Here is a 111,148-nt window from a genome sequence, read left to right on the forward strand (position 1 = left end):
GAACCGGCGAAGCTGAGCCTGACGGCGGTGCCGGGATGGCTGGCCTCGAAGTCGGCAGCAAGTTCGGTAAATGTTGGCTTCAGGGATGCCGCGGCGAAGACGGTCAGGGTCCTGTTCGCGTCCCCGCCGGACCCTGACCCGGCAGCGGCGCAGCCCGAAAGGCCGGCCACCAGCACCCCGGCCGTGATCACCGCAACGGCATACCGCAGGACAACAGTCCGCCGTGCCGCCAGGCCCGGAGTCGGGCCCCGCCTCATACGGCGCCCTTACCGCGCGGCGTCTCCAGGATCACCGTGGTGGCCTTGACAACGGCAGTGGCGACAGAGCCAAGTTCCAGCCCCAGTTCGTGCACAGCTTCGCTGCTCATCAGCGAAACCACGCGGAACGGCCCGCACTGCAGTTCCACCTGGGCCATAACGGTGTCGGCGGTGATAGCTGTGACGAGGCCAACGAAGCGGTTGCGGGCCGAACTGCCCGCTCTGGCCGGGTCATCGGGAAGCTGGGCCTGCTCCCGGGCGAGCCGCGCGAGTTCCAGCCCGTCCACGGCGTGGCGCCCGGCGTCGTCCTTGTGCGGGGTCAGGCTTCCGTTTTCGGTCCAGCGCCGGATGGTGTCATCGCTGACACCCAGCAGCCGGGCCGCTTCGGAAACGCGAATATTAGGCATAGGGCTACTCTATCCCGCGTTTGCGGATCTGAAGTTGGTATTTGGGCGCAAAATCGAAAACCCAGAATGACATCCGGCAGGTTCTCCGAAGCCGGGCCCCATAGCTTGGGCGCTGTTGTTGGGCCTAAAATCTTTGCGAGGGGTGGAGCCTCGGTCGTCCAAGGAGCAGCGCCATGAAATGGGTCAGGCCGGAGAACCCGGACTACGACGAAACACGCAAACTTTTCAACGCGATGATCGATCGGCGCCCGGCCGTCATCGCCCAATGTGCGGACCCGGGCGAGGTGGCCGAGGCTCTGCAGTACGCCAAGGACAACAGCCTGGCCGTTGCCGTCCGCGCTGGCGGGCATTCCGTTGCCGGTATGTCAACCAATGACGACGGCTTGGTAGTCGACGTCCGGCCGATGAGGTCAATCTCGGTGGACCCGGACAACAAGACGGTGACGGTGGGAGCCGGCGTGACGTGGGGAGAGTTCGACCGGGCCACGCAGGAACACAGCCTCGCCTGCACCGGCGGGCGGGCTTCCACCACCGGCGTCGCGGGATTCACGCTGGGCGGCGGTTCGGGGTGGCTCGAGCGCTCCTACGGCTTCGCCTGCGACAACCTGCTTTCCGTCAATCTCGTGGCAGCCGCCGGAGAGCGGGTGACCGCCCCAGGAGAACCCCGAGCTGTTCTGGGCCCTCCACGGTGGCGGAGGCAACTTCGGCATCGCCACCGAGTTCACTTTCCGCCTGCACCACCTTGGTCCTGGGGTTCAGGCGGGCCTGATGCTCTGGCCTGGCGATGCCTCGACCGAGATCAGCCGCGCCTACCGGGAACTTTGCCTTGCCGCCCCCGACGCCGTGGGCACTGCCCTGGTGTTCCTGACGGCACCGCCGGAACCGTTCGTTCCAGCCGGGATGGTGGGGAAACAAGGAGTAGGGATCGCCTATCTTTATGCGGGAGACCCCGCTGACGGTGCTGAACACGCTCCGCCGTTCCGGGAGTTGGGCCCGGCAGTGGATCTGGTCAGCGAAATGAATTATGCCGATTTCCAGTGCATGATCGACGATCCGCCAAACCTGTACAACTACTGGAGTGCCGATTACCACAACGAGTTGCCGGACACCGCCCTGGACGTGCTCGTGGAGTCTGCACAGAACCTGCCAGGCCCCCACTCCCAACTTCTGGTTGCCAGCTGGGGCGGGGCGGTGGCGGGGCCGGCGGCTGCCCAGACTCCGCTGCAGAACCGCAACGCCAGGTGGGTCTCGCACCCGTTCGGACTGGAGGAAACACCGGAAGGAGGCCAGGTGGCCAAGGCCTGGGTGAAGAAGTTCCGCCAGGACATCTCCCCCTATGCCACGGGCGGCGTCTGGCTGAACTTCGTCGGCGACGAAGGCCAGGACCGGGTCCGGGCAGCCTTCGGCGAGGAGAACTACAACCGGCTGGCCCAGGTGAAGCTGGAGTTCGATCCGGAGAACACGTTCCGCGGCAACCAGAACATCCGGCCCGCCGCTACCTGATTGCCCGGCCGGTCCCCGGGCTTGCACCCTCCGGCTGTGAGACGGTTGGTAAGTAACATGACCATCCGAGAGCGGGAGAGAAAAACAGCATGGGCAGTCCGGAACAGACAACCCCCTGGAGCGACAGCCTGGGCCGCGCCAGCATCAGGACCGCACAGGTCCTCCTGCTGCTGGTCCTGTCAGTGGTGGTGGTCTACGCCCTGATCCAGGTGCGCCTCGTGGTGATTCCCGCGCTGCTGGCCCTGATCCTCGCCGCCGCGATCGCACCCTTCGTCCACTGGCTGCGCCGCCGGGGCTGGCCAAGCACCGCCGCCACCACAGTCTCGTTCCTGGCACTCCTGCTCGCGTTCGGCGTTGTCATCACGGGCATCGTGGTCGCCGTCGTCAGCCAGGCCGACCAACTGGCCAGCAAGGCCACGGAGGGCTTCGACCGGGTTCACGCTTTTATTCGTACGGGTCCGATCCCGGTTGATGACCAGCAGATCCAGCAGGCGCGGGACGCCGTCGTCGATTTCGCCACCAGCAGCACCGTGGGCGCGGGCGCCATATCCGGGCTCAGTGCGGCCGGCAACGTCATCACCGGAGCCCTCCTGATGGCTGTCATCCTGTTCTTTTTCCTCAAAGACGGCCAGAGCATCTGGGCCTTTGTGCTGCGGGCGTTCAAGGGCCCGAACCTGGTGAAGGCACGCCGTGCCGGCGAGCGCAGCCTGAACGTGCTCGGCGGCTACGTGCGCGGAACTTCCATAGTGGCCCTGGTCGACGCCTTCTTTATTGGCCTGGCTCTGGTAATCATGGGTGTTCCGCTCGCACTGCCGCTGGCCGCACTGACCTTCATTGGCGCCTTCATCCCGCTGATCGGCGCTACCCTTGCCGGCACGCTCGCGGCCCTTGTCGCGCTGGTTGCCAACGGCCCGGTCGCGGCCCTGATCGTTATCATCGTTGTGATCGCAGTCAACCAGCTGGAGGGCAACTTCCTGCAGCCCGTGGTGATGGGCCAGGCCCTCAGCGTCCATGCCCTGGTGATTCTGCTGGCCCTAACGGCCGGCACCATCCTCGCCGGCATCATCGGCGCGATCCTTGCCGTCCCCTTGGTGGCTGTGGCCTGGGCCGCGATCAAGGCCTGGAATTCCGGAGACGACATTACCCCCGAGGCCATTGCAGCGGCCGAACACGAAACCCGGCTGAACGAAAGGGGCGACGGCGTGCGGTCCAAGCCTAGGCGTGCGCGGGGCCGGCAGAACGACGGGTCGGACGCTGCCGCCGCCGATGTCCCACAGGACTGACCGGCGGCCGGATTAGACTTCCGTCATGGCCATCTACCTCGATCCGCCGCTCTGGCCTGCACACGGAACGCACTTCTCGCATCTGGTCTCGGACGCCTCGCTGGCGGAACTGCACGACTTTGCTGCGGCCGCGGGCATTCCGGAGAGGGCGTTCGACGGCGACCACTACGACGTCGCCGAGGCCCGCTACAGCTCCCTAGTGGCGGCCGGAGCCATCCCGGTGGAGGGGCGGATCCTGGTCCGGAAGCTGATCGCCAGCGGGCTGCGGATCCCGGCCCGGCGGCGCAGCGGCTCACTCAAGCTGCCCCTGCTGACCCGGTGGAACGGGACCCTCCCCGGCCACGACGCCCTGTTCCTGGACCTGCTGGATCGCTGGGGCGAGGAGCACCGGAAGTATCACGGCCGCACGCACCTCCTGGCGGTCCTTGAGGCGTTGGACCTCCTCACCGGGCCTGCGAAGCCGCCCCGGACCGTGTTGCTCGCCGCCTGGTTCCACGACGCGGTTTACCGGGGGGTCGCCGGCCAGGACGAGGAGGAGTCGGCCCGGCTCGCCGAGGACCGTCTGGCCCATGCCGGCCTTCGTCCGGCTGAGGTGGAGGAAGTTGGCCGGCTGGTAAGGATGACTGCGGACCACCGGCCGGAGCCCGGCGATGACGATGCAGCACTGCTCAGCGACGCCGACCTCTCGGTGCTGGGCGGAACCCCGGCAGCCTATGCCCGGTATCTGGCCGCCGTCCGGGAGGACTTTGCGCACATCGGCAACGACGACTTCGCCGCCGGACGCGCCGGCGTCGTCCGCCACCTCCTGCAGCTGGACCCGCTGTTCCACACCCTGCGCGGCAGGGAACTGTGGCTGGAGCCTGCACGGCGAAACCTCAAGGGCGAGACACAGCCCTAGCAAAAACCCGCTGGCCAGGCCCCAGCCGCGGCGTCCGGATCCGTTCAGGTACCGCGGCGGAGGTGTCCGGCGAGTCGGTCGAAGGACTGACGCCAGCCGACGCCCTGAGCGTCTCTGTTGTCGATACTGTCGAAAGGTCCCTGGAAGAACGTCATCCTGGTGCCGCCGTCGATCTCTTCCAGCTGGAACGTCACCTCGGTCTCGAAGCCTCGGGTTCCGTCCGCCCGGTCCCAGGCATGGGTGAAGACGAAGAGATGGGGCGGTTCGATGTCTGTGTGGACGCCGCTCCACCAGTGTTGCTCGCCGGTGCTGTCCTGGATCATGCAGGCCCGGTAGAGGCCGCCGATTTCCAGATCCGCATCGATGCTGTCCCGTGGAGTGTGGAATCCCCGCGGCCCCCACCATTCCGCAGCTTGGTCCGGGTCCGTCAAGGCGGACCACACCCGGGCAATGGGCGTCTGGAATTCGCGGGTGACCACCAGCATCAGGTCCTCTGCTGCAGCCGGGGCGGTTCCCTGCCCGGACCTGGCCGGACCTGCGCTGACGTGCTCGGACATCTCGGGACTCCTGCTCTGAAAGGGACTAGCGGTAGGCCTTGCTGTAGCCCGTCGCAAAGGGCCGGTCACTTGGGACGACCTGTTTGCCAAGCGGCATCAGCGAGACCGGAATCAGCTTGAGGTTGGCGATGGCAAGCGGGATGCCCACGATGGTGGCGGCCATTGCAATGGCGGTGACCACGTGGCCAATGGCAATCCAGATACCGGCGACGAGGAGCCAGATGACATTCCCCAGAAGCGAAAACACGCCCGTTCCACCGGGGCGGTCCACCACGGTTCGTCCGAAGGGCCACAGCGCATAGTTCGCGATCCGGAACGACGCCAGCCCCCACGGGATGGTCACTATCAGCAGGCAGCAGACGATACCGGCCGCGAAGTAGCCAAGCGAAAGCCAGAGGCCGCCGAAGAGCAGCCAGATGATGTTCAGCAGTGTCTTCATGGCTCCATTCTCCCCCGCCGGAGCCCATTCCGGCCTAGGGGTTCACCCTGAGAAATTCCTGAAATCCCCCGGGCCGCCCCGGCACGGCGCCCGGCGCTTTGCGAACGCACGGAAGGGCATAATACTGGGACCATGCCTGCACTCCTGAAGCTTGCCCTGATCGCGCCCGGGAGACGCAGATGACAACCATCGGAGACCTTCTTGGTCCCATTCTCGAAGTCATGACGTGGGTGGGTTTCGTCCTGGGCCTGCCGCTTCTGGTGTGGGGCTGGATTCGTCGCCGGCGCCGGTGCCAGTGGACCGGGACCACCGGGACAGTTATCAGCGCGGGCGGATTCACCGGCTACAGCTGGACGGACCACTACGACGCCGGCCACCGGTCCCTGCTGCCGGCGGCCGAGTCGGGCGGCCTGGTGGTGGGCACCGACGTCGAGCTGTTCTACGACGTGTGCCACCCCTCGCGCTGGGGGCTGACCCCGCCAAAGCACGACAATGCGGCCTGGACCCTCGGCTGGATCCTCACCGGGGTGGGGATCCTGTCCACGGTCGGCGGCTTTGTGCTGCTGCTCTTCTGAATCCTGCGGAACCGGCCGGCTAGGCCTGCTTGACCATTGCGGCTTCGACATTGATCTTGACCTTGTCACTGACCAGCAGGCCGCCGGTTTCGAGCGCGGCGTTCCAGGTTAGGCCGAATTCCTTGCGGCTGATGTCCGCTTCCGCGCTGAACCCGGCACGGGTGGCGCCGAATGGGTCCACGGCAACTCCGGTGAACTCGACTTCCAAATCCACCGGCCGGGTAACGTCCCGGATGGTGAGGTCACCGGTCAGCACGTAATCCTCGCCGTCGCCCCTGATGCCCTGGGCGCGGAACGTCATCTCCGGATACTTTTCGACGTCGAAGAAATCGGCTCCGCGGACGTGCGCGTCGCGGTTTGCGTCACCGGAATCAAAGCTGGCGGTCTTGATGCTGGCATGCAGGCTGGAGTCCGGCAGGGACTCACCGACACGGGCCTCCGCCGTCGCCTCATTGAAGCGGCCCCGGACCTTGCTGATGCCGGCGTGGCGGACACTGAAGCCGACTTCGCTGTGGGACATGTCCAGTGTCCAGACGCCTTGGCTCAATCCTTCGGGCAGTGTCACAACGGTCTCCTTCGCGGCTGGCGGGCCGGGCCCGCCGGATCATCGGGGTACTCCCCCAAGGAGCCATGCTAGCCACGCCAACGCGGCGCGGCTAGCCTCTCGGAACCCGGCCGGCTACGACGCCGGCTGCGGCGCCCAGCCGATCGCCGGTGCGATGTGCCGGACGACGGTGCCCAGCAGCTTGGCGTTGAAGTCCACGCCAAGCTGGTTGGGGACGGTGAGCAACAGGGTGTCCGCGGCCTGGACGGCGGCATCGGCGGCGAGTTCCCCGGCAATGGCGTCGGGCGCGCCAACGAAGCTCCTGCCAAACCGGGCCACGAGCCCGTCGATCACCCCGACCTGGTCGCGTTTCTCCCGTAGGGCGCTGAGGCCGAAGTGCCGCCGGTCCTCATCGTCGACGATCGGCAGGACGCTGCGGCTGACCGATACACGCGGTTCGTGTGGATGGCCGGCGTCGGCCCAAGCCTGGCGGAACATGCTGATCTGCTCGGCCTGGAGCTGGTCGAAGGGCACGCCGGTGTCCTCCGTGAGCAGTGTGGAACTCATCAGGTTCATGCCCTGCTCCGCAGTCCAGACGGCGGTGGCGCGCGAGCCGGCGCCCCACCAGATCCGCCCGCCGAGGCCGGCGGAATGAGGCTGGACGGGCAGCAGCCCGGATCCGCCGCCGGCGTAGCGCGGCTCGGCCTCCGCCATCCCGGCGCCCGAGATGGCGCGGCGGAACACCGCCGTGTGCCGCCGCGCCATGTCCGCATCGGTTTCGCCGTCAGCCGGCACATGGCCGAACGCCGCGGCGCCGTCACGGGCGGGTTCGGGTGAACCGCGGCTGATTCCCAACTGCAGCCGTCCACCGCTGATCAGGTCCGTGGCGGCGGCCTCCTCGGCCATGTACAGCGGGTTCTCGTAGCGCATGTCAATCACGCCGGTGCCCATTTCGATCCGGCTGGTCCGGGCGGCGACAGCGGCCAGCAGCGGGAACGGGGACGCCTGCTGCCGGGCGAAGTGGTGCACCCGGAAGTACGCACCGTCCACGCCCAGTTCCTCGGCGGCAACGGCCAGTTCGATGCCCTGCAGCAGGGCGTCCCGGGCGGTCCGGGTGCGGGAGCCCTCGCCGGGGCCCCAGTGTCCGAAGGACAAAAATCCGATGCGCTTCATGTCAGGGGCAACACGGTGCGGACCGGCGGCATTCCTGCGGCAGCGGTCAGGGCTTCGCCGCCGTCACGAAGTCCCGGATTTTGGCCAGGTCCTTCGCCCCGCGGGAAGATTCGACGCCGGAGGAGACGTCCACCCCCCAGGCATCTGCCTGCGAGGCCGCGCCGGCGACGTTGGCGGGATCCAGCCCGCCGGCCAGGAGCCAGTTGCGCCCGGCCAGCCCCTTGGCGCGGACCGAGGCGTAGTCCCAAGCCTCGCCGGAGCCGGGGACGGCGGCGTCGATCAGGAGCAGGTCCTCGCCCCAGTCCGCGAACGCCTCCGCCGCGGCGGACATGGTGACGGCCCGGATCAACTTGAGTCCGGCGTCGTGCACGGTGCGCACGTCTGCCGGGGTGCGGTCGCCGTGGAGCTGGACCCAGTCCAGCCCGGCTGCCTGGGCTGCGGCGACGGCGTCCGCCACGGTTTCGTGCCGGAAGACACCGACGGCGGGGAGCCCGGCCGGGACGTGGGCCAGGAGTTCCCGCGCCTGCGCCGGGGTCACTTCCCTGGGGCTGCGGGTCAGGACAAAACCGACGGCGTCCGCGCCGGCTTGCACCGCGGTCCTCACCGACTCCGGGGTGCTGAGCCCGCATACCTTGACGAACATTCGGCTCCTTCTGCAGTGTGCCTGAGTTTTCTGCCTCTGACGTTACCAAGACCGCACGGGCGGCGGAGCCTCGCTAAGGTGAAGGGATGGAGATCATCCGTTATGCCGAGTTGAAAGCCCACCCCTGGCCCAACGGCGGCGGGGTGACCCGCGAAGTGGCGCGCCGTCCTTCGTCCGGCGTTCCGCAGGACAACGCCGCAGGTGCCGGCTGGGACTGGCGGGTCAGCATCGCCGAGGTAGCCAAGGCGGGCGAGTTCTCGGCGTTCACCGGCATGGACCGCGTTCTGACCGTAATCGAGGGGGAGCTGTTGCTCCTGACCGTCGACGGCGCCGAACTCCCGCTGGAGAAATACCGCCCCTTCCGGTTCTCCGGCGACGCCGCCGCGGCCGGGGCGCTGCCAACGGGCGACATCCGCGACCTGAACGTCATCACCCGCCGGGGAGCCTTCAAGGGCTTCACCTCCATCATCGAACTCTCCAAAAAACGGGCACACCCGGTGTTCGAGGGCCAGCTGGGCATCCTGCTCCAAGGCCAGGCGGCCGTCGCGCCCGGTGGCCCAGCCGACGCCGAGCAAGTCACCGAGCCGCAGGCGCTGGACCGCTATGACGCCGTCGTGGGTTCGGACACCGCGTCCCCCGAGATCCTGGGCCGCGGCTTCCTGGCCGTGGTCTCCATCGACGCCGTCACGGGCTAGCATCCCCGGACCCCGCCGGCAGAGCGTACGTTCGCCGCACCGTGGGGGCGTTGCTAGGCTGGAACCAAGGCCGACTTCTTTGCGGCCTCCGGACGACGGATCAGTACCCGGCACGCGACAAGACTGGCCACAGGAGCTGTTATGGCGTGGTTAATACTCGTACTGTCCGGATCCCTGGAAGCCGTCTGGGCTGCGGCCCTGCACCGGACAACGCAGGCCTCCGGCCGCCGCCGGATTGCGCCGGCCGTGGTCTTCCTCATCTCCGTCTTGGCCAGTACCGGCGGCCTCGCGGTCGCCATGCAGTCCATCCCGACCGGCACTGCTTACGCAGTCTGGGTGGGGGTCGGTGTGGTGCTGACCTCCGCCTACGCGATGATCACCAAAGTTGAGCCAGCGACCCGGGGACGGATCCTGTTGCTCGGCGGAATCGTCGCCTGCGTCGCCGGCCTGAAGCTGGTGGTGTGACAATGGCCGCGAAACGTACGCCGAAACTGCCGGCCAAGGCGCCCACATCCACCCTGTCCTGGCTCATCCTGCTGGCCTCTGCTGTGCTGGAGGCCGTTTGGGCCACAGCCCTGGGGCAGTCCGACGGCTTCACCCGTCCGCTGCCCACCCTCGTGTTCGCGTTGAGCGCGACCCTGAGCATGGTGGGGTTGGGGCTGGCGGTGAAAAGCATCCCGCTCGGTACGGCCTATGCCGTCTGGGTGGGGATCGGCGCGGCGCTGACGGTCGGCTGGGCGATGGCCACCGGCGTCGAGCCTGCGAGCCCGCTGAAACTGCTGTTTATCGCAGGGATTGTGGGCTGCGCGGCCGGACTGAAGCTGCTGCCGGCGCCACAGCAGCCGCAATCCGCTGCCGGATCTCCCCGCGTTTGAGCCAGAACGACGGCGTGTCCCGGCGACGCGCCGTCGGACCGGCCACACAGCGTTCAAAGGGTGGGGAGACTCTGGCGCCGCCGCCCGGAATACTCTTGCCTCGAGTGCGGTTCTTGGCTGGGACGGCAATTCCGGCAGCGAAAAGGAGTCCAAAGATGAATGCAGCGACAGTCCAACTCGGCGACGGACTGGTGGTCAGCCTCCTCGGGTTTGGCGGCATGGCCCTGACTCCGGTCTACGGCGACGTGGACCCCGCCGAGGCCCTGGCCACTCTGCACCATGCAGTGGATGCCGGCGTCAGCTTCATCGACACGGCGGACATCTACGGTGCAGGCAGCAACGAGGAACTGATCAGCAGGCTCCTCAAGGAACGCCGCCATGAGGTGCAACTGGCCACCAAATTCGGACTCGTGGGGAACCCGGCAGCCGGCTACTCCGATATCCGCGGCGACGCAGCTTACATTCGGCAGTCCGTGGACCACAGCCTCCAGCGCCTCGGCACCGACACCATCGACCTGTACTACATGCACCGCCGTGACCTCCGCGTTCCGATTGCGGAAACCGTGGAGGCCATGGCGGGGCTGGTGCAGGCCGGCAAAGTGCGGCATCTCGGCCTGTCCGAGGTGACGGCCGAGGAACTTCGTGAGGCCGTCAGTATCCACCCGATCGCTGCAGTCCAGAGCGAGTGGTCCATCTGGAGCCGCGATGTGGAACGCCACGTTGTTCCCGCGGCGGCCGAACTTGGTGTGGGTTTTGTGCCCTATTCCCCGCTGGGCCGGGGATTCCTCACCGGCACCGTAGACGGCTCGAAACTGGGAACCAACGACTTCCGCCGCAAGATTCCCCGGTTCGCCGCGACGGCCCTGGACGCCAATCAGGGCGTGGTGGCCGCCGTACAGTCTGTCGCGGCCGAGCTTGCCGCTGCCGGCCAGCCCGCAACTCCTGCCCAGGTGGCTCTGGCCTGGCTGCTCACGCAGGGCCGAAAGCTTGGACTGCCGGTGGTCCCCATCCCCGGCACCCGCAGGGCGGCGCGGATCGACGAAAACCTCGGCGCGCTGACGCTCGACTTCACCGCAGCCCACCTCGAGAAACTCGACGCCGCCGCGGACGCCGTCGTCGGCTCCCGCTCGGCGGACCCCAGCTGGGTGTCCGAGGGCCGCGAATAGCCGATCCGTAGACTAACCCCATGGACACGCTTATTCACTCGTTACGGGACATCACCATCCGCCGGATTTCGGTCAGCGAGATGGACAACAACGTATATCTGCTCACCAGCAAGGAGTCCGGCGCGCAGCTCCTGATCGATGCGGCCGATGATCTGGCTGCCATCCAGGGCCTACTCACCGACGCCGCCGCGGATACCTCCGCCACGCCGAAGCTGGCGCTGATTGCCACCACCCACCAGCACTGGGACCACGTCCGAGCGCTCCCGGGCCTGGTAGCGGCCACCGGTGCCAAGACGGCCGCCGGGACGGATGACGCCGCCGCACTCCCCGTTCCGGTTGATGTGCCGCTCGATCACGGGAACATCGGGAACTTCGACGGCTTTGATGTGACAGCGGTGCACCTGCGCGGGCACACCCCCGGTTCGATCGCGCTGGTCTACCAGGATCCGGACGGTCCGGCGCACATCTTCTCCGGAGATTCGCTGTTCCCCGGCGGGGTAGGCAACACTCAGAAGGATCCCGTCCGGTTCGCCCAGCTGATCGACGACGTCAGCGCACGCCTGTTCGATGTGTATCCGGATGAGACCGTCGTGCACCCCGGCCACGGGAAACCCACCACCCTGGGTGCGGAACGCCCGCACCTAAAGGACTGGCGCGCCCGCGGCTGGTAAGACTTCATCGAGTGCTCCGTAACTGCCCTTTTGAATCTTCTCAACGGCAGTTACGTGGGCCCACGACCGCCGGGTTCCCTGACCGGGCTTGCGAGGTGAGGGAGCGGCTGGGGCTTAGCGGCTGCGGCGTTCGTTCGACGCCGGAGCGGACGCCCGGCGGGGTCCGCCGCTGCGTGCCGGACGGCCTTCGCTGGACCGGCCGTTGCCGCCGCCCGCGTAGGACCCGCCCGAGGTGCCACCGGTGTTCGAAGACCAAACAGCCGAGTTCGCTCCGGTCTTGCTTCCAGCGGGCTTGGCGCCGGCGGCTGCCCGCTGGCCCGTAGCCGGACGCCCGCCGCGCTGGCCGCCAGCGGCAGCACCCGTGCGGGGTGCGCCGCTGCGGGGTGCGCCGCTGCGGGGAGCCGAAGCGCCCCGGGCGTCGCTGCGTCCTTCGGCGGCCCGTCCGTCCGAACCGCGGCCGGCCGCAGCGCGGCCACCTGCAGCGGGAACATCGTTACGGTGCGCGCCGTATGAGGTGGAGCGGGCCCGGGCGCTGCGGCGTTCTGCACGCTCGGCATCCATCCGGTCCTCGTTCCGCTCGATCACACGATCTGCGGCGTTACGCGCAGCAGCCTGGCCTTCGTAGGCCACGGCGCGGCGCTCGGCCCGGGGAAGATCGGTGCGGGGAGCTTCAGTTCCAACGCGTCCGCGGCCGCCGCGGCCACCGGCGGTGGGTGCCGCCTGGGTAGTGCGGCGGGCGCGCTTACGCTCGGCGTTGGCACCGGTGGAACTGCCGCCGCCCTGGTTGGACTTGGCAGCCAGCAGCGCGGCGCGGGTGCGCGGATCAATCTTGTCGGCCATGTCGCCCACCAGCTCGGCAACCAACGGGGAGTTGGCGGTGACGCGCTCGAAGTTGACGTCGACGCCGGCAGCCTTCATCAGCTTCTTGACGTCGGACTGCTGCTCCGGCAGGGTCAGCGTGACCACTGTGCCGTCGGAACCGGCGCGGGCGGTACGGCCCGAGCGGTGCAGGTAAGCCTTGTGCTCCGTGGGCGGATCCACGTGGATGACCAGCTCGACGTCGTCGACGTGGACGCCGCGGGCTGCGACATCGGTGGCGACCAGGACGCGGACCTCGCCGGAGGAGAACTCGGCCAGGTTGCGGTCACGGGCATTCTGCGAGAGGTTGCCGTGCAGGTCGACGGCGGGGATACCGGCGTCGGTCAGGGTCTTGGCAAGCTTGCGGGCGTGGTGCTTGGTGCGCAGGAAGAGCACCCGGCGGCCGGAACCCGAGGCAAGCTCAACAATCAGCTGCTTCTTGACGGTCTGGTCGTTGACCACCAGCACGTGGTGCTCCATGGTGGTGACCGCGGCCTGTGACTCATCCACGGCGTGGGTCAGCGGGTTGGACAGGTACCGCTGGACGATCTTGTCCACGCCGTTGTCCAGGGTGGCGGAGAACAGCATGCGCTGGCCCTGGCTGGGGGTCATGTCCATCAGCTTCTTGACCACCGGGAGGAAGCCGAGGTCGGCCATGTGGTCGGCCTCATCGAGGACGGTAATCTCGACGCCCTCGAGGGTCAGGATGCGTTGGCGGATCAGGTCCTCCAGGCGGCCCGGGCAGGCGATGACGATGTCGACGCCGGCGCGCAGCGCCTTTTCCTGGCGGGCCTGGGAGATACCGCCGTAGATCACTGTGGTGTTCAGTCCCATGGCCTTCGCCATCGGCTCGATCGTGGCATTCAGCTGGGTGGCCAGTTCGCGGGTCGGGGCCAGGACCAGGCCCATCGGGCGGCCGGGCTTGCGGAAGTGCTTCGCTTCCCGCTCAGCGAGTCGTGCTACAAGCGGGATGGCAAAGGCAATGGTTTTTCCGGAGCCGGTTCGGCCGCGGCCCAGGACGTCGCGTCCGGCCAGGGTGTCCGGCAGCGTCTTGACCTGGATGGGGAACGGTTCCACGATCCCCTGGGCGGTCAGGGTGTCGGCCAGCGCTTTGGGCGTGCCGAGGGCAGCAAATGTAGTCATAGGTTTCAAAGTCTTTCAGGCGGTATCCGTGCGGATATCGGCCCCCGGCGCCGGTTGGCTCAGGGGTTCGCCGAAGAAAAGTCAGGTGATCAACCGGCCAGCTGCTGGGTAAGCCGGCGGCCGGGACCAAATAGAACGCGTTCATCGACGCAGGATGTGCCTCTCACATGAAAAAACCCACTCCCTGAACGAAAACCGAAAGGAATCCGGCAGGGGAACCGGTTGATGAACCGGACCGATCATTCAAGACCAAAGTGGGCATCACTGCACATCAAGTTCACCTAGTCTATCATCCGGCAAGGCCAGAGCCGTTTCCTGCCCCAGCTGAGCACCCCGGGGCCAGGAACAGCGGGATGTGCGAGGGCGGCCGGGCCGGTAGCTGCGCGGCGGCCGGAATGTTCGCCGCCTCCGCCCGCAGGACCAGCAGCGCCTCCGTGTCGATCAGCTTGCGGGCTCCGGTCCGCTCGTCCAGGATCCAGAACAAGTCCATGGCCGCCACCGTCCGGATTACCTCACCCCGATGGAAGAGTTTCCCGTTGTGCCACGCCTCAATCCGGTCCCCCACCGACAGCTCCGCGCACGAATGAACCTGCCGCGTACCCCCTGCAGTCATTGCCCGTTCCCTCCCGGATCTTGTTCCTAGGTCCGGCTCCAGAGTCCCCCGCCGACGTTTCGCGAGCGTTTCCGGGCCGTGATTTTTGTGTGTCAATATTTCGGCAGCTCCGCTTTACCGGTGTCCCCGGCTGCCTTCCCCTGCCATGATGTGGGAAGGAACACACGAGCGGCGAGGACAGCAATGGCAGAGCACAATCATCCCGAGCACACCGACAACAGCGGCGCCGCCCAGATGTGGGACGAGCGGTACCGCAGCAGGGACAGGATCTGGAGCGGGCAGCCGAACCCGCAACTCATCGCCGAAGCCGCTGCCCTTCCGCCCGGAACGGCTCTGGACCTGGGCTGCGGCGAGGGCGCGGACGCCATTTGGCTCGCCAGCCGCGGCTGGGAAGTGTCCGGCGTCGACGTCTCCGCTGTCGCCTTGGAACGGGCCGGTGCCCATGCGCGGGAACGCGGCCAAAGCGGGAGCATCACCTGGCTCCGGCAGGACCTCAGCACCTGGGTGCCCACCGAGCTCTTTGATCTGGTGACGGCCCAGTTCCTGCATTCCACCGTGATGCCCTGGCAGCAGGCGCTGCAGCTGGCGGCCGCAGCAGTGCGTACCGGAGGGACGCTGCTTATTGTTGGCCACCACCCGGACGGGTTGCCGCCGTGGAGCCAACACCACGACCACTCACCGGAACGGTTCTATACCGCCGAAGACCTGGCCCGCGAGTTGGGGATTGCGGCGCCGGAATGGCAGCTCGACGTCGTCGACACCCGCCATCGCAGTGCCACCGGGCCTGACGGCGAGGCAGCCGCGCTGACCGACGCCGTACTGCGCGCCACCCGGCTGGCAGCCCGCTAGGCAGGCGGACGTACACGGCGGTTCAGGGTCTAAGCCCGCTTGTTGTTTCGCTCGTGCACGAGCGACAAGGCCAGCTTGGGACACAGCTGGACGGCGTCCCGCGCCGCTTCCAGGCTTCCCGCGCTGACAGGGACGTCGGTGCGGTTGCCGGACCGGCTCCGCCGCGGCACCGGGTAGCCCCAATCGTCGCGGGCCAGCAACGCCGGCAGCAGCTCGGTGCACAGCCCGCGGCCGTCGCATTTGGTCCAATCGATATGCAGCGAGTCGCTCATGCCGCACGTCCGCCCTGCCGCAGGCAACGGCCGGTGAGATGGGCCTTGACATCGTCGGCAAAGATGTCCAATGCGCTGCTGACCAGTTGGACGGTGCCGTCGGGATGATGGCAGGCGCCTCGGCCGTAGACGAGTTTGCCGAGCCGGTTCAGCTCCCCGGTCAGCCGCGGGTTGGGTTCACCGGAGGCAATCCGGTTCAGGACGCCGGCCATGGCGGGAAGGCCAAACATACACGGTCCGCATTGTTGGGCGGATTCCCCCGCCAAATAGCTAAGGATCCGTGCCGTGGCCGCCAGCCCGCACTGGTCCGCGGGCAGCGCATGGATCACTCCGGCCCCGGGGCGCACCGTCTGCCCGTCCGGGCCGGCGGGTGATATCCGGTAGTCCAGCGGCCTGACCCAACGGCCGTGATATCCCCCGACCAACACGGCGGAGAGGGAACGGGCGTCAATTCCGGCGTCGCGAAGAATCGCGCCGAGGGCAGCGTTTCCGGCAACCTCCTGCACTTGTGCCGGCCCCGGTCCCGAGACCGTGACGAGGCGGGTGCCGGGGTCCGCCGGTGACCCTACGCTGCGGAACCAATCGGCACCATAGCGCGCGATGAGACCGATGTGGGCCAGCGTCTCGACATTCAGAACCAGGGTGGGGCGGCCTTTGAGCCCGGATTCGGCCAACCGGCGCCGCTTGTCCAGCGGACGGGCGGCACCGGTGGCAATGGCATTGACCGCGGCGCTGGCTTCCCCGGCGATGAAAGCCTCCGGTGCCTGAACCAACCGGATCCGGCGTGCTGCCGGCCGCTCGGCAATCGCAGGTGCCGCCTCATCGAGGCTCGCTGACGCCGCATAGAGGTACATCTGCGAGCCTGCCACTGCGCGGTTGGCCACCAGCAAGCCGTCAATCACCAGGTGCGGGGCATTGGCCAGCAGCGTCCGGTCCTTGAAACTGAGGGGTTCGCCCTCGGCTCCGTTGGCAATCACCACCGGACGCGCCGGCAGGATTCCGGCCGAGCGGGATTCCGCAGTCACCGCCATCTTGCGCCAGGAGGCGAACGAAGCACCGCCCCGCCCGGTCAGCCCGGAGGCTTCCAGCACACGGATAAAGTCCGGTCCGATCGATTCAATATCCAGTGGCCCAAAGGCCTCGAGATGGTCCTGCAGTCCAGCGTGCGCCCCGGCGGCGAAGAGCCGGTAGGTCCCCACCGGCGCCTGGGGCCGGAGAGCTTCGGCAAGCGAAGTGTCGGGCGGGGTCATGGCAGGCCTCCTTGACGGGCTTTTGACGTTTCGAGGAAGACGGCGGAAAGCCGCCAGATTACGGCGCCGCCGACGGCGGCCACCGACGCTGTGGCCAGAATCAGGAACCACGCGCCGGTCCCGTCAGTGCCGTTGCCGATGGCGTGGGCCAGCGCGATGGGCCAGACTGCGTAGCTAAGCAAATGGACGGCCTTGAAGGTTCGTTGCCCGATGCGATGGCGGAGCAGCCCCGTAATGACAATGGCAAGCACGAGGTCCAGGGCAACCGTTCCCAGCCCCTGCCAAAACGGCCGATAGCCACTGAGGAACGGGACAACCACATCGACCACGTTGAGCTTGGCGAAGGAATCCAGCAGCAGCGACCCCACGTGCAGGCCAAGGAATACCGTGGCGAGGACGGCGAAGTTGCGGTGCAGGAGGGTGACGGAGAACCGCGGCAGGATCAGCAGCGGCCTGCCCGAACGGGTCAGGATGCCCAGCAATACCGTTGCTGTGAACAAAGCCAGGGAGATAAAGCCGCTCACCCGCCCAAAAGCCCACATGGCCTCATCCACGGTGGTGGCCTCCCAACGCCGTCGGCTGCTCGCTGGGCCACCCACCGGTGGTGATGATCCGTCCTTGCTGGTCAACAAAACGGCCGGCAATGCCCCGGTCCCGGAACCAGTCCACGGCACGAAAACCCCGGACGACGCCGGCGGTACTGAACGCGTTGGCCTCCAGGCACGTCGGGGCCGCGACTGTGACGGAGCGCCACACAGTTTCGGCGGGGAGGCCGAAGCGCGGATCCAGGATGTGGTGGACCTGCGCACCCGCGTGCTGCCACCGTCGTTTCTGGGTGCTGGAAGTGGCCATCGCGGATCCCGCACCGAGGCTCAACTGCTGGGCCGGATCGTCATTGACATCCTGGACGAGCACCTGCCACCCGCCGTCCGGTGCCGGACCGGCAGTGGCCAGGTCCCCGCCAAGGCAGGCCAACACACCGCAGCCCAACTCGGAGTAGACCTGATCGGCCGCCCGATCCGCGGCGATGGCCTTGGCGGTGGCGCCAAGGTCCAGGCGGATGTCGGCGGGGACTTTCAGAGTCCGCCCGTCGATGCTAATGCGGGTCCATCCTGCGCGCGCCCTGGCAACAGGATGCCCCGCAGGGCCCGAAGCCGTCCCGCGCCCGCCGCGGGGGAACAGCCTGACGCTCACGATGTCCCGGTCGTAGCCCAGGGCTTCCAAGTCCCTGCCCAAGGTGGGATCAACGTCGCCCTCGGTCCAGAGGGCGGCGTCGAGGGCGCGTTCGACGAGCAGCGCCAGCAGCGGGCTGACCTGGGCGCCCGCGGCAAGTTGCGGACCCAGCCTGGCCAGTTCCGAATCGTGCCTGAACCGGCTGCAAGCAACGTCAACATCGGCGAGGGTCCGCCGGACAATGCCAGCGGCCGCTGTGAGCGCGCCCGGTTCGGTTACGGTGACGCCGGCTTCCAGGCCCCAGACGGTCGATGATGCGCTGGCAGTCATTTCAGGATCCCGACGATTTGCCGTGGACGGCTCCGCCGCTGCCCGGCTGCACGGGTGTTATTCCGGAGTAGCTTTTGACCTGGCGCCCACTACTGCTATTCGAACTGCCGCTCCCGGTGGACGACGAACCGGTGGACCCGGTGCTGGTGGTGGCTGCCGTCTTCGTGCTTGGGGTGGCGGCGTAGACGACAGCTGATGCGATCCCCGCGGTCACAAGGCTGCCCGCCGCGACGGTGACGGTGATGCCGGCGGCCAGTCGTTTGCCGCTGCTTCGAGTGTCCATGGCCTGCTCCTAGAATTCCGCGGTGAGAATGCCGCTACCTCAATAGTCCTCCCGGATTCTTTGTGTTTTCTTAGACAATGCTGTCCCCCGGATTTGAGTCTTCACGGCTTGTCAGCGGCCGGCGAAGCGCTCAGGCAAGCGGCAGGGTGACCACAATAGAGGCCCCGCCCTCCGGTGGATGCGGCTCTACGCGCACGGTTCCGTGGTGCAGCGAGACAATCTCGGCCACAAGCGCCAGCCCAAGCCCGTAATGGCGCGGCTTCCCGGTGGCGGGAGCCTCGGGGCGGGCGGAGGCGAACCGTTCAAAGGCGCGCGCCTCTGTCCCGGCGGCAAAGCCGGCTCCGTCGTCGGTGACCCGAAGCACTGCGTCCCTGCCGCGGGTGCTGACGCTGATGTGGACTGCGGTCCTGGCGTGGTCCAGTGCATTGGAAATGAGCGCGGTGAAGACCCGGCCCAGCGACACCGCGGACCCGCGGACGACGACGGGCTCCGGCGGGAACTCTGTTTCCAGCCGGAGGGACTGTGACTCTGCCTGCCCGCCGGCAAGGGCTGCGGCGCCGCCCCCGACGACACAAAGGTTGACCGGTGTGAAGTCTGCCGCTCCCCGGGGGTCGGCCGCCATCAGCAAGTGGTCCAGGATCCCTGTCAGCAGCTTTGAGTCATTGACGATGCCTTCGACGCCTTTCGCGATCTCCTGCGGTGCCGGAGCCGCACCGGAGCCCATCAGCCGCCGGCGCAGCAGCTGCGCCCTGGTGCTAAGCAACGTCAACGGAGTCCGCAGTTCGTGGCTGGCGTCGGCGATGAACCGGCGCTGCAGTGCCACACTCTCCACCAGCGGAAGCATGGCACGCCTTGCCATCCATACGGAAGCGGCTGCGGCGAGGACCGCGGCGGCCGCTCCGGCAACCACCAGTGCGAGGATCAGCCGGTCCGACTCCTCCTGCCGTTCTCGCTGGTCGACGGCGGCCTGGACCACCCTGCCGTCGTGGAAAGCGGTTAAAACGGCATAGGTCCGGCCCGCTACCTGGACTTTCCCCCGTTCGCTCCCGCCGGCCACACTCACGCGGGAGATGGCAGCGACGTCCGGCAGTCCTGCCGGCATGTTGCGTGAAACGCTCAGCTGGCCGTTGCTGGAGATGGCCAGGAAGACGTCCAGCGGGGCATCCCGGGTTGAGTCAATCAGGGTGGCCCCCACCAGTTTCCGGTTGTCTGCTTCATCGGCGCCGGCGGCCACGACGGAGAGCATAAGTCCACCCATAAGCGCGAGCAGAACCACGATAAGCGCAGCGAACTGAACGGCGAGTCGCACCACCGCGCCCTTCGAGTCAGTGCTGGCACGGGACCTCAACGGTTTTCTCCGAGCCGGTAGCCGACTCCGCGGACTGTCAGCACCGAGGACCGGCCCAGTTTCTTCCGCAGGTAGTGCACGTAGGTGTCCACAACGCCGTCGTCGTCGGCATCCGGGAATACCGCGCTGACAAGGCCTTCCCGGGTGAAGATCTGGCGGGGGCTGCGGGCCAGCTGGGCCAGCAGCTCACTTTCCCGCTCGGACAGGACAATGACCGTTCCGGTGGCTGAGGTGACCGTGCGGCCGTCAACGTCCAGCATGCCGCCCGGGACCCGGACGGCGCCGGCCCGCGTCGGATGGCGGCGCAGCAGGGACCGCAGCCGGGCAAGGAGCTCGTCGACGTCGAAGGGTTTGCCCAGGTAATCCTCGGCGCCCCGGTCAAGGCCTTCCACGCGGTCCGCAGGATTGCTCAGCGCAGAGAGGATAAGTGCGGGGGCATCCACGCCGCGGTCCCGAAGCCGCTCAAGAACGTCCAGTCCTTCGATGGCCGGGAGCCCCCGATCCATCAACAGCACGTCGAACTCCTGGCTGAGACCCTCATGCAGGGCGCGTTGCCCGTCCTGGGCCAGCACCACGGCGTAGCCCTCGCCCGCAAGCAGCTCGCTGAGCATTGCGGCCAGGCTTGAATCGTCTTCCACCAGCAGCACCCTCGGCCCAACCGTCATGGTCTGAAGTATAGGTCCGGCGCCAGCGCCGGAGCCGTGCGCGGGTGCCGTGCGCGGCTGGCCCGCGGGGGTGCCCTGCGGCGGTGCCGTGCGGGCCGGCCCGGCCACCCAGCTCGCGGCAACCGGGCAACATAAGGGCGGACGCCGGGCCCTAACCCTTCGACCTCCCCCGGCCGGGCCTCGCCGATGCCTGCGGCGCGGCCACCCGCGGGGCGACCACGACGACGGCGGCGGCGATCACCGCTGTAAGCGCGAAGACGCCGGCAAAGGAGGCCGCCGGCGCGCCCGCCATGGTGAACGCGGAAAAGACAATTCCCGTGGTGGCGAGGGACAGCGCACCGCCGAGCGAGTCGGAAATGGACATCGCGGAACTGTTGAAGCCCTCGTTCTGCTTGCTGGACAGGCCCAGGGTCATCACGCTCAGGCGGGCGTACATCAGCCCCATGCCGCCTCCGGCGAGCACCCACGCGGCGATCGCGACGACGGCCGGCCAGCCGAGGACCGTGCTCACCAGCACCAGGGCGATTGCGGCAAGCACCAGCGCCGCGCCGATTCGGACCGCTCGGCGGTGATCCAGGCGCTCCCCGAGCCGGCCCTGGACTGCGGAGCCGGCGGCCCAGGCGACGGCGCCGCCGGTCAGGGTGAGCCCGGCGAAAGTGGGCGTGAAGGAGTAGCGCTCCACCAGCAGGTAGGGCAGGTAAACCTCGGCGCCGAAAAACGAAGCAGCCGCTAAGCCGCGGGTGAGGATGACGCTGGGGAGGCCGCGTCGGGCGGTCAAAGTGCCCTGCGGCACCAGCGGGCGGACGGCGATCAGGGCCACGGCCACGGCGGCGACGCCCACGACTCCGCCGGCCACCGGAAGCCGGACGGAGAGGTTCAAGCCGAGGACGGCGAGCGCCGCGAGGGTAGCCCACGCAAGCCGGCCGTAGCCCCAGGCCTTCCGAGCACCGCCAGTGGACATGTCCACCGGCGGTGCGCCTTCCGGGATGTCGGCGTCGGGCGTGCCGTGCAGTCCGCGCAGTGCCGGCACAATCATGAGCAGGGCCGGAACCACAAGCCCCACTACGCCCAGGAAGACCCAGTGCCAACTGGCCAGCTGCGCCACGAGGCCGGCGGCGAAGGGGCCCACCAGCGAAGGAATCACCCAGGCCGCGGAAAAAGCGGCGAAAATCTTCGGGTGCAGTGCCCGCGGATAAACCCGGGCGATCACGACATACAGCGCCACCGTAATTGCGCCGCCGCCGAGGCCTTGGACCAGGCGGCCTGCCACGAGGGCCGGCATACTCCCGGCCGTTCCGGCGGCCAGCAGCCCAACCGCAAACATGGCCACGGACGCGTACAGCGGCCCCACCGGGCCGTGCCTGTCAGACCAGTTGCCAGCGGCCACCATGCCAATAACGCCCGTGGCGAACGGCCCGGCAAACGCCAGGGCGTAGAGGGCAGCCCCATCCAGCTCGCGGCTGACCACCGGCATGATCGTGGTCACCGCCAGCGATTCGAAAGCGGCCAGGAACACCAAGGCGCAGGCACCCAGGGTCACGAGTAAATAGTCGCGGTCGAAGATGCCTGCTGAATTTAGGCTCGAAACGCGGGCGGGTCGGAGTGCGGGCATGGCCTGATCGGTGGTCAGGGACGCAGCTCTAAAACATCAACCAAAACTGAGGTAGTGCCGGTCCGGGGGTTTGCTGGAGCTTTCAACGAATAACGCCAGAAGGTTAAGGGAAGCATGCCACAGCAGGCCCTTCGCGCCCTAGCGCGGGATTCCCGGCTCACGCTGCCGCAGCGCCGGCCCGGCGGTCACGGCCGCGGACGGCGAATGCAGCCATTTAGTGAAGCCGGCGTCCGGCGCTTCCAGGTTTAAGGTCACATCCGGGTGTTGGGCATCAGACGGTGGTCAGCACGGGGGCGGTGAGCTTGCCGTCGCGCATGGTGGCGACCGAGTCGGTCAGCGGGACGAATTCGGTGTCGTGGGTGACCATAACGGTGGCGACCATAAAGTCGTCGGTGACACGGCGCAGGAGCCGGACGATCGAGCCGCTGCGTTCGTGGTCCAGGGCCGCGGTGGGTTCGTCCACGAGCAGGACCTTGGGATCGCCCATCAGGGCGCGGGCGATGTTGACCCGCTGGCGCTGGCCGCCGGAGAGCTGGTGCGGCCGTTTGTCCGCACTCGAGGAGAGTCCGACGACGTCGAGCAGTTCCGCGGCTTTCGCACGGGCGGCTTTGACGGACTTTCCGCGCAGGTGGTCGCCGATGATGAGTTGTTCGGCGGCCGTCAGGGACGCGAGCAGGTTCGGTTGCTGGAAGATGATGCCGATCTTCTCCCGACGCAGCGCGGTGAGGTCCTTGTCGCCGAGCCCGGTGGCGTCAGTTCCGTCGATGATCACGAGGCCACGGGTGGGGCGGACGAGGGTGGCGGCGGCGGCGAGGAGACTGGATTTGCCGGAACCTGACGGACCGACGAGGGAGACCATCTGACCCGCCTGTACGGTGAGGTTCACGGCGTCAAGGGCCTTGATGGTTCCGTCCCCGTCCGGGTATTCGAGGCTGACGTTGTCGAGGTGGAGGGGACCGCGCTCGGAGGTGCGGGAGCTGGAGGTAGAGGACATGGTGTTGTTTCCTTTCAAAATGTGCACGGGCCGGGATCTGCGCTGCGGACGCGGCCAGGCGTCCGGGGAGGTTTTAGTTCCCGCCGAGGGCGATGAGGGCGTCGACCTTGGTGACGCGGCGGACCGCCAGCGCCGCTCCGGCAAGGCCGAGGGCGATGATTCCAAGGATGGGCAGGAGTGTTGTTGCGGGGTTGACCAGGAAGGGGGCTGCCTGGGCGGCGAAGAAGCCGCCGAGGATGCCGATCCCGCCGCCGAGTCCGGCCCCGGCCAGCAGGACGACAGCGGCCTGGGTGATGGCGTCACGCAGGATGTAGGCACTTGATCCGCCCATCGCCTTCAGCACGGCGATGTCGCGGGTCCGCTGGACGGTCCATACGGTCAGGAAGGCCACGATGACCAGGGCGGAGATGCCGTAGAGGAACGCCTGCATCAGAAGCAGGGAGCCGTTCTCGCTCTTGTAGGACCCCAGTGCCTGGAAGGATCCGGTGCGTGTGGCACTTACGGTGCGGGCTGCTGCGTTCGCGGCTGCCTCGTCAACGGAGGCGCCGTCGTTGTAGGTGATGGCGGCGACGGTTCCGAGCTGCTCCGGGTCGCTGAGGTGGGCCAGCTTCGACCAGGCGGGAAGCGCTGTCCAGACGACGCTGGTGTGCGAGTACCACTGGTCCTCGACCACTGCACTGACGGTCAGTTCGATTCCCCCGACGCTGGCCTTGTCCCCGGTGGTCAGGGAGAGGGCTTTGGCGACGGTTTTGCCGATCACCACGGTGTCCGCGGTGACCCGGGACGGCGCCAGCCGGGCGTCCGGCGAGACACCGAAGACTGCGACGTTGGTGGTGCCGGTACCCGCCCCGGTATCCGCGGCCACGGCCTGGAACCGGGTTTGGCTGATGCCCACTGCCTCCGCGTTCCGGACGCCGGCCCGGTTTCTCCAGCTGTCGAGCTGGGCGGCGGTGACTTCGCTTTCGGTGAAGGAGGCCTTGGGCTCGTTGGTGCCGGGGGCGCCAAAGACGATGCTGTCCACTGCCTTGGCGTCGACTCCGCCGCCGTTGGTGGCGCCGAGTTTATCGATGGCCGACGTCGACTGGTCGCCCAGCCCGGCTGTGAGTCCCGAGAGCATAACGAGCAGCAGGGTGATCAGGGCAACGACGCCGCCCATCAGGGCAAACCTGCCCTTGGCGAAGCGGATATCGCGGATGGCAAGAAACACGTTTGTTCTTCTTTCAGTGGGTGAGGCGGTGGCCGGAAAAGCTCCTGGATCCACTCTCCCGCGGGCAGGCGGCGGCGCCATCGTGCAGTTGATTGAGCCGCGGTCGAAGAATGGTTGAGCACCGGGTCAACCATTTGATTGATCCGGCCCGGGCCGGGCAGGCATAAGCTGATCCAATGCCTGCCACGGAACCACTCCACGCCCTGAACGGGACCGGTCTTAGCCGACCCGGCGCCCCGCTTCGCGGACTGGATGCTGCGCCCTCCGTTGCGATCCTGCGCGTACTGAGGGTCACCCTGCACGTCGGCTTCGCCGCCCTGCTCGGAGTGGCTGTCCTGCGGCTGCTGGTGTCCAATGAAAGGGACCCCGGGCGGTATGCCTTGGCCGGGACCGCGCTTGTTCTGGCCGGGGTTTACCTCACCGGCACCATGATGGAAAAACGCTTCGCCGCCGGCAGCACAGCGCGCGATCCGCGCCGCTACGGTGTCCTGTGGCTGGGAATCGTCACCGCTTTGTGGGCCCTCCTGCTGGCCGGAAGTTCCGACTTCGCATGGCTGGCTTTCCCCCTCTTCTTCCTGCACCTGCACCTGTTGCCGCGACCGGTGGCGCTGCCGATGATCGCGCTGATGACGGTCGCGGTGATTGCGGCCCAGTGGGGGGCCAGCGGACTTCCCGTCCCGCAGCTAGCCGTGGTCCTTGGTCCGCTGTTTGGCGCGGCGTTTTCGGTCGTGACCGGGCTGGCGTACCGTGCCCTGTACCGCGAAGCCGAGAACCAGCGCCGTGCAGCCGATGAACTCCGCCGGACCCGTGCGGAGCTGGCAGCAACCCAGCACGACGCCGGTGTCCTGGCCGAACGCGAGCGGCTGGCCCGGGAAATCCACGACACCCTTGCCCAGGGGCTCTCCAGCATTGTGCTGGTGGCCCGCGCGGCCGAAAATTCGCTCGCCGCCGGGGACACGGCCACCGCGGCGGCACGTTTCGCGCTGGTGCAGCAGACAGCCTCGGAGAACCTCGCCGAAGCCCGGAACTTCGTCCGTGGACTATCGTCCCCTCATCTGCAGGAAACCTCCCTGGTGGAAACCCTTCGCAGGCTCTGCGACACCACGGAAACCAGCTCCGCAGCCGGGGGCGTTGGGCTGCGGTGCCGGTTCGAGCTCGACGGGACCCCCGCGGAGCTGCCGCAGCCGTACCGGGTGACCCTGCTCCGGGCAGCCCAGGCCAGCCTCGCCAACGTCAGGGACCACGCCAAAGCCGGCAACGCAGTTGTGACCGTCGCGTTTCTGGGCAGTGAAGTCACGATGGACATCTACGACGACGGCATCGGCTTCGACCCCGCCGGGTTAGCTGCCCGGATGAACGAACGGACGGATGGAAGCGGTTTCGGAATCCGGTCACTGCAGGAAAGGGTCACGGCGCTCAACGGCTCGCTCGAGATCGAATCAGCCCCCGGGGAGGGTACGGTGGTGGCCATCCGGCTGCCACTGGACGACGCCCCGGAGAGGGAACAACAATGAACGAGATCCGCATCCTGCTGGTCGATGACCACCCCGTTGTCAGGGCGGGGCTGCGGGCGATGCTCACCGAATTCGAGGGCATCTCGGTGGCAGCCGAAGCAGCCGACGGCGACGCAGCGCTCAAGGAACTCAAACGGTTGAAAACCCTGGGCGACCGCGTGGATGTTGTGCTGATGGACCTGCAAATGGGCGCGGGCATGGACGGAGTCACAGCGACCTCGCAGATCAAGCTGCTGGAGGCCGCCCCGCCGGTCCTGATCCTGACCACGTACGACACGGATGCTGACATCCTGGCCGCCGTCGAGGCGGGGGCCAGCGGCTACATGCTCAAGGATGCACCGCCAGAACAGATCCGGCAGGCCGTGCTGGCTGCCGCCGCCGGGCAGACTGCCCTGGCTCCCAAAATAGCGGCCCTGCTGATGAACCGGATCAGCAATCCCACAGCTGTCCTCACGCCGCGCGAGGTCCAACTGCTGGAATTGCTGGCGACCGGTCTCAGCAACCGCGCTATCGCGAAACAGAGCTTCATCTCCGAGGCAACCGTAAAGACGCACCTGGTGCACATCTACGGCAAACTCGGTGTGGACAACCGCACCGCAGCCATCGCGGCAGCAACCCGGCGCCGAATCATCCGGGCCCCCGGCCAGCAAGGATAGGACCCCCTCGGCGCTCTTTCCGGGTCCGTCAGCCGCCGATGAAGCGGTCCCGCCCGGCACGGTAGCCGAATACCGCGGCCAGCGAACCAACCGCGAGGAAAAGCACACCCGCCGCCGCGAAGGACCCCGTGGCCTGGTGCAGTTGGCCGACCATCAGGGTGCCGGTGGAACCCACCCCGTAGCCCACACCCTGCATCATGCCGGACAGGTGCGCGGCGGTGTGCCCGTCGTTCGCGCAGGATCGGGGCCAGCCAAGCGAAAACGCTGAAGGACATCATGGCTTGGAGGACCATAAAGAGGGTCACCTGCCATGCCACCGCCGAGCGCCACACATTGACGCCGCCGCGCGAAGCGTGGTGGGTGCCGTGGGGCTGCCTGATGGCCAGCGGCACAAACAGCAGAAGAACAACGCCGGCGGGCAGCGCCCAGAACCGCAGCGCCGCGGTCCATTCCCGGTCGCGCTGAAGACCGGGTAGGTGAACCCTGCGCCAAGCGCAGCGGAGGCGCAGATCGCGGTGGTCTAGAGCCCGCCCATCAGGCCGTAGCGGCGGTGGAAAATTCCGGCCATTTCCGGAGCGCGCTCCTCGCGGGATGGCGGGCTGGCAGCGGGGCTCAGGGATGAAGCTTATGCGAACGGCGTCTCCGGCGGGAGCCCGCCGCGGGCAGCAACCTGCCACGGCCCGCAGCCTGGCGCCGCGCCGCGCGGGCGGGACCCCGCCGGTTCAGCCGGCCGCGCCGATCCCCTCGGCAGGAACGACGACGGCGCCGCTCGCCCGGGAATCCGGGTTCAGCATCCAGCCCACGCGCTTCACGGTGCGCAGCATGACCACGCTTTCGACGAGCACGATCCCGGGCACTTTTTGCTGCAGGACCAACTCGATGCTCATAACGTCCGCCAGGGACTGCAGCCACATAATGATCACAAAGTTGGTCGGACCAGTGGTGGACGCGCTGAGCCGCACGTTCCGCATCGTCTTCAACTCAGCGGCCGCTTCCTCATGCCGCCCGGCCGGGACATTGACGAACCACTGGCAGGTCACAGGGAACGCCGAGAAGCGCTGGGCGACCTCGCAGCGGAACGACAGGATCCCGCTGGCGAGCACCCGGTTCAGCTGTCGCTGCACGGTGGCGGGGTGCCTGCCCAGCCCTCGGGCAATGTCCGCCGCCGTCGCCCGCCCGTCCTTGGCCAGGTAAGGCAGCAGCGCCAGGTGGCTGGCCGGCAAATCGTCCCTGGCGGCGGCCCGGACGACACCGGGGGCATCCGGGCCGGCCATCGCCTTAACAGCGGCCTGCTGGGCCCGGCTCAGAACATTCAGCCGCCAGGTGCCGCCGCTGGCGTGCAGCCTGGTGCACAGTGCGGTCTGGTACTTGATCAGACCGTCGATCTCCTTCAAGCGCGAAACCACCTTGGTGCTGAAGTCATCCAGCGAGGAGGTGATCACGGTCAGCATGAGGTCCCGGTTGCTGGCGGCCTCCTCCACCGTGATGATCTCCGGCATCCCGGCGAGTTCGGCGGTGACTTCCCGGCGCCGGTGCATTTCGCAATCCACTGCGACGAACGCCAGGCACATCTGGTGGGGGTCGCCGATCAGGTGGGCCGTGATCCAGGAGACGCCGGCGGTCCGCAGCCGTTCCCAGCGGGCGGCGAGGGTGGTGGCGTGGACCCCCAGCACGTCCGCCGCATCCGCCCAGCTCAGGCGCGGCGCTATCTGCAGGACGTTGATCAGCGCAAGGTCATCCTCGCTGAGTTCCATGATTTCCCTCCGGCGATGCACGAAACCTGCGATAGGCAGTGCATTTTGCATTTTTTCAGGCCTTTATGGCCCTGTGAGGCAGGTCACTCCAGAATAGACCCAAGACCCCGCCGGGCCGAACCCGGCCGAACCGAACCTAAAGGAGACCACGTGCCGATCACCGCAGACGCCCGCGAAATGCAGGCGGATCTTGCCCGCTTCCGCCACGAGCTGCACCGGGAGCCGGAAATCGGGCTGACGCTGCCCCGCACCCAGGAGAAGGTGCTCCAGGCCCTCGACGGGCTCGGCTATGAGATCACGCTCGGCCGGGACACGACGTCCGTCACCGCGGTCCTGCGCGGACAGGCTCCCGGCGCGGACACCCGCCCGGCCGTGCTCCTTCGCGCGGACATGGACGGCCTGCCGGTGCAGGAAAAAACCGGCGTGGACTTCACCTCCAGGATCGACGGCGCCATGCACGCCTGCGGCCACGACCTGCACACCGCCATGCTCACCGGCGCCGCGACCCTCTTGGCCGAACGCCGGCACCGGCTGGCCGGCGACGTCGTGCTGATGTTCCAGCCCGGCGAGGAAGGCTTCGACGGCGCCAGCCACATGATCCGGGAAGGCGTCCTTGACGCCGCGGGCCGACGGGTGGACGCGGCCTACGGCATGCACGTCTTTTCCGCCCTGGAACGGTACGGCACGTTCTGCACCAAGCCCGGCGTGATGCTCAGCTCCTCGGACGGCCTGACGGTCACCGTGCTCGGGGCCGGCGGCCACGGCTCGGCCCCGCACTCGGCCAAGGACCCGGTCACCGCGGCCGCCGAAATGGTCACTGCCCTCCAGGTCATGGTCACCCGCCAGTTCAACATGTTCGATCCCGTGGTCCTGTCGGTGGGCGTGCTGCAGGCCGGCACCAAGCGCAACATCATCCCGGAAACCGCCCGCATCGAGGCCACCATCCGGACCTTCTCCGAGGAATCCCGGCAGAAGATGATGGAGGCCGTGCCGCGCCTGCTCAAGGGCATCGCGGCGGCGCACGGGCTCGACGTGGACGTCGACTACCAGCAGGAGTACCCGCTCACCATCACCGACGAGGACGAGACCCGCACCGCGGAGACCGTCATTGAGGGCTTGTTCGGCGATTCCAGGCTCGCCCGCTGGGCCACCCCGCTGAGCGGCTCCGAGGACTTCTCGAGGGTCCTCGCCGAGGTCCCCGGCACGTTCATCGGGCTGAGCGCCGTTCCCCGCGACGCCGACCACGCCACCGCCGCGTTCAACCACTCCCCGTACGCCACGTTCGACGACGGCGTGCTGGCCGACGGGGCCGCGCTCTACGCGGAACTCGCCGTTAGCCGGCTCGCCGCGCTGGCAGCAGCCGGCCTTCCCGGCGCGGGCGACACCGCCGCCGCCTCCACCCTTTCCTAACCCCACCCCCGAGGGAGAAACCATGACCGCCACCACGTCCGTGCCCACGGCACCCCGGACCTCCACCCGCAAAACGATCATCGGCACCGGCATCGGCAACGCCGTCGAATGGTACGACTGGGCCATCTACGCCACGTTCACGCCGTTCATCGCCAGCCAGCTCTTCAGCAAGGCCGATCCCGCCTCGGCCGTGCTGTCCACGCTGGCGATTTTCGCCGTCGGCTTCGTGGCGCGCCCTTTCGGCGGATTCCTGTTCGGCTGGATCGGTGACCGGATCGGCCGCAAGGCGTCCATGACCCTCGCAGTCGGCCTCGCCTCGGTGGGCAGCTTGATGATCGCCGTCGCGCCGACCTTCGCCACCGTCGGCGCGTGGGCGTCCTTTATGCTCCTGGTCGCGCGCCTCGTGCAGGGCCTGGCGCACGGCGGCGAGCTGCCATCGTCGCAGACCTACCTGTCGGAGATGGCGCCGAAGGAACACCGCGGCTTCTGGGCCACCCTGATTTACACCTCCGGCACAGTCGGGATTCTGCTCGGTACGCTGCTCGGCGCCGTGCTGAACATGGTCATGAGCACGGAAGTGATGAACGCCTGGGGCTGGCGGATTCCGTTCCTGGTCGGCGCGGCCATGGGCCTGTACGCGCTGATCATGCGGTCCCGGCTGCCCGAGACGGACGTCTTCGCCGGTGAAGCCCTGGCGGAGAAGCGCGCGCCGATCTGGCCGCAGATCGTCCGGCACCGCAAGCAGGCGCTGCAGGTCATCGGCCTGACGGTCGGCCTGACCGTGATCTACTACATCTGGGGTGTCGTCGCCCCCAGCTACGCCACCACGGCGCTGAAGATCGACCGCGGCGAAGCGCTCTGGGCCGGCGTGATCGGCAACATCGTCTTCATCGCCGCGCTGCCGTTCTGGGGCAAGCTCTCGGACCGGATCGGCCGGAAAAAGGTGCTGTGGGCCGGCGCGATCGGCGCAGGCATCATGCACTTTCCGATGACCGCCCTCCTCAAGGATTCGGCCTGGCAGCTGGCCGTAAGCATGTCGGTGATGCTGATCTTCATCGCCGCGAGCGCGGCAATCGTCCCCGCCGTCTACGCGGAGCTGTTCCCCACCAGCATCCGCACGGTCGGCGTCGGCGTCCCGTACTCGATCTGTGTGGCCCTGTTCGGCGGCACCGCGCCGTACCTTCAGCAGTGGCTGGGCACGAGCTTGCAGATGCCGCAGCTGTTCAACATCTACGCCCTGGTGCTGCTGGCCATCTCCGCCGCCTTCGTCTTCACCATCCCGGAAACCAAGGGCAAGGACCTCACCGCCTGACCCGGTGCGGCGCCGGTTGCTCTATCAGTTATGGCTGTTCTGAAGGCTCAGAACAGCCATAACTGATAGAGCATCGTGTGGTGCGGGGAGGGCAGGGGTTAGGTCAGCCGCCGATGAAGCGGTTCCGCCCGGCACGGTAGCCGAATACCGCGGCCAGCGAGCCGACGGCGAGGAAAAGCACACCCGCCGCCGCGAAGGACCCCGTGGCCTGGTGCAGTTGGCCGACCATCAGGGTGCCGGTGGAACCCACCCCGTAGCCCACACCCTGCATCATGCCGGACAGGTGCGCTGCGGTGTGCCCGTCCCGGGTGCGGACCATGATCATGGTGAGCGCGACGGCGGTCAGGCTGCCCTGGCCCAGGCCCAACAGCCCGGTCCACAGCCAGATCAGTTCAAGCGGGCCGAAAATGCTCAGCGCGAAGCCGCCACCGGTCATCAGCGCCACAACTGTGTTGATCGCGCGCTGGTCCCGGAACCTGGTGGCGAGCGCCGGGGCGAACAAGGACCCCAGCATCTGCAACACGATCGACACGGAGACGATCACCCCGGCCGTGCCGCCGTCCACACCTCGTTCGCGCAGGATCGGGGCCAGCCAAGCGAAAACGCTGAAGGACATCATCGCCTGCAGCACCATAAAGACGGTCACCTGCCATGCCACCGCCGAGCGCCACACATTCACGCCGCCGCGCGCGCTCTGGTGCCGGCCGTGACGCTGCCTGATGGCCAGCGGCAGAAACAGCAGAAGAACAACGCCGGCGGGCAGCGCCCAGAACCGCAGCGCCGCGGTCCATTCGCCCGTCGCGCTGAAGACCGGGTAGGTGAACCCTGCGCCAAGGGCAGCGGAGGCGCAGATCGCGGTGGTGTAGAGCCCGCCCATCAGGCCGAGCCGGTGCGGGAAGTCACGTTTTACCAAGCCGGGCAGCAGCACATTGCACAGCGAGATCGCGGCACCGCAGGCCGCCGTTCCGGCCAGCAAGGCAGGCAGGTGCCCGGCACCCCCGGCCTCCAGCGGCCGCAGCAGCAGCCCGGCAGTGAGCACCGCCATGGCGCCGAGCAACACCCGCTCGGCCCCGAAGCGGCGGGCCAGGACCGGAGCGAGCGGCGCGAACACGCCCAGCAGCGTCACAGGCACGGTGGTAAGGACGACGACGGCCCAGCCCGGCAGTCCGGCGTCGGCCGTCACCTCGGGAAGCACCGCGGAGAAGCTGGAGAAGACTGTCCGGAGGTTCAGCCCGATCAGGACCAGGCACACGCCCAGATAGGCCAGGGTGCGGCGGCTGCCGACCCGGGTGGGCTCCGCCGCGGGAACGTCATCGATTTCGGCGTCCACGAGCAGGGCCCGGCGGTCGGCGGCATCGTCGCCGCCGGCGGCGGAATCCTGGGAGCTTTTCGGGACGGTCACGGACCCCATTCTGGCAGGCCCGCCAACGAACGGCGTCAGGAACACCCGGTCCGGCAAGACCGTCAGCCCGGCCGGGCGCCGGAACTCCACTATTCTGGAAGGGATGAGTGAATCCCCAGAATCCCCCGAAGTGCCGCAGCCATCGCGCCCAATAACCCCCGGCAGCCAAGCCTCCTTCGGCACGTATGGCGGGCGCCCGGTCAGTTTTGTGCGCCGCGGCACCCGCCTGCAGGGCCGCCGGCAGGCGGCCTGGGAGGAACATTCCGACCGGTGGGCGATCGATGTCCCCCGGCACATCGCCAACACCTCCGTGCACCCGGACTACGTCTTCGACGCCGAAACCGAATTTGGCCGCACAGCCCCGCTGATCGTGGAGATCGGCTCCGGCCTGGGCGACGCCGTCTGCCATGCCGCCGAGGAGAACCCGGACACGGACTTCCTCGCCGTTGAGGTCTACACCCCGGGCCTGGCCAACACGCTGGTCAAGATCAACAGCCGCGGCCTGCGCAATGTCCGAGTGGTGGAGGCTAATGCCCCCGAGGTACTGGCCACCATGCTGCCGGCCGGTTCCGTGACGGAGCTGTGGGTCTTCTTCCCGGACCCCTGGCACAAGTCCCGGCACCACAAGCGCCGCCTCATCCAGCCGGCCTTCGCTCAGCTGGCAGCACGGTCCCTCAAACCCGGCGGCCTCTGGCGGATTGCGACGGACTGGTCCAACTACGCCGTGCACGTCCGCGAGGTCCTGGCTGACTCCCCCGACTTTGAGAACCTGCACGACGGCGAGCGCAGCGGGGCGCAGAGCCCGCTCACGCAGGTATGGCAGTCCGGTGTCGAAGCCCTTGTGGGCGGGGCGCCGGTCAAGGAGGGCCGGGCACCTGTCAGCACCGAGCACACCGGCCCCAACGAGGGCACCGACGACGCAGGCGGCTGGGCCCCGCGCTTCGAGGGCCGGATCCTGACGAGTTTCGAGAACAAGGCCCATGAAGCGGGCCGGCTCATCTTCGACCTCAGCTACCGGCGCCGCTAGAACAGACACCGCTGTTCCCGGCCGCCTCCGCGTGGCACGATAACGGGAGATGCACGAACCGGTCCGAACCCACGTCCGGCAGAACCACCAAGCAAGTTGAGGGGCCCGCCATCAAGAGAGAACTCAAGGACGCCGCGGACGTGGCGGAGAACATCACCAACTCCCGTGCGCTGGAACTGGTGGCCCGTGCCGGTTTTGCCGTGAGCGGCATCCTGCACCTCCTCATCGGCGTCGTTTCGATCCGGCTCGCCATGGGTGGTGAGGGCGAGGCTGACGTCAGCGGAGCCGTCGAACAGCTCGGCAGCCAGCCGGCCGGCCCGTTGCTGCTGTGGAGCTCCTTCGCCGCCTGCGTGGCCCTGGCAATCTGGCAAACCAGTGATGCCATCTTCGACTTTGAGCACCTGCAGGCGAAGAAAAAGGTGGGGAAGAAGCTCAAAGCAGCCCTCCAGGCCGTTGTCTACGCCGGACTCGCCGTCACGCTGTTGTCCTTCGCCAGCGGCGCAGGCAAGGACCACAGCACGTCCACGAGCGATCTCACGGTGACCGTTATCCAAGCCCCCGGAGGCTATCTGCTGCTGATCGCCGTCGGCGCAGGGATCGGAGTCGCCGGAATTGTCTATGCCATCCGCGGCTTCCGGCAGTCCTTCCTCAAGCACCTCCGCCTCCCGGCCCCGCGGCAGGCAAGGACGGCGGTGACCATCCTCGGCGTCGTCGGCTACGCAGCGAAAGGCATCGCCTTGCTGCTGGTGGGCCTGCTGGTAACCATTGCCACCGTGAAGGCCCACCCAGAGGAGTCAACCGGACTCGACGGCGGCCTAAAGGCCCTCCGCGACCAGCCGTTCGGTGTGTACATGCTGGCCGCCGTCGGCGCTGGCCTGATCTGTTATGGCATCTTCATGATGGTGCGGGCCAAACTGGCGAAGATGTAAGGCCGGAAGCGCCCGGACCACCCGCTCATCCCTGCGGCACGGCTATGAAGGCCACCGTTTGTTGCTGCCCGTTGCGCATTTCAATGCTGGCGATGTTGGCCAGCTGCACGGGCGTGGCACCGGTGATCCGGACCCTGCCGCTGGGCGTGGCCGTCCACGCGCAGGCTCGGTCCTCGGTGCCGGCGCTGTCCTTCACCCAAAGCGAGAAGGTGCCCTCCAGCGGCAGGCTGCGGCCGTCGACGGAAAGCTCGGTGCCCCACGTCTTTTTGACCATCCCTACGGTGATCTGCGGTCCGTCGCTGGCCTGCACCGAGTAGCTGGCGTCCGGTTTGGGCGGCGGGTTAATCAGCGGCGCAGCGAGGATTCCCAGGGCGAGGCAGGCCGCTGCCGCCGCCGCGAGCGCCGCGGTCCAGCGGCGTCGTGCCTGCCGGCGCCGGCTGGACAGTTCGTCGAGCATCCGTCGCGGTACGCCGGCCGGGGCGGGAGCCGGCTGCTCCGGTTCCCGCCCCGCCGTGGCCGCGGCGCCGAGGGCGACGGCGTCGGGCACCGGAAGCGCGTCCAGCAGTGCCGGAAGGCTGGCCAAGTCGTCAAGTTCCTGCCGGCACTCCGCACAGCCGCCCAGGTGCTGTTCGAAGGTTAGGGCCTCCGCGGGCGCCAGGCCGCCGAGCAGGTAGGCCCCGAGCAGCTGGTGCATTTCGGAGCCGCTCACCGCTGCACCCCCATCTCATCCAGGATCGTCCGGAGGGCCCGGACGGCGTAGAAGGCCCGGGACTTGACTGTTCCGCTCGGGATATTCAAACTCTTCGATGCCTCCTGGACGGTGAAGCGGCGGTAATGGAGGGCCACGAGTACGTCCCGGTGCTCGTTGCTCAGCCGCATCAGGGCCTCCTCCATCAATACCCGGTTGAGGAGGTCGTCAACACGCTCCTCCCCGCCGGCCAGGTCAGCCAGATCGCGGTCAGTTGTCTCGCGGGGACGGCGCTGGGCCTTGCGGTAGTTGTCGATCATGATGTTCCGGGCCGTCCGGAACAAATAGCTGCGCAGGCTTCCCGTGATGTGCGGAGACTGCTGCCAGACCCGCAGCACGGTCTCCTGCACCACATCCTCCGCCACCTGCGGGTCCCGGCAGGCGCTGAGGACAAAGCGCCTGAGGGCCGGCCCGTGGTCGCGGTAAATCGCCGCCACCACCTCTTCGTCCAGCGGCATGACGGGCCTCCAGGACTCGTAGGGTTCTGCGCTTGTACCCTAGGACGCGCGGATCCCTGGAACGGTTCACTCATCCCGGTTCCGGGCAGCAGCCCAGGGATTACTGTGAACCATTCTGCCCCCGGCGCCGTCGTAACGGGTAGCTCCGGCCTGGCAAGTTGGCCGGTTTGAGTCAAGGAGCAGCAGATGAAAAAGCACTACAGCGTTGGCCTGTCCGCTTTTGCCCTGGCAGCACTACTCTCGGGCTGCGCCGGCAGCACTGCCACGCCCACGTCGCCCTCGGCCGCCACTACGCCGTCCGGCGGCTCCGCAGCGAGCCCGGTACCGGTTTCCGCCCCAGCACCGGCGGAGTCCACCCCGGACCTCAAGGTCACGGATTCCACCGCGGGCAGGATAGTCGTTGACGGCAAGGGCCGCAGCGTCTACTACTACACCAAGGACGCCAAAGACTCTGGGACCAGCACCTGCACGGGCGGCTGCATTGCCGCGTGGCCGCCGGTCCTGGCAACCGCTGACGCCCCCGCGGTTGACGGCGTTGCCGGCACCGTGGGGACCATCGCCACCCCGGAGGGCAAAAAACAACTGACCATCAACGGGATGCCGGTGTATTACTACGCCAAGGATCTGGCCGCCGGGGACATCCGGGGGCAGGGGGTGGGCAGCGTCTGGTACCTCGTGGCGCCTTCCGGTGACATGATCACCGGCACGGCGGGGCAATAACTGCCGGACAGCAGTTAACTGCCGGCCGCGGCGCCGGACTTTCCGGCTTAGTCGTCTGTGGCTTCGAACTCAACGGCAGCCAGAATTTCCTTCGTCTCGGGGTGGATCATAACCGCTTCCTGGTCATCGTCGAGCATCAGGAATTCACCCTGGTCGGTGGTGAAATGCCATGCCAGGGTGGTCTGGCCGTCGTGGTCGTAATTGGGGTCGCCCATGGTGATCTTCAGCAGGGTATGCCCGGCCACCTTGCAGAGCTCGCGGATGATTACCTCGAATTCCGGCGCATCCAGCAGTTCGTCCTCGGCGGCCTCGGCCTGGCGCTCCGCCAGGTTCGGGACCCGGGACACGCGCTCGGCGATGTGCTGGTCCAGTTCTTCATCCGCCAGAAGCAGAAGGTCTGTCTGGCCGCGAAGCCAGGCGGCGTTGAGCGCGATGATGTCTTCGGTCTCCAGCAGGGTTTCGAAGTCGCCGTCGAGCTCTTCCAGGACCCGGACGGCGTCCGGTACAACACCGTCCGGTACAACACCGTCCGTGCCGCCGTCCAGATCCGCATCCCCGTCAAGGTAGGCATCGCTTTCCTCCTCGGTGAGGGAGTCAAAGGCCGCTGCGGTGCGGTTAAAGAGGTCCAGGTGCGCGGCGGCCCCCATGGCTTCGAGCCCGGCCCGGACGTAGTCGTCAATGTCCGTGCGTTCGGGCGCGGTAAACACGTACTGGGCGAACCCGCCGCCCAGCGACTGCGTCAGATAGAAGTCGACGTAGTAGCTGCGCAGTGCGTTCGGTGCAATTTCCTCGACATCGAGCAACTCCGCGTACATGGCGTTGACCACCTCGACGTTCGCGTCAACGACGTCCGCGTCGCTGCCGCTGATGATCGCCTTCGGCAGGACCGTCGCGTAACCGGTGGCGGGCATGGTGGTGGAAAAGCCGTTGCTCATGGGAAATCCTCACTGCTGAAGGCGGGTGGCGCTCCGTTCCCCTTTACGGTACGCGGCACCACCGGCAGCGCGGTTGAGCCGAAGCTGAACGTCCGGCGAAGTTTGGGTGTCCCGAACCGAGTGCGCGTCCGGCCGGTTATCCACCTGGCCGGACGCCGCAGTCCGGGGAGTCCTGCCAGGCTCGCTAAGATGGATCAGATGACCAACTGCTGAAAGTAGTACGCACATGCCATCCCATCCGGACGAGAGTGCGGCCCTGGCAATACAGACCCCCGCGATCAACGACCGCTCCCTTGCGGCCGGGCTTGCCTACGCCATGGGGAGCCGTGTTTCCGGTATTTCCTTCGATGCCGCCACCGGCCTGATGCTCGGCAAGGTCCGCGGCGGATCCGATGTGCCCTATTCGACGACGGCGAAACTGGTCCGGAAGGCGGGCGGCTGGAGCTGCACCGTGGGTGTGTGCAGCTGCCCGGTCCGTAAGGACTGCAAGCATGTGGCCGCGCTGCTGTTCACGGCCGAGGACAACCCGGCGATCCGGGTCCAGCTGTTGACCCCCGTCGACGGCAGCCGGCTGTCCCGGCAGGCACCAGTGCTCGAGGTCCCGGACTGGGAACAGGCGCTGAGCCCGCTGATCTCGCAGCCGGGAATCACCCAGTCCACCAACGGAATTCCGCTCGCGCTCCAGTTCGAGATCGAGGAACCGGCCCCGCACTTCTCCTACACCGGACGCCGGGATCCGCTGCGCAGCGTGCGCCAGCTCAAAGCCCGCCCCGTGATCATGGGCGCGAAGGGGAAGTGGATCCGCGGCGACGTCTCCTGGAACACCCTGAGCTACTTGAGCTACCGGCGCGAATGCAACGAGGCCCACGTGGAGTGGATGCAGGAGTTCCTTGCCGCCCACACCGCCCAGGCCAACCGCCAGCATGGTGGAACCGGGCTGTGGCTGGGCCTGAACACCTACGCCGGCAAGAACCTGTGGAGCCTGCTCACCCGGGCCCGGAAGATCGGTGTCGCGCTGGTGCACAGCCGCGGCCAGGAGCCGGTGCGGCTCGTGGAGCAGCCCGCCGCCGTCGGGCTCAACCTGACCCGGTTCGGCCCTGGGCCGGTCCCGGCCGAGGCCGACGGCGGCGGCGGCGGCGGACCCGCGGCGCCGGCACCGGCCGGCGACGGCGGTGGGCTCTCGCTCGCCCCCACCATCACCGTGGAGGATGAGGTGGTCGATCCGGCAACCGTCGGGACCATCGGACGCCCGGCGCACGGAATCTTCCTCACCTCCGGGCCGGACGCACTGCCCGGTGCCGCGACCACTGACACCATCATCACGCTCGCACCGCTGGAAGGCGGCCTCAGCGAGGAGCTGCTGACTTTCGTCACGGCCGGCACCACGCTGCACATTCCAGCCCGGGATGAGAGCCGCTTCCTGACCGGTTTTTATCCCAAGCTCAAACAAAGCGCCCGGGTCACGGCTTCCGACGAGTCAGTGGAGCTCCCCCAACTGGCCCTTCCCACCCTGTCGCTGTTGGCCAACTACGGCGCCGACCACCGGGTCCGGCTGCACTGGGAATGGCACTACAAGTCCGGCAAGCTCGTTACGGCCCAGCCGCTGTGGCGTCACCCCGGCGATCACGGCTACCGGGACGACCCCGCCGAGGCCCGCATCCTGGAAGCCGTCGGACAGCCGTGGGATGTGGTGCCGGCCCTCGGCGAGTCGGCCACGGGCGGGTGGGGAACACCCCGGCTGGCGGCTTCGGCGGAACTCAGCGGCCTCGACACCCTGGCCTTCACCGAAGAGCTGCTCCCCTTGCTCCGCGACGTCCCCGGCGTCTCGGTGGACACTGCCGGTGAGATCGCCGACTACCGGGAAGCCGAAGAGGCGCCGGTGGTGGCGATTTCGACCAAGGCCACCGACAGCCGGGACTGGTTCGATCTTGGCATCGTGATCACCCTGGAAGGCCAACCGGTCTCCTTCGCGGCGATGTTCTCCGCCCTCGCCGCGGGCCAGACACGCATGCTGCTGCCCAGCGGCGCCTACTTCTCACTGGACCTGCCTGAGCTGCACCAGCTCCGGGCCCTCATTGATGAGGCCCGTTCGCTGCAGGACAACAAGGACGCCCCGCTGCAGATCAGCCGCTTCCAGGCCGGGCTCTGGGACGAACTGGCTCAGCTCGGCATCGTGGACGAGCAGGCAGCCGCCTGGCGTGAGGCTGTCGGCGGGCTGCTGGAAGGCGGCGTAAAGGGGCTGCCGCTGCCGGCAACGCTCAACGCCGAGCTGCGCCCCTACCAGCTGGAAGGGTTCAACTGGCTCAGTTTCCTCTACCGGCACGGACTCGGCGGCGTGCTGGCCGATGACATGGGCCTCGGCAAGACGGTGCAGGCGCTGGCACTGATCTGCGCCGCCAAGGTCGCGGCAGGGGTCCCTGCCGAAGCACTCGACGGCGGCGCAGCCGCCGTGGCTGCCGGCGCGCCCCCCGGCGCTGCGCCCTTCCTCGTTGTTGCCCCGACAAGCGTCGTGGGCAACTGGCAGGCCGAGACCGCCCGGTTCGCCCCGGGCCTGACAGTGCGCGCCATCAGCGAAACGTTCGCCAAGAGCGGCTCCAGTCCAGCCGAGGCGATGGCCGGAGCGGATATCATCATCACCTCCTACGCTTTGTTCCGGATCGACTACGAGGCCTATGCCTCAAAGGAGTGGGCCGGGCTGGTCCTGGACGAGGCCCAGTTCGTCAAGAACCACCAGTCCAAGGCCTACCAGTGCGCGCGGAAACTCCCCGCGGTGTTCAAACTCGCCATCACCGGCACACCGCTGGAGAACAACCTGATGGAGTTCTGGGCCCTCACCTCGATCGTCGCACCGGGGCTCTTCTCAAGCCCGAAGCGGTTCGCCGAGTACTACCAGAAGCCGGTCGAAAAGAACGGGGACAAGGCGCAGCTGGACAAGCTCCGGCGTCGGGTCCGTCCGCTGATGATGCGGCGCACCAAGGAACAAGTCATCCACGACCTGCCGCCCAAGCAGGAGCAGATCCTCGAGGTTGTACTGAACCCGCGGCACCAGAAGGTCTACCAGACACACCTGCAGCGCGAACGCCAGAAGATCCTGGGCCTGATCGAGGACGTCAACAAGAACCGCTTCACCATCTTCCAGTCCCTGACCCTGCTGCGGCAGCTCAGCCTGGACCCCTCGCTGATCGATCCCTCGCTCTCCGGGGTCCGGTCCAGCAAGCTCGATGTGCTTTTCGAGCAGCTCGACGACCTTGTGGCGGAAGGGCACCGGGCCCTTATCTTCAGCCAGTTCACCGGGTTCCTCGGCAAGGTCCGGGAGCGGCTTGTCGAGGAGAAGATCGAGTTCTGCTACCTCGACGGCAGCACCCGTAACCGCACCGACGTCGTTAATGAATTCAAGAACGGCGCCGCGCCGGTGTTCCTGATCAGCCTCAAGGCCGGCGGTTTCGGCCTGAACCTGACGGAGGCTGACTACGTGTTCCTGCTGGACCCGTGGTGGAACCCGGCGTCGGAAGCCCAGGCCGTGGACCGGACCCACCGGATCGGGCAGGCCCGCAACGTTATGGTCTACCGGCTGGTGGCGAAAGACACGATCGAGGAGAAGGTTATGGCGCTCAAGGCCAGGAAGTCCCAGCTGTTCGCCGACGTGATGGAGGGCGACGCGCTGACCGGCGGGGCGCTCACGGCCGAAGACCTGGCCGGGCTGTTCACCGACTAAGCCACGGGCGTCGCCGGAGCCGTGCCAGTAGCGTCGCGGCGAGCAGCGCCGTCGTCAGCTCCAGGGCAATGACTGCCAGCAGCGCCCCGGCACCCGACGGCGGCGCTTCGGCCACAGCAGCGGCATGGTGGCTATGGCTGGCGCCCCCGGTCCCGGGCACCGCGCCGAGAAGCAGGACCGCATGCACCCCGGTCATCGCCAGCGCCGAGGCCATCACCTGCCGCAGCGGCCGGGCCGGGCCCTGCCGCCAGATGTGTACGGCGCACGGCAGGCACACCGCCACCATGGCCAGCATCAGCACGTTCAGCGCAGTCCCATGCTGGTTCCCGGCAACAAGCCACAGGTGCGCGAGGCACGACCCCGCCGTCACGGCGGCGCAGATCCTGGCGTGCAGGACCACACCGGCGATGCCGGCCATTCCCCCCGCCACTGCCATGACCACCGTCTAGCTGTGGCAGTGGCCGCCGGCCGGCTGTGCACTTGCGGGCACATCCAGCACGGGGCTGCGGTCGAAGAAGCCCTCCGGCCGCAACCTAAAACCGGCCGTGTCCACGGGCATGATGGGCCAGTCCTCGGGCCGCGGGAAGTGGGTCAGGCCGAAGGTGTGCCAGATGACGATGTCCTGGCCGTCCAGGTCCCGGTCCTGCGCTGTGTACTGCGGCAGCCCCGCTCCCCCGCCGTGCTGGTTCACGAAATCTCCCGTGGGGTAGCGCTCGTCCTCGGCGAACCGGGTAACCCACAGATCCTTCGTGGCGAAAGCGGCGCGCCGGGCAATCGAGGACGCCGGGTCCGCCAGCAGGGTGGGCTGGCCTTCGGCGTGGAGCTTGTACGCCACCGGTTCGCCGAGGCGGTTCCGTGACTGCGGGTTGGAGATGACCCAGGTCCGGCCGTTGCGGGCATCGGCCTCGCGTGCGCCGTCGGATTCACGGGCGATGAGCGTGCGCTTCCGGGAGAAGGCGTTGCCGCGTTCGTTGCCTTCGCCAATCGCCTGCCGGACGATGTCCTCTTCTTCCACCCGGTTGGTGAAGCCATCGATTGCCATGTCCAGGCGGGCGCTGAACAGGTGCTGGTGATAGGGGGCGCCCAGCCCCGGGGCGAGCTGGGAGATGTTGGCCGAGCCGCCTGCCGGGTAGGCGGAGGTGAAGACGACGCCGGTGGCCTTGGCCTCGAACTCGACGGTGCCGTCGAGGTAGAGGTACCAGTAGAAGCCGTAGTCGTAGTTGCCGATGGTCGTGAAGAACGAAATGACCAGGCGGCGGTTGCGGCGGGTGTAGTCGATGCCCGTCCAGAGGTCGGTGTGCTTGGCCAGGATCCCCCAGTCTTCCTCGTGCATGCAGATGCCGTTGCGGATTTCGCGGGGGTTGCCGAAGGCGTCGCTGATGACGGGGCTGAGGTAGGTGATCTCGCCGAGGCAGTCGCACCCCAGTTCCAGGGAGTTGGCGTACTGGCCGACCAGGTATTCGCCGGTGTCGAAGTAGTTCTGCCAGGACCGGATCGGCGACGGGTCCCCGTACGGGACCACCATTTCGGCGATCGACGCCCGGTTGATGACTGGGCGCAGGCGTTCGCCGTCCTGGAACGCAAGGTTATGCAGCACCACGCCTTCACGAACATCGAAGCCGACGTCGAGGCTCCACTTTTCCCACTCGATGTGGTTGCCGCCGGTGACGGTGAAGCTGGGTCCGTCCGGCTGGGTGATGTTGATGGGTTTCTGCGTGCTGCGGAGCGGACCGGTGAGCTCCGGGTCCGTGTAGTTGCCGTGCTCTGCGGGAATCGGGACGATACCGGTGTCCAGGACCTGGGTGACTTCCTTGCTGACCACATCGACGTACGCCACGAGGCCGTCCACGGGGTGCGCCCAGGCGCTGTCCTCGGGGAAATCCTGCACGAAAGCCAGCCCGCGCAGGATGCGGCGGCCCTTTTCCTCCGGATACTCGAAGACACCGGCGGATAGGGGCGCGACCCGCACCTTTCCGACGTCGAGTCCGCGCGCTGCGAGCGCCTCAAGCCACCGCTCATCCGTGGCCAGAAGCTCCTCGACGACCTCGAACTCTTCTTCCAGGACAGGGAGTTCACCGGCCACCGCGGTGTCCAGTTCGACGACGGAAATCACCGCGCCGCTGGAGACCGAGACCGTCACGTCGGCCGGACGTCCTCCCGATACGTCGTGCAGAAAGACCCGGAACCGGCGGTCCCCGGTTTCCGCCGCCGAGCCCCTGGCGGGATCCAGCAGGCCCAGGTACGCGATTCGTTTTGTCTCGCCCAGCAGCCCCGCTGCGCGCAGGACGCCTTGGACTGCCGTGATTTCGGCACTCGCGGCCAGACTGTACGGACTGGATGGACTAAACGAGGTGCGGGTGTCAGTTTGTGCGGTCATGGTGGCGGCCTTTGTCCGGGGACCCTGGCGGGTCAGAACTTTATTTTCTATAGTTGTAGAGAATACGGAAATGTAAGCTGTGCCACAAGAGTCCGTCGTGAAATGTTTTGGGGAGCTGTCCGGTGCCAAAGATTGTCGACCACAACCAGCGGCGGCTTGAACTCGTTGATGCCACGTGGCGGATCATCGCCCGGCTCGGAATCGAAAGTGCCACCATGCGCGAGATCGCGCTCGAAGCCGGCTTTGCGAACGGTGCCCTCAAGCCTTACTTCCCCACCAAGGATGACCTGCTGACCTTCGCGTTTGGGCATGTCTTCAACCGCACCAACGAGCGGATCGCCGGAGTCACGGCAGGGCAGGCGGGACTCGCGGCCCTCAGGGCATTCTGCGTCGAAGTGCTGCCCCTGGATGAGGAGCGGATCAACGAGGCCCGAATTGTTATTCCGTTCTGGCAAAAGGCCATCAACGATCCCGACAAGGCCGCCATCCACCGGGACTCGATGCAGCTGTGGCTTGCCGCGCTGCGGCAGTACCTCGCCGAGGCGCGGCTAGCCGGCACAGTCACCACCGCCGTCACCGACGCGGCCCTCGCCGGACAGCTGCTCAATCTCCTGCTTGGCGCGCAGATCGCGGCGGCGCTCGCCCCGGAGGGCCAGGTGGAGCTTGGGCTGAACGAGCAGTTGGACGGATTCCTGATCCTGCTGGGCCACTAGTTCCGCGGAACCTTTTTTATTCGCCCGTTGTCGAAAATAGATGACACCGGTCGATTCCGGCGTTACCCTAAAAGGACTGTGTCCCATGACACATTTTCCGCAGTACGACGGCGTCAGGATCCTTTATGAGCGCAGTTGCAGCCCGCCCCTCCTTCAGTCCCGCCGGACAGGACCTGCGCACCAGCACAGCGGCCTCCTTCGATCACTGGCGGCACCTCGTCGCGGAGTCCTTCGTTCCGTTGGCCGCCTCAAGCAGGGACGCGGACAACTTCCGCGGCCGCATGCGGGCCCGAAGGCTGGACCGCGTGGCGGTCGTCGAGGTCGCCTCGACGAGCCATGAGGTGCACCGGACGCCGGCGCTGATTGCCCAGTCCCAGCAGCGCTATTTTAAACTCAATCTGCAGCTGCAGGGCACCGGGCTCCTTATCCAGGACAACCGCGAGGCTGTCCTCCAGCCGGGCGACCTCTCTATCTATGACACCAGCCGCCCCTACACGCTGGCCTTCGAGGGCGACGCCCGGCTTATGGTGGTGATGTTCCCCTGGGACGCACTGTCCCTCCCGCCGGACTGCATCGCGCAGCTTTCGGCAGTGCGGATGGCCGCCGGCTCAGGCCTCGCCGCAATCGTCGGGCCGTTCATCGCCCACCTTGCCGAGAACCTCGATGCCCTGAGCGGCCCCAGCGGGTCCCGCCTTGCCACGAATGCCCTCGATCTTGTGTCCACGATGCTGCATTCGGAGCTGGACATGTCCGCTGACCGGATGCGGCCGCAGGCCCTCCTGGCGGCATCCGTCCGCGAGTACATCGACGCCCGACTGGCCGATCCGCTGCTCTCGCCCGCTTCCATCGCGGCAGCCCATTTCATCTCCACCCGGCACCTGCACAACGTTTTCCACGAATCCGGAACCACAGTGGCGAGCTGGATCCGGAGCCAGCGGCTGGAAGGGGCGCGCCGCGAACTGCGGGATCCGCTCCTGGCCGGCATGCCCGTCGGAGCCGTGGCCGCGCGCTGGGGATTCCTGGACGCGGCCCATTTCAGCCGCTCGTTCCGTGATGCCTTCGGCGAATCCCCCAGCGACTGGCGGCGCGGCGCCTAGAGCTGCCACCCCCGGCAGGCGGCGGCCCCGGCGCTTGTGCAGCACCCGCACCCGGCACCAGCACTGGCACCCGAAAGGGCGGTCCCGGCGCTGCCCGGAACCGCCCATGCGGCGATCGAAGCCCGCGGCTATGCGGGGGCCTCCTCCCGCGCGGCCCTGCGCTCCACCCCGACCTCCACCAGCACACCGGCAACGAAGACCAAGGGAACGGCGGCAAGCAGGCCCATGGCCGTTTCGGCGCTGCCGCCGATGAGTGCCGTGAAGTTGCTGGCAACAAGGGCCAGAACCCAGCCAAGTAGCAGGGTGGCGAGTGTCGGCGCCACTTTGGTCTGCCAGACCTGGCCGGCCACCCTTTCGCGCCGGAAATACGCGACGACGGCAAGGGAGCAGAGGATATACAGGACCAGGAGCGCCGCCACGGCCAGCCCGCTGAACCAGGAAAAGAGGGTCAGCACAGGGTCCAGGGAAAGTACTGCGAACGGTGCCACCAGCAGGAACGCGATCACGGTCTGGATTCGCGCTGCGGTGGCGGGTGCCCGGTGCCGGTTGGTGCGGGCGACAGTGCCCGGCATCGACCCGCGCAGCGCCAGTGAATGGAGGTAGCGGTTGATGCCGTTATGGAAGGCGATAATGCCGGCCAGCAGGGAAGTCACGAGCAGGATACCGGTGGCGATCCCGGCCCACGGCCCGAAGAGTTCCACCATCGGTGTCAGTACGAAGGAGGTGGAGTCACCCGATTCGAGGGCCGCCCCCGCCGCATCAATGACATGCGAGGGGCCATAGTAGCTGACCAGCATCCACGAGATGAAGGAGAAGAACACCGAGATAACCACTACCGAAAGGTACGTGGCCCGGGCCACCGTGCGCTGGGCGTCCTTGGCTTCGGCTGAGTAGATGGCAGTCGATTCGAAGCCGAACATGGAGGCGACAGCGAACATAATGGCCACGCCCGGGGCGCCCGTCGCGATCGCCGCAGGAGAAAAGGAAGCCGCCAGGCTGATTCCTTCGGGGCCGCCGCCGCGCAACAGCACGGTGAAGCCGAACATGATCAGGATGGCGACCTCCAGGCCCACCAGCACCGCCAGTACCCGCGCCCCCAGTTCGATGTTGAGGGATCCCAGCACCTGTACGCCCGCCATGGTGACCACGGCCAGTAGCCACCAGGGAACCACGAAGCCGGCGGACCCGAGGAGTCCGGCAAACGCGGCGCCGTACAGCCCGTACATCGCGGCCTGGACGGTGCTGTAGGCAAGGAGGGCGAGCCACGCGGCTCCCGCCCCTGTTTTGCGTCCAAAGGCGGCCGTGACATAGGCGTAGAAGGCGCCGTTGGCCTGGATTTTGCGGCTCATCGCAACGAACCCGACGGCGAAGATTACGATGACAATGCCCACCACCAGGTACGCCCCGGGCGCTCCAGGGCCGTTGCCGAGGGCCGCGGCCAGGGGGGACGCCCCGACGATTCCGGTCAGCGGCGCCTGGGCGGATAAGACAAAAAAGAGAATGCCCATCACGCCGACGCTGCCGGCGCGCAGTGCTGTGGAGTGCTCGGCGCGGGGAGCGGCTTCCGCGGTCCGGGACTCGGATTTTGAAATACTCATCGGATCCTTCTTAACGGTCATGAGTCTGGGGATTGGCGGTGCGAGAAAGGCGGTATGGGAAAGGAGGGGTGTCTGGCACCATGCAATCCAGCATTGCAGGTGACGCCCATCACCCTTTTGTCGATCAGCGATCGTTTGTTGTCCCTCAGCGCAACGGCATCCCAGGGCCGCCGCGATCCTTCGCAGTGGGTCAACTGCAGTTCGCGCAAAGACAAGACTGCTCGCCCCGCAACGGAGGACACTCGGAGACGACAGCTCGGCCAACTACTCGATGTGGAGTACACCCCATGGAAACTTACGACGCCCTCCTGGCCTCGATCACCCCGGACACCGGCGACACCCGGACCATCCTTGACCCCGCCACCGGCGCCGTCGTCGGTGAAGCGCCGGTGCACACCTTGGCGGACCTGGAGCGGGCCGTTGCCGCTGCCGGCGCCGCGCAGCCCGCGTGGGCGGCATTGGGCCATGACGCGCGGAGCGCCGCACTGTTGCGGGCCGCCGAGGCCGTCGAACGCTCTGCCGAAGAACTCGCCCATCTGCTCTCCCGCGAGCAAGGCAAACCCCTGAACGGCCCCAACGCGCGGTTCGAGGTCGGCGCCTGCGCCGCGTGGCTCCGCACGGCTGCCGGCACCGCGATGGAGCCGGAGACCGTGGTGGACGACGGCGAAACCCGCGCCGAACTGCACTACCGGCCCATCGGCGTCGTCGGGGCTATCGGGCCCTGGAACTGGCCCATGATGATCACCGTCTGGCAGATCGCACCGGCCCTCAGGATGGGCAACGCCGTGGTGGTCAAACCTTCCGAATACACCCCGCTCTCCGTCCTGGCCCTGGCGAAGGTCCTCAACGAGGAGCTGCCCGAAGGCCTCCTCACCGTGGTCTCCGGCGGCCGCGACGTCGGCGCACGGCTGGCCGAACACCCCGCGATCGGAAAGGTGATGTTTACCGGCTCCACCGCCACGGGCAAGGCCATCATCAGGTCCTCCGCAGACACGGTCAAACGCCTCACCCTCGAGCTCGGCGGCAACGACGCCGGCATCGTCCTGCCCGACGCCGACCCCAAGGCCATCGCCGAAGGCCTCTTTTGGGGCGCCTTCATCAACACCGGCCAGACGTGCGCGGCCCTCAAGCGCCTCTACGTCCACAGCGACATCTACGATGCCGTCTGCGAGGAACTTACCGCCGTCGCGGCCGCCATGCCGATGGGAAACGGCCTCGACGAGGGCAATGTGCTTGGCCCGCTGCAGAACAAGCAGCAGTTCGACATCGTGGCCCGGCTGGTTGATGCCGCCCGCGACTCGGGGGCCAAGCTCCTGCTGGGCGGGGACCCGGACACAGACCAGCCCGGCTACTTCTACCCCGCCACCCTGGTTGCGGACATCGACAACAACAATGCCCTGGTGACCGAGGAACAGTTCGGTCCCGCGCTGCCCATCATCCGCTACAGCACGGTGGACGAGGCCGTCACCATGGCCAACGCCCTCGACGTTGGACTCGGCGCCTCGGTCTGGTCCGCCGATCCGGCGGAAGCCCGCAAGGTCGCGGCCCGGCTCGAGGCCGGCACCGTCTGGATCAACAAGCACGGCGCGGTTGACCCGAGGGTTCCCTTCGGCGGTGCCAAGCAGTCCGGCTACGGCCTGGAATTCGGCGTCGAAGGCCTCAAGGCCCTCGGAGTACCGCAGGTCATCAACGGCTGACCATTTTTCAACAGCCGGAAACCGGTCGGCCGGGGCGGGCCGGTCAAAGGCCCATCGCGGTCCGGACCTCCTCGAGAATTCGGTGCATGGCGGACTCGGCCGCGCCTGCGTCCCCCGCTGCGACCGCGGCGGCGACATTTTCGTGCGCCTGCAGCGCTTCTTGCCGCGGGTGGAAAGGCATCAGCCTCTGCCGGGTGCGGCTGGAGAGAACCTCGGCCACCATCCCGTCCAGGGCCTGGAACATCTCGTTGCCGCTGCTGTGCAGGAGCAACTGGTGAAAGGCGATGTCGGCGGTCAGGAATCCTTCCAGATCGCCGGCCTCTCCGAGCCGGCGCAGCTCCGCCGCCAGCGTAACGAGCCGACGGCGTTCGGCGGAGCCCGCCCGGCGGGCAGCACCGGCCGCGGCGATTGGCTCGACGGCGATGCGGAGTTCAGTGAGGCTGGCATACTGTTCAGTCCGTCGCCCTGAGGCCAACCGCCACCGCACCAGCTTCGGGTCAAAAACGTTCCAGTGCGCGGAATCCTGCACCACGATGCCTACGCGGCGCCGGGAATAGACCAGATTCATCGATTCAAGCACCCGAGTGGTGTCGCGGGCCAGAGTTCGGGAGATGCCGTACTGCTGCTGGATTCCCTCCAGTGTCAGCCGTTGTCCGGGTGCGAAGGTGCCCGAGACAATTCCCTCGCCCAATTCGTCCAGTACCCGCAGGTGCAGGGCACGAACGGGTTCACCCCGGTCAGCGCCGCCGCCGTGTTCGCCGCCGCCGTGTTCAGCGCCGCCGCCGTGTTCGCCGCCGCCGCCGTTCTCCTCGCCGCGCTCCTGGTCTGGTGTCGCCGTCGACATGTCGAGCCTCCCTCTGCCCGCAAGGGCTGCCTCCCAGCATAGTGCCCGCTCTGCCAAAGGTGTGACTTTTCTAACGTAAAGATAGTACGATTGACCCATCAAAGGTGCTACCTTTTTGATCGGGCCGTAGAGATGGCCCTTGGTTTGTCCGCGTCTTCGGACATCGTCTACGGAGGTAAACAATGACGTTTTCTGCCATGCACCTGGTGGTGATGGGGGTTGCAGGTGCCGGAAAGTCCACGGTTGCCGAGGCGCTGTCCCGAGATCTGGGCTGGGCGATGGCCGAGGCCGACGAATTCCATCCGCAAGCCAACATCAGCAAGATGAACAGCGGCACCCCGCTGGACGACAGCGACCGCTGGCCCTGGCTGAACGCCATCCGGGACTGGATGACCTCCCAGGCCCGCGCCGGGCAGTGCACGGTCCTGACGTGCTCTGCCCTCAAAACCGACTATCGCGAGTTGCTCTCCGGAGCGGAAGGCAGGGTTGTCTTCCTGCATTTGGACGGCGAACCCGGGCTGCTGGCGGAACGTATGCAGGGCCGCGCGGGCCACTTTATGCCCGTCACCCTGCTGCCCAGCCAGTTGGCCACACTGGAACCGCTAACCCCCGCCGAGCTCGCCGGGGGAAGCCTGCGCCTGGAAATCACCCGGACCCCCGAACAGCTGATCGCCGAGATCAAGGCGTCGCTGGGGCTCTCCGGCGGACCCGGCACCGGCCGGCCCCCCAAGGCCTGACTCTTCCGCTCATTCCTTCCGGCCTTTTCACCCCTTTTCACCCCTATTGCCCGTTGCTTCAAAGGAGAACCATGACCATCGAAGGATGGACTCAAACCCTCGGCGCAGGTCCCCTGCTGCTGATCGCCGCCGCGGCCATCGCCGTGCTGCTGTTCCTCATCATCAAGCTGCGCGTCCATGCGCTGCTTGCCCTGATCCTGATCAGCCTGGCCACCGCGTTCGCCACCGGAATACCGGCGGACAAGGTCGTGACCGTCCTGGTCAGCGGTTTCGGCACAACACTTGGCGCGGTCGCACTGCTGGTCGGCCTCGGTGCGATGCTCGGCCGCATTGTGGAGACCAGCGGCGGGGCCAAGGCCCTGGCTGACCACCTCATCAACCTGTTCGGCGAAAAGCGTGCGCCTTTCGCCCTGGGCCTCGCCTCGCTGATCTTCGGTTTCCCAATCTTCTTCGACGCCGGCCTCGTTGTGATGCTCCCGGTGGTCTTCGCTGTCGCGCACCGTCTCGGCGGCGGCGTACTGCGCTACGGGCTTCCCGCAGCCGGCGCCTTCTCGGTGACCCATATCTTCCTGCCCCCGCACCCGGGTCCGGTCGCAGCCGCAACGTTCTTCGATGCCAACATCGGCCTGGTCCTTATTGTCGGCCTGATCGCTGCCATCCCCACCTGGTACGTCACGGCATATCTGTTCGGCCTGTGGACCGGTAAGCGCCTTGTCCTACCCGTCCCCACCCTGCTGGGCCAGGCCGACGCCGCAGCTGAAGCCAACCCGCCCAGGTTCCGCACCGTCGTCGGGGTCCTGCTGCTACCGCTGGTCCTGATCTTCCTCAACACCGGCCTGAGCACACTCTCCTCCGCCGGCGTGCTGCCGGCCTCGGCCAAGTCCGAGGCTTGGTACCAGATCCTGCGGACCCTTGGTGAAACCCCGGTAGCCCTGCTGATCTCTGTCCTCGTGGCGGCTTTTGTCCTGGGCCGCAGCCGCGGCCTGCACGGCAGCACCTTGGAAAAGCTGTTCGAGTCGGCGCTGGGCCCGGTCTGCTCCGTTATCCTCATCACCGGCGCCGGCGGTATGTTCGGCGGTGTCCTGCGCACGTCGGGCATCGGCAAGGCTCTCGCTGATGTCCTCGGCGACGTCGGTATTCCGCTGATCCTCGCCGGCTTCCTGATCGCGGCCATCCTGCGCATCGCTCAAGGCTCCGCCACTGTGGCGCTGACCACCACAGCGGGACTGATCGCACCGGCCGTTGCCGCCGCCGGCATGAACGGCATGCAGCTGGCAGCCCTCGTGATCGCGGTCGCCGCCGGCTCCGTGGTTGTCTCCCACGTCAACGACTCCGGCTTCTGGCTGGTTGGCCGCTTCTTCGGAATGGACGTCAAGACCACGCTGAAGACCTGGACCGTGATGGAAACACTCATCGGTGTGATGGGCTTCGGGATCGCTGCGGCCGTCTTTGGCCTCGCCGGCCTCGCCAGCTAGCCGCGGGCGGCCGGCCGGGCCGGTCCCGGCACACGCAACCAGAACGACGACGGCGGGATATCCCGCCGTCGTCGTTCGTTCAACGTCCCTGGCGCGAAGGAGGGCCCGGCAGCCGAAGGTGCCGGGCGGTCAGCCGGCGGTTTCGCTGCCCTGGCGAACCGCGGGTTCAGGCGCGCTGGTGGACAGGTGCAGCCGGGTGGAGAGCGCTGCGATCGCCGCGAAAACAAAGGCGCCGATGGCGATGGCCAGGGACGTTGCGGCCACAGCTCCATAGCCGCTGATCCGCGGGTCGAGGAACGGATAGGGGTACCACCCGGCGATCGGGCCCCTGATCAGGCTGTAGACGAGATAGAGGAGCGGAAACCCAAGCCAGACCAGGGACGTCCGCAACGGGATTCTGGTCTTGGGCAAGTCAACGAGCCAGTCGATCACCATAATCGTGGGGATCGTAAAGTGCAGGACCACATTGATCCAGGGGATTGGCGTGTTAACGTCCACGTTGCTCAGCAGCAGGTTGTACACAATTCCGGTGATGGTCATGTAGATGGTCGCCGCGCCCCGCAGCAAATCAAGCCACCGCGGGTTTTCTCCCCGCCACGCGAAGGTGCCTGCTACTGCCAGGGTCACAAAAGCGATGATGTTTGATTCGATGGTGAAGTAGCTGAAGTAATTCACCGTCGATGCTCCGGGCACGCTGGTGAGCAGATGCGCGAGCTGAAACGCGACGGCCAGCAGTCCTATGGCAGCGAACCAGTACCTGAAGATCGCAAGCCCGCGGTTGGGGATCGTCATGGTGTTTTCCTTCATGTGGGGTTCAGGGGCCCGGACCGGCTGGCACCTTCGCATTTCATCTTTGCCCTATTGGGATGAATGTACCGTGTCCACACCCTTCGCGGCCCGGACCGCCACCCCGGGTCAGCAGGCGTCAGCCTCCGCGTTGAGATCCCGGCCCCTGGTTTCGGGAGCGATGAACCCGGCCGCCCAGCCGATCGCGGCGTAGCTCATCAGGATAGCGGCGATCGGCACCCAGCCCGGACCCGTCGCCGCGACGACGGCGGCGGCCAGGACGGGCCCCAGGCCGCCGGAAAGCACCGCGCCGATCTCCTTGACCGTCGTCATAAAGGTAAAGCGGTGCTTGGACCCGAACATCTCCACCAACCAGGTTGATTCCACGCCGTACATGTTGGGCAGCGGACCGCCGATGAAAATGACGAAGACGAGGGCCACCAGCAGCGGGTTCCGGGTTTCAATCAGCAGCATCGCAGGGATGGTGAAGGCGAACTGGAAGCCGGAGAGCCACAGCCAGACCCGGCGCCGGCCGAACCGGTCGGTGAGCTTGCCCGTCAGCAGAACTGTGGCGACGCCCAGGATCGAGCCGAGCGTCACGCCGGTCGTGACGAGGTTGGCGTCCATTTTCACCACGGACACGGTCCAGCCGATCAGGAATCCCTTGACGAGGTAGACCGAACCGTTCTCACCGAGCTTGATGCCCAGTGAGACGAGGAATGATTTTTTGGCGTCCGCCGCGTCACGCCAGACGCTTTGCTGCCTGGCCTCGACGCGCGCCGCAGCACGCCGCGCCTTGAGCTCCTCGAAGACCGGAGATTCGCTGACGCTGCGCCGCAGGTACAGCGCCACCAGGGTGGTCACGATGCTCAGCAGGAAGGGAATACGCCACCCCCAGGCGAGGAATTCCTGCTTCGGCATCTGCGAGAGCAACAGCCACAGTCCGCTGGCCAGAAGCACACCGGTCGCGGTCCCCAACGCCACCACCGCACCATAGAAACCGCGTTTGCCAGCGGGCGCGGATTCCACCAGCAGCAGCGAGGCCCCGGACAGTTCAGCGCCGGCACCGAAGCCCTGGATGAGCCGCAGGAGCACCAGGAGGATGGGCGCGATAACGCCCACCTGGGCGAAGGTCGGCAACAGGCCCATCCCCAGGGTGGCGATCCCCATCATCCCGACAGTGATCACCAAGATCCACTTGCGGCCGTACTTGTCCCCGAGATAGCCGAAGTAGATTCCGCCCAGCGGCCGGACGAGGAACCCGGAGCCGTAGGCGGCGAAGCTGGCCAGCAGCGCCATTGCCGGGTCGACATTGGGAAAGAACAGCGGCCCGAAGACCAGCGCCGCGGCCAGGGTGTAAAGCGTGAAGTCCATGTACTCCAGCGCAGAGCCCAGCCAGGATGAGATCGAGGTGCGGCGCAATTCAGCCGGCGTCACCCCAGGATGCAGCGCCGTGCCCTGCGCGCCCGCCTCGGCGTGTGTCAGTTTCAGGTTTTCAGTAACCACGGAGTTTCTCCCTCGTGAAGAGCCTGCAGGCAGGCTCGGCCGTAACGTCGTTGTTCGGATGGTGGTGCAGGGTGGTGCCGGAGACCGGTCAGCTCCGGAGCAGGGACACGGTTTCCGCGATGCAGGCAGGCTTTTCGGAACCTTCCAGCTCGATCAGGTGCCGGAACTGCAATTGCCGGCCGTTGGCCGTGTTGGTCACCGAAGCCAGCGTCAGCCGGTCCCTGATTCGCGAGTTCACCAGGGCGGGCGCCGGGAACCTGACCTTGTTCAGGCCGTAGTTGATAATCATCGCCGCGCCCTGGACCCGGTAGACCTGACCGGCAAGGTACGGCAGCATCGAGAGGCTGAGATACCCGTGGGCGAGCGTGGCGCCGAACGGTCCGGCAGCGGCCCGCTCCGGATCGGTGTGGATCCACTGCTGGTCCAGGGTCGCATCGGCAAATGCCTGGATCTGGGACTGCTCCAGGGTGTGCCAGGCGCTCACCCCGATTTCCTGTCCAGTCATGCTTGCCAGCTCGGCGGCGTCCTCGAACAGTCTCATCTAAACCCTTTCCAGCAGCATGGCGACGCCCTGGCCCAGCCCGACGCACATTGTGGCCAGGCCGCGGCCGGCGTTTTCGCGTTCCATCCGGCCCAGCAGCGTGACGACAATTCTTGATCCGGAGGAGCCCAGCGGATGCCCGAGGGCGATTGCGCCGCCGTCGTTGTTGACGGTGCCGGCATCCATGCCGAGCAGCCGCATGCAGGCCAGCGACTGCGCCGCGAAGGCCTCGTTGAGCTCGACGGCGCCGACGTCGTCCAGGCTCCAGCCCGCCTTGGCCAGCGCCTTCCGGGTCGCTGGGACCGGGCCGATCCCCATCACGTCCGGGGCGACGCCGGCGGCCTGGCTGGTGACGATGCGCGCCCGCGGCGTCAGGCCATAGCGCGCCACGGCCTCACCGCTGGCGACCACCACTGCGGAGGCGCCGTCGTTGAGGGAACTGGAGTTGCCCGCGGTGACGATTCCGCCGGGCTTGACGAGTGGCCGGAGCCCGGCCAGGGACTCGGCGGTGGACCCGCGCCGCGGCCCTTCGTCGGTGTCCACAAGCGATACTTCACCGCGCCGGCCGGTGACCGGGACGGGGACGATTTCGTCCCTGAAGCGTCCGGCGTCGATCGCCGCCAACGCCAGTTCGTGCGAGCGCAGCGCGAAGCTGTCCGCGTCGGCGCGGGAGATCCCTTCTCGGCCGGCCACTTCTTCGGCGGTTTCGGGCATCGAGAACCGGGCGTTGGATTCCATCCGCGGGTTGACGAACCGGGCACCGATCGAGGTGTCCGCCAGCTCCCCTGGCTTGGCAAACGGTTTGTCCGGCTTGGCCAGCACCCAAGGTGCCCGCGTCATGGATTCGACGCCGCCGGCCACCACGAGGTCGACATCGCCGTTGCGGACCGCCTGCGCCGCCATGCTGATGGCGGTCAGGCCGGACGCGCACAGCCGGTTGACCGTGACAGCGGGGACGGCCTCGGGCAAGCCGGCCAGCAGCACTGCCATCCGGGCGACGTTCCGGTTGTCCTCCCCCGCCTGGTTGACGCAGCCCAGGATGACCTCGTCGATGCTGGCCGGGTCGACGCCGGCGCGAGCCACGACGGCCTGCAGCACGAGCGCGGCCAGGTCATCGGGCCGGACCGTCGCGAGTGCGCCGCCGTGGCGGCCCACCGGCGTGCGGACGCCGCCGACCAGGAATGCCTCGGGCATCAGCGGGCCCCGCCGTTGATGTAGAGCGTCTGGCCGGAGACGTAAGAGGAATCGTCGCTGGCGAAGAAGGCGACGGCGGCTGCCACTTCCTCGGGCTGGCCCACCCGGCCCAGCGGCGTGCGGGCCGCCACCGCCTCCTGGTGTTCGGCCGGGCTGCTGCCGACGCGCTCGGCGGTGGCCGCGGTCATCGAGGTGGCGATGTAGCCGGGGGCCACGGCGTTGACCGTGACGTTGAATGGGCCGAGTTCGATGGCGAGCGTCGCCGTCAGGCCCTGAATGCCGGCTTTCGCGGCGGCGTAGTTGGCCTGGCCGCGGTTGCCCAGCGCGCTCCGGCTGCTCAGCGAGACGATTTTCCCGTACTTCGCAGGGACCATGTACCGCTGGGCCGCACGGGAGCACAGATAGGCACTGGTGAGGTTGGTGGCCAGGACCGAGTCCCAATCCGGCCGGTCCATTTTGAAGAACAGGTTGTCGCGGGTGATACCGGCGTTGTTGACCAGGATGTCGAGGCGGCCGAACTCCCGATGGATCTCCGCAAAGACCCGGTCCACGGTGGCTTCGTCGGTGACGTCGCAGGCGGCCGCGATGGCGCGGCCGCCTGCCGCGAGCACCTGCGGGTCGACAGTGATCGCCTGAGCGGTGGCTTTGGCGCCTTCCTCATTGAGGTCCAGGACGACGACGGTGCCGCCCCCCGCGGCCAGCTTCAGCGCCGTGGCGGCGCCGATCCCCTGGGCGCCGCCAGTGACGACGGCCACTCGGTTGGTGAAATTAGTCATGGTGTTTCCTTCGCTTGCGTGGAATGTGGCTGATGCCCGGGTGGCGATTGCCTGGCCGGGGACTAGCTGAAGGCGGAGAAACCGGTAATCTCCCGGCCAACGAGCAGGGACTGGATGGAATCGGTGCCTTCGTAGGTGGAGACGACCTCCATGTCGGTCATATGCCGGGCGACATGGTTCTCCAGCAGCACACCGTTGCCGCCGAGCATGTCCCGGGCTTCGGAACAGATCCAGCGCGCCTTCTGCGCCGTGTGCATCTTGGCCAGCGACGCCATGGGCCCGGTCATGCGTCCGTCCTCGGCCAGGACGGCAAGCCGGAAGCAGATCAACCGCATGGCCGTCAGTTCGGCGAGCATGTTGGCGAGTTTGTTCTGCACCAGCTGGAAGCTGCCGATCGGTTTACCGAACTGGTGCCGGGTCTTCGCGTAGTCCACCGCGATCTCGTAGGCCGCCATTGCGTGGCCGAGGGACTCCCACGAGGCTCCGCTGCGGGTGGACGTCAGAACGCGGGTGACGTCCTTGAAGGAGTGGCAGCCGGTGAGCCTATTGTCCGCCGGTACCCTGAGTCCTTCGAGGGTGATGTCCGGCTGGAGGATCGCCCTTTTGCCGATCTTTCCGGTGATGACCTCGGTGTGATAGCCGTCCGGGTAGCTGCCGTCGTCGTTGCGCTCCATCACAAAGGCCTTGACCTTGGCGTCCTCGTCGTCGCGGGCGAAGATAATTACGACGTCGGCCATACTGGCGTTGCCGATCCACCGCTTGCGGCCGTTGATGATGTAGTTGTCGCCCTCCCGCCGAGCGCTGGTCTCCAGGGCCACCGAATCGGACCCATGGTCCGGTTCGGTCAGGGCGAAGGCACCGATTTTGTCCAGGGTGGCCATCGCGGGGAGCCAGCGCTGCTTTTGTTCCGCGCTGCCGAGCATGTTGATGGTGCCCATGGCCAGGCCGGACTGGACACCCAGGAACGTATTGACGGAGCCGTCGCCGCGGGAGACTTCCGCCGCGACGATTCCGGCGGCGAGCCGGCTCAGCCCGGGGCAGCCGAATCCGGTGATGGTGGTTCCTACGATGCCGAGGGCGGCGAGTTTCGGGATCAGCTCGAACGGGAACTCGGCGCGCTCCCAGTAGCCGTTGATAACTGGCAGCAGGTCCCTGTCGACGAAGCTGCGGACCTTCAGCCGAAGGGCGCGGTCCTCGGCGGTGAGGAAATCATCCAGCAGGTAGAAGTCGGTGCCTTGTGCGGCCGGTTCCGGTGTCATTGGGTCAGCTCCAGGGGTGGGTGATCGGGAATCTGCGGTTCACGGGGTTCCGTGTTTGCCGGTGTGGGCCGGAACTGGGCGAGCCAGTGCCGTTCGCGTTCCGCCAGGGGCCGCGACTTGCCGGTTTCGGGCCACACTGAAACAAGCACTGTCCGGCCCTCGACGGCTACAGCGCCGTTTTGGGTGCCGGTGAATTCGAGGCCGACGGAGCTGGTGCCGATCCTGCTGACCGCGAGTTCAACGTCGAGGTCTTCGCCGTAGTGGATCGGCCGCCGGTAGTTCAGCTCGAGGGCTGCCACTACGGTGGGGGCCGCGTCGGTTGAGTGGACTCCCTGCATCGTGGCCCGCCATTTGAGTCTCGACTCCTCCAGGAGTGTCACGACGGCGGCATGGTTGACGTGGCCATTAAGGTCCTGGTCCGACCACCGCGGGGAGATCCGGGTCCGGTATGCCTCAGGCATGGGCCAGCGTTTTCTGGTGCAGCAGCCAGTTCCGGACCAGCTCGGAGCTTTCGTTGAGCTCCGGCGGTGCGAGTGAGTAGTCCACCGGGGTGCGGGAGTACTCGACGGGATGCCGCACGGTGGGAATCTGCCGCGCCCCGCTGCCGGCCAGCACTACCGGCTGCAGCCCGAGCTGCTCGGCGAAATCAACCCCGCCGCGGACATCCTGGATCGGCGCGCACGGCAGCCCCGCCGCGGAGAGCTCAGAAAACCACTGCGCGGCGGACTGGGTGGCCAGCCGGGCGTGGAGGATGTCGCGCAGCTCGTCCCGGTGCGCATTGCGTTCCCGGGTCTTGGCGAACTTCGGGTGCCGGCCGACTTCGGGGATCGCCAGCGCCCCGCAGAGCCGGACGAACTGGGCATCATTGCCCGTGGCGATGATGATCATGCCGTCGCCGGTCTGCATCGGTGCGTACGGATACATACTGGGGTGCTCGTTGCCCATCCGGGCCGGCACCACACCGCCGGTCACGTAGGCCGCGGACTGGTTCACCATGCCGGACAGTGCGGAGGTCAGGAGGTTCAGCTCCACCAACTGGCCTTCGCCGGTCTGGTCCTTGTGGTGCATGGCCCCGAGGATGCCGATGGCCGCGTGCAGGCCGGTAATAACGTCAAAGAGGGCGATGCCGGCCCGGTACGGCTGCGTGTCCTGGTCACCGGTCAGGCTCATCATTCCCGAGGCGGCCTGCACAAGCAGGTCATAGCCCGGGATGTGCGCGCCTGCCCCGGTGCCGAACCCGGTGATGGAGGCGTAGATGATGTCCGGCTTCAGCTCCGCGGCTGCGGCATAGTCCAGACCCAGCCGCGCCATGTTGCCGGGCTTGAAATTTTCGATCATAACGTCCGCTGAGCGGATCAGCGAGCGCGCCACGTCAAGGTCCTCCGGGTCCTTCAGGTCCAGGGCAATGGAGTGCTTGTTGCGGTTCACCGCCAGGAAGAATGTGGCCTCGCCGTCGCGGACCGGGGGCATGTAGGTGCGGGTGTCGTCGCCGTCGGGGCCCTCGACCTTGATGACTGTGGCGCCCATATCAGCCAGCAGCATGGTGGCGTACGGACCAGCCAGCACCCGGCTGAAATCCGCGATGACGACGCCGGCCAGGGGCCCGGTGCCTTCCCGGCCCAGGACGTCAACGCCGGGCCCGGCTCCGCCTGCGGCGGGGCGGTTGCGCCCGCCGGCCGCCGGTTTACTGCTCGGTTGTGTCATTCTGTACCTCCGGTATGTGGTCTGCATCACCTACCCTCGCAAGCGGATTGATCCGCGTCCAATACGCATTTGGTGCTGGATTGATACCCCACCGCCATCAATGCCTATTTCGTTGTGTTGGGTATCTTGGGCATATGAACAATGACGTTTACCTGAGCGGAAGCTGACCTGGCGTGGAAATACAACAGATCCGGGCCTTCCTGGCCGTGGCCGAAGAATTGCACTTCGGCAGAGCCGCGCTCCGGCTCCACATGGCTCAACCGCCGCTGAGCCGGTCCATTCAACGGTTGGAACACGAACTCAAGGCACCGCTCTTTGTCCGGAGTACCCGGACGGTCCAGCTAACGCCGGAGGGCGAGGCACTGCTGGCGCCGGCCCGGGACATCCTGGCGGCCTGCCGTCGCTCAAGCCTCGCGGTCGCCTCGGCAGGCCGCGGCGAAACCGGTCGCGTGCGGGTCGCGTTTGCCGGCGTTTCCTCCCACGTGATGGTGGGCAAGCTCGCCAAGCGCGTCCGGGAGGCGCATCCGGGAATTGATTTTGAACTGTCCAGCTCCAACTTCGCCCTGCCGGCGATGGACAAGGTCCTGAGCGGTGCCATGGAGGTGGGCCTGGGCCGCTGGAACTTCATCCCGGCGCTCCTGGACTCGCGGATCGTGGCCAACGAGCGGCTTGTGGTGGCCTTGTACGAAGCCCATCCCCTCAGCGGCCGCGATTCGCTGAACATGGCCGACCTTGCGGATCAGCCCTTCGTCACCCTGCCCGAGCACCCGGGATCGATCCTCCATGACCACCTCCGCAGGCTGTCCGGCGACGCCGGCTACGCCGCGGAGATCGTCCAGGTGGCCCCGGACTCCCAGACGCTTATGGCGCTCGTCGCCGCGGAAATCGGCGTCGCCCTGACGGTGTCTTCGGTACCGGAGAACTTCAACCACCCCGGGGTCATCTTTCTGCCGCTGGACGGCCCGGCCGAGAACATCCAGTTGCGGCTGGTCTGGCGGAATGACAACACCAGCCCGGCACTGCGGGAGGTCCTTCGGCTCTCGGAAGAAGTCTTGCCGTCGCCGGACGCAGGCGCTCATTGATACGCCCAGGACATCAGCGGCCGCAGGATTTGGTATTGGATCTTCAGCAATCCAGCTGTCACAGTGGTCGGAGCTCGACGGGCCTGAAGTAGACCCGCCGTTAACTAGCCGCATCCGACGCCAGGAGAACAAACCGTGACCGTAACCGCACCCGCCCTGGCCCTCGACGATGTGCTCAACCTGGACAGCCTCCTGAGCGCGGATGAGCTGCAGTTGCGAGGCACTGTCCGCGACTTCGTGAACAAACGCATCCGGCCCTACATTGCCAGCTGGTACGAGGACGCCCACTTCCCCTTGGAGCTGGTCCCCGAACTCGGGAAGCTGGGCGTCCTCGGGATGCACCTAAAGGGCTATGGCTGCCCCGGCCGCAGCGCCGTCGAATACGGCCTGGCGGCCATGGAACTGGAGGCCGGGGATTCCGGGCTCCGGACCTTCGTCAGCGTCCAAGGCTCGCTGGCCATGAGTGCCATCCATAAGTGGGGGTCCGAGGAGCAGAAAAACGAGTATCTGCCGGCCATGGCCCAAGGCAGGACGATCGGCTGCTTCGGGCTGACCGAGCCAACCGCCGGCTCCGATCCGTCCAGCATGGCGACTTTCGCGGAGTCCGACGGCAACGGCGGCTGGGTCATCAATGGCGCAAAACGCTGGATCGGGCTTGCCTCAGTGGCCCAGATCGCGGTCATCTGGGCCAACACCCGCGAGGGAATCCGCGGATTCATCGTGCCCACGGATACACCCGGCTTCACCGCGACGCCCATCGGATCCAAGCTGTCCATGCGGGCATCAATCCAATGCGACATCAGCCTGGCCGACGTCCGGCTGCCGGCCGCGGCGCTCCTCCCCGGCGCCCGCGGGCTCAGCGGCCCGTTCTCCTGCCTCAACGAAGCCCGCTACGGCATTATCTGGGGTGCCATGGGCGCGGCCCGGGACTCCTACGAATCCGCCCTCGCATACGCGCAGGAGCGACTGCAGTTTGGCAAGCCCCTCGCCGGCTACCAGCTGACCCAGGAAAAGCTCGTTAATATGCTGCTGGAAATCCAGAAAGGGACGCTCCTGGCCCTGCATACCGGACGACTGAAAGACGCCGGGACGCTGGAGCCGGTGCAGATTTCGGTGGGAAAGCTGAATAACGTCCGTGAGGCCATCGCCATCTGCCGGGAAGCGCGCACCATCCTGGGCGGGAACGGCATCACGCTGGACTATTCTCCGCTCCGACATGCCAACAACCTCGAATCCGTGCGCACCTATGAGGGCACCGACGAGGTCCACACCCTCATCCTGGGCCAGCGCATCACGGGCATCTCCGCCTTCCGCCAAGGCTGAAGGCGCCTTCCGCAGCCGCTTCAGCGGGCGGGCATTAGTCCCGGATGGCAAGCCGCACCGGCCCGGAGTTGGCCAACCCGGCCGGGGCCGCCCTTGGTGTTAGAGATCCTTCAACCGGTACAGCATCAATGCCACGTGCAGGGAGGTCCGGGATTCCGGCTCATCCAGTTCGAGGCCAAGCTTTCGTTCCAGGCGCGCCAACCGCGAATACAGTGTTGGCCGGCTCAGGAAGCTGGTGCGGGCCAGTTCGGCCTTATTCCCCTGAGCTTCCAGGTATTTTTCAAGCAGCAGCAGTTCCTCGGACTCGTTTCCGCCCAGAATTCCCGCCAATTCGCCTTCCACGAACGTCTGGACCCGCGGATCACTGCGCAGGAGAGCCAGCAGCCCCCGCAGCCGGATGTCGGCAGCGCGATAAAACGGCTTGCCTCGTTTTTGCAGCGTGCTGGCCGCTTCGGCTACGTGATTCGCCTCATCAAGTCCGGCGGCGGCCAGCAGGAGGGAACCCTGCGGATGTCCAATGCCGGCAGCCCACTGCAGGTCTTCGGCGCTGTCTGCTGCCAGGCGGCGAAGCTCGGCGCAGATTCTCGTGACGGCCCCCTCCTCAGCCTGTTTCGGCGGCAGGCCAAGCAACAGGGCCACCGTGCCGGTCTGCAAACTTGCAGCCAGGGCAGAGTACTTCAGCGATTGAAGCGAGCGGTTCACCGATTCCAACAGCGCCCGCTCCCTTCGCTGGAGGGCCAGGGGGCCCTCGCCGCCCCGCGGGTCCAGCCGAAAGACCACGGGCACGTACATCTGATAGCTCCGGAGCCCCAGCGCACCTGCCCGCGCCTGGGCCTCGGCTTCACTGAGGGAGCGCGGTTGGCGGAGCTCGTGCATCAAACCCGCGCGTGCCTGGTATCCGAGTTCGCGCTGATCCCGTTCGGCGAATCGATTGATGGAAAGCGCCTGGCCTGCCCGTTCAAGCACCATCGACGCGTCCGTGTCATTGTCCAGCGTCACCGGCACCACCAGCCTGCCCCAGCGCTGTGAGCGAAGGCCGACGGGCGTCTGCAGCCAGTTTTCCTCACCGGTGCGTGTGGTGGCCTCGTTGAGATGGACAACGCGGGAGCGGTTCTCCCAGTCGTTGAGCAGCTTTCCGGCCGGAACGCCGGCACCGTCGAAGGCGAGGACCAAGTGCGAAATATTCTCGAGAACAACCGGCGCACCGATCAGCTGCGCCGCACGGGCGACGATCTCGTCCGCGCCGGCACTCTCCAGGCTGAGCAGCGTAAACACCTCATGAACATGCCTTGCCTTCTCAACCCGCTCCAGCTGCCCGGCGAGGATTATCTTGTGCACGTTTTCCGTGATTTCCACAAAACGCACCGGCTTGCGCACCAGGATCACCGGAATTCGAGCAGAAGCTGCCGCCTCGCGCAGCGCCCGTGACGCTTCAGCCCTGTCATCGAGGATTTCCACGATCACTCCTGCGGCGCCCAGGGACGCCAGTTCGGCCAAATACCGGGTGGCGGCGCTGCTGGAATCTTCAAAGGCCAGGCCCGTGGTGAGCACCAGCTCCCCGCCTTCAAGAAATCCCGTGAGGTTCCGGAGCTCGGCCACATGGATCCACCGCACCGGAGTCCCAAGCTTGCTGGCCCCGGTGAGGATCTCGGGATCCCCTTTCCTGACAGCAGGAAGGGAAAGGATGTGGTCAACGGTCAAGCGCATCTACACAGTGTAACTATTGGGCGGTTCTTTCGATCAGGGTGTTAGGGCGCTACCTGAGGCCTGCCCAGTCAGCCGGACCGGCACGAGGGGCGCGAAGAAGGCGCCGAGCTCCGCCGTTGCCGTCAGCGGCAGGACGTTGGCCACGTACTGGTCAGGGCGGACGATCACAATGACGCCGCCGCGGTCCAGGCCGCGCAGTTCGAAGATGTCCGCCGTCGGGTCGGTGCCGTAAACCTTCTCCAGATAGGTGAGCCGGAACGGGCCAACTTCCGGGGTAAACACCGCCGGAACAGCCGTGATGTCCACACCCGTGTGGTCCTGCTGGTAGATCACTTTCACGTCGAACCAGGCGTCGGCGTCCGCTCCGTCCGGGGTAGCTGCCAGCGGCGATTCCGGCGCGTTGGCCAACCAGGCGGCCAGCTCCGTCGTGGGCGACGGAGCGCCGGCCGCAGCCTGATCCGCGAAGACGTAGATACGCCACCGGCCATCCGCCGCGGCCTGGTGGCCGAGCTGAAGCGGGTTTGTGTCGCAGACGCGCTCCACCGGCGCGGATTTGAAGCGCTTGCCGACAGGAAATCCGGTAGCCAGGCCCTGGTGGGTCGCTTCGCCGACGATCATCGAAGGCGAGTACTCGGTCATAAAGCCCGCAGGAAACTCTGCCGTGCGCACGTAGAAGTCCTCGAGCTCGGAGGGGTTCTCGAACTCTTCGGGCTTCTTCGCCATCAGGGACGACCACAACTTGTCGAAGTCGATGAGGTTCTTCGCAACAACCTGCCGTTCGGCCGAGTAGGTGGAGAGCAGGCTCTCTGGGCTGCGGCCGTCAAGTACGTGACCGAGTTTCCAGCCGATGTTAAAGCCGTCCTGCATGGAGACGTTCATACCCTGGCCGGCCTTGGCACTGTGTGTGTGGCAGGCATCGCCGGTGATAAACACGCGCGGCGCGCGGATGCCGAGCTCCGCCGGAAGGACGTCGTCGAACCGGTCGGTAAGGCGGTGGCCCACCTCGTACACGCTGTGCCAGGCGACATTGCGCACGTCGAGAACGTAGGGGTGGAGGATTGCGCCGGCCTTGGCGATGATCTGCTCGATGGTGGTGTTGCGCACGGCGCCGTTGTCAGCCGGGTCTACCTCGCCGAGGTCGACGTACATTCGGAACAGGTGGCCGCCCTCGCGCGGGATGAGCAGGATGCTGCCACCCGTACCGGACTGGATGGCGCACTTGGTCCGGATGTCGGGGAAGTCCGTGCCGGCAACAACGTCCATAACCCCCCACGCGTGATTGGCTTTGTCGCCGGCGAGCGTGCAGCCGATCGAGTCGCGGACTTTGCTCCGGGCCCCATCCGCCCCCACAACGTACTTGGCACGGACAATCCGCTCGGTGCCTGCGTCGGGACCATCAGTATGGAGCAGCGTCACACTGACGGGGTATTCGCCGTCGCCGGCGACCTCAAGGCCCTGGAATTCCAGGCCAAAATCGGGGGCCATGCGGGTGGGCGCATTGGCCATAAACTCGGCGAAGTAGTCCAGCACCCGGGCCTGGTTGACGATCAGGTGCGGGAACTCGCTGATGCCGGCAGGATCGTCGGCGGCACGGGCCGCCCGGACGATGCGGGACGAATCCTTCGGGTCCGGCTTCCAGAACGCCATCTCGGTAATGCGGTAGGCCTCGGCGATGATCCGTTCGGCGAAACCAAAGGCCTGGAAGGTCTCTACGCTCCGGGCCTGGATACCGTCAGCCTGGCCGATGGCGAGCCTGCCACCGCGGCGCTCCACGATCCTTGTGGTCACTGCCGGGAACTGGGAGAGCTGGGCTGCCGCGAGCATCCCGGCGGGCCCCGTTCCGACGATGAGGACGTCGACGTGCTCGGGAAGCTCGGCGGGGCGTTCGATCCCGACGCCGGCGGCCGGCTGGACTCGCGGGTCACCGGATACGTAACCGTGGTGGTGGAACTGCACGGGCTTTCCTCACTTCGTTGTGTGGCGGACTCTCGCCGAGACGGCGTTCGATAATAGAACAGACTGTTCGATAATAGAACTCGAACACTGGTTCCTCACTCTACGGCACCTATGACGCAGGTTACAAGTGCCCAAAAAGATCCGGACGCAGGGGTTGACGACGTGTCCGCTGCGGGGCATTCTTATCGTATACGATTTCGTACTCGATGAGGAGCTACTTTTGGAACAGGTCACCGACCACACCCTGGCCGCGGCCCGCAAAGTCATCGCGGTGCATATTAACTACCCCAGCCGGGCATCCCAGCGCGGCCGCACCCCCGAGCAGCCGTCCTACTTCCTGAAGCCATCGTCCTCCCTGGCCCTCAGCGGTTCAACGGTGGAGCGTCCGGCCGGGTGCGAACTCCTCGGCTACGAGGGCGAGATTGCGCTGATTATCGGCAAGCCCGCCCGCCGGGTGGGCATCGAGGACGCCTGGAGCCACGTCGAGCGGGTCACGGCCAGCAATGACCTCGGCGTCTATGACCTCCGCTACGCCGACAAGGGCTCCAACCTCCGGTCCAAGGGCGGCGACGGCTTCACCCCCGTCGGGCCCGGACTGCTCGCCGCGGACGCCGTGGACCCGGCCGGCCTGCGGATCCGCACCTGGCACAACGGCCAGCTGGTCCAGGACGACACCACCGGGGACCTGCTGTTCCCGTTCGCCCAGCTGGTCGCGGATCTGTCCCAGCTGCTCACGCTCGAAACGGGCGACATCATCCTGACCGGCACTCCCGCCGGCGCCTCCGTTGCCAAGCCCGGCGACGTCGTCGAAGTAGAAGTCAGCGCCGGCGAACTGACCACCGGCCGGCTCGTGACCACTGTCGTGGACGGCCTGACGCCGTTCGCGGACTTCGGCGCGCAACCGAAGACTGACGATCTCCAGCGCGAGGAGGCCTACGGGTCCCGCGCCGCCGCCGGGCTGCCCGACGTCGGCGGGACGGCGCCGGAACCGGCGTTAACGCCGGAGCTGAAGGCAAAGCTGGAGAGCGTGAGTACCGCTACCCTGTCCTCCCAGCTGCGCAAACGGGGCTTGAATAACGTCAGCATCGACGGCCTGCAGGCCACCCGCCCGGACCAGCGGATCGTGGGCCTGGCCCGGACTCTGCGGTTTGTGCCGAACCGCGAAGATCTTTTCAAGACCCACGGTGGCGGCTTCAACGCGCAGAAGCGCGCCATCGATTCGGTGAACCCGGGCGAAATCCTGGTGATGGAAGCCCGCGGCGAAAAGGGCACCGGAACCATCGGCGATATCCTGGCCCTGCGCGCCCAGGTCCGAGGCGCCGCAGCAATCATCACCGACGGCGGCGTGCGGGACTTCGCCGCCGTCGCCGCGATGGAGATGCCCACCTACTACGCCAACCCGCATCCGGCAGTGCTGGGACGGCGCCACATTCCCTGGGATACTGACGTCACCGTCGCCTGCGGCGGCACCACCGTCCAGCCCGGCGACATAATCGTCGCCGATGCGGACGGCATCCTGGTTATCCCGCCGGCCCTCGCGGCGGAACTCGCAGACGATTCCATTGCACAAGAACGCGAGGAAGTCTTCATTTTCGAGACGGTTCAGCAAGGCCACAGCGTGGACGGGCTTTACCCGCTCAACGCCGCCTGGCGGGCCCGCTACGAAGAATGGGAAGCAGGCAAAGCCCGTGACTGAGACTGCCACCGCCGGAAATGCAGCCGGAACAGGGAACGCGGCCAGCAAGTCAGAAATGGCGTACTCAGTGGTGAAGGCCCGGATCGTGGACGGTACGTACTCCCCCGGCTACCGCCTGGTGCTGGCCAAGATCGCCGAGCATCTCGGCGTCAGTGTGGTCCCGGTCCGCGAGGCTATCCGCCGGCTCGAAGCTGAAGGGCTGGTGACGTTCGAGCGGAACGTCGGGGCCACCGTTTCCGGCATCGACCCCACCGAATACCTCTACACCATGCAGACCCTGAGCATCGTCGAGGGGGCCGCCACAGCCCTGTCAGCTCCGCTGATCGGGGAGGCGGACATTGCCAGGGCACGGGCGGTCAATGCGGAAATGCGGGACTGCCTGGAACACTTCGATCCCGACCGCTTTACCCGGCTTAACCAGGACTTCCACAGCGTCCTGTTCGAGCACTGCCCCAACCCGCACATCCTGGACCTCGTCCACCGCGGCTGGAACCGGCTGGCCTCGCTGCGGTCCTCCACGTTCCGTTTTGTCCCCGGCCGAGCCCGCGAATCCGTGGCCGAACATGAGGCCCTGCTGCGGCTGATCGAGACGCGGGCCGGCGCCGACGCCATTGAAAAGGCGGCCCGCAGCCACCGCAGCGCCACCCTTGACGCGTACCTCGCCCAGGCAGCAGCACCTGCCGACCAGACCCCCCTTAGCAGTTAGGAAAACAACAATGACGTTTACTGCCCCCGCCGCCGCGACCACCGCCCACTACGTTCCGCAGGACCTGCCCACCCACATCCAGCACTACATCAACGGGGAGTTCGTCGACTCCGTCGGCGGGGCGACCTTTGATGTGCTCGACCCGGTATCGAACGAAAATTATGCCACCGCTGCGGCCGGCCAGAAGGAAGACATCGAACTCGCCGTCGCCGCCGCCCGCGCAGCGTTCGTCAACGGCCCGTGGCCGAAAATGAAGCCCCGGGACCGCGCCCGCATCCTGAACAGGATCGCCGACGCCGTCGAGGCCCAGGAGGCACGCCTTGCCGAACTGGAGACGTTCGACACCGGCCTGCCGATCACCCAATCCCGGGGCCAGGCGCTCCGGGCAGCAGAGAACTTCCGCTTCTTCGCGGACCTGATCGTGGCCCAGTTCGATGACGCCATGAAGGTTCCGGGCTCGCAAATCAACTACGTCAACCGGAAGCCGATCGGCGTCGCAGGCCTCATCACGCCCTGGAACACCCCATTTATGCTGGAGTCCTGGAAGCTCGCCCCGGCCCTGGCCACCGGCAACACTGTGGTGCTCAAGCCCGCCGAGTTCACGCCGCTGTCCGCGTCGCTGTGGGCGCAGATCTTCAAGGATGCCGGGCTTCCTGACGGCGTCTTCAACCTGGTCAACGGCCTCGGCGAGGAAGCCGGCGACGCCCTGGTCAAGCATCCGGACGTCCCGCTGATTTCGTTTACCGGCGAAACCACCACCGGGCAGACGATCTTCCGCAACGCCGCGGCGAACCTCAAGGGCCTGTCGATGGAGCTGGGCGGGAAGTCCCCGTGCGTGGTGTTCGCGGACGCCGATCTGGACGCCGCGATCGACTCCGCCTTGTTCGGGGTCTTCTCGCTCAACGGCGAGCGCTGCACCGCAGGTTCCCGTATCCTCGTGGAGCGTTCGGTGTACGCGGAGTTCTGCGAAAAGTACGCCGCCCGGGCGAAAAACATCGTCGTCGGCGATCCGCACGACCCCGCCACCGAAGTCGGCGCGCTCGTGCACCCTGAGCACTTCGCGAAGGTGGCCTCCTACGTGGAGATCGGCAAGTCCGAGGGCCGGCTCCTGGCCGGCGGCGGACGACCGGAGGGACTGCCGCACGGGAACTACATCGCCCCCACCGTCTTCGCCGACGTCGCCCCTGACGCGCGGATCTTCCAGGAGGAGATCTTCGGTCCCGTCGTCGCGATCACCCCGTTCGATGACGACGACGAAGCGCTGGCTTTGGCGAACAACACCAGGTACGGCCTGGCCGCCTATATCTGGACGCAGAACCTGACGCGCGCCCACAACTTCGCGCAGAACGTGGAGGCTGGAATGGTCTGGCTCAACAGCCACAACGTCCGGGACCTCCGCACCCCCTTCGGCGGTGTCAAGGCCTCCGGCCTGGGCCACGAAGGCGGCTACCGCTCCATCGACTTCTACACCGACCAGCAGGCCGTTCACATCACCCTCGGCACCGTCCACACGCCCAAATTCGGCGCCTAACCAGCCTCCTCAACGAAGAGAGAAGACCATGAGCACCTTTGTCCCCACCCCCTCCGTTCCAGCCCCCGACATCGTCCGCTGCGCCTACATGGAGATCGTCGTCACGGACCTCGCCAGGTCCCGCGCCTTCTACGTGGACCTGCTTGGCCTGCACGTGACCGAGGAAGATGAAAACAACATCTACCTGCGTTCCCTGGAGGAGTTCATCCACCACAACCTGGTGCTGCGCAAAGGCCCCATCGCAGCAGTTGCCGCATTCGCGTACCGGGTGAAGTCCCCGGCCGAGGTGGATGCCGCAGAGGCCTACTACAAGGAACTCGGCTGCCGGACCGAACGCCGCAAGGACGGATTCACCAAAGGCATCGGTGATTCTGTCCGGGTCGAGGATCCGTTGGGCTTCCCCTACGAGTTCTTTTACGAGACCGAGCACGTCGAACGCCTCACCCAGCGCTACGACCTCTACTCGGCCGGGGAACTGGTCCGCCTGGACCACTTCAACCAGGTCACTCCGGACGTCCCGCGCGGCCGGAAGTACCTCGAGGATCTCGGCTTCCGCGTCTCCGAGGACATCCAGGACTCCGACGGCGTCACCTACGCTGCCTGGATGCACCGCAAGCAGACAGTGCATGACACCGCCCTGACCGGCGGCAACGGCCCCCGGATGCACCATGTCGCATTCGCCACGCACGAGAAGCACAACATCATCCAGATCTGCGACAAGATGGGCGCCCTGCGGATCTCGGACCGGATCGAACGCGGTCCGGGCCGGCACGGCGTGTCCAACGCCTTCTACCTCTACATCCTGGACCCCGACGGGCACCGGATCGAGATCTACACGCAGGACTACTACACCGGCGATCCTGACAACCCCACCATCACCTGGGACGTGCACGACAACCAGCGACGCGACTGGTGGGGCAACGCAGTGGTCCCCTCCTGGTACACCGAGGCCTCACTGGTCCTGGACCTGGACGGCAACCCGCAGCCCGTCATCGAACGGACGGACGCCTCCGAGATGGCAGTCACAGTGGGCGCCGACGGATTCTCCTACACCCGCGCAGCAGGCGCCGAAGCGGAGGGCTTTAAGCTCGGGGCGCAGCTGTAGCCATGCTGGATGCCAAGACGATCGAGGCCATCGCCGACGAACTGCTGGAGGCCGGCCGCAGCCGGACCCCGGTACCCCGCCTCACTTCCCGCCACCCGGGCATGACAGTGGAGGACTCCTACGCCGTCCAGCAGCTCTGGCGCCGCCGGAACGAGGACGCCGGCCGGTCCCTGGTGGGCCGTAAGATCGGGCTCACCTCCCGGGCGATGCAGGTGGCCACCGGCATCACGGAACCGGACTACGGGGCGATATTCGATGACATGGTCCTGGAAACCGGCTGCTCGGTGCCGTGGGAGAAGTACACGCACCCCCGGGTGGAGGTGGAACTCGCGTTTGTGCTGAAGAAGGACCTGGCCGGTCCCGGCTGCACAGTCTTCGACGTGCTGAACGCGACCGACTATGTGGTTCCGGCCCTGGAGATCCTGGACTCCAGGATCGAAATGGAGGGCCGGACCATCGTGGACACCATCGCGGACAACGCAGCGATGGGGGCCATGGTGCTGGGCGGCAACCCGGTCCGGCCGGATGCCGTGGACCTGCGCTGGGTCTCCGCGATCCTCTACAAGAACCAGACAGTGGAAGAGACCGGTGTCGCAGCCGGCGTCCTGGACCACCCCGCGAACGGGGTGCACTGGCTTGCCAACAAGATTGCCGCGCACGGGGACAGCCTGAAGGCCGGGGACATCATCCTGGCCGGCTCCTTCACCCGCCCCGTCTGGGTTTACGCTGGCGATACCATCCACGCAGACTACGGACCGCTGGGAGTCGTGACATGCCGCTTCGAGTAGCACCGGAGAGCACTTTCCGCGACGCGCTGGCCGCGGCGGGCCGGCCGCTGGCGGGTATGTGGGTCTGCTCCGGCAGCCCGCTAGTCGCCGAAATCTGCGCCGGCGCGGGCCTGGACTGGCTCCTCATCGACGCCGAACACAGCCCCAACGGACTCGAATCCGTCCTGGCCCAGCTTCAGGCCGTCCACGGTTACCCGGGGCAGGTGCTGGTCCGGCCTCCGGTCAATGACACAGTGCTGATCAAGCAGTACCTGGACCTTGGCGCCCAGAACCTGCTGGTGCCGATGGTGAACTCCGCGGCTGAGGCCCGGGCCGCCGTCGCCGCCACCCGGTACCCTCCGCACGGTGTCCGGGGGGTCGGCTCCGCGCTGGCCCGCTCCGGCCGCTGGAACCGGATCCCGGATTACCTCGCCCGAGCCGGGCAGACCATCAGCCTCACCGTGCAGATTGAATCAACTGCGGCCGTCGCCGCCGTTGAGGACATCCTGGCGGTCGACGGAGTGGACGCCATCTTCCTCGGACCCTCCGACCTCGCCGCCTCCATGGGACTGCTCGGACAGCAGGAACATTCCGAGGTGCGCGCCGCCGTCGAACACTGCCTCACAGCCGCCGCGACGGCCGGCAAACCCGCCGGCGTCAACGCCTTCAACCCGGACACCGCGCGGCGCTACCTGGCCGCCGGGGCATCGTTTATCCTGGTCGGCGCGGACGTCGCCGTGCTGGCCCGGGCCTCGGAGGGCTTTGCCCAGGCATTTATTCCGGCGGTTGATTCCGCCGGCCAGCAACCCGCCAGCTACTAGCCTGCCCGCGAACACAGCTGTGCCCGGGACCGCCAAGGTCCCGGGCACAGCTATTTGCTAATCGGTTCCGCGCGGCCGCCACACCACCAGCGCCTGGGACCTGGCCCGGGGGCGTTTGCCGCGGGCCAGGCTGACGACGTCGCCCGCGGCTCCCGCCGCGAAGATGCGGGCGTCGAGGGGGCGGGAGCGGCGTTCGAGTTCGCCGCTCAGCTCGGCGACGCGCCGCTGCAGGGCCGCCACCTGGTTCTCCAGCTGGAGGATCCGCTTGATGCCCTCGAGGGAGACGCCCTCCTGCGAGAGCCGCTGTACCTCGCGGAGCATGGTGATATCCCGCTGGGAATAGCGCCGTGACTTGCCGGGGGCCCGGCTCGGGGACACTATGCCCAGCCGGTCATACTGTCGCAGGGTCTGCGGGTGCATGTCCGCCAACTCCGCAGCGACGGAGATGACGAAGATCGGCTGCTCGAAGTCGATGGCCATGGCAGGCATCCGTTCCTAGAGCCGGGCCCTGGCTGCCAGTTCGGCGCGGACATCCTCACCGGCGGTGGCCGTAGCGAAGGACTTGACAGCCTCTTCGGCCTCCTTGTTCAGCTTCCGCGGGACGGCGAGGTCGATGACGACCAGCAGGTCACCGGTGGCCTTGGTGTGCTTGACTCCGCGTCCCTTAACACGCAGCGTGCGGCCGGACGGGGTGCCGGCAGGCACCCGCACCTTTACCTTGTCGCCGTCGATGGTCGGAACCTCGATGTCCGCGCCCAGGGTTGCCTCCGGGAAGGTAACCGGTACGTGGATTCGCAGGTTGTCCCCGTCGCGGACGTAGAAATCGTGCGGCTTTACCGAGACGGTCACCATCAGGTCCCCGTACCCGGCCGGCCCGTACTGGCCCTTGCCGCGGACGCGGACTTTCTGGCCGTCCTTGATGCCTGCGGGAATACGGACGTCGATGACTTCGCCGTCCGGTTCACGCAGCCCGATGGTGGTTCCGCGGATGGAGCCCGCGAAGGAGATCGAAGTGGACGCCGTCCGGTCCGCACCCTTTTGCGGGGCACGCTGGAAGGACTGGCCGCCGCCGAAGCCGCCGCCGGCTCCGCCGCCGAACAGGTCCGCAAACTCAGGAGGAAGCCCGCCGCCGGCGCCGTAGCCGCCGGACTGACGGCCGCCGCCACCGGTGAAGAGTCCGCCGAAAAGGTCTTCAAAACCGGCTCCGCCGGCCCCCGGGCCACCGCCTCCCGGGGCGAAACGCGCGCCGCCGCCCATGGCCCGGATGGCGTCATACTGCTGGCGCTCGTCTGCATCGGAGAGCACGGAGTACGCCTCGGAGATGTCCTTGAACTTCTTCTCCGACGCGACGTTCCCCGAGTTGGTATCCGGGTGGTGCTGGCGCGCGAGCTTCCGGTAGGCCTTTTTGATGTCCGCGTCGGAAGCGTCCTTGGCGACACCAAGGATCTTGTAAAAGTCCTTGTCCACCCAATCCTGGCTAGCCAATGGCGTTTCCTTTCAAATCTGTGTGCCGAAGTGACAGTTCGCGCCAATGTTCCTTATAAACACCGGAGCGAACTGTCACCTCGATGACGTTACTGCTAGGCCGGGACCGCCACGATGACCTGGGCTGCCCGCAGGACCCTGTCGCCGGACTTGTAGCCCGAGCGCAGGACCTGGCTGACGGTGTCAATTTCGACATCCGTGCCGGGCTGCTGGATGAGGGCCTCGTGGATCGTGGGGTCGAACTCCACGCCGGTCTCGTCAATGCGCACCAGGCCGTAGGTCTTCAGCGCATTCTCCAGCTTGGCGGCAATCGCGGCGAACGGGCCGTCCGTAAGGTCACCGTGCTGCCGGGCGGCGTCGACGTCGTCGAGCACCGGGAGCACCGAGTTCAGGACGCCAATGACGGCCATCTCCCCTGCCACGGCGCGGTCACGTTCGACGCGCTTGCGGTAGTTGACATACTCAGCCTGCAGGCGGCGCAGGTCATTTCTGAGCTCCTCCGCCTCAGCACCGTCGGCGCCCTGGGCTACGGAATCCTCGGCCGGTACGTCAACGCCGTTGAGGATGTCCTCCGCCTGGGACAGCGCGTCCCCGGAGTCGGATTCCCGTGCGGCGGCGCGCTCCTGGTCGGGGTGGCGGGCCTGGCCGGTCTTCGGGTCAACCTTGCGGTTGTCGTGGATGATCGGTTTCTGCGGCTCGTTCTCCCGCTGCTGACCGTCGCCACGGCTCCCGGAAGAACCGTGCTCTTCTTCGTTACCGTGATGCGGCATGATTACTTCTTCTCGTCTTCGTCAACGATCTCGGCGTCGACGATGTCCTCGTCGGCTCCCGCTGCGGGCTCGCCGGCAGCGGCACCCTCGGCGCCGTCCGGAGAACCGGCCTGGGCGTAGATGGCCTCGCCGAGCTTGGTCTGGGAAGCCTGCAGCTTCTCAAACGCCGTTTTGACGGCCGAGTCATCGGTTCCTTCGAGGGCAGCCTTCAGGGCGTCGACGTCGGCCTGGACCTCGGTCTTGACCTCTTCAGGCAGCTTGTCGGCGTTGTCAGCGATCAACTTGTCCACGGAGTAGGCCAGCTGCTCGGAGGTGTTGCGGGTGTCCGCTGCCTCGCGGCGGGCCTTGTCCTCGGCTGCGTGCTCTTCGGCGTCCTTGACCATGCGGTCGATGTCTTCCTTGGAGAGGCTGGAACCGCCGGTGATGGTCATGGACTGTTCCTTGCCGGTGCCCTTGTCCTTCGCCGAGACGTGCACAATGCCGTTGGCGTCGATGTCGAAGGTAACCTCGACCTGCGGCATGCCGCGCGGCGCCGGTGCGATGCCGGTCAGTTCAAAGGTACCCAACGGCTTGTTGTCCCGGGTGAACTCGCGCTCGCCCTGGAAGACCTGGATGGCTACCGAGGGCTGGTTGTCATCGGCAGTGGTGAAGGTTTCCGAGCGCTTGGTCGGGATGGCCGTGTTGCGCTCGATCAGGTGCGTCATGATGCCGCCCTTGGTTTCAATACCGAGGGAGAGCGGGGTGACGTCGATCAGGAGGACGTCTTTACGCTCGCCCTTGAGGACACCGGCCTGCAGTGCGGCGCCGACGGCGACAACCTCGTCCGGGTTGACGCCCTTGTTCGGCTCTTTGCCGCCGGCCAGGTCCTTGACCAGGTCGTAGACGGCAGGCATCCGGGTGGAACCGCCGACCAGCACGATGTGGTCGATCTGGGAAAGCTGGATGCCGGCTTCCTTGATGACGTCATGGAACGGCTTTTTGGTGCGCTCAAGCAGGTCCTTGGTGAGGTCCTGGAACTTGGCGCGGGTCAGCTGCTCATCCAGGTGCACCGGACCGTCGGGGGTGACGGAGAGGTATTGCAGGGAGACATTGGTGCTGGACGAGGAGGAGAGTTCCTTCTTGGCCTGCTCGGCTGCTTCACGCAGGCGCTGCAGGGCGATCTTGTCCTTGGACAGGTCGATGCCCTTGACCTTGAGCTGGTTCAGCAGGTAGTCGACAACGCGCTGGTCCCAGTCGTCGCCGCCGAGGCGGTTGTCGCCTGCGGTGGAGCGGACCTGAATGGTGGAGAAGTTGTCTTCGTCCTTGCCGACCTCAAGGAGGGAAACGTCGAAGGTTCCGCCGCCGAGGTCGAAGACGAGGATGAGCTCGTCTTCCTTGCCCTTGTCGAGGCCGTAGGCCAACGCTGCAGCGGTGGGCTCGTTGACGATGCGCAGGACCTTAAGGCCAGCGATTTCGCCGGCTTCCTTGGTGGCCTGGCGCTCTGCGTCGTTGAAGTACGCGGGAACGGTGATCACAGCGTCAGTGACCTTCTCACCGAGGTAGGACTCGGCGTCGTTCTTGAGCTTCATCAGGATACGGGCGGAGATTTCCTGCGCCGTGTACTTCTTGTCGTCCACCCCGACGTTCCAGTCGGTGCCCATGTGGCGCTTGACCGAAGCAATGGTGCGGTCAATGTTGTTGACGGCCTGGCGCTTGGCGATCTCGCCAACGAGCACTTCGCCGGACTTGGAGAATGCAACAACCGACGGCGTGGTGCGCCCACCCTCGGCGTTGGCAATAACGGTGGGCTCGCCACCTTCGAGAACGGAGACGACGGAGTTGGTTGTTCCGAGGTCAATACCTACTGCACGTGACATGTGTTGCTTCCTTCTTTCCGGGGAATCTAGCTGAAATCGCTGCAGACCACTGGGATCCGACCGATATGAGCGATCTGCACTCAACTTTACTCCGGCTCGGGGCAATGTCAATCCAAAGTTGAGCGTCATCCGCTCAACCTCGGATTAACTTGCACCAGGAACACGCCGCAGACAGCAAAAACTCCCGGAATTCCGGGAGTTTCACTTGGCCGCCTGTCCACCGGCGACGAATTTCGCTGTCCGCGAAGGCCGCCGCCGGGTGCGGACCTGCCGCTTAGCCGTCCCCGCGGTCCGGCTCGCCCGTCGATTCCGTCCGAACGGGCGCCGCGCCGGCGGCGCCGCGGCCCGCACCGGGGGTGCCGGCGGCGCCGTAGTCGCCGTCCGGATACTCGCCCTCGTTCGCTGCGGAGGCCGGCGCGCCGACGCTACCTGCCGCGCCATAGTCGCCCTCGGGATAGTCGCCCTCTTCCACACCAACGGCCGTGGCGCCGCTGACGCCGGCATTGCCGTAGTCGCCGCTGGAGTATTCGCCTTCTTCGGCCTCGAGCGGGTTGTCCCCGGCGGTGCCTGCCGTGCCGTAGTCACCTTCGACATACTGACCCTCCGCGGCCGGGTCTTCGGGCTCCGGGGCCGTTCGATCAAACTCGCTGTTTTCGGACATGTTTGGATCCTTTCCGGAAGCCTCGGCGCGCCAGTCAGGCGCAGGGGCAGTCTATCGACCACCACCGGGAGGCAACAGGGTGAACTAAACCAGGATCATCGGCTGCTCCCGGGGTCGGCGGCTTGCGTCCCTGCCGGCAGGTCCGGTTGCGGCGCGGCGCCGGCAAGGCCGGCGAGTTCTGCCAGTGCAGCCAGGTGCAAGGCGAACAATTCATCCGGAGCCGCAAACGTTCCCTCGCCGTACTGCCCAAAGACCTCGAAGCTGATGGTGCCGAACAAGGCGCTCCAGACAAGCGCGCCGCGAGCCAGCAGGGCGTCCGGGACCGCCAGCCCCATCTCGCTGCGGATGCGCTGCAGGTCTGCGGCGAGTCCGGACAAAGCGGCGCCCTGACCGCCTGGCGCGACCAGCCCGCCGGCGCGGTAGGCGCCGTCGAGTACCGCCATCAGGGCGTAGACCACCCTGGTGCCCGGCCCCGTTGTTCGCTCGGCCGGCGCCTGGTACCCGGGCACAGGACTGCCGAAAAGGAGGCTGTAGCGCGCCGGCTCGCGCAGCGCCCAGCTGCGGACCGCGGCACCCAGGGCCCCGAACTGCCCGCAAAAGTCGGCCGCAGGTGCTGCAGCCACGGCGGCGTCGACTTCGTCGGCGAGCTCGTTGTAGGCATCGATAAGCAGCAGGGTCAGCAGCTCTTCGCGGTTCTCCACGTACCGGTAGACCGCCGAGGAGACGACGCCAAGGTCCCGGGCAACGGCGCGGAGGGACAGCGCGGCCGCCCCGTGAACTGCCAAATGCTCCCGCCCCAGGCGCACAATATCTTCAACGGTCCGGGCCCGGGCCCGCTCCCGGGGCGTGGTCGGCTTGCCGGATGGTGCGGTGGCGGATTGCGGCATGGCTTCAGCATTCCATAAACCAGAGCAGTGTCAACAAATGAGAGCACCGCTCTTGACTTAGCCAGGGATCGGCCGCATCCTGAGGTGAGAGAGCACTGCTCTCAGTTCCGGAGGTTGCCCCAGGAAAGGCGGCCGCGCCCGGACAGCCGCCGTCCGACCGGAATGAAAGCGAGAAATCGATGTCCCAGCACGCATCCCCGGAGGCAGAAGCCTCTACCTTATTTGTCGTCACCGGCGCCGGGCCGGTCGGCTGGACGGTTGCCGCACAGCTTGCAGCGGAAGGCCATCGGGTTCGGGTGCTTACCCGGTCCGGCAGCGGACCCGACCATCCCCGGATCGAAAAGATGGCCGTGAACGTGGCCAATCCGGCGCAACTTGGCGAACTGTTCCGCGGCGCCCACGCCGTGTTCCACTGCATTCACGGCTCCCAATACAGCGCAAAGGCATGGGCGGAGGAATTGCCGGGCGCAGAGCAGTCGGTTCTTGCCGCGGCGGGCGAGGCTGGCGCGGTCGTCGTTTTTCCGGAAAGCCTGTACTCCTACAGCGCTCCGGAGCGCCCGATGACGGAGGACGGCCCCCGCGCGGCTGAGGGCGGCAAGCGCGGGGTGCGGACCGCACTTCTGGCCGCCCGCGCGGCGTCCGAGACGGACACCGTGAGCGTGGTCGCAAGCGACTTCTTCGGCCCCCGGGTGCGCGGCGCACATGCGGGCGAGCGAATGGTGAAGCCGGTGCTGGCGGGCACACCGCTGGTGGTCATCGGCAAGGCATCCCTACCGCACTCCTTCACCTACGTGCCCGACCTGGCCGCCGCGATGATCCGGGCGGCGCAGGACCCAGCGCTGTGGAACCGGGTGTGGCATGCACCCACCGGCACCGCGGTGAGCCAGCGGCAGATCGCCCGCGCGTTCGCCGCAGCCGCCGGCGGTCGGGCGCCGCGGGTGGCCGCTGTGCCCGGCTGGGCTCTGCGGATCATTGGCCGGTTCTCCCCGGGAACGCAGGAACTGGTCGAAACCCTTTACCAGTTTGAGCAGCCGTTTGTGCTGGACTCACACGCCAGCGAGGCGGCCATGGGACTGCGGCCCACGCCGCTGGAGGAAGCAGCCGCCGCCACAATTGCCTGGTGGGGGGGCCAGGAACGGTAGCGGCGGCTGCGGGCTCTGGCTAGCGGATTCCTGCCTCCGCGGATGCCGTTTCAGGGGCGGCCGGCTCCGCGCGAGCGGCGGAGCGCGTCCCGGCGCGTCCCAGCTTGCCTGGCCACCAGATTCGCGGGCCGATGTCGTAGGCCAGGGCGGGGATCAGGAGTGAGCGGACCAGGATGGTGTCCAGCAGCACTCCGAAGGCCACGATGAAGGCCAACTGCGCCAGGAACATGATCGGGATGATGCCCAAGGCGGCGAAGGTGGCAGCAAGCACCACGCCGGCGGAGGTGATAACGCCGCCCGTGACGGCCAGGCCGCGCAGGATGCCGGCCCGGGTGCCGTGCTTAAGGGATTCCTCGCGGACCCGGCTCATCAGGAAGATGTTGTAGTCAACACCCAGTGCCACGAGGAAAACGAAGCCGAACAGCGGAACGGTGGCGTCTGCTCCCGGGAATCCGAAGATGTTGTTGAACACGAAGGCGGAGACTCCCATCGCGGCGCCGTAGGACAGGACCACCGAGGCGACCAGCAGGACCGGCGCCAGCACCGAGCGCAGCAGCAGCATCAGGATCAGGAGGATGACCGCGAGGACCACCGGAATGATGGTGACGAGGTCGCGCTGGGCCGTGGTGTTGGTGTCCAGGGCCGTCGCGGTGACGCCGCCGACGAGTGCACCGGCGTCGGTCTTCTTGAGCTCCCGGCGCAGATCGACAACAACGTTCTCGGCCTCGTTGGAGTCCGCCGCGAAGTTCAGTGTCGCGTTGATCAGGACCTTGCCGTCCCGGACCGAAGGAGTCGACGGTGCCGCGGGCGCACCCGGGGCCGCTGGCGCGCCGGTGATCGGCACTCCGCCGTCGGCCAGCAGGTAGGCATCCCCCACACCGTCAGTGGCTTTGGTCTTGTCCAGTACGTCCTGGGCCTTCGATTCTTCGGCGACGATCACGGCGGGACTGCCGGAACCGGCGTCGAAGTGCCGCGCCAGGGCGTCCTGCCCGTCCACCGCGTTGGAGGCAGTGAGGATGACGTCGGTCTGCGGGACGCCGTTTGCCTTGAGCTGCAGGACGCCGGCGGATGCTGCCAGCAGCAGCAGCACAGAGGTGATCCAGACGGCCCGGGGCCGGCGTGAAACAAGAGAACCGGTCGCGCGCCACAGGCCCTTCTGGCCCTCAAGTCCTGTGACGAGCTCGGGCTCGCGCTCGGTCTCCGGCAGCAGCTTGGGCCGGAAAGGCCAGAACGCAGTCCGGCCCAGCAGCGCCATCAGCGCGGGGAGCAGGGTCAGGGCCGCCAGGAGCGAGCACAGGATGCCGGCCGCCGCCACCGGGCCGAGGGCCTTGTTCGAGTTAAGGTCCGAGAACAGCAGACACAGGAGGGCGATGATAACCGTGGCGCCGGACGCCAGGATCGGCTCCCAGGCCGCCTTCCACGCGGTGAGGGCGGCGGCAGTGCGGTTTGTAGTGTGCGTCAAGGCCTCACGGAAGCGCGCCACATAGAGCAGCGCGTAGTCCGTCGCTGCACCGATCACCAGGATGGACAGGATGCCCTGGCTCTGCCCGTTGAGCTGGATCCAGCCGAGTTTGGCCATGCCGAAGACGAGCAGGATAGCGGCGGTGAGGGCAAAAACCGAGGTGAACAGCACCGTGATCGGCAGCAGCAGCGAGCGGTAGACAATCAGCAGAATCAGGAACACCGCGCCAAGGGCCACGAGCAGCAGAATGCCGTCAATGCCGGCGAAGGCGCTGACCAGGTCCGCGGTAAGCCCGGCCGGTCCGGTGACGAAGGTCCGCATTCCCGCCGGAGCAGATGCCTGTACTTCGTCGCGGAGTTCCTGGACCACTTGTTTCACCTCGTCGGATGAGCCGATCGGCACCACAAACTGCACCGCTTTGGCATCCTTTGACGGGATGGGCCCCACGACTGTGCTGCCGGCGCCGAGCGCTTCCAGCTTGCCCTTAAGCGCCGCCGCCTCGCCGAGCTGGGCCGGGGTGAAGGCCGCGTCGTTCTCAATGACGATGACTGCAGGTATTTCCTTGGAGTCCCGGAACTTGGCCTGCCAGTCCTGGGCCTCCGTGGCTTCGGCTCCCGCCGGCAGGAAGGAGGCCTGGTCATTCGAGGAAACCTCGCTCAGCCGGCCAAAGGTCGGACCGCCGATCCCGGCGATGGCCAGCCAGGTAATAACAAGGAGGACGGGAACCAGCCAGCGCAGCCAGAAGGGGACGCGGGTACTGCCCTGTGATGTCTTGGTCATGGTTCCTTCTCGAACGGGCCTGGATCAATGCAATTGAGTCTATAATAGACTATCTCCACAATGGAGATAACCCTGAAAGTTAACTTCCCGAGCGTGAGCGCGGAATCAGCAAAGCTACGGTGCCACGGGCTGCTGAAGTAAACTCCGGAAGGCACCTGCTGCGAAGCAGTGGGCAAGGCAGAAGGAGAGAGGAAGGTTCGCGTGAGAGTTGACCCGCCGGAACTCCCCGGACCCCAGGGTCCGCCTCCGCTGGTGCGACTCCTGCAGGAGTTCAGCCTCGAGGCCAACCGCTACGTGGATTCCGCCGGCGGCCGCAACGACATGCACCGGACGGACCTCAATGCCTTGGGTGTGATCATGCAGCACACCGCGAGGAACCAGGTTGTCACGCCCGGAGTGCTCCGCAAGGAACTCCACCTGAGCTCACCCGCCACCACCGCCCTGATTGATCGGCTGCACAGTTCCGGCCACGTGGTCCGCGAACGGCAAGGCCCGGACCGCCGCCAGGTCCAGCTCAGGATGACCCCGAAGGCCTACCGCGACGGCGGAGCCATGTTCCAGCCGCTCGCCCGGCACATGGCGGCCGCGATGGCCGAATTCACCCCGGCGGAACTGGACGTCGCGACACGGTTCATGGCCGCGATGATCGAGGCGACTGTCAGGGCCGGCCAAGAGGCCGCACAACAGCCGGCACCGTCTCCCGCCGACCCGCGCTAGTTGGCGTTTTCGAGCGCCGCATCGGCAATACCTCCGGGGCGGCCCGCCTGCCGGCCAAGATGGCGGCCACGGCCAGCCCGAGCGGGACCACCAGTGCCCAGCCGCTGAAAAGCAGCACGGCCAGCATCACAGCAGCGGCCACAATAACCCCGCACCAGGCCGGCGTCCGTGCGGGCAGCAAACGAATCCCGGCGAGCAGGCCAAACGCGGTCACGGCGGTGAAACAGGCCGACGCCGCCCCGATCTGGAACTGCATGTCGCCCAGCCCGGCTGCCGCCGCCCCGAAGGACAGCAACGTCATCACGCCCAGCAGTGCAAGGCTGGCCGTGGGCACCTCCCCCGGACCGGCACCCCGCGCAAGGAGCCGCGGCAGAACGCCGTCGGACGCCAGGCTTGCCCCCAGCCGGCTGGCGCCGGCAACAAAGGTGTTGACCGGGCCGAAAGTCAGCACCGCGGCGGCGACGGCGGTCAGCGGCGCCGCGAGTCCGCCGAGTCCCTTCTCAAGCAGTTGCGCGATCGGCACGTCGCTGCCCGGAAGGGCTGGACCCAGCACGGCGAGCGAGGCCGACACGACGCCGAGATAGACCACACCGACCACGATCAGGGTGAGCCAGGTGGCCCGTTTGAGGTCACGGTCCGGGTGGCGGAACTCCCCGGCGATGTGCGTGACCGCCTCCCAGCCGGCGAAGCAGAAGAAGAGCAGGCTGGCCACGCCGCCCACGGCCCAGTAGCCGTGCGGCGCGAACGGCTCGAAGTTCTCCGCCCTGGCAAACGGCGCGGCCAGCGCGATGGCCAGTGCCAGCAGTCCGACGAGCAGCACCATCAGCACCAGCTGGATGCCGCTGGACATCCGGATCCCGACGGCGTTGCTCGCGAAGGCGGCGGCCAGCAGCAAGGCAGCGGCCACCAACGCCGTCCCGCGGCCGCCGCCCAGCGCGTGGGCGATGTAGTTCCCGCCAATCACGGCCGTCGCCGGGGCACCGAACGGAATTGCGAAGTAGAAGAGGTAGCCCGCCACGGCCGAGGCACGGCGCCCGTAGGCACGCGTGACGAAGTGGGCAATTCCGCCGGCGTCGGGCTGCTGGCGGCTCATCTCAGCGAAACTGAAGGCCACGGGGGTGCAGAACACCAGCAGCAGGGTCCAGGCCAGGAGCGACGCCGGCCCGGCCTCCTTGGCGGCGATGGCCGGAAGGACAAGGATGCCCGAGCCCAGGATTGCCCCGACGTAAATGCCGGTGGCCCGGAACAGGCCGAGCCCTGCCTGCTTGCTGCTGTTGGTTTTCACTCCTCTAATCATCCGCTGAACCGACCCTGCCGGAAGCGGCAAAACGGACGGCTGCGCGCGAAATCCTGCCGTCTTCCCGGCCGCTTCCCCCGCTTTCGCGGATTTGTCGGTGCGGGGCGGTAGCGTTTTATTATGAGTGCGCAGCAGCCTGAAGATGTGTACAGCCACGGCCACCACGAGTCGGTGGTCCGCGCCCACGCCTCCCGGACGGCGGAGAACTCCGCGGCGTTTGTGATCCCGCACCTGACCCCGGGGGGTTCTGTGCTCGACGTCGGCTGCGGGCCGGGCAGCATCACGTGTGATTTCGCCGGACTCGCCGCCCCCGGGAAAGTCACCGGACTGGACCGCTCGCCCGAGGTGGTCAGCCAGGCGACCGCCCTCGCGGCGGAGCGCGGCGTGCAGAACGTCGAGTTCGTGGCCGGCAACATCTACGACCTCGACTTCGAAGACGAGACGTTCGACGTTGTGCACGCCCACCAGGTCCTGCAGCACCTCACGGACCCGGTGGCCGCCCTGCGGGAAATGCGCCGCGTCGCCAAGCCCGGCGGGATCGTGGCGGTGCGCGACGCCGATTTCCACGGCATGAGCTGGTACCCGGCCGTCCCCGAGCTGGATGAATGGATGGAGCTCTACCAACGGATCGCACGACGCAACGGGGCGGAGCCCGACGCTGGCCGCCGCCTGGTTTCGTGGGCCCAGTCCGCCGGGTTCACCGACGTCGCGCCCTCCAGCAGCAACTGGCTCTACGCCACCGGCCAGCAGCGCCGTTGGCAGGCCCGGGTGTGGGGCGAACGCGTGCTGCACTCGGCATTCGCGGACCAGGCACTCGAATACGGCTTCGCCAACGCCGCCGACCTTGCCCGGATTTCGGCCGGCTGGCACCGCTGGGGTTCCACGGCCGACGGCTGGTTCCTGATCCCCAACGGCGAAGTGATCGCCCGGGCGTGAGTGGCGGTCCGTTATCCACATAACCGGTGCTGGCTCTGGAGCTCGAAGGGCAGATTTTTTAGCATCAAGACATGATCATCCAGGCAGGTTTTGACTTCGAGATACTCGCCCGCCCGCTCATCATCCAACACAACATGCTGATGCCAAGCCTTGTGCTGATCTGCCTGGACGCGGACATGCAACTAAGCGACGTGGATGTCGTCCCCGGGGATTTCGCGGGCTGCCTGGTCCCTTTCCAGGATGCCGTCCTCGCGGGACTGGACCCGGACGACACGAAGTACTTTGCGATCGCCCATCCCGGCAGCTTCGGTGCAAGCTGCGGCTATCCGGATCCGGTTCTGGACGAGGCCCATGACTTGGAATCGAAGGCGGCCGAACGGGGCATGCAGCTGATCGGCCACTTCGCCATCGACGAAACGGGCTATATGTCTGCCCGCGCCCGCTCGTACTTTGACCAGTATCCGCGTCACGCGGACCTGCCAAGGACCATGTTCCACTGGTCGCATTCAAAGCATGGCAGGTGTGGCTGAGCCCTTGCGCATGCCGGATCTTCCGGGTTCACACCAGCCATTCCCCGCCGGCGGATCAGCCGCTAGGGTGCACTCAGACACCCTGTGACGAGGAGGAAGCATGCGCAACGTGACGGCCGGCCTGTTCAGTTCCGTGGACGGCGTGGTGGAAGACCCGTTCCTGTGGCAATTCGACAGCTTCGATGAGGAGCTGGGCGCGGGGATGAACGAGATGATGGGCCGGATCGATACCGGGCTCCTGGGCCGCGTCGGGTACCAGCAATGGGCGGAGTACTGGCCGAACGCCGAAGCCGACGCCGACTTCGGCGGGTTCATCAACCCGCTGCCCAAATATGTGGCGTCCCGCACCCTGACCGGCGAGCTGGCGTGGCAGAACTCGCAGCTGATCGCGGGGCCGCTGGAGGATTTCGTCGCGGGCCTGAAGGACGGCGACGGCGGCGACATCGGCGTGTTCAGTAGCATCTCGCTGGCCCGCCAACTGTTCTTCGCCGGGCTGCTCGACAGCCTGATGCTGATCGTCCATCCCGTGATCGCGGGCAATGGCCGCAGGCTCTTCGCCGACGGCGATCCGCTGACCCGGCTTGAGCTGCAGTCGTCCCAGCAGACGAGCAAGGGCAACATGATTCTGAGCTACGGCCTGCGCGGCAGCTGAGGGGAGAGCCTGGCTCCCGATAACCTCCCGACGGCCGGCAGCACCCGGCGTGAAAGGGGCGTCCGCGGCCGTAAACTGAATCAGTGCAACCCTCCCTTTGGCTGGCCCTGGCCGGCGCCGGTGTCCTGATCAGCTTTACGCCCGGCGCGGGCGCCATCAACACGATGAGCAATTCCCTGAACTCCGGCTTCCGGCGTTCCATCTGGGGGATCCTCGGGCAGCAGGCCGCGCTGGTGGTGCACATCGTGATCGTGGCCCTCGGCGTGGGGGTGCTGGTGGCCAGCTCTCCGGTCGCCTTCAACGTGATCCGCTACGCAGGCGCCGCCTACCTTGTCTACCTGGGCATCCAGCAGTTCCGGCACAAACCCGACCTGGACCAGGAAAAGGCCGCCGCGCTGCGCAACGAGCCGGCATTCTCCATGTTCCGCCGCGGCCTGTGGGTCAACCTGTTGAACCCCAAGGCGATCGTGTTCTTCCTGGCTTTTATGCCGCAGTTCATCCGCCCGGAGAACCCGCTCCTGCCGCAGTACCTGACCCTGTCAGCCACGGTGATCGTGATCGACATCCTGGTCATGTGGTTCTTCTTCGCGGCCGCAGCCAAGACCTTCCAGCGTTTCACCCACGACGCCCGCGGCCAGCGCATCCTCAACCGGACGTTCGGCGTGCTGTTCATGGCCGTCGGCGTCATGCTGGCCCTTATCCACTGACGGGCCCAGGCTACGGCCAGTTATGGCTGGATGGCGCTCAGCTTCCGAAGGTCGGCCTTCCTGATCTTGCCGCTGGCGGTCCGGGGCATCTCATCGACAAACAGCACGGACTTGGGAATCTTGTAACGTGCCAGGCGTCCATCCAGGTACCGTCTGAGCTGCTCTTCCGTGAGGTGGGCACCCTCGCGCAGCAGAACCACAGCCCGGGGCACTTCACCCCATTTCTCATCCGGCACGCCAATCACGGCCACGCTTCCCACCGCCTCGAGTTCCGTGATGGCCTGCTCCACTTCTGCGGGATAAATGTTCTCGCCGCCGGAGATGATCATGTCCTTGATCCGGTCCGAGACGAAGAGGAACCCGTCGTCATCCTTGTATCCCATATCGCCTGACTTGAACCAACCGCCCTCTGCATAGGACTTGGCGGTGGCGTCCGCGCGGTTCCAGTACTCGGGGATCACGTTCGGGCCCTTTATCTGGATCTCGCCGGCCGTCCCCGGCGCAGCGGTGTCCCCGTCGAAGCCGGCGATTCGCACATCGGTGAAGAACTGCGGAAGTCCGGCCGATCCAGCCTTATCCCTGGACCGGGCCGCCGGCAGGGTGGTGGCGCCCGGCGCAGTCTCGGTCATGCCGTAGCCATTGGAGAACCGCATGCCGCGCGCTTCATACGCCTCCAGCACCCGCATCGGCACCGCTGACCCGCCACAGGTGAGCTTGTTCAAGGAGCTGAGGTCCGCCGTGGCCCACGCCGGGTGCTCGGCGAGCATCTGATAGGTGGTCGGCACCCCGCTGATGGTGGTCGCCCGGTGCCGCTCAATGAGTTCCAGTGTCCGGCCGGGGTCGAACTTCGGCTCCAGCACCACAGTTCCTCCCTTGAGGAGGGTGGGCAGGACGCCCATGTCCAGCGACGCCACGTGGAACATCGGCGAAATCATCCGCGCCACGTCTTGCGAGGAGAAGTCGAAATCAACGATCACGTTGATGCAGTTCCACGTGACGTTGCCGTGGGTCAGCAGGGCCCCTTTGGGCCGGCCCGTAGTCCCGGAGGTGTAGAGGATCATGGCACCGTCGTCCAGCGTGACCGGTTCGTCGACCGGCTGGTCCGAACCGGAGGCCACCAGGTCCGCAAAGTCCTCCACCGCCGTCGGGCCCCCGGCGGCTCCAATGCGCACCGCCGGGTTATTGCCGGCGCCGGCATCGTCTACGACGACGAGCCTTGCCACTGCCGTGCCGGCCGACCCGCGGGCTGCCAGGTCGCCGAGGCTGCCTGCATGGACCAGTACCCCGGCGCCGCAGTCCTGCAGCTGGAACTGGATTTCCGGGGGTGCCAGCCGCGTGTTGAGCGGGACGAAAATGGCACCCAGGGTGCCGCACGCAAAGAGGGTTTCCAGGAAGGACGGGTGGTTCTCGCCCAGGTAGGCAACCCTGTCGCCCTTGGCCACGCCGCGGTCCCCCAGGGCGTTGGCGAGGCGGACGGTCCGGTCCGCGAACTGTTCATAACTAAGTTCCCGGTCACCGCTGATCAGGGCGGTCTTGTTGCCGGACTTCGGGCGGCGACGTTGCAGCCACGAACCGATGCCAAAATTTTCCACGGCGAATCCTTTCTACTGTGAGGTTAGCCCGTGTGAGGGGACCCGATGAAGGGTCAGGCCCGGACGGCGCGGAGGTCGTTGTTCTTCGGTTCCCGGGTCAGCAGGATGAAGACGATGGAGACGACCGACATGATCGCCAGATACCAGACCACTGATGCCGTGTCCTGGCCTGAGTCCTTGAAGATCTGGGCCACGATGCCCGGAGTGAACCCGGCCCCAAGCAGGGTTGCCAGCTGGTAGCCCAGGGACGCCCCGGTGTAGCGGGAGGTGGTGCCGAACTGCTCGGACACGAAGGCCGCCAATGGACCGAACAGTGTGGAGTGGATCATCAGGCCGATGGCGAACGCCACGAAGATCAGCATGATGTTGTTGGAGGAGAGCAGCTGGAACATCGGCACCAGGTAGATGATGAAGAGAACCAGTCCGCCGATCATCACCGGCCGCCTGCCCACCCTGTCGGAAAGCCGGCCGCCCATGATCACGAACACGATGGAGATCAGGGAGGCAGCAGCAAAGGCGTACAGCACGCCCTGGCGGTCGGCGCCCTTGGAGACGGCGTAGGTCACCGAGAACGTGGCCAGGACCACCTGGAGCGCGAAGCCTGCGGCGCCGGCGAGCATAGTGAAAATCAGGGTCTTGGGCCGCCGCAGGACCTGTACCAGGGGCGCGGCCGGCTTTGCCGTGATTCCGGCGCCGTTTGCCTGCGCCGCGCTCTCCCGCTCAGCTTTTTCCTGTTCAATGGCGGCTTTGAAGATAGGGCTTTCGGAAACCTTGAGCCGGACGAACATGCCCACGCCCAGCAGCACGAAGGAGAGCAGGAACGGCACCCGCCAGCCCCAGGCGAGGAACTGATCGTTCGGGAGCGCTGAGAACGCGCCCATGATCAGGGTGCCCAGGACGGCGCCGGTGGGCGCCCCGGCGTTGACGAACGAGGCGGCAAAACCGCGTTTGCCTGATTCGGAGTGCTCCAGCGCCATGAGGGCGGCCCCGCCCCATTCACCGCCGACGGCGATGCCCTGGAAGACACGAAGAATCACGAGGAGCACCGCACCCCAGGGGCCGGCCACCGAGGCACCCGGGACCAGCCCGATCAGGGTTGAGGCCACGCCCATGACCAGCATCGAGATGATCAGCATGTTCTTGCGGCCCATCCGGTCGCCGAAGTGGCCGAAGATGATGCCGCCAACCGGGCGGGCCACGTAGCCCGCGGCAAACGTGCCGTAGGCGGCCACCACGCCTACCCAGTCGTCCATGCCGCTGAAGAAGACCTTCGGGAAGACGATCGCCGCGGCCGTGGCGTAGAGGAGGAAGTCGTAGTACTCGATGGTGCTGCCCAGGTAGCTGGAGGCAATGACGGTGCGCGCTTCCTTGCGTCGCTCGGCGGTGCCCATCGCTTGAAGCTGAGTGAGTCCTGACATGGTTGTTCCTTTGAACAGAGGGAGGGTTCGTAGAGGGGGCTTTTTACTTGTAGAAGCGGGCGAGGAACTCGGCGACGACGGCGGGCCGCTCCTGGCCTTCGATCTCGATGGTGTTGGCGACCTTGATCTGGGCACCGCCCTTGACCTCGGTCACTTCGCTGATGGTGGACCGCATCCGGATCCGCGCGCCCACCTTGACCGGGGACGTGAAGCGGACTTTGTCCAGTCCGTAGTTGACCTTCGTGGTGACGCCGTCGACGTCGAACAGCTCGCCCCAGAAAGGGATGATGAGCGAGAGGGTGAGGAAGCCGTGGGCGATGGGGGCGCCGAACGGGCCGTCCTTGGCGCGTTCCGGGTCAACGTGGATCCACTGGTCGTCACCGGTGGCGTCGGCGAACTTGTTGATCTGTTCCTGGGTGATTTCGCGGTACTCGGTGACCCCGAGATCGGTGCCGGCGAGCGTGAGCAGTTTGTCGAAATCGACGACGAGATTGGGCATGATGTCCTCCTGGAGGGCTGGGTGGGGCAGGGAACTGTCCGACGGCGGTGCCGGAGCGGGGTGTGTTGGATTTGGTGGGTGCCGGGGTCAGCGGGTGAAGGCGCTTTCGCCGGTCAGGGCCCGGCCGACGATGAGGGCGTTGATTTCGTGGGTGCCTTCGTAGGAGTAGACGGCCTCGGCGTCGGCGTGGAAGCGTGCGACATCGGTTTCAAGGGTGATGCCGTTGCCGCCGACCACTTCGCGGGCCAGGGCCACGGTTTCGCGCATCAGCAGGGATGTCTGCATCTTGGCCAGGGCGGAGTCCTGGTCCCGGTAGATGCCGTTGGACTGCTGCTCGGTGAGCCGCACCACGAGAGACAGCGCCGAGGTGACGTTTCCGAGCATCCGGGCCACTTTTTCCTGGACCAGCTGGAAGGATCCGAGCGTGCGGCCGAACTGCCGGCGTTCCGTGACGTAGCGCAGGGCCGCCTCGAATGCACCGGCCGCGATCCCGGTGGCAATCCAGGCGACGTCCGAGCGCATCGCGCGCAGCATTGCCGCGACGTCCCGGAAGGACTCCACGTTGTGCAGGCGCATCGATTCGGGCACCCGTACGCCCTCGAGGGTGATGTGGGCGTTCTGCATCATCCGTAACGCGGTCTTGCCGTGGATCTTCTCCTGCGTCACGCCGGGGGCTTCCCGCTCGACGAGGAAGGCCTTGACCTGGCCGTCGGCCACGTCGCGGGCAAACACGGCCAGGACGTCCGCGGTGGCGGCGCCGCCGATCCAGCGCTTGGCGCCGTCGAGGATCCAGGTGTCGCCCTCACGGCGGGCGGTGGTGGAGAGCCCGCCGGCGATGTCGGAACCGGACTCCGGCTCGGTCAGCGAGAAGACCCCCTTGAGCGAGAAGTCGATGACCTTCGGCATCCATTCGGCCTGCTGTTCCGCGGAGGCACCGACCCGGATCGCGGTCCGGAACAGTCCGGCCTGGGCTGTGTAGAAGGTGGCGAGCGAGGCGTCGGTGCGGGCGAGCTCGAAGATCCGGAAGCCCTGGTAGATTCCCCGGGCCGGGCTGCCCTCCGGGCCGCGCAGTTCGGCCGGCTCCATCAGGTCCAGGCCGATCAGCGGCTCGGCGAGCTCATCCGGGAACTCGCCGCGTTCCCAATAGTCCGCCAGCAGCGGCCGGGCCTTCTCGTCGAGGAAGGTCCGCAGCCTGCCCAGCACGCGGCGTTCCCCCGCGGTCAACAGGGACTCGGCGTCGTAGTAGTCGCAGACGCCGTACAGCCGGGTTTGTTGTTCGGTATCGACAGTCATCTCAGCCTCCCAGTCCGAGCAGGCGGACGGCGTTGTGCTTGAGGATCTTGGGCCGGACCTCGTCCTTGAGCGGCAGGTCCGCAAAGGCGCGCAGCCACTTCTGCGGGGTGATCAGCGGGAAGTCGGTGCCGAAAAGGACCTTGTCCTGCAGCACGGAGTTGGCCATCTTCACCAGCGATTCCGGGAAGTACTTCGGGGACCAGCCGGAGAGGTCGATGAAGACGTTGGACTTGTGCGTGGCGATGGAGTTCGCCTCGTCCTGCCACGGCACCGAGGGGTGGGCCATGATGATCTGCAGTTCCGGGAAGTCCGCCGCGACGGCGTCCAGCAGCAGCGGGTTGGAGTAGCCCAGCTTGATGCCGTAGCCGCCCGGGAGCCCGGCGCCCATGCCGTTTTGTCCGGTGTGGAAAATCGCCGGGAGGCCGAGTTCCTGCAGGGCGGCCCAGAGCGGGTAGAACTGTTCGTTGGAGGGGTCAAAACCCTGTAGGGACGGGTGGAACTTGAACCCGCGGGCACCCAGGTCGATGGCCTGGTGCTTGGCGCCCTGGATGGCCTCGGCGCCGGTCCGTGGGTCCACGCTGCCAAACGGGATCAGCACGTCGTTGTTCCGCGCGGCGCCGGCGACGAGGTCTTCGATGCTGTTCGGCTCGTGTTTGAGCTGGGTGCGGGCATCGACGGTGAACACGACGGCGGCCATGTTCAGTTCGCGGTAGACCTCGGCGATCCGGTCCAGCGACGGGGTGCGGTCCTCGGACTTGAAGTACTTGGCGGACGCTTCGCTGAGGGCCGACGGCAGGGATTCGTGGCCGTGGCCGTCCACCTCAAGGTGGACGTGCATGTCGATCGCGTCGAGCTTTGCCGCGTCGATGCCGAGTTCATAGCGCTGGGAGGCCATGTCAGCGGACCTCTGCCGGTTCGGGCTTGAGCTCTTCCGGAAGCGGCAGGAATTCCTCGCCGACGCTTTGCAGCTTGTCGCCGAAGAGCTTGCCAAAGTTTTCGATCAGGTCGGCATAGCCCCAGCCACCTTCGCGGTACTCGGTAACGGCAGCCCCCGGGTGGGTCCAGAGCTGCAGACGGTCCCCGCCGGCGCCGATCGCCTGGCCGGTGATGCCGGCAGCTGCGTCGGAGGCGAGGAAGGCAACGAGTCCGGCGACGTCGTCGGCGGTTCCGAACCCCAGATCGTGACGGAAGAAGGCCGGCATGGCCTCGCCGCGTTCGTCCGCTTCGACGGCCTTCTGGAAGTACGGGACGGTCTTGGTCATGGCGGTGGCGGCCACCGGGATGACGGCGTTGGCGGTGACGCCGGCCTTCTTCATTTCCAGCGCCCAGGTGCGGACCATGCCGACGATTCCGGCCTTGGCGGCGGCGTAGTTGGTCTGGCCGAAGTTGCCGCGCTGGCCGGTGGGCGATCCGATGGTGATGATGCGGCCGGCGATACCGTTTTCCTTGAAGTAGGCGAACGCTTCGCGGGCGCAGGTGAAGGTGCCCTTGAGGTGGACGTTGATGACGAGGTCAAAGTCCTCGTCCGTCATCTTCAGCAGGGACTTGTCCCGCAGGATGCCGGCGTTGGTGACCAGGATGTCGAGCCGGCCGAAAGCCTCCACCGCTTTCTGCACGAGCTGCCGGGCGGCTTCGGTGCTGCCCACCGGAGCGACGACGGCGACGACGCGGCCGCCGTCGGCCTCAATGGTCCGGACCGCTTCAGCGGCCACGTCGGCATCCACATCGTTGATCACGACGGCGGCGCCCTGGCGGGCGAGTTCCCGGGCGTACGCCAGACCCAGGCCGCGGCCGCTTCCGGTGACGATTGCTACTTTCCCTGACAGGCTCATGCTGCTCCTTTGCACTGCGCCTTGCGGCGGATATCCCAGGGAGCCTGCGTGTGATGCACATCTCCCTTGACTGCTTCAATTAGAAACTTAATCCTTGAGAATGTCAATGATTTATTTCTGCATCCAATCAGCTTCCCCACCCGCCGCATTCACCGCTCCCGGTGCACGCTTTTCGCAGGCGCGGTGCACGTGGGATCATTGAATAATTCAACGACCCGGCTGGCTACCCGCCCGAAAGGCACCATGACACAACAGGTACACCTCGCCGCCGAAAGCTCCGGCGAGGCTTCCACCCGGCTGGCGGAATCAAGCATCAGCACTGACATAGGCTTCCTGCTGGCCAAGCTGCACGCCGCCGGCAGCGTGCTCAACAACGCGGCCCTTGCAGAGTTCGGGCTGAAGGAGCGGTCCTACTCCGTGCTGGCGCTGGCCTGCGGCAATCTGGGACCCACCCAACGCGAACTGGCCGAGTTCCTCAGCCTGGATCCCAGCCAGATCGTGGCACTCATTGATGAGCTGGAACAGCGCGGCCTCGTGGAAAGAAAGCCGGGACCCTCAGACCGGCGGCAGAAACTGGTGTCCGCCACAAAAGCAGGCCGCACCCTCCACGCTGCCGCCCAGAAGGCAACCCAGGCCGCCGAGGCGCGACAGCTGGTCATGCTTACCGGCGAGGAGGTGGCGTCTCTGCGGTCCATTCTCCGCAAGGCCGTCTGGTCCGGGAGTCCCGCAGGCCAATAGTTCAAACCTTGCAAATATGATGTGACAAAGCCTGTAACATCCACCGCCGGGAACTAGCCAAGCGGACACCGATCATCCATGCTTGCACTATGACCTCAGCGCCGAGCCAGTACCGGATCATCGCGGTCTGCACCGGGAACATCTGCCGGTCGCCGATGGCCGAACTGATGCTGGCGGAGGCCATCGCCGCGGATGGCCTGGCCGGCGCCGTCGTTGACTCGGCGGGGATCACGGCCTACGAAGTGGGCCGCCCGATTGATCCGCGGGCCGCCCGCAAACTCACCGCCAACAGCATTTCCTCGGAACGTCACGTGGCACGCGAATGGGACACCAGATGGTTCCACAACCGCGACCTCATCCTTGCCCTGGACGTGGACCATTTCGGCTGGTTGCAGCAGGCCGCACCGGACCGCGAATCCGGGTCCAAGATCCGGATGCTGCGCAGCTTCGATCCGGCCGTCGCGGGCAAGGATCCCCTCGACCAGGGCATCGACGACCCCTGGTACGGCGGCCACGCGGACTTCGACCTCACCTGGGACCTGATCCACGCCGCACTGCCCGGGATCGTGGCGCATGTCCGGACGGAGCTGTCCCGGCGTCAACGGCCCGGCGGGCAACAACCGGGCAGTGATCAACCGGGCAGTGATCAACCCAATGCAGGGCAGCGGGTACGCTCTAAATCATGAGTCCCGCACCCGTCATCATCGCCATCGACGGACGATCCGGCGCCGGCAAGACCACCTTGGCGATCGAGCTGGCGGCGACGCTCCGCGAGCACCACAAGGTCTCCCTCTTCCATCTGGAAGACATCTATCCCGGCTGGAACGGGCTTGTGGCCGGCGTCGAGCGTTACGTCTCCACGGTCCTGGCCCCGCTGCACCGCAGCGAGCCCGCCGAATGGGTCAGTTGGGACTGGACAGCCCACTACGACGGCGCCACCCGCACCACCCAGCCCGCTGAAATCGTCCTGGTGGAAGGCGTGGGTGCTGCCGCCGCAGCCGCCCTCCCCTTCCTGGCCGCCGTAATCTGGGCCGATTCGCCCGAACAAGACCGGCGCAGCAGGGCCCTGGCCCGCGACGGTGAAACGTACGAACCGTTCTGGGACAAGTGGGCCGCCCAGGAGCAGGAGTGGCTGGCCGGGGATGACGTTCCGGCCCGCGCCGATGTCCGGGTGCTGAACCGTGCCGACGGCGCCGCGCCTGCGGAAGTACTGCAGTCCCTCTTGTACCTGCCGGCTCTGGCTTCGGTGCTGCTGCCCGAACGCAGTGCACGCACCGGGCTGGAGCTGCAGGCCGAACGGATCGACGCCGTCCCGGACCCGGTCCTGGTGTTCGAAGCCCTTTTCGGCGGCTCGGCCAATGCCGTCTGGCTCGACTCATCGCTGACGCCCGTGGCGCCCGACGGCGGTGCGGCGGCGGAACGCAGCCGCTTCAGCATCCTGGCGGACGACGGCGGCCCTTACGGACAGTCGGTCCGGCACAACTCGGGGACGACTTGTGTGAGCGTCGGAAACGCCAGCGTCACCACCGAGGGGCCGTTCTTCCGCTGGCTCGACGGCGTCTGGGGCCAGCCCACACTCCGCGGCCCCAAGGACTACCCGTGCGGGTTCACCTTGGGCTGGCTCGGCTACCTCGGCTACGAACTCAAACGTGAGACCGGCGGCAGCGACGTATCGGCCGGGACCCCGGATGCCTGCCTGCTTTTCGCCGGTCGCGCAGTGGTCCTGGACCACGTGGAGCGCACGGTCTGGCTGCTGGCGCTGGGCGCCGCAGACGCCGGAGACTGGCTGGCTACTGCCCGCTCCGCCATCACCGAGGCAAGCAACCGAAAGCCGGCCGGCGCCGGCCACGTCCTCGAACCCCGCGCACCCGGCCACGGCGGCCCGGACTTTACGGCCCGGGACTCGGAAGCATCCTATAAGTTCAAAATCAGCCGGGCGCAGCACGAGATTACCGAGGGCAACAGCTACGAGGTCTGCCTGACCACCGCACTGACCGCCAATCTTCCCGCCGCGACCCTCGAGCCTTGGCAGGCGTACCTGATGCTGCGGCGGGGCAATCCCGCGCCGTTCGCCAGCTACCTGCGCTTCGGTGACCTCACTGTGGCGAGCACCTCGCCGGAGCGGTTCCTGCGGATCGCGCCCGACGGTGCCATGCGCGCCGAGCCGATCAAGGGCACCCGGCCCCGGGATGCGGATCCGGCACGGGACGCGTTGCTGCGGCACGAGCTCGAGTCCTCCCCGAAGGACCGCGCCGAGAACATCATGATCGTGGACCTGCTCCGCAACGACCTCAGCCACTTCGCCGTGCCGGGCTCGGTATCGGTCAGCAGGCTCTGCGCGATCGAAAGCTACGCCACAGTGCACCAGCTGGTCAGCACCATCGATGCCCGCCTCAAACCGGGGATGCCCCGGGCCGAGGCCGTTGCGGCGTGTTTTCCCGCCGGCTCCATGACGGGCGCCCCCAAGGTCAGCACCATGGCCATCCTCGACCGGCTTGAGGGAGCACCCCGCGGCGTGTACTCCGGCGCGATCGGCTATTTCTCGCTCAACGGCGCGACCGACCTGGCCGTCGCCATCCGGGCCCTCGTTCTCACTCAGCTGCCCGGCGGCCGCGCCGGGCTCAGCCTCGGCGTCGGCGGTGCCATTACGGCAGACTCCTCACCCCAGGCGGAGTACGAAGAGATCCGGACCAAGGCCTTCGGCGTTCTCACTGCGCTGGGCGCGCAGTTCCCGGCCGGCTGACTCGTTCGCTGCGGCGCTACTGCAACGTGGCCGTCAGGCGGGCCACATTGTCCACATACTTTACCCCCACGGGCCGCCGCATCCAGTCCTCGAGCGTCAGTTCGCGCGAGAGCCCCCGGTAGGTGTCGGCCACGGCGCTGACGCGTCGCACCACGTCCGCGCCCAGGAGCATCACTGAAACCTCAAGGTTCAGCGAGAAGGAGCGCATGTCCATGTTGCTGGAGCCCAGCACGGCGACCTCGTCATCGATGGTGAAGTGCTTGGCGTGCAGCACAAACGGCGCCTTGTACAGGTAGATGCGTACCCCGGCTTCGAGGAGCGCCTCATAGTAGGACTGCTGGGCGTGGTGGACGAGGAACTGGTCGCCCTTTTCCGAGACGAACAGCTCGACCTCCACGCCGCGCTGGGCTGCCGTCGTCACGGCGTACAGCAGTGAATCGTCCGGGACGAAATAGGGGCTGCAGATCGAAATATTGTGCTGGGCGGAGTAAATCAATGTGGTGAAAAGCCGCAGGTTGTTTTCCGTGATGAAGCCGGGGCCGCTGGGAACCACCTGCGCCGTCACGTCGCCTGCGTGTGTTTCGGGCCGGTGCGCGAGCTGATCCTCGAGGGACTCGTCCGTTTCACTGAGCCAGTCCGTGGCGAAGACGACGTTGAGGGTGGTGACAATCGGCCCGCGCAGGCTCGCCATCAGTTCGACCCATTCGCGGCCGACTTTGCGGTGCCTGGGGTTGTTGTAGGAGGGCTCGATCAGGTTCTGCGACCCGGTGAAGGCAAGCTCGCCGTCGATCACCATGATCTTGCGGTGGTTGCGCAGGTCCGGCCGGCGCCATTGACCGTGCACAGGCCGCAGCGGCAACATCGGCCGCCAACGGATTTTGCTGGCCTTGAGCCGGGCGATCAGCTTGCTGTAACCCTGGATGCGCAGGGTGCCGAGGTGGTCAAACAGAAGCCGGACTTCGACGCCGCGCTCGGCGGCCTCTTCCATCGCGGTCAGCAGATCGTCGGTGACGTGGTCGGAGCTCAGGATATAGAACTCGGCGTTGACAAATGACTCTGCTTTACGGACGGCCGCTGCCATCGCCTTGATCGAGTCCGGGTAGCCGGGCAGGAGCTCCACCTGGTTGCCGTCCACCATCGGCAGTGAACCGAGGGTTTGGTTCAGTTCCGCTGCGGAGGCCACCCATTCCGGGCCGCTGTACCGGCTTTCCTGCATCGCCAGATCGGCGGTGCCGGCCCGTACCCGGGTATTCACGGCGTCCTGCTGCGCACGGCGCCTGCGGGACAGCCTGAAGTTGCCAAAAAGCAGGAACAGGACCAAGCCCAGTGCGGGGACAAAAAAGATGATCAGGAGCCAGGCCATGGCCGTGGTGGGACGTCGGTTTCCGGGGATGATGCCCAGTGCCAGCACCCGGATCCCCAGGTCCACGACGGACAGGATCAGCAGCATCCAGGGCGGGAGTGTCTCCGCCAGCGAAAATGGCCACAGCACAGGTGAACCCCTCAAGTTCCAGACCCGCGGAACCTTTCCGGAACGGGCAACCGTCAAATCCTATCCCGTGGTCCGCGGCGCTAAGCTAAAGTCATGAATTCTCCTGCCGGTGTTCCCGGCCCGGCCCCGGTGCTGGTCTTCCTGGATCCCGCGTTCGACGGCGGCCGGGTGGCCGATGCCACGAAGCCGCAATTGATGGCGACGGACCAGGGGGCCACCCGCGGCGACGGTGTTTTCGAGTCGCTGCTGGCCGTTGGCGGGCAGCCACGGAAGCTTCAGGCGCACCTGAATCGGCTGGCCGGTTCCGCCGGGTTGCTGGAGCTTGACCTCCCGGCGGAGGAGCGCTGGCGCCGGGCGATCGCGACGGCCATCAGCGAGTACCGGGGCCGGCACGTACCCGGCGCCGGAGACTCAACGGACGACGAACTCGTTGTTAAACTGCTCGTGACCCGGGGCGTTGAAGGCGCGGCGGGGCCCACCTGCTGGGTCCAGGCCTCCGTCCCCGGCGCCATCGGCCGGCGCCAACGTGAGACCGGGATCGACGTCATCCTGCTGGACCGCGGCTATGACAGTGAAGTCGCGGAACGGGCGCCCTGGCTGCTCATGGGCGCCAAGACGCTCTCCTACGCCGTCAACATGGCCGCGCTGCGCTACGCGCATGCCCGGGGTGCCGACGACGTTATCTTCACCTCCGCGGACGGCAAGGTCCTGGAGGGGCCGACGTCGACTGTCCTGCTTGCCCATCTGGAAACCGCCGACGACGGTGCCGGCGGCGTGCGGACCCTCCGGCGGCTCATAACCCCGCAGCTCGACAGCGGGATCCTGCCCGGCACCTCGCAGGGTGCCCTGTTTACCGCGGCGAAGGCCGCCGGCTGGGAGCTGGGCTACGGACCGCTTGAGCCCCGCGACCTCTACGACGCCGACGCCGTGTGGCTCATCTCGAGCATCCGGCTGCTGGCGCCCGTCAACCACATCGACAGCAGGGAAATCGGCACCCCGGAACAGCGCAAGCAGCTCACCGCGGAGCTCAACGCGCTGTACGCCACCATCGGGTAGGCACAGTGATCGGGGCAGCTTTCAGGCCCTGAGCTGCGCGCGTGGCCGCTGGGCGCCGGCGGTACCGGATCCCGTTCGGACGGGATTGTTCCGGCGGAGTACCCTCTCCCGGACTTCCTGGACCAGTGCGGCGATCACGGCCAGGCTCGTAAACAACGAATAAAACGGCATCAGCGGCAGCGCACATACATGCCGCAAGTCTTTCCACGCCCGGTTGGCGCCCAGCGCGCACACCGGCAGGACCAAAGACACAAGCAGGCCCAACCAGGCCAGGACCACCCAGTCGACGCCGGCCGGCGGGCGGTAGCCGGCCGCAAGGAGGACGGCCACGCCGAGGAGCAACGGGATCTGAAGCGCAGGAAGGACCACCATGGTAATGGCGTGGAACACCAGCTGCGTTCCGAACGGGCCGTACCGGAGATTGCCGATCAGATCTTTGTGCAAGGCCATGGTCTGCAACAGGCCGAGGTACCTGCGGACCCGTCGGCGCCAGAGGCCGCCAACGGTCAAGGGAGACTCCGCCAGGACAACAGCCCTCGGGGCGTATACCACCCGGTAGCCTGCCTTGTGAACCCGCCAGGCCAGTTCCAGGTCTTCGCTCACCGTGTCCTGCCGGAACAGTCCCACGTGTTCGAGCACACTGCGCGGGAAGGCGCCGATGGCACCCACGTCGGTGGGTATACAGCCGACTACCGCCAGGGCGCGCCGGACCAGGCCGCCGCCGATGTGGCCGGTGAAGGTTAGCACCCGGCCCTGGACCCCTTTGACCTTCACCGGCCGGCCATCACCACAGACCGCGCCGGTTCGCTCGTCGTCAAATCCGCGGAGCATCATCCCGACGGTGTGCCGGGAAAGAATGACGTCCGCATCGATAAACATCAGGATCTCGCCGGCGGCGTTGCGGATCCCGAAGTTCAAGGCCGCCGCCCTGCCGGCGTTGGCCTGCGCCAGAACCTTAATCCGGGGATCCCTGGCAGCGAGAGCCGCCATAATCGTGGCGGTGCAGTCCGTTGAACCGTCATCCACCAGGATCAGCTCGTACCGGTCGTAGCGGGTGCGCTGAATCGATCGGACGCAGTTCTCAATAGCGGCTGCCTCGTTGAATGCCGGGACAATTATCGACACACGGGGCCACGCATCGAACATCGTGGGGACTTCGCGGCGTCGGCGATGGGCGCTCCGAAGTTCGAACCAGACGGCAAGCGGCACAACGAGCAGTTTCACCAGCCCGAACAACAGGACCGGCAGCCCGAGGAGGACGAGCGGGAACTGGGCCGCCGGGAGCGCTGCGGTGACGTTCATTTCAACCCATGGCATCGGCGAACGGCCCCATGCAGTGCCGGAACGACGCCGGGTTGAAGGAGGGCAGGATAAAGGACGCCAGCACCGCATCGAGCAGCTCAGGCGCGAGTCCGCTGTTCGATCCGAAGCGGGCGTTCACCGCCAGAACCACGGGTGTCCCGTCGGCGCGTCGACGAACGTCCACCTCCACAGGCCCCGTGAGGCCCAGCGCGCGGACCGCAGCCATCGCCACGTTGCCCACGTCGATCGCTTCGCCCGCCTCGGCCCGGCGAGTGGTCACGGCGTTGCCAACGATGCGGTCCGCCGGCCCAACCTTCGCCACAACAACCGCAAACGGCGCGGCACCGTTGTGCGCCGGTGTTCCGAAAACCATGGGCCGGTACTCGTTTCCGGGGATGAATTCCTGGACGATGCGGCTGTCCGGCAGTCGCTGCCAGTCCATTTCCGTGCGGCCATCGACGACTGTCACGACCCGGCCGCCTCGGGACGCCCGGGGTGAGACGACGACCGGTCCGCCCAGGGCGGCCATTGCAGCGTCCGCACCGGCGAAGTCGCTGGGCACGCCGAACCGGGGCACGGGAACGCCCGCTGCATGTAGTTGCCAGGCCGTAAAGAGCTTGTCATGGGCCAACGCCACCGGGCCCGGATCGCCGATCATCACACGTACGTCCGCTCCGAACGCCGCCCGGAACGCGGCGAGCTGCGGCAGTTCCTCGCTGACCGTGGGAATGACAAGATTGATGCCTTCCTGGCTAACCAGTCGCCGAAGTGCTGATACCCGTTCCGCGTCCGTCGCGTGCGGGACGGGGAACACCGTGAATCCTGCCCCGTCCGGCAGCTCGAGGATGTCCGTCCCGAGGACAGGAATGTCGCGCGCTTTCAGTTGGGCCGCGATGGCCTGGCCCGCAGGGCCGCAGGCGCCGGTGACCAATACGCGCGGCCTCACCGCTGTGCCGTCCTGGCAGCCCGGACCCGGCCATCGCCGCCGGCGTCCGCACCGGAGGGCCGGTTCGGAATCAACCCTTCCGTTACCTGGCGGCCGGGTGTGCTGATAACAGCGGCCAAGGCCGTGCTCAGGAGAATAATGAGTAGAACATATATCGCGGCCATAGCAGTCCCCTTCCCTTGTTAAAGGCCCGGCAGTCGACGGCGCCGCACCGGCCTAACTGGCTGGATCATCAGAGCCGGCCGCAAAACTGAGCGATCCTCGGATGGCGTTTTAGGGCCTGGCGACTTCCGTGGCGCTGGTCCTTCAGTAAAGTCGCGCCGACTGCCAAAAGTCCCGAGTAGGAACTACCCGAAAGCCTCCCCGGTTCAAATTCGAGGCCCCGGGGGTTTGTACCTGTGTGCAATCCCCCGAGTACGTGGATGGGGACGCTGGCATGACCGCTGGCGAATGGCTTATGAACAAACCTCCGTTTCCACCCCGCTCCTTAACATGACGGCCGCCGCCGTGCGGTCCGGCGTCACAGGTGTTACGTTCTTTGGGAGTAATGAGAACCGGCGCCAAGCCCTGACTGGCCGGTCGGCAACCCTCCCTTCCGCGGCGGGGTGCCTCAGGTGAGTACTCGGCATATCGACCATTCGAGCTGCAAGCGTGAAAGAAGGAGATCCGTCATGCCTGACGCGTCCACCGCTGCTGTCCCCCGGACAGCAGCGAACAAAGCCCCGGCCCCGTCCCCCGCAGTCGCCGGTGCCGCCGAGCAGAAACTGCTGTACCGTCTGTTCACCGGAGCCGATGACCGCGCCTTCTGCGAGCGTGTATCGGCCGCCCTCACCGAGGGCTACGTTCTGCACGGCGGCCCGGCTGTCACGTTCAACGGCAGCAACGTCGTCGTGGCCCAGGCACTTGTGCTGCCGGCGGCGATCGCCAACGCCGATGCGGCCGTCGCCAGCGCCGTGGACGATCTCGACTTCGACGGCGGGGGCCACGCGTGAGCTACGCCGGGGACCTCAGCCCGCAGGAGGCCTGGTCCAAGCTCGGGGACGGCGCCATCCTGGTGGACGTCCGCACCGAGGGTGAATGGGCCAGCGCCGGAATTCCGGACACCAAAGCGACGGAGAATGATCCGCTCTTCATCCAGTGGAGCCTCGCCGGCGGCATCCCCAATTCGCAGTTTCTGGCGCAACTGAGACAACAGGCCCCCGAAGCCGGCGGCACCGAATTGTTGTTCCTGTGCCGCTCGGGCGCGCGCTCCGTCGCGGCCGCAATCGTCGCCACCGAGGACGGTTTTACCTCCTTTAACATCCTTGAGGGCTTTGAGGGCGAACCCGACGGCGAGGGCCAACGCACTGTCAACGGCTGGAAAAACCGCGGCCTCCCCACCAATCTCGGAAGACACTAAGTGACATTCAACCCTGATGCCGCCGACTGGAGCGCGGACACCCAGGCCGTCCGCGGCGGACTCGACCGCACCGGATTTCAGGAGACGTCAGAACCGGTCTTCCTGAACTCCGGCTTCGTCTACGAATCGGCGGCCGCCGCGGAACGCGCCTTCGCCGGCCACGACGAGCGTTTCGTCTACTCCCGCTACGGCAATCCCTCTGTGGCGACGTTCCAGGAGCGGCTCCGGCTGCTCGAAGGCACCGAGGCCTGCTTTGCCACGGCGTCGGGCATGTCCGCTGTCTTTACTGCCCTGGGTGCCCTGTTGGCCGCCGGCGACAGGGTGGTGGCGGCCCGATCGCTGTTCGGCTCATGCTTTGTGATCCTGAACGAGATCCTGCCCCGCTGGGGCGTCGAGACGGTCTTCGTTGACGGCCCGGACCTGGTGCAGTGGCGCGAGGCGCTCGCCAAACCCACCACTGCTGTCTTCTTCGAGTCGCCCTCGAACCCAATGCAGGAAATCGTGGATATCGCGGCAGTGAGCGAAATGGCGCACGCGGCCGGGGCGACGGTCGTCGTCGATAATGTCTTTGCCACTCCCCTGCTGCAGCGCTGCGGGGAGCTCGGCGCGGACGTGATCGTCTACTCCGGCACCAAGCACATCGACGGCCAGGGTCGCGTCCTTGGCGGCGCGATCCTGGGCACCAGGGATTTCATCGAGGGCCCGGTCAAGCAGCTGATGCGCCATACCGGCCCGGCACTCTCGGCCTTCAACGCATGGGTGCTGACCAAGGGCCTGGAGACGATGGCCCTGCGGGTGAACCACTCCTGTGCCTCCGCGCTGCGGCTGGCCGAGTGGCTTGAGGAGCAACCCGCGGTCAGCTGGGTCAAGTACCCGCTGCTGCAGTCCCACCCGCAGCATCAGCTGGCCGCCCGGCAGATGAAAGCCGGCGGCACCGTGCTGACCTTCGAGCTCGCCGCGTCCGCCGGGCATTCGGCGAAGGAGGCTGCGTTCGCGCTGCTGGACGGGTTGCGGATCATCGATATCTCCAACAACCTCGGCGATTCGAAGTCGCTGATCACCCATCCCGCCACCACGACGCACCGCGCTATGGGGCCGGAGGGCCGTGCGTCGATCGGGCTCAGTGACGGCGTGGTGCGCCTCTCGGTGGGACTCGAGGATATTGCGGACCTGATCCGCGACCTCGAGCAGGCGCTCAAATCTTGCTAGCGCCGTTTGCGGTGCTTGAGTTGGCAGATAGCGGCGATGCCTTGGCGGAGAACTGCCGTGAACTGCACACTCAGCGCCGCCGGACCGGGCCCAGCGTTGTGCTCCCGTCGGCGGGTTCCCCGGTGTCCGGTCCCGGCACGGTCGCCGCGACGGCGCGTTCAACGACGGCGGACAGGCCGCCGGCGTCGAACGGTTCCCTTTGCAGCTGCGACCCGGTGCCCTCGGCGAGCATCCGACTAACACCATGGCGCACCAAGTCCAGCTCGCCCTGATCCACCAGCACGGGCGCTACGAAGTCCACCAGGGCATGGACCACTTCGGCAGCCGGGGCTGGGACGAAGGTCCCGAAGTCCAGCAGCTGCCCGCGCAGTCCGCAGTTGCTGGCCTGCCAGGCGGCCATCCGCAGCAGCAGCGTCGGCACCGGGGCGGGATCAACGCCGTCGTGCCATTCCCGGGACGCGGACTCCACAAGCGCACGCACCAGCACGGCGATCAGCGCGGCGTCCTCGGCCCGCAGGCAAACGTCTGCGACCCGGACCTCCAATGTGGGATAGTGCCGGCACAGCCTCGAGTCGAAGTAGACCATTCCTTCATCCATCAGGACGCCGCTTTCCACCAGACGGTTTACGACGCGGCGGTAGACCGGAAGGCTGCCGAAGATCATGGTGGGGCCCGATCCCGGCCAGCGGTTCCAAGCCTGGGTGCGGTAGCTTTCGAATCCTGTCTCAGCACCGTTCCAGTAGGGCGAATTTGCGCTCAGGGCAATCAGCACAGCAAGTTTGTCGCGGATCCGGTCCATCACTGCCACACCCTCTTCCGGAGACTCCACAAGGGTGTGGACGTGCAGGCCGCAGGTGAGCTGGTTCCGGACGGTGCGCCCAAAACGCTGCTGCATGGTCAGGTACCGCTGCTTCGGCGTCAGGTGGGTTGCCGAGCCGAGCGGCGACGTGCCGAGGGCGGCGATCCGGCCGCCATGCACCCTGGCGGCGCGGTCCGCGAGGGCACGGCCCTGCCTGAGCTGCCGGAGCAACTCGGCGTACTCCAGGCACGGCCGGGTCCGGGATTCAAGCTGTTCCAGCTTGAGCTCATAGCTAAAGTTCGGTTCCTCATAGACCGGCGGCTGCGCGGAACCGGCCCGGCCGGAGGCCCGCTTCGGGGGTTCCAGCCGGGGCAAAATGGCGTCGGCGAGGGGAAGCGGCATCCCGGTTTCGGGGTCCACGATGAGCAGTTCCTCCTCCACACCGAAGGTGCGCATGATTCCATTGTGCGCCAGGTCTCCGTGAAGCGCGCCGCCTCGCTACGGGGTCGCTCAGTCCTGGAAGTACTCGATTTTGGCGCCGAGGGTGTTGAGCCGCTCGGCCAAGTCCTCGTAGCCTCGTTCGATCACATAGATATTGCGCAGTTCCGATACGCCGCGGGCGGCGAGCATCGCCAACAGCAGGCAGGCAGCGGGTCGGAGGGCCGGCGGGCAGCCCACCTCTGCCGCACGCCATTTGGTGGGGCCGTTGACGTAGATCCGGTGCGGGTCCAGCAGCTGCACCTGCGCGCCGAGTTTGTTCAGCTCCGTCAGGTAGATCGCCCGGTTGTCATAAACCCAGTCGTGGATCATCGTCTGGCCCTGGGCATTCGCGGCGATGACCGCGAAGAAGGGCAGGTTGTCGATGTTCAGCCCGGGGAACGGCATGGGGTGGATCTTGTCCTCGGGTGCCCGCAGTACCGAGGGCCGGGTGGTGACATCCACCAGCCGGGTGCGCGCGTTGCGGGCCAGATACTCCCCGGACACTTCCAGCTGCTGACCCATCTGTTCCAGCGTCGCGAGCTCGATTTCCATAAATTCGATCGGGACGCGCCGGACGGTCACTTCCGAGTTTGTGACAATGCCGGCGGTGATCAGGCTCATCGCCTCGATCGGATCTTCGGACGGGAAATATTCAACATCGACGTCGACGGAGGGGCGGCCGGTGATCTTCAGCGTGGTGGTTCCTACGCCGTCGATCCGGACCCCGAGCATCTCCAGGTAGAAGCAAAGGTCCTGCACCATGTAGTTGGGGCTGGCGTTGCGGATGACTGTGGTCCCGCCGCGGTGGGCGGCTGCCATGATGGCGTTTTCGGTAACGGTGTCGCCGCGTTCGCTGAGCACAAAGGACCGGTCCGCCGCGTCCGCGGGCGGCGCCTGCACGGCGTAGTAGCCGGACTTGGCGTCCACGCTGAGGCCGAACTGGCGCAGCGCCTGCATGTGCGGCTGCACCGTGCGGGTGCCAAGGTCGCAGCCGCCGGCATAGGGCAGCCGGTATTCGGCGGATTCGTCCAGGAGCGGGCCCAGCAACATAATGACGCTGCGGGTCCGGCGGGCTGCCTCGATGTCCATCGCGTCAAGGTCCAGGGCCGCGGGGCGCCGGATCTGAAGATCACTGGCGTTGAGCCAAACGCATTCGACACCGATACTCGTCAGCACCTCGACGATCCTGTTCACTTCTTCGATGCGTGCGAGCCGGCGCAGGGTGGTGGTGCCGCGGTTGATCAGGCTGGCGCACAGCAGGGCGACACCTGCGTTTTTGCTGCTGTTGACGTCCACCGAACCGGACAGGGTCCGGCCGCCTTCCACCCGCAGATGCGTCATGGCGGGCCGCCCCACCTTAACGATGCTCCGGTCAAAAATAACCTCAAGACGCTGGATCATTTTCAGGCTCAGATTCTGCTTGCCTTGTTCCATTCGGGCGATGGCGCTCTGGCTGGTTCCCAGCTCGGCGGCCAGCTGGCCCTGGGTCCAGCCTTTTTGCCCGCGGGCATCGCGGAGTAACGCACCAACGTGTTCAGCAGTCTGTTGAGTCATCCCGCAAAAATATCATGGGTGACGTATTCCTCCGGTCATTTCAGATAAGACGCCGGAAAAATCGCTGCGATACCCGTTCCGTGCGATAATTATCGCTATTGCCGGGCAAGGAAGACCATGTTCCAGGTGCCTGCCGCCAACGACGCCGCGACGGCGGAACCGGCGATCAGGAGTCCGCCGAGAACCACCCAGACGTCCAGGGCGCTGAAGGTGGATTTCCGTGCCCAGGTCCGCGGCGCATCGCCGAAGCCGCGGGCCTCCATAGTGACAGCGAGGCGGGAGGCGCGCCGGACGGCCTGCACCAGCAGCCCGAAGCTCTGCCCCAAGGTGGCGCGGAGCCGCTGCAGGGGGTTCCCGTGGGAACCCACACCGCGGGCACGGCGGGCCATCCCAATGGTGTGCCACTCTTCGGCCATCAATCCCACAAGACGCATCGCGGCAAGCGTTCCGAGGACAAAGCGGTGCGGGAGTTTCGCGTTCTGCGCGAGGGCGTCCGCCAGGTCCGTGGGATCCGTACAACTCATCAGCAGCACCGCCGGCAGCGCGATGGCCAGCCCGCGGACCATAAAGCCGACCCCTAGCTCCAGGGAACCGTCGCTGATGGACCAAATCCTGGCATCAAGCAGAATACGGCCGCTGTCCGGCGCCAGGATGGTGGTACTCCAGCCGCCTAGCGCCGCGGCCGTGATCAAGGGCCAGCCACGGAGCCAGAGTAACCCGGGTCGCAGCCCGGCCAGCGGAAGAAGTGCCAGAACCAGGGCCAATGCCACCGAGGCCGACACCCAGTCGATCGACAGCGCCAGGGCAAGGGTAATGAACACAACGGCGGCGAACTTCGAGAGCGGGTTGGCCCGGGTCAGCAGGGCATGATTGCCGCGCAGCGTCAGTTCCTGTCTCATGGTGTGCTCAACGTCCCGGCCCGCGGCGCACGGGGGCCAGCTCATCGGGCTCCGCTTGATCGGGGGCCTGGAGGCTGAGTTCGGTCCCTCCGAGGACGTGGCTGAATTCGGCGTCGTGCGTCACCGAGACGACGGCGGTGCCGGCGTCGAGGAGTTCGGAAAGGAACGAGGCCAGTTCGGCCCAGGTGTTGGCATCCTGGCCGAAGGTTGGTTCGTCGAGGATGAGGACGTTCGGATGGGCTGCCAGGACGGTGGCCACCGACAGGCGACGTTTCTCGCCCCCGGAGAGTGTGTACGGGTTCGCGTCCACGAGCTCCGCCAGCCGGAGCCGCTCGAGCAGTTCGTCGACGCGTTCCTCGCCGCGGCCCAGGTGCCGGGGGCCGAACATCAGCTCATCAAGTACCCGCCCCGTGACGAACTGGTGCTCAGGTTCCTGGAACACTGTGCCGATCCTTGAGATCAGCTGCCGGGCCTTCCACTTGTACGGATCGCTCCCGGCACCGGAGCTGAGTTCCGGGGTGGCCGAGACCGTGCCGGAGACCGGCGCGAGCAGGCCCGCGAGCGTCAGGGCGAAGGTGGACTTTCCCGATCCGTTGGGGCCGGTAATGGTCAAGGCCTCCCCGGCGCGGACCCGGGCAACAATGCCGGACTGGACGGGCGCCGGCGGAATGGGTCGAAAACCGCCCCGGAGGCCCGCCCGGCGCGGCCGTTCGCGGGACACGGCCAGGTCCTCAGCGGCAAGCAGCAGTCCCGCTGTCGGGGTGCGGGCAATCTGGCCACCGGGCGCCCCGGCGGCGGCCCTGCCGACGGCCGAGGCGGCGGCCGATGCCGGGCCGGCGGGCCGCGGCCGGTGACGCGTCCGGGTCTGCGGCACGTAACCGGGCACCCAAACACCCGCCGCGGTGAGCATGTCCCGCGCCTGGTCCAGGACCTGGTCCGGCGGTCCGTCGATCAGCACCGCGGTGTCCGTCGCCGAGCCCGGCTGCAGCACCACAATCCGGTTCACGAGGTCTTTCCAGACGGCAACCCTGTGCTCCACGACCACCAGGGTAGCGCCGGTCTTGTCCAGGCAACGGCCGACGGCATCACGAAGCTCCAGCACTCCGGCCGGGTCCAGGTTGGCGGTGGGCTCGTCGAGGAGAATCAGTCCGGGGCGCATCGCCAGGATGCCGGCGAGGGCCAGGCGCTGCTTCTGGCCGCCGGACAGCGCCGACGTCGGGTGGTCCAGCGGCAGGCGGCCGAGTCCGACGTCGTCGAGCGCTTCCGCTGCCCGGGTCCAGATGTCGGCCGGGGGCACTGAAAGGTTTTCCGCCCCGAAGGCGACGTCGTCGCCCAGGCGCGAGAGCACCACCTGCGTCTCCGGGTCCTGCTGCATCAGCCCGGCCCGGCCGCGCCGCTCCCGGGGTGATGCCCCGTCGATCAGCAAGCTGCCGGTCTCCTCGGCATCCCCGTCGTCCGCCGGCCCGCGGCCAGCGGCTCGCCCGGCGTCCCCGCCGGGCGAGTCGCCGAGTACACCGGCCAGGGCGTGGAGGAGCGTGGATTTGCCGGCACCGGATGGTCCCAGCAGCAGCACACGTTCCCCTGCCTGAATGTCCAGGTCAAGGCCGCGGACTGCGGGCCGGGTCCGGCCCGCGTGCCACCAGCCCCAGCCACGCGCGGTGATCGCAGCCGGGCGGACCCGGTCGGAGGATGTCATCAGCCGTGTGCGCGGGTCAGGAAAAGACCGGCTCCGCGGCCGCCTTGCGGGAGGCGAAAGAGCCCAGCACCCCAGTCCTGGCCAGGGCCCGGGTGGCGAGCCAGGACAGGCCGCCGGCGATCACGGCGCCGGAGATCACAGTGAAAACGATGTAGGCCAGCTTGTCACCGGAGGCATAAGCGATGTTCCAGCCCCAGGGCAGGAACGAGTCATTCAAGCCGCAGAACAGGCCCGCCCCGGCGCCGGCCAGCAGTGCCACCGGCAGGTTGAATTTCCCGTGAAAGGACGGCACATTGAACTTCTTGTAGAGCACCGCGGCAAAAACCAGCTCGGCGCCGAGGCCCTGCAGGATGCCTGAGATCAGCACTGTGGTGCCGTACTGCGAGCCCATGATCAGCTCGCCGGTGGCGGCCACCGATTCGCAGAACAGTGCAGCACCCGGCTTGCGGATGATCAGCATGCCCAGCACGGCCGGGAGCATCCAGCCTCCGGCGTAGAGCCCGGTGAGCGGCGGATAGAACGCATTAACGGGGGCAGAAACCAGGTTGGCACCCTGGGACCAGGCCCAGAAGATCACGCCGCCGGCAACCGCAATGAGCGCCGCCACCACAATGTCCACCACACGCCAGTTGTGGCTGTACCGGACGGGCGCGCCGGCTGATCCGGGTTGTACGGATCCGGGCTTGGCAGATGTATCAGTCATATCGTCCTCCTGAGGAACAGGAGGGGAGAGTGGCCCGGGCCTGCAGCTTCCGCTGCCGCTCCGGCCACTCTGAGAACTCGACTCCCTTGCGCCGGTACTAACCGGATCAGGTTCGAGGGTCTGCGGCTGTCCGCACTCTCAGCGCCCACCTGTGGTCTCCCCGGATTTCCCCGGTGATGCCCGACGGCGGCGCTCCCCTGTCGTATCTAAAAATCGCCCTTGTGGGCGTGACCCACTTTACACCCGTGGAGGTTTGTTTTTCCGGAGTCGGCCGTCACAATCCGCCGGCGCCCGGGACGGCCGGCCTAGTAGAGGCAGCAAGCACGGGAACGCCGGATGCCGCGCCCTGCCGGCCACCAACGGCGGCGAACTAGAACGGGAACCCTAACAAGTGACCAACTCACCAGCGCGGTCCCCCCCGGCTACGACCCGGACTCCGGGGACGAGCAGCCGGGCGGCGGGTTGAGGAGGGATGGTCGCCACCGTCACAGTGTCGGGGTTGCCGCAAAAGCCGACCATAAACTGGTGGACAAAGCCCGCGCGGAAATACTCGGCCGCCCCGGGACGTCAGGCTGAGCTGCCGCCGTTGTTAGCGCCTCGAGCCGTCCGGCCGGCAAGGCGGATCAGCGCAACCCCCACGCCCACGAACCAGGCCCACATCAACACTCCGTATCCGCCGTAGAACTCCGGAACAGTATGCCGTAGCGCCTCCGCAACGACGCCGAGGCCGCCGATCGCGATCCCCAGCCAGGCCAGGGTCTGCGGCAGCACGCCCTTCAGCATGACGAAGGAGATCAGCAGGATGCCAAGCGCGGAGAGGACTCCGACGACGGCCGCCGTGTTGTTCTCGGCGACGATCGCCTCGGCGGCGGTCGAGTAGCGGAGCCGGGACGCGTCGTCGTCCGCGGCCGCGTAACGGTCGCTGAGATATACCAGCACCATGGATCCCCGGCTGGTGACAGGGACGGCCATGATCAAGGCCCACGGCACGGCCCCGACCACGGCGGCCAGCAGGGCACGGCTCTTGTCGAGCGGGGCGAGCGCCACGAACAACGCCACGAATACCACCACCGGCAGGATGTTCGGCACGATCCACAGCAGTTGTTCGGCAATGTAGATCCCCTTGTTCCGCGCGATGAATGCCAGCGTCTCGGCGCCGCCGTGGACCGGAGGCGGGGCGAGGAAGTCCAGGACCAGCGCGAGAATCAGCAGCGCCACGAAAAGAATCGAGGAGATGCCGGCCCAGAGATAGAGCGTCCGCCATGTCTGGCCGTCAGCCGACGGGAGGTCCGGCCGGGTGTGGGCAAGCGAATGGGTTTGGGGCTGTTCCATACTTGAAGTTACGTCTGCCCCGCCCCACCGGACAGGGGCGTTGGTCCCAAGCTGGCCCGGGTCCGCCCGCAGGTCCCCAACTGGACCGTCGGGCGAGGAACGCTAGGCTAGGGGAAGCCCTGTTTCCCTCCCGCAAGGAGTTGCGAAGAATGAATATTTTCATCAAACTGCTCGGCGCCGGCGTCAGCCTGCTTGCCGGCTACGTCGGCACCAAGCTCGTGGACACCGTCTGGGAGAAGTCCACCGGCAATAAGCCACCCAAGGGCCACGAGGACGATGTCCCCACCACCCTGCGCTCGGCCCTGACTTTTGCGCTGATCTCCGCGTCCGTCAGCGCCATCATCCAAGTACTCGCAAATCGCGGCACCCAGCGGGCGGTTGCACGCTTCGCCAAAACCCAGGACCTGGTCTAGGGCGCATCCT

General features: G+C 66.9%; 106 protein-coding genes, 2 pseudogenes and 3 riboswitches (1 of these 111 running past the window's edge). Of the genes and pseudogenes, 46 read left to right on the plus strand and 62 right to left on the minus strand.

Going from position 1 to position 111,148, the window contains the following annotated elements:
• Window positions 1-257: the beginning of a molybdate ABC transporter substrate-binding protein gene (gene modA / locus QMG72_RS13025; protein ID WP_283480733.1), read on the minus strand. 565 nt of this gene lie to the left of the window's left edge; only the first 257 of its 822 coding nucleotides appear in the window; the start codon lies at window positions 255-257; its stop codon lies off the left edge, out of view.
• Window positions 254-664, minus strand: a complete 411-nt coding sequence (locus QMG72_RS13030) for a TOBE domain-containing protein (RefSeq protein ID WP_226775327.1) — start codon at window positions 662-664, stop codon at window positions 254-256. Before QMG72_RS13030 ends, modA begins: the two co-directional genes overlap by 4 nt.
• Before the next feature lie 233 nt (window positions 665-897).
• Between QMG72_RS13030 and QMG72_RS13035 the strand changes: the two are divergent.
• From QMG72_RS13035 to QMG72_RS13050, 4 genes and pseudogenes are all read left to right on the plus strand, one after another.
• Window positions 898-1,254 (plus strand): annotated as a pseudogene (locus tag QMG72_RS13035) (FAD-binding oxidoreductase); the annotation flags it as partial.
• A 178-nt stretch (window positions 1,255-1,432) separates the two neighbouring features.
• Window positions 1,433-2,167 carry a BBE domain-containing protein gene (locus QMG72_RS13040; protein ID WP_283480734.1) on the plus strand — a complete coding sequence of 245 codons (735 nt, stop codon included), beginning with the start codon at window positions 1,433-1,435 and terminating at the stop codon, window positions 2,165-2,167.
• 89 nt (window positions 2,168-2,256) lie between these two features.
• A complete protein-coding gene (locus QMG72_RS13045) occupies window positions 2,257-3,450 on the plus strand; it encodes an AI-2E family transporter (RefSeq protein WP_283480736.1) in 1,194 nt (397 codons plus the stop codon).
• Window positions 3,451-3,475: 25 nt separating this feature from the next.
• Window positions 3,476-4,348 (plus strand): DUF4031 domain-containing protein, encoded by an 873-nt coding sequence (locus tag QMG72_RS13050; protein ID WP_283480737.1) that lies wholly within the window; start codon window positions 3,476-3,478, stop codon window positions 4,346-4,348.
• Between the two features lie 44 nt (window positions 4,349-4,392).
• Here QMG72_RS13050 and QMG72_RS13055 read toward each other — a convergent pair whose 3' ends face one another.
• Complete coding sequence (locus QMG72_RS13055) at window positions 4,393-4,905, minus strand: SRPBCC family protein (RefSeq protein ID WP_226775323.1); 513 nt, start codon at window positions 4,903-4,905, stop codon at window positions 4,393-4,395.
• Window positions 4,906-4,930: 25 nt separating this feature from the next.
• A complete protein-coding gene (locus QMG72_RS13060; RefSeq protein ID WP_253031894.1) occupies window positions 4,931-5,344 on the minus strand; it encodes a YccF domain-containing protein in 414 nt (137 codons plus the stop codon).
• Between the two features lie 179 nt (window positions 5,345-5,523).
• Between QMG72_RS13060 and QMG72_RS13065 the strand changes: the two genes are divergently transcribed.
• Window positions 5,524-5,919, plus strand: a complete 396-nt coding sequence (locus tag QMG72_RS13065; protein ID WP_226775321.1) for a hypothetical protein — start codon at window positions 5,524-5,526, stop codon at window positions 5,917-5,919.
• 19 nt (window positions 5,920-5,938) lie between these two features.
• On the opposite strand, the gene QMG72_RS13070 is transcribed toward QMG72_RS13065, so the two are convergent.
• The 3 genes from QMG72_RS13070 to QMG72_RS13080 all read right to left on the minus strand — a co-directional run bounded on the left by QMG72_RS13070 (window position 5,939) and on the right by QMG72_RS13080 (window position 8,279).
• Window positions 5,939-6,484, minus strand: a complete 546-nt coding sequence (locus QMG72_RS13070) for a YceI family protein (protein WP_226775320.1) — start codon at window positions 6,482-6,484, stop codon at window positions 5,939-5,941.
• A 114-nt stretch (window positions 6,485-6,598) separates the two neighbouring features.
• Window positions 6,599-7,636 carry an LLM class flavin-dependent oxidoreductase gene (locus QMG72_RS13075; RefSeq protein WP_283480738.1) on the minus strand — a complete coding sequence of 346 codons (1,038 nt, stop codon included), beginning with the start codon at window positions 7,634-7,636 and terminating at the stop codon, window positions 6,599-6,601.
• 46 nt (window positions 7,637-7,682) lie between these two features.
• On the minus strand, window positions 7,683-8,279 hold the full coding sequence (locus QMG72_RS13080; RefSeq protein ID WP_226775311.1) for a phosphoribosylanthranilate isomerase: 597 nt from the start codon (window positions 8,277-8,279) through the stop codon (window positions 7,683-7,685).
• A gap of 86 nt (window positions 8,280-8,365) precedes the next feature.
• On the opposite strand from QMG72_RS13080, the gene QMG72_RS13085 reads away from it, so the two are divergent.
• The 5 genes from QMG72_RS13085 to QMG72_RS13105 all read left to right on the plus strand — a co-directional run bounded on the left by QMG72_RS13085 (window position 8,366) and on the right by QMG72_RS13105 (window position 11,686).
• Entirely contained in the window at window positions 8,366-8,974 is a 609-nt protein-coding gene (locus tag QMG72_RS13085; RefSeq protein WP_283480739.1) for a HutD/Ves family protein, read from the plus strand.
• A 63-nt stretch (window positions 8,975-9,037) separates the two neighbouring features.
• A riboswitch (guanidine-III (ykkC-III) riboswitch) is annotated at window positions 9,038-9,106 on the plus strand.
• A gap of 9 nt (window positions 9,107-9,115) precedes the next feature.
• Entirely contained in the window at window positions 9,116-9,439 is a 324-nt protein-coding gene (locus tag QMG72_RS13090; protein WP_226775309.1) for a DMT family transporter, read from the plus strand.
• Between the two features lie 2 nt (window positions 9,440-9,441).
• Window positions 9,442-9,849, plus strand: a complete 408-nt coding sequence (locus tag QMG72_RS13095) for a DMT family transporter (protein ID WP_226775308.1) — start codon at window positions 9,442-9,444, stop codon at window positions 9,847-9,849.
• 155 nt (window positions 9,850-10,004) lie between these two features.
• A complete protein-coding gene (locus tag QMG72_RS13100; protein ID WP_282358886.1) occupies window positions 10,005-11,015 on the plus strand; it encodes an aldo/keto reductase in 1,011 nt (336 codons plus the stop codon).
• A 20-nt stretch (window positions 11,016-11,035) separates the two neighbouring features.
• Window positions 11,036-11,686, plus strand: coding sequence for an MBL fold metallo-hydrolase (locus QMG72_RS13105; protein ID WP_283480740.1), 651 nt, complete (start codon window positions 11,036-11,038; stop codon window positions 11,684-11,686).
• Window positions 11,687-11,800: 114 nt separating this feature from the next.
• On the opposite strand, the gene QMG72_RS13110 is transcribed toward QMG72_RS13105, so the two are convergent.
• Window positions 11,801-13,687, minus strand: a complete 1,887-nt coding sequence (locus QMG72_RS13110; protein ID WP_283480741.1) for a DEAD/DEAH box helicase — start codon at window positions 13,685-13,687, stop codon at window positions 11,801-11,803.
• 289 nt (window positions 13,688-13,976) lie between these two features.
• Entirely contained in the window at window positions 13,977-14,300 is a 324-nt protein-coding gene (locus QMG72_RS13115) for a hypothetical protein (protein ID WP_282358891.1), read from the minus strand.
• A 183-nt stretch (window positions 14,301-14,483) separates the two neighbouring features.
• Between QMG72_RS13115 and QMG72_RS13120 the strand changes: the two genes are divergently transcribed.
• Window positions 14,484-15,149, plus strand: a complete 666-nt coding sequence (locus QMG72_RS13120; protein WP_226775302.1) for an SAM-dependent methyltransferase — start codon at window positions 14,484-14,486, stop codon at window positions 15,147-15,149.
• Between the two features lie 29 nt (window positions 15,150-15,178).
• Here the strand turns inward: QMG72_RS13120 and QMG72_RS13125 are convergent, their stop codons facing one another.
• The 10 genes from QMG72_RS13125 to QMG72_RS13170 form a co-directional block, all read right to left on the minus strand.
• Window positions 15,179-15,421 (minus strand): ferredoxin, encoded by a 243-nt coding sequence (locus tag QMG72_RS13125; protein WP_226775301.1) that lies wholly within the window; start codon window positions 15,419-15,421, stop codon window positions 15,179-15,181.
• A complete protein-coding gene (locus tag QMG72_RS13130; RefSeq protein ID WP_283480742.1) occupies window positions 15,418-16,671 on the minus strand; it encodes an NADH-ubiquinone oxidoreductase-F iron-sulfur binding region domain-containing protein in 1,254 nt (417 codons plus the stop codon). The genes QMG72_RS13125 and QMG72_RS13130 overlap by 4 nt, the downstream gene beginning before the upstream one ends.
• The gene (locus tag QMG72_RS13135) at window positions 16,668-17,225 is read right to left on the minus strand and encodes a ferric reductase-like transmembrane domain-containing protein (protein WP_283480743.1); all 558 of its coding nucleotides are present in this window, start codon (window positions 17,223-17,225) and stop codon (window positions 16,668-16,670) included. The genes QMG72_RS13130 and QMG72_RS13135 overlap by 4 nt, the downstream gene beginning before the upstream one ends.
• Window positions 17,218-18,174 carry an FAD:protein FMN transferase gene (locus QMG72_RS13140; RefSeq protein ID WP_283480744.1) on the minus strand — a complete coding sequence of 319 codons (957 nt, stop codon included), beginning with the start codon at window positions 18,172-18,174 and terminating at the stop codon, window positions 17,218-17,220. Before QMG72_RS13140 ends, QMG72_RS13135 begins: the two co-directional genes overlap by 8 nt.
• A 1-nt stretch (window position 18,175) precedes the next feature.
• Complete coding sequence (locus tag QMG72_RS13145; protein ID WP_283480753.1) at window positions 18,176-18,457, minus strand: hypothetical protein; 282 nt, start codon at window positions 18,455-18,457, stop codon at window positions 18,176-18,178.
• Window positions 18,458-18,587: 130 nt separating this feature from the next.
• Entirely contained in the window at window positions 18,588-19,766 is a 1,179-nt protein-coding gene (locus QMG72_RS13150) for a sensor histidine kinase (RefSeq protein WP_283480754.1), read from the minus strand.
• A gap of 35 nt (window positions 19,767-19,801) precedes the next feature.
• Entirely contained in the window at window positions 19,802-20,470 is a 669-nt protein-coding gene (locus tag QMG72_RS13155; protein ID WP_283480756.1) for a response regulator transcription factor, read from the minus strand.
• A gap of 151 nt (window positions 20,471-20,621) precedes the next feature.
• The gene (locus QMG72_RS13160; RefSeq protein WP_283480757.1) at window positions 20,622-22,082 is read right to left on the minus strand and encodes an MFS transporter; all 1,461 of its coding nucleotides are present in this window, start codon (window positions 22,080-22,082) and stop codon (window positions 20,622-20,624) included.
• 271 nt (window positions 22,083-22,353) lie between these two features.
• Window positions 22,354-23,076 carry an ABC transporter ATP-binding protein gene (locus QMG72_RS13165; RefSeq protein ID WP_283480758.1) on the minus strand — a complete coding sequence of 241 codons (723 nt, stop codon included), beginning with the start codon at window positions 23,074-23,076 and terminating at the stop codon, window positions 22,354-22,356.
• 73 nt (window positions 23,077-23,149) lie between these two features.
• Window positions 23,150-24,283 carry an FtsX-like permease family protein gene (locus QMG72_RS13170; RefSeq protein WP_283480760.1) on the minus strand — a complete coding sequence of 378 codons (1,134 nt, stop codon included), beginning with the start codon at window positions 24,281-24,283 and terminating at the stop codon, window positions 23,150-23,152.
• 176 nt (window positions 24,284-24,459) lie between these two features.
• Here QMG72_RS13170 and QMG72_RS13175 point away from each other — a divergent pair, with 176 nt between their 5' ends.
• Window positions 24,460-25,797 (plus strand): sensor histidine kinase, encoded by a 1,338-nt coding sequence (locus QMG72_RS13175; RefSeq protein WP_283480761.1) that lies wholly within the window; start codon window positions 24,460-24,462, stop codon window positions 25,795-25,797.
• Window positions 25,794-26,453, plus strand: a complete 660-nt coding sequence (locus QMG72_RS13180) for a response regulator transcription factor (RefSeq protein WP_283480763.1) — start codon at window positions 25,794-25,796, stop codon at window positions 26,451-26,453. The genes QMG72_RS13175 and QMG72_RS13180 overlap by 4 nt, the downstream gene beginning before the upstream one ends.
• 28 nt (window positions 26,454-26,481) lie before the next feature.
• On the opposite strand, the pseudogene QMG72_RS13185 reads toward QMG72_RS13180, so the two are convergent.
• Window positions 26,482-27,009: pseudogene (locus tag QMG72_RS13185) on the minus strand (MFS transporter); the annotation flags it as partial.
• A gap of 166 nt (window positions 27,010-27,175) precedes the next feature.
• Window positions 27,176-28,207, minus strand: coding sequence for an Lrp/AsnC family transcriptional regulator (locus QMG72_RS13190; protein WP_226775288.1), 1,032 nt, complete (start codon window positions 28,205-28,207; stop codon window positions 27,176-27,178).
• Between the two features lie 150 nt (window positions 28,208-28,357).
• Here QMG72_RS13190 and QMG72_RS13195 point away from each other — a divergent pair, with 150 nt between their 5' ends.
• Window positions 28,358-29,617: a M20 metallopeptidase family protein gene (locus tag QMG72_RS13195; RefSeq protein ID WP_226775287.1), complete on the plus strand. Its 1,260-nt coding sequence runs from the start codon at window positions 28,358-28,360 to the stop codon at window positions 29,615-29,617.
• 22 nt (window positions 29,618-29,639) lie between these two features.
• The gene (locus tag QMG72_RS13200; RefSeq protein WP_226775286.1) at window positions 29,640-30,929 is read left to right on the plus strand and encodes an MFS transporter; all 1,290 of its coding nucleotides are present in this window, start codon (window positions 29,640-29,642) and stop codon (window positions 30,927-30,929) included.
• Window positions 30,930-31,032: 103 nt separating this feature from the next.
• Here the strand turns inward: QMG72_RS13200 and QMG72_RS13205 are convergent, their stop codons facing one another.
• A complete protein-coding gene (locus QMG72_RS13205) occupies window positions 31,033-32,340 on the minus strand; it encodes an MFS transporter (RefSeq protein ID WP_283480764.1) in 1,308 nt (435 codons plus the stop codon).
• A 94-nt stretch (window positions 32,341-32,434) separates the two neighbouring features.
• Between QMG72_RS13205 and trmB the strand changes: the two genes are divergently transcribed.
• Both trmB and QMG72_RS13215 read left to right on the plus strand, forming a co-directional pair.
• Window positions 32,435-33,358: a tRNA (guanosine(46)-N7)-methyltransferase TrmB gene (trmB, locus tag QMG72_RS13210; protein ID WP_282358913.1), complete on the plus strand. Its 924-nt coding sequence runs from the start codon at window positions 32,435-32,437 to the stop codon at window positions 33,356-33,358.
• Between the two features lie 140 nt (window positions 33,359-33,498).
• Window positions 33,499-34,287, plus strand: a complete 789-nt coding sequence (locus tag QMG72_RS13215; protein ID WP_226775284.1) for a DUF1206 domain-containing protein — start codon at window positions 33,499-33,501, stop codon at window positions 34,285-34,287.
• A gap of 25 nt (window positions 34,288-34,312) precedes the next feature.
• Here the strand turns inward: QMG72_RS13215 and QMG72_RS13220 are convergent, their stop codons facing one another.
• Together QMG72_RS13220 and QMG72_RS13225 are read right to left on the minus strand one after the other, a co-directional pair.
• Window positions 34,313-34,996: an anti-sigma factor family protein gene (locus tag QMG72_RS13220; protein WP_226775283.1), complete on the minus strand. Its 684-nt coding sequence runs from the start codon at window positions 34,994-34,996 to the stop codon at window positions 34,313-34,315.
• Window positions 34,993-35,493 carry a sigma-70 family RNA polymerase sigma factor gene (locus QMG72_RS13225; protein ID WP_226775282.1) on the minus strand — a complete coding sequence of 167 codons (501 nt, stop codon included), beginning with the start codon at window positions 35,491-35,493 and terminating at the stop codon, window positions 34,993-34,995. The genes QMG72_RS13220 and QMG72_RS13225 overlap by 4 nt, the downstream gene beginning before the upstream one ends.
• 186 nt (window positions 35,494-35,679) lie before the next feature.
• Here QMG72_RS13225 and QMG72_RS13230 point away from each other — a divergent pair, with 186 nt between their 5' ends.
• Window positions 35,680-36,213 (plus strand): COG4315 family predicted lipoprotein, encoded by a 534-nt coding sequence (locus QMG72_RS13230; RefSeq protein WP_226775281.1) that lies wholly within the window; start codon window positions 35,680-35,682, stop codon window positions 36,211-36,213.
• A 47-nt stretch (window positions 36,214-36,260) separates the two neighbouring features.
• Here the strand turns inward: QMG72_RS13230 and QMG72_RS13235 are convergent, their stop codons facing one another.
• On the minus strand, window positions 36,261-37,124 hold the full coding sequence (locus QMG72_RS13235) for a DMP19 family protein (protein WP_226775500.1): 864 nt from the start codon (window positions 37,122-37,124) through the stop codon (window positions 36,261-36,263).
• Window positions 37,125-37,374: 250 nt separating this feature from the next.
• On the opposite strand from QMG72_RS13235, the gene QMG72_RS13240 reads away from it, so the two are divergent.
• Complete coding sequence (locus QMG72_RS13240; RefSeq protein WP_283480766.1) at window positions 37,375-40,863, plus strand: DEAD/DEAH box helicase; 3,489 nt, start codon at window positions 37,375-37,377, stop codon at window positions 40,861-40,863.
• Here QMG72_RS13240 and QMG72_RS13245 read toward each other — a convergent pair.
• Entirely contained in the window at window positions 40,853-41,299 is a 447-nt protein-coding gene (locus QMG72_RS13245; protein ID WP_226775279.1) for a hypothetical protein, read from the minus strand. The two genes, QMG72_RS13240 and QMG72_RS13245, sit on opposite strands and share 11 nt — an antisense overlap.
• 9 nt (window positions 41,300-41,308) lie before the next feature.
• A complete protein-coding gene (locus QMG72_RS13250) occupies window positions 41,309-43,240 on the minus strand; it encodes a primary-amine oxidase (RefSeq protein WP_283480768.1) in 1,932 nt (643 codons plus the stop codon).
• A gap of 122 nt (window positions 43,241-43,362) precedes the next feature.
• Here QMG72_RS13250 and QMG72_RS13255 point away from each other — a divergent pair, with 122 nt between their 5' ends.
• Entirely contained in the window at window positions 43,363-43,953 is a 591-nt protein-coding gene (locus QMG72_RS13255; protein WP_283480769.1) for a TetR/AcrR family transcriptional regulator, read from the plus strand.
• Between the two features lie 125 nt (window positions 43,954-44,078).
• On the plus strand, window positions 44,079-45,050 hold the full coding sequence (locus tag QMG72_RS13260; RefSeq protein ID WP_226775276.1) for an AraC-like ligand-binding domain-containing protein: 972 nt from the start codon (window positions 44,079-44,081) through the stop codon (window positions 45,048-45,050).
• A gap of 128 nt (window positions 45,051-45,178) precedes the next feature.
• Here QMG72_RS13260 and QMG72_RS13265 read toward each other — a convergent pair whose 3' ends face one another.
• A complete protein-coding gene (locus tag QMG72_RS13265; protein ID WP_282358925.1) occupies window positions 45,179-46,648 on the minus strand; it encodes an APC family permease in 1,470 nt (489 codons plus the stop codon).
• Between the two features lie 287 nt (window positions 46,649-46,935).
• Here QMG72_RS13265 and QMG72_RS13270 point away from each other — a divergent pair, with 287 nt between their 5' ends.
• On the plus strand, window positions 46,936-48,345 hold the full coding sequence (locus QMG72_RS13270) for an aldehyde dehydrogenase family protein (protein ID WP_283480770.1): 1,410 nt from the start codon (window positions 46,936-46,938) through the stop codon (window positions 48,343-48,345).
• Window positions 48,346-48,388: 43 nt separating this feature from the next.
• On the opposite strand, the gene QMG72_RS13275 is transcribed toward QMG72_RS13270, so the two are convergent.
• A complete protein-coding gene (locus QMG72_RS13275) occupies window positions 48,389-49,189 on the minus strand; it encodes a FadR/GntR family transcriptional regulator (protein WP_283480771.1) in 801 nt (266 codons plus the stop codon).
• A gap of 182 nt (window positions 49,190-49,371) precedes the next feature.
• Between QMG72_RS13275 and QMG72_RS13280 the strand changes: the two genes are divergently transcribed.
• Together QMG72_RS13280 and QMG72_RS13285 are read left to right on the plus strand one after the other, a co-directional pair.
• Window positions 49,372-49,926 (plus strand): gluconokinase, encoded by a 555-nt coding sequence (locus QMG72_RS13280; RefSeq protein WP_283480772.1) that lies wholly within the window; start codon window positions 49,372-49,374, stop codon window positions 49,924-49,926.
• A 71-nt stretch (window positions 49,927-49,997) separates the two neighbouring features.
• Window positions 49,998-51,401 (plus strand): GntP family permease, encoded by a 1,404-nt coding sequence (locus tag QMG72_RS13285; protein ID WP_283480773.1) that lies wholly within the window; start codon window positions 49,998-50,000, stop codon window positions 51,399-51,401.
• Window positions 51,402-51,530: 129 nt separating this feature from the next.
• Here the strand turns inward: QMG72_RS13285 and QMG72_RS13290 are convergent, their stop codons facing one another.
• The 8 genes from QMG72_RS13290 to QMG72_RS13325 form a co-directional block, all read right to left on the minus strand.
• On the minus strand, window positions 51,531-52,193 hold the full coding sequence (locus QMG72_RS13290; RefSeq protein ID WP_283480774.1) for a Pr6Pr family membrane protein: 663 nt from the start codon (window positions 52,191-52,193) through the stop codon (window positions 51,531-51,533).
• Window positions 52,194-52,316: 123 nt separating this feature from the next.
• On the minus strand, window positions 52,317-53,693 hold the full coding sequence (locus QMG72_RS13295; protein WP_283480775.1) for an MFS transporter: 1,377 nt from the start codon (window positions 53,691-53,693) through the stop codon (window positions 52,317-52,319).
• Between the two features lie 88 nt (window positions 53,694-53,781).
• A complete protein-coding gene (locus QMG72_RS13300) occupies window positions 53,782-54,234 on the minus strand; it encodes a MaoC family dehydratase (protein WP_226775268.1) in 453 nt (150 codons plus the stop codon).
• A complete protein-coding gene (locus QMG72_RS13305) occupies window positions 54,235-55,428 on the minus strand; it encodes a thiolase family protein (RefSeq protein WP_283480776.1) in 1,194 nt (397 codons plus the stop codon). It lies immediately after the preceding gene.
• The gene (gene fabG, locus QMG72_RS13310) at window positions 55,428-56,204 is read right to left on the minus strand and encodes a 3-oxoacyl-ACP reductase FabG (protein ID WP_282358934.1); all 777 of its coding nucleotides are present in this window, start codon (window positions 56,202-56,204) and stop codon (window positions 55,428-55,430) included. The genes QMG72_RS13305 and fabG overlap by 1 nt, the downstream gene beginning before the upstream one ends.
• Window positions 56,205-56,266: 62 nt before the next feature.
• Complete coding sequence (locus QMG72_RS13315) at window positions 56,267-57,463, minus strand: acyl-CoA dehydrogenase family protein (RefSeq protein WP_283480777.1); 1,197 nt, start codon at window positions 57,461-57,463, stop codon at window positions 56,267-56,269.
• Window positions 57,460-57,924, minus strand: coding sequence for an acyl-CoA thioesterase (locus tag QMG72_RS13320; protein ID WP_282358939.1), 465 nt, complete (start codon window positions 57,922-57,924; stop codon window positions 57,460-57,462). The genes QMG72_RS13315 and QMG72_RS13320 overlap by 4 nt, the downstream gene beginning before the upstream one ends.
• The gene (locus tag QMG72_RS13325; protein ID WP_226775263.1) at window positions 57,917-59,167 is read right to left on the minus strand and encodes a CaiB/BaiF CoA transferase family protein; all 1,251 of its coding nucleotides are present in this window, start codon (window positions 59,165-59,167) and stop codon (window positions 57,917-57,919) included. The genes QMG72_RS13320 and QMG72_RS13325 overlap by 8 nt, the downstream gene beginning before the upstream one ends.
• A gap of 173 nt (window positions 59,168-59,340) precedes the next feature.
• Here QMG72_RS13325 and QMG72_RS13330 point away from each other — a divergent pair, with 173 nt between their 5' ends.
• Complete coding sequence (locus QMG72_RS13330; RefSeq protein WP_226775262.1) at window positions 59,341-60,249, plus strand: LysR substrate-binding domain-containing protein; 909 nt, start codon at window positions 59,341-59,343, stop codon at window positions 60,247-60,249.
• 135 nt (window positions 60,250-60,384) lie between these two features.
• Complete coding sequence (locus QMG72_RS13335; protein ID WP_282358944.1) at window positions 60,385-61,572, plus strand: acyl-CoA dehydrogenase family protein; 1,188 nt, start codon at window positions 60,385-60,387, stop codon at window positions 61,570-61,572.
• Window positions 61,573-61,671: 99 nt separating this feature from the next.
• On the opposite strand, the gene QMG72_RS13340 is transcribed toward QMG72_RS13335, so the two are convergent.
• Entirely contained in the window at window positions 61,672-63,279 is a 1,608-nt protein-coding gene (locus QMG72_RS13340; RefSeq protein ID WP_226775260.1) for a PucR family transcriptional regulator, read from the minus strand.
• A 33-nt stretch (window positions 63,280-63,312) separates the two neighbouring features.
• Window positions 63,313-65,235 (minus strand): FAD-binding monooxygenase, encoded by a 1,923-nt coding sequence (locus QMG72_RS13345; protein ID WP_226775259.1) that lies wholly within the window; start codon window positions 65,233-65,235, stop codon window positions 63,313-63,315.
• A 220-nt stretch (window positions 65,236-65,455) separates the two neighbouring features.
• On the opposite strand from QMG72_RS13345, the gene QMG72_RS13350 reads away from it, so the two are divergent.
• From QMG72_RS13350 to QMG72_RS13375, 6 genes are read left to right on the plus strand one after another with little or no spacing between them, the layout of a single operon-like run.
• A complete protein-coding gene (locus QMG72_RS13350; RefSeq protein WP_283480779.1) occupies window positions 65,456-66,931 on the plus strand; it encodes a fumarylacetoacetate hydrolase family protein in 1,476 nt (491 codons plus the stop codon).
• Window positions 66,924-67,637 carry a GntR family transcriptional regulator gene (locus tag QMG72_RS13355; RefSeq protein WP_283480782.1) on the plus strand — a complete coding sequence of 238 codons (714 nt, stop codon included), beginning with the start codon at window positions 66,924-66,926 and terminating at the stop codon, window positions 67,635-67,637. Before QMG72_RS13350 ends, QMG72_RS13355 begins: the two co-directional genes overlap by 8 nt.
• A gap of 10 nt (window positions 67,638-67,647) precedes the next feature.
• On the plus strand, window positions 67,648-69,168 hold the full coding sequence (gene hpaE / locus QMG72_RS13360) for a 5-carboxymethyl-2-hydroxymuconate semialdehyde dehydrogenase (protein ID WP_282358949.1): 1,521 nt from the start codon (window positions 67,648-67,650) through the stop codon (window positions 69,166-69,168).
• Between the two features lie 28 nt (window positions 69,169-69,196).
• Entirely contained in the window at window positions 69,197-70,273 is a 1,077-nt protein-coding gene (hpaD, locus tag QMG72_RS13365) for a 3,4-dihydroxyphenylacetate 2,3-dioxygenase (protein WP_253031844.1), read from the plus strand.
• A gap of 2 nt (window positions 70,274-70,275) precedes the next feature.
• Window positions 70,276-71,061 carry a 2-oxo-hept-4-ene-1,7-dioate hydratase gene (gene hpaH, locus QMG72_RS13370; protein WP_226775254.1) on the plus strand — a complete coding sequence of 262 codons (786 nt, stop codon included), beginning with the start codon at window positions 70,276-70,278 and terminating at the stop codon, window positions 71,059-71,061.
• Window positions 71,046-71,861, plus strand: a complete 816-nt coding sequence (locus QMG72_RS13375; RefSeq protein ID WP_226775253.1) for an HpcH/HpaI aldolase family protein — start codon at window positions 71,046-71,048, stop codon at window positions 71,859-71,861. The genes hpaH and QMG72_RS13375 overlap by 16 nt, the downstream gene beginning before the upstream one ends.
• A 57-nt stretch (window positions 71,862-71,918) precedes the next feature.
• Here QMG72_RS13375 and QMG72_RS13380 read toward each other — a convergent pair whose 3' ends face one another.
• The 6 genes from QMG72_RS13380 to QMG72_RS13405 all read right to left on the minus strand — a co-directional run bounded on the left by QMG72_RS13380 (window position 71,919) and on the right by QMG72_RS13405 (window position 77,520).
• Entirely contained in the window at window positions 71,919-72,341 is a 423-nt protein-coding gene (locus QMG72_RS13380) for a heat shock protein transcriptional repressor HspR (RefSeq protein WP_226775499.1), read from the minus strand.
• A gap of 15 nt (window positions 72,342-72,356) precedes the next feature.
• On the minus strand, window positions 72,357-73,346 hold the full coding sequence (locus QMG72_RS13385) for a DnaJ C-terminal domain-containing protein (protein WP_226775252.1): 990 nt from the start codon (window positions 73,344-73,346) through the stop codon (window positions 72,357-72,359).
• A gap of 95 nt (window positions 73,347-73,441) precedes the next feature.
• A complete protein-coding gene (locus QMG72_RS13390) occupies window positions 73,442-74,116 on the minus strand; it encodes a nucleotide exchange factor GrpE (RefSeq protein ID WP_226775251.1) in 675 nt (224 codons plus the stop codon).
• A gap of 2 nt (window positions 74,117-74,118) precedes the next feature.
• On the minus strand, window positions 74,119-75,972 hold the full coding sequence (gene dnaK, locus QMG72_RS13395) for a molecular chaperone DnaK (RefSeq protein WP_283480787.1): 1,854 nt from the start codon (window positions 75,970-75,972) through the stop codon (window positions 74,119-74,121).
• A 274-nt stretch (window positions 75,973-76,246) separates the two neighbouring features.
• Window positions 76,247-76,633 carry a hypothetical protein gene (locus tag QMG72_RS13400; protein WP_226775249.1) on the minus strand — a complete coding sequence of 129 codons (387 nt, stop codon included), beginning with the start codon at window positions 76,631-76,633 and terminating at the stop codon, window positions 76,247-76,249.
• Between the two features lie 95 nt (window positions 76,634-76,728).
• Complete coding sequence (locus QMG72_RS13405) at window positions 76,729-77,520, minus strand: TetR/AcrR family transcriptional regulator (RefSeq protein ID WP_282358953.1); 792 nt, start codon at window positions 77,518-77,520, stop codon at window positions 76,729-76,731.
• 179 nt (window positions 77,521-77,699) lie between these two features.
• Here QMG72_RS13405 and QMG72_RS13410 point away from each other — a divergent pair, with 179 nt between their 5' ends.
• On the plus strand, window positions 77,700-78,662 hold the full coding sequence (locus tag QMG72_RS13410) for an NAD-dependent epimerase/dehydratase family protein (RefSeq protein WP_282358956.1): 963 nt from the start codon (window positions 77,700-77,702) through the stop codon (window positions 78,660-78,662).
• Between the two features lie 19 nt (window positions 78,663-78,681).
• Here QMG72_RS13410 and QMG72_RS13415 read toward each other — a convergent pair whose 3' ends face one another.
• Window positions 78,682-80,904 carry an MMPL family transporter gene (locus tag QMG72_RS13415; RefSeq protein WP_282358958.1) on the minus strand — a complete coding sequence of 741 codons (2,223 nt, stop codon included), beginning with the start codon at window positions 80,902-80,904 and terminating at the stop codon, window positions 78,682-78,684.
• A gap of 201 nt (window positions 80,905-81,105) precedes the next feature.
• Here QMG72_RS13415 and QMG72_RS13420 point away from each other — a divergent pair, with 201 nt between their 5' ends.
• On the plus strand, window positions 81,106-81,621 hold the full coding sequence (locus tag QMG72_RS13420; RefSeq protein WP_283480789.1) for a MarR family winged helix-turn-helix transcriptional regulator: 516 nt from the start codon (window positions 81,106-81,108) through the stop codon (window positions 81,619-81,621).
• Here QMG72_RS13420 and QMG72_RS13425 read toward each other — a convergent pair.
• Window positions 81,563-82,906, minus strand: a complete 1,344-nt coding sequence (locus QMG72_RS13425; RefSeq protein ID WP_283480790.1) for an APC family permease — start codon at window positions 82,904-82,906, stop codon at window positions 81,563-81,565. The two genes, QMG72_RS13420 and QMG72_RS13425, sit on opposite strands and share 59 nt — an antisense overlap.
• 132 nt (window positions 82,907-83,038) lie before the next feature.
• Between QMG72_RS13425 and QMG72_RS13430 the strand changes: the two genes are divergently transcribed.
• The 4 genes from QMG72_RS13430 (at window position 83,039) to QMG72_RS13445 (ending at window position 85,743) form a co-directional block, all read left to right on the plus strand.
• Window positions 83,039-83,854, plus strand: a complete 816-nt coding sequence (locus QMG72_RS13430) for a methyltransferase domain-containing protein (RefSeq protein WP_282358963.1) — start codon at window positions 83,039-83,041, stop codon at window positions 83,852-83,854.
• A gap of 71 nt (window positions 83,855-83,925) precedes the next feature.
• A complete protein-coding gene (locus tag QMG72_RS13435; protein ID WP_283480791.1) occupies window positions 83,926-84,384 on the plus strand; it encodes a hypothetical protein in 459 nt (152 codons plus the stop codon).
• A gap of 100 nt (window positions 84,385-84,484) precedes the next feature.
• Window positions 84,485-85,036 carry a dihydrofolate reductase family protein gene (locus tag QMG72_RS13440; RefSeq protein WP_253031835.1) on the plus strand — a complete coding sequence of 184 codons (552 nt, stop codon included), beginning with the start codon at window positions 84,485-84,487 and terminating at the stop codon, window positions 85,034-85,036.
• An 83-nt stretch (window positions 85,037-85,119) separates the two neighbouring features.
• The gene (locus QMG72_RS13445; RefSeq protein WP_024367074.1) at window positions 85,120-85,743 is read left to right on the plus strand and encodes a LysE family transporter; all 624 of its coding nucleotides are present in this window, start codon (window positions 85,120-85,122) and stop codon (window positions 85,741-85,743) included.
• Window positions 85,744-85,763: 20 nt separating this feature from the next.
• Here the strand turns inward: QMG72_RS13445 and QMG72_RS13450 are convergent, their stop codons facing one another.
• From QMG72_RS13450 to QMG72_RS13475, 6 genes are all read right to left on the minus strand, one after another.
• Window positions 85,764-87,335 (minus strand): acyl-CoA synthetase, encoded by a 1,572-nt coding sequence (locus QMG72_RS13450; protein ID WP_283480795.1) that lies wholly within the window; start codon window positions 87,333-87,335, stop codon window positions 85,764-85,766.
• Between the two features lie 53 nt (window positions 87,336-87,388).
• A complete protein-coding gene (locus tag QMG72_RS13455) occupies window positions 87,389-88,753 on the minus strand; it encodes an MFS transporter (RefSeq protein WP_283480796.1) in 1,365 nt (454 codons plus the stop codon).
• Between the two features lie 43 nt (window positions 88,754-88,796).
• Window positions 88,797-89,252 (minus strand): MaoC family dehydratase, encoded by a 456-nt coding sequence (locus QMG72_RS13460; RefSeq protein WP_226760581.1) that lies wholly within the window; start codon window positions 89,250-89,252, stop codon window positions 88,797-88,799.
• 87 nt (window positions 89,253-89,339) lie between these two features.
• On the minus strand, window positions 89,340-90,545 hold the full coding sequence (locus tag QMG72_RS13465) for an acyl-CoA dehydrogenase family protein (protein ID WP_282358979.1): 1,206 nt from the start codon (window positions 90,543-90,545) through the stop codon (window positions 89,340-89,342).
• 1 nt (window position 90,546) lies between these two features.
• Complete coding sequence (locus QMG72_RS13470) at window positions 90,547-91,440, minus strand: amidohydrolase family protein (RefSeq protein WP_282358980.1); 894 nt, start codon at window positions 91,438-91,440, stop codon at window positions 90,547-90,549.
• Window position 91,441: 1 nt separating this feature from the next.
• On the minus strand, window positions 91,442-92,377 hold the full coding sequence (locus QMG72_RS13475) for an SDR family NAD(P)-dependent oxidoreductase (protein ID WP_226775236.1): 936 nt from the start codon (window positions 92,375-92,377) through the stop codon (window positions 91,442-91,444).
• A 243-nt stretch (window positions 92,378-92,620) separates the two neighbouring features.
• Between QMG72_RS13475 and QMG72_RS13480 the strand changes: the two genes are divergently transcribed.
• From QMG72_RS13480 to pabB, 3 genes are all read left to right on the plus strand, one after another.
• Window positions 92,621-93,115, plus strand: coding sequence for a MarR family winged helix-turn-helix transcriptional regulator (locus QMG72_RS13480; protein ID WP_253031829.1), 495 nt, complete (start codon window positions 92,621-92,623; stop codon window positions 93,113-93,115).
• An 89-nt stretch (window positions 93,116-93,204) separates the two neighbouring features.
• Window positions 93,205-93,801 (plus strand): low molecular weight protein-tyrosine-phosphatase, encoded by a 597-nt coding sequence (locus QMG72_RS13485; RefSeq protein ID WP_282358981.1) that lies wholly within the window; start codon window positions 93,205-93,207, stop codon window positions 93,799-93,801.
• On the plus strand, window positions 93,798-95,858 hold the full coding sequence (gene pabB, locus QMG72_RS13490; RefSeq protein ID WP_283480797.1) for an aminodeoxychorismate synthase component I: 2,061 nt from the start codon (window positions 93,798-93,800) through the stop codon (window positions 95,856-95,858). Before QMG72_RS13485 ends, pabB begins: the two co-directional genes overlap by 4 nt.
• Before the next feature lie 16 nt (window positions 95,859-95,874).
• On the opposite strand, the gene cls is transcribed toward pabB, so the two are convergent.
• Window positions 95,875-97,308, minus strand: coding sequence for a cardiolipin synthase (cls, locus tag QMG72_RS13495; RefSeq protein ID WP_283480814.1), 1,434 nt, complete (start codon window positions 97,306-97,308; stop codon window positions 95,875-95,877).
• A gap of 135 nt (window positions 97,309-97,443) precedes the next feature.
• Here cls and QMG72_RS13500 point away from each other — a divergent pair, with 135 nt between their 5' ends.
• Window positions 97,444-98,406 carry an aminodeoxychorismate lyase gene (locus tag QMG72_RS13500; RefSeq protein WP_283480798.1) on the plus strand — a complete coding sequence of 321 codons (963 nt, stop codon included), beginning with the start codon at window positions 97,444-97,446 and terminating at the stop codon, window positions 98,404-98,406.
• Between the two features lie 21 nt (window positions 98,407-98,427).
• Here the strand turns inward: QMG72_RS13500 and QMG72_RS13505 are convergent, their stop codons facing one another.
• Window positions 98,428-99,708: a glycosyltransferase family 2 protein gene (locus tag QMG72_RS13505; protein WP_283480800.1), complete on the minus strand. Its 1,281-nt coding sequence runs from the start codon at window positions 99,706-99,708 to the stop codon at window positions 98,428-98,430.
• A 1-nt stretch (window position 99,709) separates the two neighbouring features.
• On the minus strand, window positions 99,710-100,654 hold the full coding sequence (locus tag QMG72_RS13510; protein ID WP_282358988.1) for an ATP-grasp domain-containing protein: 945 nt from the start codon (window positions 100,652-100,654) through the stop codon (window positions 99,710-99,712).
• Window positions 100,655-101,197: 543 nt separating this feature from the next.
• Window positions 101,198-101,312, plus strand: a riboswitch (SAM riboswitch).
• Between the two features lie 13 nt (window positions 101,313-101,325).
• On the opposite strand from QMG72_RS13510, the gene QMG72_RS13515 reads away from it, so the two are divergent.
• From QMG72_RS13515 to QMG72_RS13525, 3 genes are read left to right on the plus strand one after another with little or no spacing between them, the layout of a single operon-like run.
• A complete protein-coding gene (locus QMG72_RS13515; RefSeq protein ID WP_253031823.1) occupies window positions 101,326-101,646 on the plus strand; it encodes a DUF1737 domain-containing protein in 321 nt (106 codons plus the stop codon).
• Complete coding sequence (locus tag QMG72_RS13520) at window positions 101,643-102,053, plus strand: rhodanese-like domain-containing protein (RefSeq protein WP_282358991.1); 411 nt, start codon at window positions 101,643-101,645, stop codon at window positions 102,051-102,053. Before QMG72_RS13515 ends, QMG72_RS13520 begins: the two co-directional genes overlap by 4 nt.
• Window positions 102,054-103,262, plus strand: a complete 1,209-nt coding sequence (locus QMG72_RS13525) for an O-succinylhomoserine sulfhydrylase (protein WP_283480802.1) — start codon at window positions 102,054-102,056, stop codon at window positions 103,260-103,262.
• Between the two features lie 70 nt (window positions 103,263-103,332).
• On the opposite strand, the gene QMG72_RS13530 is transcribed toward QMG72_RS13525, so the two are convergent.
• The 6 genes from QMG72_RS13530 to QMG72_RS13555 form a co-directional block, all read right to left on the minus strand.
• Window positions 103,333-104,517, minus strand: coding sequence for a glutamate--cysteine ligase 2 (locus QMG72_RS13530; protein ID WP_282358994.1), 1,185 nt, complete (start codon window positions 104,515-104,517; stop codon window positions 103,333-103,335).
• 54 nt (window positions 104,518-104,571) lie between these two features.
• Window positions 104,572-106,095, minus strand: a complete 1,524-nt coding sequence (locus QMG72_RS13535; protein WP_226775225.1) for a UDP-N-acetylglucosamine 1-carboxyvinyltransferase — start codon at window positions 106,093-106,095, stop codon at window positions 104,572-104,574.
• Window positions 106,096-106,190: 95 nt separating this feature from the next.
• Window positions 106,191-106,994, minus strand: a complete 804-nt coding sequence (locus tag QMG72_RS13540) for an energy-coupling factor transporter transmembrane component T family protein (RefSeq protein WP_283480803.1) — start codon at window positions 106,992-106,994, stop codon at window positions 106,191-106,193.
• Between the two features lie 7 nt (window positions 106,995-107,001).
• The gene (locus tag QMG72_RS13545) at window positions 107,002-108,690 is read right to left on the minus strand and encodes an ABC transporter ATP-binding protein (RefSeq protein WP_283480804.1); all 1,689 of its coding nucleotides are present in this window, start codon (window positions 108,688-108,690) and stop codon (window positions 107,002-107,004) included.
• Window positions 108,691-108,706: 16 nt separating this feature from the next.
• Entirely contained in the window at window positions 108,707-109,393 is a 687-nt protein-coding gene (locus tag QMG72_RS13550; RefSeq protein WP_282358999.1) for an ECF transporter S component, read from the minus strand.
• A 65-nt stretch (window positions 109,394-109,458) separates the two neighbouring features.
• A riboswitch (TPP riboswitch) is annotated at window positions 109,459-109,602 on the minus strand.
• A gap of 358 nt (window positions 109,603-109,960) precedes the next feature.
• The gene (locus QMG72_RS13555; protein ID WP_282359000.1) at window positions 109,961-110,725 is read right to left on the minus strand and encodes a DUF4386 family protein; all 765 of its coding nucleotides are present in this window, start codon (window positions 110,723-110,725) and stop codon (window positions 109,961-109,963) included.
• 149 nt (window positions 110,726-110,874) lie between these two features.
• Here QMG72_RS13555 and QMG72_RS13560 point away from each other — a divergent pair, with 149 nt between their 5' ends.
• Entirely contained in the window at window positions 110,875-111,138 is a 264-nt protein-coding gene (locus tag QMG72_RS13560; RefSeq protein WP_226775221.1) for a DUF4235 domain-containing protein, read from the plus strand.
• The last annotated feature ends 10 nt before the right edge of the window (window positions 111,139-111,148 follow it).

Origin of the sequence: Pseudarthrobacter sp. PH31-O2, from assembly GCF_030063265.1 — a bacterium.
Lineage (GTDB): Bacteria > Actinomycetota > Actinomycetes > Actinomycetales > Micrococcaceae > Arthrobacter.

Coding starts and splice junctions, on each gene's coding strand:
- QMG72_RS13030 (WP_226775327.1), bottom strand. CDS start 664: ATGCCTAATATTCGCGTTTCCGAAGCGGCCCGGCTGCTGGGTGTCAGC.
- QMG72_RS13040 (WP_283480734.1), top strand. CDS start 1,433: ATGCTCTGGCCTGGCGATGCCTCGACCGAGATCAGCCGCGCCTACCGG.
- QMG72_RS13045 (WP_283480736.1), top strand. CDS start 2,257: ATGGGCAGTCCGGAACAGACAACCCCCTGGAGCGACAGCCTGGGCCGC.
- QMG72_RS13050 (WP_283480737.1), top strand. CDS start 3,476: ATGGCCATCTACCTCGATCCGCCGCTCTGGCCTGCACACGGAACGCAC.
- QMG72_RS13055 (WP_226775323.1), bottom strand. CDS start 4,905: ATGTCCGAGCACGTCAGCGCAGGTCCGGCCAGGTCCGGGCAGGGAACC.
- QMG72_RS13060 (WP_253031894.1), bottom strand. CDS start 5,344: ATGAAGACACTGCTGAACATCATCTGGCTGCTCTTCGGCGGCCTCTGG.
- QMG72_RS13065 (WP_226775321.1), top strand. CDS start 5,524: ATGACAACCATCGGAGACCTTCTTGGTCCCATTCTCGAAGTCATGACG.
- QMG72_RS13075 (WP_283480738.1), bottom strand. CDS start 7,636: ATGAAGCGCATCGGATTTTTGTCCTTCGGACACTGGGGCCCCGGCGAG.
- QMG72_RS13080 (WP_226775311.1), bottom strand. CDS start 8,279: ATGTTCGTCAAGGTATGCGGGCTCAGCACCCCGGAGTCGGTGAGGACC.
- QMG72_RS13085 (WP_283480739.1), top strand. CDS start 8,366: ATGGAGATCATCCGTTATGCCGAGTTGAAAGCCCACCCCTGGCCCAAC.
- QMG72_RS13090 (WP_226775309.1), top strand. CDS start 9,116: ATGGCGTGGTTAATACTCGTACTGTCCGGATCCCTGGAAGCCGTCTGG.
- QMG72_RS13095 (WP_226775308.1), top strand. CDS start 9,442: ATGGCCGCGAAACGTACGCCGAAACTGCCGGCCAAGGCGCCCACATCC.
- QMG72_RS13100 (WP_282358886.1), top strand. CDS start 10,005: ATGAATGCAGCGACAGTCCAACTCGGCGACGGACTGGTGGTCAGCCTC.
- QMG72_RS13105 (WP_283480740.1), top strand. CDS start 11,036: ATGGACACGCTTATTCACTCGTTACGGGACATCACCATCCGCCGGATT.
- QMG72_RS13110 (WP_283480741.1), bottom strand. CDS start 13,687: ATGACTACATTTGCTGCCCTCGGCACGCCCAAAGCGCTGGCCGACACC.
- QMG72_RS13115 (WP_282358891.1), bottom strand. CDS start 14,300: ATGACTGCAGGGGGTACGCGGCAGGTTCATTCGTGCGCGGAGCTGTCG.
- QMG72_RS13120 (WP_226775302.1), top strand. CDS start 14,484: ATGGCAGAGCACAATCATCCCGAGCACACCGACAACAGCGGCGCCGCC.
- QMG72_RS13125 (WP_226775301.1), bottom strand. CDS start 15,421: ATGAGCGACTCGCTGCATATCGATTGGACCAAATGCGACGGCCGCGGG.
- QMG72_RS13130 (WP_283480742.1), bottom strand. CDS start 16,671: ATGACCCCGCCCGACACTTCGCTTGCCGAAGCTCTCCGGCCCCAGGCG.
- QMG72_RS13140 (WP_283480744.1), bottom strand. CDS start 18,174: ATGACTGCCAGCGCATCATCGACCGTCTGGGGCCTGGAAGCCGGCGTC.
- QMG72_RS13145 (WP_283480753.1), bottom strand. CDS start 18,457: ATGGACACTCGAAGCAGCGGCAAACGACTGGCCGCCGGCATCACCGTC.
- QMG72_RS13155 (WP_283480756.1), bottom strand. CDS start 20,470: ATGACGGTTGGGCCGAGGGTGCTGCTGGTGGAAGACGATTCAAGCCTG.
- QMG72_RS13160 (WP_283480757.1), bottom strand. CDS start 22,082: ATGCCCGCACTCCGACCCGCCCGCGTTTCGAGCCTAAATTCAGCAGGC.
- QMG72_RS13165 (WP_283480758.1), bottom strand. CDS start 23,076: ATGTCCTCTACCTCCAGCTCCCGCACCTCCGAGCGCGGTCCCCTCCAC.
- QMG72_RS13175 (WP_283480761.1), top strand. CDS start 24,460: ATGCCTGCCACGGAACCACTCCACGCCCTGAACGGGACCGGTCTTAGC.
- QMG72_RS13180 (WP_283480763.1), top strand. CDS start 25,794: ATGAACGAGATCCGCATCCTGCTGGTCGATGACCACCCCGTTGTCAGG.
- QMG72_RS13190 (WP_226775288.1), bottom strand. CDS start 28,207: ATGGAACTCAGCGAGGATGACCTTGCGCTGATCAACGTCCTGCAGATA.
- QMG72_RS13200 (WP_226775286.1), top strand. CDS start 29,640: ATGACCGCCACCACGTCCGTGCCCACGGCACCCCGGACCTCCACCCGC.
- QMG72_RS13205 (WP_283480764.1), bottom strand. CDS start 32,340: ATGGGGTCCGTGACCGTCCCGAAAAGCTCCCAGGATTCCGCCGCCGGC.
- trmB (WP_282358913.1), top strand. CDS start 32,435: ATGAGTGAATCCCCAGAATCCCCCGAAGTGCCGCAGCCATCGCGCCCA.
- QMG72_RS13225 (WP_226775282.1), bottom strand. CDS start 35,493: ATGCCGCTGGACGAAGAGGTGGTGGCGGCGATTTACCGCGACCACGGG.
- QMG72_RS13230 (WP_226775281.1), top strand. CDS start 35,680: ATGAAAAAGCACTACAGCGTTGGCCTGTCCGCTTTTGCCCTGGCAGCA.
- QMG72_RS13235 (WP_226775500.1), bottom strand. CDS start 37,124: ATGCCCGCCACCGGTTACGCGACGGTCCTGCCGAAGGCGATCATCAGC.
- QMG72_RS13240 (WP_283480766.1), top strand. CDS start 37,375: ATGCCATCCCATCCGGACGAGAGTGCGGCCCTGGCAATACAGACCCCC.
- QMG72_RS13245 (WP_226775279.1), bottom strand. CDS start 41,299: ATGGCAGTGGCGGGGGGAATGGCCGGCATCGCCGGTGTGGTCCTGCAC.
- QMG72_RS13250 (WP_283480768.1), bottom strand. CDS start 43,240: ATGACCGCACAAACTGACACCCGCACCTCGTTTAGTCCATCCAGTCCG.
- QMG72_RS13260 (WP_226775276.1), top strand. CDS start 44,079: ATGAGCGCAGTTGCAGCCCGCCCCTCCTTCAGTCCCGCCGGACAGGAC.
- QMG72_RS13265 (WP_282358925.1), bottom strand. CDS start 46,648: ATGAGTATTTCAAAATCCGAGTCCCGGACCGCGGAAGCCGCTCCCCGC.
- QMG72_RS13270 (WP_283480770.1), top strand. CDS start 46,936: ATGGAAACTTACGACGCCCTCCTGGCCTCGATCACCCCGGACACCGGC.
- QMG72_RS13275 (WP_283480771.1), bottom strand. CDS start 49,189: ATGTCGACGGCGACACCAGACCAGGAGCGCGGCGAGGAGAACGGCGGC.
- QMG72_RS13280 (WP_283480772.1), top strand. CDS start 49,372: ATGACGTTTTCTGCCATGCACCTGGTGGTGATGGGGGTTGCAGGTGCC.
- QMG72_RS13285 (WP_283480773.1), top strand. CDS start 49,998: ATGACCATCGAAGGATGGACTCAAACCCTCGGCGCAGGTCCCCTGCTG.
- QMG72_RS13290 (WP_283480774.1), bottom strand. CDS start 52,193: ATGACGATCCCCAACCGCGGGCTTGCGATCTTCAGGTACTGGTTCGCT.
- QMG72_RS13300 (WP_226775268.1), bottom strand. CDS start 54,234: ATGAGACTGTTCGAGGACGCCGCCGAGCTGGCAAGCATGACTGGACAG.
- QMG72_RS13305 (WP_283480776.1), bottom strand. CDS start 55,428: ATGCCCGAGGCATTCCTGGTCGGCGGCGTCCGCACGCCGGTGGGCCGC.
- fabG (WP_282358934.1), bottom strand. CDS start 56,204: ATGACTAATTTCACCAACCGAGTGGCCGTCGTCACTGGCGGCGCCCAG.
- QMG72_RS13315 (WP_283480777.1), bottom strand. CDS start 57,463: ATGACACCGGAACCGGCCGCACAAGGCACCGACTTCTACCTGCTGGAT.
- QMG72_RS13320 (WP_282358939.1), bottom strand. CDS start 57,924: ATGCCTGAGGCATACCGGACCCGGATCTCCCCGCGGTGGTCGGACCAG.
- QMG72_RS13325 (WP_226775263.1), bottom strand. CDS start 59,167: ATGACACAACCGAGCAGTAAACCGGCGGCCGGCGGGCGCAACCGCCCC.
- QMG72_RS13340 (WP_226775260.1), bottom strand. CDS start 63,279: ATGCGCTTGACCGTTGACCACATCCTTTCCCTTCCTGCTGTCAGGAAA.
- hpaE (WP_282358949.1), top strand. CDS start 67,648: ATGACGTTTACTGCCCCCGCCGCCGCGACCACCGCCCACTACGTTCCG.
- hpaD (WP_253031844.1), top strand. CDS start 69,197: ATGAGCACCTTTGTCCCCACCCCCTCCGTTCCAGCCCCCGACATCGTC.
- hpaH (WP_226775254.1), top strand. CDS start 70,276: ATGCTGGATGCCAAGACGATCGAGGCCATCGCCGACGAACTGCTGGAG.
- QMG72_RS13375 (WP_226775253.1), top strand. CDS start 71,046: ATGCCGCTTCGAGTAGCACCGGAGAGCACTTTCCGCGACGCGCTGGCC.
- QMG72_RS13380 (WP_226775499.1), bottom strand. CDS start 72,341: ATGGCCATCGACTTCGAGCAGCCGATCTTCGTCATCTCCGTCGCTGCG.
- QMG72_RS13390 (WP_226775251.1), bottom strand. CDS start 74,116: ATGCCGCATCACGGTAACGAAGAAGAGCACGGTTCTTCCGGGAGCCGT.
- dnaK (WP_283480787.1), bottom strand. CDS start 75,972: ATGTCACGTGCAGTAGGTATTGACCTCGGAACAACCAACTCCGTCGTC.
- QMG72_RS13400 (WP_226775249.1), bottom strand. CDS start 76,633: ATGTCCGAAAACAGCGAGTTTGATCGAACGGCCCCGGAGCCCGAAGAC.
- QMG72_RS13405 (WP_282358953.1), bottom strand. CDS start 77,520: ATGCCGCAATCCGCCACCGCACCATCCGGCAAGCCGACCACGCCCCGG.
- QMG72_RS13410 (WP_282358956.1), top strand. CDS start 77,700: ATGTCCCAGCACGCATCCCCGGAGGCAGAAGCCTCTACCTTATTTGTC.
- QMG72_RS13415 (WP_282358958.1), bottom strand. CDS start 80,904: ATGACCAAGACATCACAGGGCAGTACCCGCGTCCCCTTCTGGCTGCGC.
- QMG72_RS13430 (WP_282358963.1), top strand. CDS start 83,039: ATGAGTGCGCAGCAGCCTGAAGATGTGTACAGCCACGGCCACCACGAG.
- QMG72_RS13435 (WP_283480791.1), top strand. CDS start 83,926: ATGATCATCCAGGCAGGTTTTGACTTCGAGATACTCGCCCGCCCGCTC.
- QMG72_RS13440 (WP_253031835.1), top strand. CDS start 84,485: ATGCGCAACGTGACGGCCGGCCTGTTCAGTTCCGTGGACGGCGTGGTG.
- QMG72_RS13455 (WP_283480796.1), bottom strand. CDS start 88,753: ATGTCAGGACTCACTCAGCTTCAAGCGATGGGCACCGCCGAGCGACGC.
- QMG72_RS13460 (WP_226760581.1), bottom strand. CDS start 89,252: ATGCCCAATCTCGTCGTCGATTTCGACAAACTGCTCACGCTCGCCGGC.
- QMG72_RS13465 (WP_282358979.1), bottom strand. CDS start 90,545: ATGACTGTCGATACCGAACAACAAACCCGGCTGTACGGCGTCTGCGAC.
- QMG72_RS13470 (WP_282358980.1), bottom strand. CDS start 91,440: ATGGCCTCCCAGCGCTATGAACTCGGCATCGACGCGGCAAAGCTCGAC.
- QMG72_RS13475 (WP_226775236.1), bottom strand. CDS start 92,377: ATGAGCCTGTCAGGGAAAGTAGCAATCGTCACCGGAAGCGGCCGCGGC.
- QMG72_RS13480 (WP_253031829.1), top strand. CDS start 92,621: ATGACACAACAGGTACACCTCGCCGCCGAAAGCTCCGGCGAGGCTTCC.
- QMG72_RS13485 (WP_282358981.1), top strand. CDS start 93,205: ATGACCTCAGCGCCGAGCCAGTACCGGATCATCGCGGTCTGCACCGGG.
- pabB (WP_283480797.1), top strand. CDS start 93,798: ATGAGTCCCGCACCCGTCATCATCGCCATCGACGGACGATCCGGCGCC.
- cls (WP_283480814.1), bottom strand. CDS start 97,308: ATGCTGCTGATCCTGTCCGTCGTGGACCTGGGGATCCGGGTGCTGGCA.
- QMG72_RS13500 (WP_283480798.1), top strand. CDS start 97,444: ATGAATTCTCCTGCCGGTGTTCCCGGCCCGGCCCCGGTGCTGGTCTTC.
- QMG72_RS13505 (WP_283480800.1), bottom strand. CDS start 99,708: ATGAACGTCACCGCAGCGCTCCCGGCGGCCCAGTTCCCGCTCGTCCTC.
- QMG72_RS13515 (WP_253031823.1), top strand. CDS start 101,326: ATGCCTGACGCGTCCACCGCTGCTGTCCCCCGGACAGCAGCGAACAAA.
- QMG72_RS13530 (WP_282358994.1), bottom strand. CDS start 104,517: ATGCGCACCTTCGGTGTGGAGGAGGAACTGCTCATCGTGGACCCCGAA.
- QMG72_RS13535 (WP_226775225.1), bottom strand. CDS start 106,095: ATGACTCAACAGACTGCTGAACACGTTGGTGCGTTACTCCGCGATGCC.
- QMG72_RS13540 (WP_283480803.1), bottom strand. CDS start 106,994: ATGAGACAGGAACTGACGCTGCGCGGCAATCATGCCCTGCTGACCCGG.
- QMG72_RS13545 (WP_283480804.1), bottom strand. CDS start 108,690: ATGACATCCTCCGACCGGGTCCGCCCGGCTGCGATCACCGCGCGTGGC.
- QMG72_RS13550 (WP_282358999.1), bottom strand. CDS start 109,393: ATGACTGATACATCTGCCAAGCCCGGATCCGTACAACCCGGATCAGCC.
- QMG72_RS13555 (WP_282359000.1), bottom strand. CDS start 110,725: ATGGAACAGCCCCAAACCCATTCGCTTGCCCACACCCGGCCGGACCTC.
- QMG72_RS13560 (WP_226775221.1), top strand. CDS start 110,875: ATGAATATTTTCATCAAACTGCTCGGCGCCGGCGTCAGCCTGCTTGCC.